Here is a 115,343-nt window from a genome sequence, read left to right as displayed (position 1 = left end):
TGCAACCACTTACGGATTTTGAACTTCAAGACATAAAAACAGAACCAATAACCACTTCTCAACTTGAAGAAATGCATAAGCTTTCTGAAAGCTACGAAGCTTTATTTAGCAAAAGAGCTGTACTATACCGAGAACGTAATCTTAAAGAGCAAAACCTTTCTGAAGAAGATATTAAAGCGTTGATCTTAGAACAATACACTTTCTTAAAACGACCTGTAATTATAGTTGATGACCAAATTTTTATAGGAAATAGTAAAAAGGTAATAGAAGCCGCTAAAATGGCAATACACCCTTGAGCAAAAGATCATTAGCCATACTTGCAGCTATTGGAGCTACTACCATATACGCCTTAAACCATACTATTGCAAAAGGTATTATGCCCCATTATGTACAACCTTTTGGATTCATAATGCTTAGGGTTTTGGGTGCTGCCGTTCTATTTTGGCTAATTTCTCCTTTAGGACCAAAAGAACGCATTGATCGTAAAGATTATCTTAGAATGTTAATTTGTGCACTGCTGGGCATGGCTTTTAACATGTTGGTGTTTTTTAAAGGCCTATCACTATCTACACCCATTAACAGTGCCGTACTGATTACCACTACACCGATCATTGTACTTATATTATCTGCCGTAATCTTAAAAGAGAAAATTTCTAATAGAAAAATATTAGGTATTGTTATAGGTTTATTAGGGGCATTAGGTTTAATATTATTTAGTGCAGAGGTAAGACAGGACGCACCTAACATTCCCTTGGGTAATTTTTTAATTTTTCTGAATTCTATGTTCTACGGGTCATATTTAGTACTTGTAAAAGTGTTGATCGGTAAATATCATCCGTTTACATTCATGAAATGGCTTTTCTCTTTAGGTGTCCTTATCTGTTTACCTTTTGGTTATCAAGAATTCATGCAGATTTCTTGGAGTACATTACCTTTTGAAGCTTATTTTGGAATTGGCTTTGTAATTATTGGAACTACCTTTTGCACTTATTTATTCAATATTTTTGCCCTTACTCAACTTAAAGCCTCTACATTAAGCGCTTTTGTTTATGTACAACCATTATTAGGTATTGCATACGCAGTGATCACAGGGCAAGATGCAATTACTACAATAAAAATAATAGCTGCCTGCTTTGTGTTAATTGGAGTTTATCTTTCTAGTAAAAAACCCAAGAAACAATTTCAGGAACCTTAAAAATGAGATTTTTTAGCTTTTTCCAAGTTTACGGTAAGTATCTCAACAGCCTTTTTACAGTCTCTGTGATGCATGGCGGAAACAAGATTTAGATGCTCTTCTAAAATTTTATATAAAGGCCTATTTAAACCTACCAAGTCCATAAATGATGCTATTTTGGCCGTCTTGTACATGTCGTACAATGTTCTATTACCGCAATTTTTAATAATGAATTCATGAAAAAATCTATCAATTTTATAGAAAACGTATCCGTTTTTAGGTCCGCTTTCAAATGGAACCAAAAGACTTCTTAAATCATCAATTTTAGATTGTGGGGCATTTTGCGTAAACAACCTTACCGCCATTGTTTCCAATGCTATTCTACAATCAAACATCTCCCTAATTTCTTGCTCGCACAATTCCCTTACAGAAAGGCCATTATCCAAACTACCTACTAGAAGACTCTCTTGTCTTAATTGTAATAAAACTACCGGAACGGTATCATCTTTTATACTTAAAGTATGTGATAGCCTATGTTCCGTAATAAGTTGCCCTGGAACCAATTTCTTGGTAACGATCAATTTTTTTACTTTACCGTAAGTATCTTGAAAAATTTCTTCTGGTAGACTGACCATTATTAGAATATGTTAGTATAGGTGGTTATTGATTTCTCAACAGTCTAGGAGGGAAACTAACTGTATGTCGTTTAAAAATAAATAATTTAACATTACAATTCTTATAAATTTTTGGGAATTTTTAAAAATTCTCTTGTGTGTTCCTTAGTCAACACCCTAAAATCTTCAGCTTTTTCAAAACCACTAAATTTGCTTATTAATTCTTCTGCCAATCCTGTTAGCTTTCTAGATTGTAGATTGATCCATGCCCCCATCATTTCACAACGCGCTATATTTTCTCCTTTATCATTATAAAAATCATGATTAAACTCAAAAAATTTTCCATCCTCACTAAGTCCCTTAATTTCTAAAGAGACCTTTATTTGGTTTCCTAAAAAAGCTTCCTTGAAATAATACATATGCTCATAAAAAGCCACAGGACCTATTTTATAGTCAGTCATAGTACGCTGATCAAAACCTAGCTCCATTAAAAAGGCGAGCCTTGTATGACTCATAAAATTGACAAATGCCGAGTTTGCCAAATGACGATTTGCATCAATATCGCTCCACCGTACTTCAAAATCCTTTGTATACATTCTAATATTTTTTGTTATGCATGCATAATACTTTATAAAAATACCATAGTTTTGAAATGTAAGAACCAAAGAACATCATTTTTTATAGTTATTTTTAAATCACGTTCAAAATTTCATTCCTATGTCAAACAAACCCGCATTCATAAAAGAATTATCCTTGCCTGCAGTTGCAGCTCCAATGTTTTTAATTTCAGGACCACAATTGGTCATTGAATGTTGCAAGAATGGCATTGTCGGTACTTTTCCGGCATTGAACCAACGTACTAGTGAAGGTTTTGAGGAATGGCTCATTGAAATAAAATCTGCCTTACAGGCATTTGAAGAGGAGACCGGAAAAAAAGCGGCTCCGTTCGGTGTAAATCTCATTGTACACCAAACAAACCCTAGATTAGAGGCAGATTTAAAACTTTGTGCAAAGCATAAAGTACCTTTGATCATAACTTCTTTGGGAGCAGTTTCGCAGGTAGTAGATACTATTCATAGTTATGGCGGCTTGGTTTTTCACGATATTATTAAAAAACGTCATGCGGAAAAAGCAGCTGAAGCCGGTGTTGACGGTTTAATACTGGTTGCCGCAGGTGCCGGGGGCCATGCAGGTACAATCAACCCTATGACATTGGTTGCAGAAATAAAGAAATTTTTTCATAAAACCATTCTTCTATCTGGCTGTATAAGTACCGGTAGGGATATTGCTTCCGCCTTACAAATGGGTGCAGACTTAGCCTATATGGGCACAAGATTTATAAATACTAATGAAAGTAAAGCTACACCAGAATATCGCCAAATGATCATTGATGCCGGTGCTAGTGATGTAGTTTATACCGCATCTATTTCTGGTGTTCATGCCAACTTTCTTGCAGCTAGTTTAAAAGCGGCAGGTATTACCGAAGAAGACCTAAAGAAAGATGTCAAAATAGATTTTGGCAAAGAAATGAATACCGAAGCCAAAGCCTGGAAAACTATCTGGTCTGCCGGACAAGGTTCTGCCCTTATTGACGATTCTATAGCTGTTACCGAATTAGTAACACACTTAAAAGTAGAGTTTAAAGAAGCGATAGAGGAGCAAATGAAAGTCTTAGAAACCTACCCGAAATAAATATTATTCTAGCTTTACACATAGATGCCGTTAATTGATTCTACATATGATCCGCCATTATTTTTTAAAAACGGACACTTTTCTACCATATATGCCGGATTAATTAGAAAAGTAGATAATTTAGAGCAAATACGCATTCGTATTACCTTACCTGATTCTGATTTTTTAGATACAGACTGGAGTTACGCAACATCTTCATCCAAAAAATTGGTCATTATAGTACATGGACTTGAAGGAAGTTCAAAGCGAGCTTATATTAAGGGTAGTGCCAAAGCCCTGACCCTATCTGGCTATGATGTCTGTGCCATTAACCTAAGAGGATGCAGTGGTTCTGCCAACAGACTTTTCAGGTCATATCATTCTGGAGCCACAGAAGATCTACAAGCAGTTATAGAACATGTTTTACATTTAGACGAATATAAAAGTATATACCTGCACGGATTTAGTCTTGGCGGTAATCTTCTTTTAAAATATTTAGGTGAAAAGAGGGAGAGGGCCAATGAAATTAAAGGAGCTGTAGCAATTTCTGTACCTTGCCAATTAGCTGACTCGCTTCAAGAACTGCTTCAAAACAAGAATGCCATTTATGCTAAACGGTTTAAAGGTAACCTCATCAAAAAATTGAAGCAAAAACAAGAGTTATTTCCAGACCTAATTTCTAATTCAGATATTAAAAGCATTAAGACCCTAAAGGATTTTGATGATTTTTATACCAGTAAAGCGCACGGTTTTAATAATGCCATGGACTATTATAAGAAAAGCAGCAGTCTTCAATTTTTGGATAGTATAAAAGTTCCTACGTTAATAATAAATGCACTAAACGATTCTTTTTTAGGGTCTGAATGCTACCCAATAGAAATTGCAAAACATCACAGAGCCCTTTTTTTAGAAATGCCCAAATACGGAGGTCATGTTGGTTTTTACGGAAATAATAACTGCACTTATTCAGAAAGCCGAACACTAGAGTTCTTAAATAACATTGGCCAGCGTAACTGAACAAATACAAAAACATTTATATAATTTGTTACTTACTTATACTTTTTAGTTAAAAACTAAAATGACTACTTATTTATATATACTTCTACCCGTAAAAATTCATATATTAGTCGCTCATTTTACTGACAATACTTAAAAGAAAGTTACGTATGCGCAAATTATTCACCTTATTGGCTCTTGGCACAATGATAATTAGTTGTGGTGAGAAGAAGGAAGAGAAAAAAGATGGTTTTGAAATGAACAGGACCAAAAAAGAAGCTAAAACAGAAACGGCAAGTGAAGGCGTGCCAGTTGATTTAGATAATAAAGGAGTTGGCCCTATTACCAGTGTTACTTTTGATGATGCCGTAAATGAAGAAATGGCAGCTGCGGGCAAAGAAAAATTTCAAGCTATATGTACGGCTTGTCATATGGCCGAACAACGTATGATCGGGCCTGCACTTAAAGGTGTTTACGAACGAAGAAGCCCAGAATGGGTTATGAACATGATTATCAATCCTGATAAAATGTTGAAAGAAGACCCTATTGCAAAGGCATTATTGAAAGAATATAACAATGCGATAATGCTCAATCAAAACTTAAAAGAAGATGAGGCACGTAATATAGCAGAATATTTACGTACCCTTTAAAATTAAACGCCAACCTAATACCGAAAACCCTTTCATGTACATGAGAGGGTTTTCTTTTTTTAATTCATTTTAACAGTCCCCGTTGAATGTATGTTTTTACAACTTTTTACGACCAATTGAATATTAAAAATGATATATGCAAAACGATAAAATAAAAATAGATATAGTTTCCGATGTTGCTTGCCCTTGGTGTTATGTTGGCAAGAAACGATTGGAAAAAGCTATAAAAGAATGGGATGGCACCGAGATTGAAATTGAATGGCACCCATTTCAATTAGACCCGAATATACCAAAGGAAGGACTAGATAGAGACACGTATCTTAACAATAAATTTGGGAGTGTAGAAGGGCCTCTTGAAATGACAAAACGTTTACAAGAAAGCGGCAAAGAAGAAGGAATTAATTTCAACTTTGGAAAAGAATGGTTGGCCGTAAATACATTGCCCCTACATCAACTTTTACATGTGGCTGGCGAAGAAGGATTTAAAGACACCCTTAAAGAACGATTTATGAAGGCGTATTTTGATGAAAACCTTCATTTAAACGATGTTGTGGTTCTAAAGTCTATTATGGCAGAATTTAAATGGTCTTCAGAAAAAACGGAAAAAGTTTTAAATGATGATGCTATTGCTTATTCTGTAAAGCAAGAAATAGCACATTACCAACAACGTGGTGTCAATAGTGTTCCTTTCTTTATCATCAACGACAAATATGGCATTAGCGGTGCACAACCACCAGCAGCATTTTTAGAAGCCTTTCAACAAGTGGCTCCACTAAAAATAATTGCCACTGGTGATAGTTGCGACCCTTCTACAGGAATTTGCTAACTTAATATTAGCCAAAAGAAATTATTAACATTTAAAACAAGAAGTATGAAATCATCATTTTCTGATATCATAAAAGGAGATACTCCGGTTTTAGTTGACTTTTTTGCTGACTGGTGTGGACCTTGTAAAACCCTGGCTCCCATTTTAAAGGATGTAAAAGGAGATTTAGGCGACGCTATTAAAATTGTTAAAATAGACGTAGATAAAAATCAAACTTTAGCTTCTCAGTACCAAGTTAGGGGTGTACCTACTATGATTCTTTTTAAAGACGGCAAACAGGTTTGGAGACAATCTGGTGTAGTACCTAAAAATGATCTATTACATATTATTAAATCTAATTAATAGAATTTTAAACATACTGGACTAGGCAAATCAACCTGGCTAACAAAACGTAGCGTGCCATTTTCCGCATCTCTATTAAAAACAACTATATTGTTACTACGTTGATTTGCTACCAGTACATATTTACCCGTAGGGTCAATAGTAAAGTTTCTTGGCCAATCGCCCTTTACAGACTCCCTACCTACTAATTCTAAGTTACCGGTAGTTGCATCGACCTTAAATATGACCATAGTATTCTCCCCTCTATTTGTACCATAAAGGTATTTACCATCAGGCGATAAGTGAAGATCTGCACAATAGCTTTCCCCTTCAAAATTTGATTCTACTGTAGCATAAGTATCTTTGCCGTGATACTTACCAGCCTCTTTCCTGAACATGGTTATGGTAGAATTCAATTCATTGATTACATAAAGAAATTCTTCACCGGCAGAGGTTACAAAATGTCTAGGACCTGCACCTTCCGCAAGTATCAATTCTTTCTGCTTGCTTTCCACAAAACCACCATTTGCTTGCGTATATTTTTTAATACGATCTAATCCAAGATCGGAAACAACTAACTCGTCATTAATAAAAGAGGCCATGTGTGCATGTGCTTTTTTAGTAGAATCAAGCAACTTGTGATCAATAATTTGGGCATCTGAATTCAATCCATTAACCGATGCCCCATATACTGCTACGTTTCCTCCCGTGTAATTTGCCACAGCTACCAATTGACCACTATCACTTACCCCTACATAACATGGGTTTGCGCCATAAGTGGATTGCTCATTTATTTTAACCAAAGCTGTATCCTTTACGTTAAAAGCTGTGATAGAACCATTGTTCTCCTTATAATCATCTACCTCGCTAACTGCATATAAAGAATTTCTATCAGGCGAAAATGCTATATAAGAGGGATTTTTAATTTTAGCAGCCAACGTCTTATTTGTCAATTCGCCCGTATTCAGGTTGAAATTAAACTTATATATTCCCTCGCTACCATTATCGGTATATGTTCCTACAAAGAGAACTTGCTCATTTTTTAACTCTTCCACCTTACAACTGTTTAAAATAACCAACCCTATAATTATAGTAAATAAGCCTATTTTTTTCTTCATTTTTTGGATATAAAATTCAAAAATCAATTCTGAAAATTGAATAAGAGAGAACTTATATTTATTGATAAAAATATAAAAGAATCGTTCAAAAAATACGATTAATTCAATTTTATGTAACAAAATAGCCGTTTTTACTACATATAAGAAAGAAAGAACGATGGGATACGGAGGACAACCAATGAAAGTAATAAAAGCGAACAGAGCACTACTTAAAAAAAGTAGAAGCTTTAGAGAATTACGCAAAGATTATTTAGATTATACACAGGAAACCAAATTACACTTCAAAGAACTCACCGATTTTGAGCGTAAATTAGTGCGTGACAAAATAAGAGCGCAAGCAAAAAAAGACAGCTTACAAGAAATAGGAATCTACATAATTTCTATAGCTATAGTTCTAGGTAATTTTTATGCTATTTATAAATTTGTGTCATAGCAATTACCAGATACATGCTTTTATAAGCCCCACAGCTTAAATGGATTTTTTGTTTCTGGATCATCATCCTTTGACTTGGAAAGAGGTTTATCTACCATAACTTTGTACGTAGGGTCTTCCATTACGTTGACATCGATAATGTCATCTGCAGCGGCCAACAACCGTATACAATCATTACTTAAGTGTCGTAAATGAACCTTTTTACCTACTTGGGCATAGCGATCGGTAATTTTGTTCAAAGCCTCTATACCGCTCATGTCGGAAACACGGCTTTCTTTAAAATCGATAATTACTTCGCTGGGGTCCCCTTGTACATCAAATTTTTCATTAAAAAGCGTAGTGGAACCAAAGAATAAAGGACCGTAGATTTCATAGTGCTTTACGCCATGCTCATCTACATACTTTCTAGCCCTAATTCTCTTGGCACTTTCCCAAGCGAATACCAATGCCGAAATGATTACACCGATCAATACCGCCAATGCCAAATTATGTAGGAATACCGTGATCAACGTAACCAATATCATTACAAAAATATCTGATCTTGGCATTCTTCTTAGGGCTTTAAAACTTGCCCACTCAAACGTACCAACGGAAACCATGACCATAACACCTACCAAGGCCGCTATAGGTACCAACTCTATTACCGGGGCACCGAACAATATGATCAATAATATGGTCAACGCTGCAATAATACCAGATAACCGTGCTCTTGAACCGGCAGAAAGGTTAACCAATGTTTGTGCAATCATTGGACAACCGCCCATACCACCAAAGAAACCATTTAATATGTTTGCTCCACCTTGTGCCAAACATTCTCTATTACTGTTACCTTTGGTATTCGTAATTTCATCTACCAAATTCAAGGTCAACAGCCCTTCTGTAAGACCAACAGCAGCCATAATTAATCCATAAGGCAAGATAATCTTAAAAGCTTCTAATGTAAAAGGAATAGATGGAATGTGAAAAGAAGGTAACGACCCACTAAGTGACTTTAATTTTTCTCCAGGCAACGTATCTTGATTAATGATATCAACTACTTGTTTGGTCTCAATATCTAAAAAATAGACGATTAAAAACACTACAATAATACCTATCAATGAAGCTGGTACCGCTTTAGTAAGTTTAGGAACAAAAACAATTATTGCAATGGTAAACAGCACCAAGCCTACCATGGTATACAATGTGGTACCTGTTAACCAAACTGCGGCATCGCCCACACCTACTTTAAATTGATCCATTTGAGCCATAAAAATGATAATGGCCAAACCGTTAACAAACCCGAACATAACCGGCTGTGGAACCAAACGTATAAATTTACCCAACTTTAAAAAGCCCACGATTAATTGAAAAACACCGGCCATAGCAACCGCGGCAAAAACATATTCTAAACCATGAGAGTTCATTAATGCCATGAGTACAACAACCGTAGCTCCTGCACCACCAGAAATTAACCCAGGCCTACCCCCAAATATCGCGGTAACCAAACCCATTATAAATGCCCCGTACAAACCTACTAATGGAGAAAACCCTGCAAGAATAGCGAACATCAACGATTCAGGAATCATTGTCATTGCAACTGTTAATCCTGCTAAAATTTCATTCTTATAATCTACTTTCTGGTTGAAATCGAAAATATTGAGGTACTTCTGCATGCTCGATGAATTTAAGGGCGCAAAAATAAGTCATATTTACCGGCCTCACCACTAACTAACAGAATATTACCATATTATCTGTCTACCAGGCTTTTAATCCCAATAATTTCTCTCCTAAAGGTGATAATTTAGCAGTATCATATTTGGTTTTCTCCCATTTACGTGGATCACCCGGAAAAGCATACCCTTCTGGTGCAATTCTGTTCTTCCAGGAATTGACTCTCCAAAGGCGCATTTTTTCATTTTCTGGCTCGGCAGGCATCATTGAAATGTACTGTGCTATTCTAACTTTATCCTTAGACTTATTGGGTCTAATGCCATGGGGTTCCGTACTGTTAAAAATTAACAGATCGCCCGCCTTCATTTTCACTTTTACAATTTTATCCTCTAAACCAACCAATGAAGGCTGAAAACGATCTCGGTCCTCTGGCTGTGTCAGTTTCCATGAATCATAATTGCGATATAACCACGGTATACATTGAAAGCCTCCCATATTTTCGTCATCTTGGTCTGCCAGAGCCAATACTCCTTGAACATTTTGTGGTTTTGTTTCCGGGTCATAATCCCAATGTATAAATCCTTTCTTGTCTACACCTGCCGGCAATGGAAAATTCAAATTTGCACGATCAATAGTCACCCAAAGTTTTTCTGTTCCCCAAACATCTACAAAGGCATCATATACTCTTTTCGTTTGTCTATTGTTCCATAAGTGTTGATGGTTATACACCTCAACCATTCCCGTTCCCGTTAATTCTTTCATTTGCATTTCTGCCCTTGGCGGAGCGTACCATGTTGAAGAATCTGTAGGGCTCTTTTCATCAAACTCCCAAAGAAAATCTGCAGTTGCTTTTGCTTGCTTTAGGGACACAGCATTCTTTATTACTATATACCCATTTTCTATCCAGAATTTCCAATCTTCTTCGCTGAGTACACGAAGTGGTTTCCCATTAGATCTATCGTTCAATTTTTGTTTACTGCTTGTTGCTGTTGATGGATTACCTGGCATATCTCTATGCGCTTTATTACCCTGCTCAACTTTATTATTTGTCTGTTGCATCGTTTAAGAATTTTATGGTTGATATGTTTATAAAACTACTGAGCGTTAGCAATTTGAACTACCGTTGTATTGACCATAATTTGAACGATATTGATTTTTTAGGTACACCTCATTAAATTTAACTGCAATTTTGTTACATTTAAACTTATGAAGGTAGAACTAGAAACTATTGACCCCGCTTCTAAAAGCCCGTTTAGGCTGTTACATGACCCTAAACTTAGCCATCTTTTTTATTGGCATTTTCATCCGGAATATGAATTGGTATATATTGAAGGCGCCAACGGCACAAGACATGTAGGAGACCACATTTCTGAGTATAAAGAAACAGATTTGGTTCTTATTGGCTCTAACATACCACATCTAAATTTTGACTACGGTGTTAAGACTACCTATCGTGAAGAGGTTTTACATATTAAACCTACTTTTAAAGACACTTTTGTAGACCCTATTCCAGAGTTAAAAAACTTAAACAGGTTATTGGATCTATCCAGATACGGAATTGCTTTTCATGGAGAAACTAAAAAAGTGGTAGGCGAATTATTAAAAGAACTCCACACCTTAAAACCTTTTGAATATTTTATGGCTATCATGAATATTCTTAAAAGACTTTCTCAAAGCAACGAATTTGAATTATTACATAAAAAACCTTACAAAAACAGATACAGCAAAAAAGAGCAAAGTAGAATTCGTGATATTTATGCATTGATCGATGAACGCTACCAGGGTAAAATTTCTGTGGATGAAGTTGCCAAATTCTGCAATTTGACCAAACCTGCTTTCTGTCGCTATTTTAAAAAAGCAACGGGTAGTACTTTTATTGAATTCTTAAATCAATATCGCATCAGCCAATCGCAACGTTTATTACTGAACGGAAAAAATGTAAGCGAAACCTGTTTTGAATGTGGATTTGAAAGTCTGTCGTACTTCAACAGAACTTTTAAAAAGGTAACAGGAGAAAATCCATCAGCATTTAAAAAAAGACTTCAAAATAATTAATTGCAATAGTATTATAACCTATAGAGGAAACAATTAAAACCATACCGTGTTAATTTTAGCAAAGCATAATGCATACACTTTTTCAACTCTTAAGTAAAGTGTACAACCTCTAAAATTCAACCATGGAAATTTTTGACCCACTTAGTTTAAAAACTGTTTTTCAAATTTGTATTGCGGCAGTCTTTGTCTATTTATATATGATGTTCATTACTAGGGTAACCGGTAAAAGAACGTTTGCCAAAATGACAAGTTTTGACTTTGCAGTAACTATTGCCATGGGATCAATTTTAGCCGATGCGGTAAACAAGCCCGTTTCCAGTTTAATGCCCGCCTTGGTTTCAATTGCCTTGTTAGCAGGACTACAAGCTTTGTTCGCTAAATTGTTGTCATCATCTAATGCGGCACAAAAGGTTATGACCAATTCACCAATACTGTTAATGGAAAATGGAACTATTCTTTCAGGGAACCTAAAAAAAGCATTGGTAAGCCAAGCCGATTTAATGGGGAAATTACGTGAAGCAAACGTTCTACAGCTCTCTGAAGTAAAAGCCGTTATATTTGAAACTACAGGTGATATCTCTGTTCTACATACGGACAAAGAATTAGATGTTGATTCTATAATAATGGAAGACGTTAAGAAAAGTGCATAAAAAAGTGCCCTATATATACCTTATAGGACACTTTTGAGACAATCAACCTAAAAACTATTTTGCCTTCTTACGTTCTACCTTCATCGTAGGGTTAGAAGATTTAACTCTTTTTTTACTTTCAGAACCTTTTGCAGATTTTAAATACTCTTGGTATCCTCTACCTCTAAATTCATACGTTGTACCGCTATCTGGGTGGTATAGTTCTATAGTACTATCATTGATAACATATAGCTCAAAGTAATCGTTACCAAAGAAATCATAATCTAAAGTCAAGGTTTTTAATGTGTTATCCCCTTGTATATTATAGACTTGATATTCACCTTCAAAATCCCACTGTAAATTAGAAACATTAGTATTTGGCGCATTTACGGAAGACCTGAAAAAGCTTGGCAAAAACTGTAAGTAATTTTCGTTGTCAAAATCATTCAACGCACCTGCTTCACTGGTGTAAATTTTCTCCCAAGCATCATATTCCTGTATGAAATAATTGATATTGTCGTAGAACACCATATCATAGTCAAAGTTATTGATCTGATATCCTTTAAGATAGTATGAGGTATCCGTACCGGCATCGTACAACTCTATTGTATTATTGTTTACCGCATAAACCTCTAAAAACCAAGAACCGTCAATATCATGAGCTATGTCTACGGTACCCCTAAGTGTACCATAAGTACCTACATCAATACCATAGCCACCACCTGTTTTACCAATTCCCACAATATTATTGTTGGCATAAAGCACTCCGCGATCAAAAGAAACCGTAAATGCCCTTTGCAAAAAAGGCACTTCGCCATTACCTCTAGTTGCATTAATATCTACATACCATAAATCATAACTTTGTAAAACTTGATCGGTATTGAATGCCGATTCCTCTATAAAATCATCTTCAATAATTACTTCTGTATAACAAGAGACCATTAAAGTTGCCAATAGGAAATATCCTATAAGTAGTTTTATTGTTTTCATAAGATTTCATTTAATAGGTTACCTACCTAGAAACAATCTCCATGCCAAAATTTTTACAAGACTGATTCTAATCATATTATGATCATCTAAATAATTGGTAAATTTACACCATGAACGAGAATGCGAAATTTGCGGTTTTAGGAGGAGGAAGTTGGGCTACGGCCATTGTAAAAATGTTGACCAACAATCAAGAAAAAATAGGCTGGTATATGCGTAATGCAGATGCTATTGAGCATATTAAAACCCAAAAACACAACCCAAATTACCTTACTTCCGTAGAGTTTCAACCAGAGCAACTGTTCTTGACAGATGATATTAATGAAGCAGCTAACTTTGCAGATGTTTTAATTTTTGCAATTCCTTCTGCATTTTTAGTCGGAGAATTAGAAAAATTAGAAGCTTCTTTGAAAGATAAAATTATCTTTTCGGCAATTAAAGGTATCGTGCCAGAATCAGGATTGATAGTTGGCGAGCATTTTCATACTACTTATGATATTCCTTTTGAAAATATTGGTGTTATTACAGGCCCTTGCCATGCAGAAGAAGTGGCAATGGAGCGCCTATCATATTTGACCATTGCCTGTGCAGATACTGAAAAGGCAGAATTGATAGCCCATAATTTATCCAGTAATTATATTAAAACTAGTATAAGCAAAGATATTATCGGTACCGAATATGCTGCTATGTTAAAGAACATCTATGCCATAGCAGCTGGTATAGCCCACGGATTGGGATATGGCGATAACTTTCAAAGTGTGTTAATGAGTAATGCCATTCGTGAAATGAAACGGTATACAAAACGCATTCATAAGCTAGACCGTAACATTAATAAATCTGCCTATTTAGGAGATTTACTGGTTACCGGATATTCTATATTTAGCCGAAACAGAATGTTCGGCAATATGATCGGAAAGGGCTACACTGTAAAAAGTGCACAAATGGAAATGAATATGATCGCCGAAGGATACTATGCTGCAAAAAGTGCTTATAATATAAAAGAGAACTTTACAAAAAAGGTCAAAACTCCTATAATTGACGCAGTTTATAAAGTTCTCTATGAAAATAAAAACCCTAAAAAGGTATTTCTTGATTTAACCGATAAGTTAGATTAACGTCTTTCTAAAGAAAAATCTGAATGCTCTTTCAATTCCGCGTTTAAGGTAGTCCTCCAATCCTCAACGACCTCATCGCTTACCTTAAACTTATTTTGAAACTCTGCCAGTAAAGGCTCCATTAGCTTTCTAACACTGTCTATATCAAAATAAAGTCTCCCTGTTCTTCTAATAAAGAAATCCATAGGGGTTTGTACCATTTCAAAATTAATACCGAACGCCAATTCTGCTTTGGCCAATCTCACATAATTATCGGCTTCTACTATCCCCTTATAATTCTCTAGAATAGTCTCTGTTTGCTTACCGTAATTAGTTACCAAAAACCAAGCATCATGCTTTGTAAAACCGTCATCTTTAATTTTTACATATACCTCTTCAATGTACTTTTTAACATGCTTGAATTTCTTAAAATCTACATTACCGCATAAAAATATTTTCTCTGTGTAACATTCCTTTAATTTAATGTCATGGTCCTCTTCCATTTTTTTGGCAATGCGATCAACCACTCTTTCAGCCATCTTACGATAACCAGTTAATTTACCACCAGCTATACTTATCAAACCTGTATCGGACACAAAAATCTCATCTTTTCGGGAAAGTTCTGAAGCTGATTTTCCTTCCTCATGAATAAGCGGACGAAGCCCTGCCCAAGAGGAAACTATATCTTCCAATTCAAGATTAATATCAGGGAACATATTATTAACCGCTGAAATCAAATAAATAGCATCGGCAAGATCTGTTCTTACTTTGTTCTTATTATCATTATAGTTGGTATCCGTAGTACCCACATAAGTTATTTTACCTCTAGGAATGGCAAACATCATTCTACCATCTGGTATATCAAAATAACAAGATTGTTTTACAGGTAATTTTTCATATGGAAAAACTAAATGCACCCCTTTTGTTAAATGAAGCTGTTTTCCTTTTTTAGAATTATTAAGGCTTCTTAATTCATCTACCCATGGACCAGCTGCGCTGATCACATATTTAGATTTAACCGTAAATTCCTTACCCGTAAGCTCATCTATAACTTTGACCCCGGCAACTTTTTCGTTATCATATATAAACTCATTTACCTTGGCATAATTCAATGCTTGTGCACCGAACAAAAGGCTAGTTTTTATATTTTCGATTGTTAAACGAGCATCATCGGTCCTATATTCGGCATAATATCCCGCTCCGTTCAAGATTTTTTTGGGTAACAATGGTTCCAATTTTAAGGCTTCCTTCTTTTCAAGCATCTTTCGCTTATCATCACCCGTTACCTGAGCAAGAATATCATATACTTTAAGACCAATGGATGTTAACCATTTACCATAAGATCCATTTTCTATTAATGGCAGTAACATTTTTTCGGGCAATACCAAATGAGGCGCCAATTTATGCACAATTGCACGTTCTGAGCCCACTTCTTTAACCAACCAAAAATCAAATTGCTTTAAATATCGAAGTCCGCCATGTATTAGCTTGGTAGACTTACTACTGGTACCAGAAGCAAAATCCCCTTTTTCGAATACCGCTACTTTTAAACCACGCGATGCAGCATCTAATGCAATACCGCCGCCGGTAATTCCCCCTCCTATTACTACTAAATCAAAATCTTCAGATTCTAGATGATCTATTGTTTTTTGACGTTCTAAATTGGTAAATTTTATATTCTTCATCAGTAGATGTCTGTTTTGATTAAAACGTTCATTTTGATCTATATTGGACCAAAACCTAACATTTATAGGCAAAGATAGAACTAGTGTTATGCTATTCTATGCTCTATAAAATTAATAAATTGTAAAATTGATATTTATGCTACTCTTCTTCTTCCCAACCTTTTGATCGTTCTACAGCCTTTTGCCATTTTTTGTACAAACGTTTTCTTTTTACCCGATCAAAAGTTGGCTTAAAAATTCGGTCCATTGGTCGGCTTTGATCAATGTCCGTTTGCTTCCAAAAGCCAACTTGAATTCCTGCAAGAAAAGCTGCACCCATTGCTGTAGATTCAATAATTTCTGGTCTGTGAACCTCAGAATCTAAAATATCTGCCTGGAACTGCATTAAATGATTATTTGCACAGGCACCGCCGTCAACCCTTAGATTCTTTAATTGAATACCAGAATCATCTTCCATTGCCTTTAATATATCTTTGGTTTGATATGCCAATGCCTCTAATGTTGCCTTTGCCAAATGTGCTTTACCGGTATCCCTAGTTAGACCAAAAACCGCGCCTCTAGCATACATATCCCAATAAGGTGCTCCAAGACCTGCAAATGCCGGCACCACGTAAACCGGATTCTCCCCCTCAATAGAATTTGCCAATTCTTCGGTTTCTTTGGCATCCTTAATAAGTTCCAGACCATCTCGTAACCATTGGATCGCTGCTCCTGCAATAAAAATACTTCCTTCTAGAGCATAATTAACTTTACCATCTAGACCATAGGCTATAGTGGTCAACAATCCGTTTTTTGAGAACTGGGGTTTTTCGCCGGTATTCATTAACATAAAACAGCCGGTACCGTAAGTATTCTTTGCCGATCCCTTTTTAAAACAAGCTTGCCCAAATAATGCTGCCTGCTGATCGCCCGCTATACCTGCAATTGGTATCTTAACTCCCTCTAACTCATAATCGCCAAAATGGGCAGAAGATGGCTTTACTTCCGGCAACATTGTTTTAGGTATATCCAACGCTTTTAGCATTTTTTCGTCCCACTTAAGATTTACAATATCATAAATCATGGTTCGTGATGCATTGGTATAGTCTGTTAAGTGGTTGTGGTCCTTGGTCATGTTCCATACCAACCAAGTATCAATAGTACCCATTAACAAATCTCCAGCCTTGGCTTTCTCTTTGGCACCATCAACATTATCCAATATCCACTTTACTTTGGTACCTGAAAAATAAGAATCGATTACCAACCCCGTAGTTTTCTTTACATGTTCTGTCAACCCTATTTTCTTTAGGTGTTCACAAATATCCGCCGTTCGTTTGTCTTGCCAAACAATGGCATTATATACCGGTTCTCCCGTATTTTTGTCCCAAACTACCGTTGTTTCCCTTTGGTTGGTGATCCCTATACCTACTATCTCTTTAGGCTGTACATTTTCCTTTTCAAGAAGCTCTTTTAAAACAGCCATCTGAGAGGATAGGATTTCTTTTGGGTCATGTTCTACCCAACCCGATTTTGGAAAAATCTGTTTGAATTCTTTTTGGACCATACCTTTAATGGTACCGTCATGGTCTACCAACAAAGCCCTAGAGCTTGTAGTTCCCTGATCTAATGATACTATAAATTGCCTTGACATGTGCTTTAAGTTATTTCTCTAAATATAGCGGAAATAAAACTCATTACAAAGCAGCGAACAGTGCAACAATTGGCAGACTTGTACCTACTATTACTAAAACTACATCCTCATGCCATAAGGCTTATTTCTTCCTATCAACTAAAGCACTCGGCCATATTGCCATAGCTATTATTCCCTATTATTCCAGTAGAGGTAAAAATGTACGTATAACAGGCTTTTTAAATCGTTTACTTGATAAACTCTTTTTCTATAAAATAATTTACGATAGCTTCTTTCATAAGTACGGTTTGTTCCCCTGCCTTTAAAGAAGGTAATTCTTCTAGCACATTATAATGAGGCCAACCGTCTTCATCGAAAAAACTAAATTCATAGAAACCATAAGGTTCTAAAAGACGACATATAGCTATATGCATTAAATCTAACTTATCGTCCTTTTTATATTTTCTGTGGTACTGTCCTAATTCTTGAACTCCAACCAAGTAAATAATAGCATCTAATTCTAGAGGGTCACCATCAGAAAACTTTGCTGAAAGCTTTTCTACCAATAATTCCCACCGTTCTTTTAATTGTATATCCCTAGCCATAATATTAACATCAACTGTAGTATGCTACAGACCTTGCAAAGGTACAAATCAAAGTTCTATATTTGTTAAAACACTTTATAAATGGGGCTTTTGGATATTTTACTTGCATTACCTTTAATATGGGGTCTATGGAAAGGATATAAGAACGGACTTTTTATGGAAATAGCCTCTATTGTTGCACTTGTTGCAGGTATTTTTGGAGCTATCCATTTTTCATATATCACAGGTGAATATTTATCCGAGCACTTGAATTGGAATGAACGCAATATGAGTATCATTGCCTTTGTAATTACGCTAGTGCTTATCATTATCATTGTAAATTTAATTGGAAAACTATTGACCAAAGTTGCCAATTTTGCTATGCTTGGTACATTGAATAAAATTGCGGGCGGTATTTTCGGTACTTTAAAGGTTGCCATTTTATTAGGCGCCGCTTTCATTTTTATTGATCGTATGGACAGCACCTTTAATATAATTACAGAAGAAACTAAAGCAGAATCTATCTTGTATCAACCTATCAAAGATATTGGAGCCCTAATTTTTGACACCGTTCTGGTACGTGAAGCTCCTCCAAGTCAGGCTTCAGAGAAGCCAATAATCATATAATGGCATTATCCGCTAATCTTACTTTTTATACACTTTATCGAATAAGCATTTTTGTTGATACCCAGCATTTAATTTTTCTATAATATTACTCTATCGATAACCCAAATCGATTACGAGAGCTTAGAACACTCTTAACTTTTTACCTACTTCGCTACGCCGAGAGGCTATTTATTTAAAAGACACCTATATGAAAATGAGATTGCTTTACGCGGTCCCTGTCTTTTTATTGCTTTTTCTTGGTTCTTGTACTAGCGAATCTCTTGATGAAGCGCCAGTGCTTGAAGCTGAAAACGTTTTAACTATAGAACAGGACCTACTGGACATTGTTAATGAACACAGATTAAGCATAAACACTAATGCATTGGCTTTTAGTGACGTAGCTTACAAATATGCCAATCTCCATACAGATTATATGATTTCTAAAGGTAGCATTAGTCATGACAACTTTAGTTCAAGAGCATCTAAAATTGATTCTGAAATAAGTGTTGAAATGGTTGCAGAAAATGTAGCCAAAGATTATCAAACTGCCTTAGAAGCTTTTGAAGGATGGTATATAAGTAGTAGTCATAAAAAAACAATGGAGGGCGATTTTACCCATACCGGAATAAGTGTCAAGAAAGATGACTTTGGCAATTATTACTTTACCCAACTATTCTACAAGCAGTAAATCCATATAACCTCTCTACCTACTTAAAGGCTCTACTATAGTTAAATAGCTGAGAGATTTAATTGTAGATGAAGGCAATAAATTATATGAAATGCACTTTTCTACGGTGTAATATTAAATACAATTTAGCGAGAGACCTGAAGATCACAATTATGGGCAACTTAACGAGTTTTTAAGACCCTGTATAGATGATTTAATACTAGCGCTAATCAACAAGACTATTTTTGGCACTTACTAAAAAATAGTTTCCCTATATGAAATCCGCCTTCATCTATTCAGTTCTAATTTTAGCCCTTTTATCATCTTGTTCAAAAAACCAAAACTTTACAGATTACGAAGAAAATTCTGAATATATATTAACAAAATATACCCTAGCTTCTTCTAAAAATCATAGCACAATTGAAGCAGAACTTTTTCAATTAATAAATAACTATAGAATAGAACTTGGTTTAAATGAATTGGTTTTTGAAAACGCCACTTACTACTATGCAAGCCTTCATACCAATTATATGATTTCTAAAAAAAACACAAGTCATGATAATTTTAGTAAACGCGCAGAATATATTTCTGAACAATTGGACGCCGATTTTGTGTCTGAAAATGTTGCTCGTAACTATGAAACCATAGAGGATGCTTTTGCTGCATGGTTAAAAAACCCCGGACACAAAAAAAATATTGAAGGCAATTTTATCTATTCGGCAATCAGTATTAATCAAAACAACAACGGGGAGTATTATTTCACGCAAATATTTGTACAATAACAAAATTGATTACTCATTTTCCATAAATGCCTTTGCGCTGCAAAGGCATTTTTTATGCTTACCTTTTAGGTGAAAAAGAACCGTTTCTTTAACTTTCACTTAAATTCACAGAAATGAGTATACGAGCACCCTTTAATCTTAATAATTGGATTGAAGAAAACAGAGCTTCACTTAAGCCACCTGTTGGAAACAAAAATTTATATAAAGATGCCGGCGATTACATTGTTATGATCGTTGCCGGACCAAATGCAAGAAAAGACTATCACTATAACGAAACCGAAGAGCTTTTCTATCAACTTGAAGGAAACATAGAAGTTCATATTCAAGAAGACGGTAAAAAGCGTACCATGCAATTAGGACCTGGAGATATGTATTTGCACCCTGCAAAAGTTCCACATTCCCCGGTTCGCAAAGAAGGCTCTATCGGCTTGGTCATAGAACGTAAACGTAACCATATGAATGTTGACGACGGTCTTTTATGGTTTTGCGATAATTGTAACCACAAGTTATATGAAGCTTATTTTACCCTTCATGATATTGAAAAAGATTTTTTATCACATTTTAAGCATTTTTATAGCTCAGAAGAATTAAGAACCTGCGATAATTGCGGTACCGTAATGCCAGTTGATGAACGTTTTATAGCTAAAGAATAATGGTAATAGCCACAAAATTAGTTACAGCTCTTGTAGCGTTCATCCATATTTATATTCTTTGGTTTGAAATGTTCGCATGGACCACGACCGGTAGAAAGGTTTTTAGAAATTTTCCGAAAGATTTATTTGAGCCTACAAAATCTATGGCGGCAAACCAAGGGCTGTACAATGGCTTTTTGGCAGCAGGTTTAATTTGGTCTTTTTTCATCACCAATATAGAATGGTCAGCAAATGTTGCACTCTTCTTTTTAAGTTGTGTTGCCATAGCCGGTATATATGGCGCTACCACCGTAAGTAAAAAAATATTCATTGTCCAAAGTGTGCCTGCGCTTATAGGAATTATTCTATGGTGTATTATAAAATTCGCTTAGCTTCAAATTGTTCTTTACAAGGATAAAATTCTTTGTATTTTTGTAACATATCTAACAATAAATACGCAAAAAGTTATAAAATGTCAAAAATAGCAGCAGATTTCGGAATACATGATGCCCTAAAAGCATTAGGAATTAAAGATATAAACGAAGGTACCTCAACGGGGACACATCAATTTTCATCTGGCGAAATAATATCATCATACTCACCGGTAGACGGTTCATTAATAGCTAAAGTAAAATCAACTACAGAAGCCGACTATGAAAAAGTGATGTCTACAGCAACCGTAGCTTTTAAGGATTGGAGAACAAAGCCTGCTCCGCAACGTGGAGAAATTGTTAGACAATTTGGAGAAAAACTTAGAGAACTAAAAGAACCCCTTGGCAAACTTGTTTCTTATGAAATGGGGAAAAGCTACCAAGAGGGCCTGGGAGAAGTTCAAGAAATGATAGATATCTGTGATTTTGCAGTTGGTCTCTCCCGTCAGTTACATGGTCTTACTATGCATTCAGAAAGACCTGGCCATAGAATGTACGAGCAATATCATCCGTTAGGTGTTGTAGGAATTATATCTGCATTTAATTTTCCTGTTGCCGTTTGGGCATGGAACACGGCACTTGCATGGATCTGTGGTGATGTTTGTGTTTGGAAACCATCGGAAAAAACACCTTTATGCGGAGTAGCTTGTCAAAATATTGCTGCTGAAGTATTTAAGGCAAACAATTTACCGGAAGGTATTTCTTGTTTAATTAATGGGGATTACAAGATCGGTGAGTTAATGACACAAGATAAAAGAATACCGTTGGTATCTGCAACGGGATCTATAAGAATGGGTAAAATAGTAGCTCAGGCAGTTGCTGCCCGTCTTGGAAAATCTTTACTGGAGCTTGGCGGCAACAATGCCATTATAGTTACACCGGATGCCGATTTGAAAATGACGGTTATAGGTGCTGTATTCGGTGCCGTGGGCACAGCCGGTCAACGTTGTACTTCTACTAGAAGATTGATCATCCATGAGTCTATGTACGATAAGGTTAAAGATGCCGTTGTTGCCGCTTACCAGCAACTAAGAATAGGTAACCCATTGGATGAAAACAATCATGTTGGTCCATTGATCGATACAGATGCTGTCGCACAATATAACAAAGCATTGGAAAAAGTAGTAGACGAAGGTGGTAAACTTATCGTTGAAGGCGGTGTGTTGGAAGGTGAAGGTTATGAAAGCGGTTGCTATGTAAAACCTGCCATTGCCGAAGCCGAAAACAATTTTGAAATTGTACAGCACGAAACGTTTGCACCGGTACTTTACTTATTAAAATATTCAGGTGATGTAGAAAATGCCATTGCTATTCAAAATGGTGTTGTTCAAGGTCTTTCATCTGCAATTATGACCAATAATTTAAGAGAGGCAGAACGTTTTCTTTCCGCCTGGGGCAGTGATTGCGGTATAGCAAATGTAAACATTGGTACATCAGGAGCTGAAATAGGTGGAGCCTTTGGCGGTGAAAAAGAAACTGGCGGTGGCCGTGAGAGTGGATCTGACGCTTGGAAAGTGTATATGAGAAGACAGACAAATACTATTAATTATACTACCGAACTTCCTTTAGCACAAGGAATAAAGTTTGATCTATAATAAGCTCATAATTTTCTTTGCATGTTATGTTCAATACCAGGTCGTTTATGAATTGGTAGTTTCATTTGACCAACTGCCATGAAGCAAAGCCTGTATTCCCAGAATAATGAACATGCAAAGAAAATTAATAATACCTTTTATTTTTTTCTTCATTTTATAGTGTAATTTCCTCTGTATTAAACTAGTAAAAAGTTGTACTTAATTCAACAATTTCTGTACAGGTTTACACAAATATTGTATAGTTGGATTATAAATTCCTACACTTTAAAGCAAAAAAAATCCTGTCGACCAACGTAAACAGGATTTTTTAACCAACTAACTCAAAACTTGAAATATATCATCAATGCCCAATCTTTGTGGGGAGATGCATATCGTTTCTATACATACGCAAAAATGCAATTAATAGTTGTCGATGTATACACTTTTTTTACCAACTAACTCAAAGATTGTATAGTTCGTTCAGTATTTTACATATCCGGATTTTACATAATGATTGATTGTAAGGTAATTAGCAGCCAATCTTTTAACATTTTTAAGTTTTTTTTAATAAATTGTGCGCTAAACACTAAACATTTCGTACAATGACAAGAACAATCAAGTATTTATTTTTGATGTTGATCACCATTGTAGTCGGCACCTACTTCTTTATCACCTGTTGCAGCGAATGCGGCGCGGGAGTTACAAGCACAGCGCCTACTACAGAAAAGGAAATCATTAAAGAGCCCTCGGCTACATCTTACCCCTTCGCTATCGACGGTAACGAATTTGCCTATAACACGAATGACAATTATAATTTTAATGTATCATCACATAACTTTTTAACTCCACTAAGTGCAGATCTTACCAAAGGGATTACAGGTTTACAAAGTCATTTGTCCTCTAACGAAAACAATGTTATCAACGTTACGGGATATTATACCAGCCAAGAAGAGAACAATACCGCTTTCCCTAATTTGGGTCTTGCAAGAGCTAATTCCATTAAAAACGATTTAGCATCTAAAGGTATTCCTACCGCTCAAATTAATACGCAAGGAAAACTTATGGACGAAATGATACCAAAAGAAGGAACCTATTGGGGTGCAGCATCTTTTGGCCTAGTGGAAAAATCCGCTACCGCAGAAGATGACTTAAAGGCATTATATGATAAAATAAATGCTGATCCGTTAATTCTTTACTTCAATACTGCAGAAGCATCAATTCACTTAGATGCCGTTCAGAGACAAAAAGTTGCCGATATTTCTAGATATTTAGATAAAGTTTCTGATGCTACCGCAAGCGTTGTTGGTCATACAGATGCAACTGGGCAAGCAAGCACAAACATGAGGCTAGGTCAAGATAGAGCAGAATTTGCCAAAAATTACTTAATGCAAAACGGAATAGCTGCAGACAAAATAATTGCTACGTCTAAAGGACAAACGCAACCAATTGCCACTAACGCCACTGAAGAAGGCAGAGTAAAAAATAGACGAACAGTTATTACATTAAAATAAAACATACACTAATCCTATAAATAAGTAAAATCATGAATTTTGAAAATATGAACATTTGGTGCTGGATAATTCCATTGTTAGTAGGTCTTATCTGCGGTATTTTAGGTTATCTACTTGGTAGCCGTTCTTCTAAGGTAATAGACAACTCTGCTGAAATCAACAGTCTTACCGCCAGTAATACAAAACTGAAAAACGAACTTTCAGAATTAAACAATCTAAAAGCGAGCAATAGTAAATTGAAAGCTGATCTAGAAGCTTGTAACCAAAAAGTAATAGCTGCAAGCAAGGTTGTACCACCGGCTCCTTCCGCGCCAAGCACTAATTTAGGTGCTTCTGCCGCCTCTTTTGCTGCCGGCGCCGCTACAAGTAGCGCTCTAACTTTTGATGGTTCTGCTGCCAAGGCTGCATTTGGAAAAACAATTAAGCAAGACGATCTTAAACTTGTTGAAGGTATTGGCCCAAAAATTGAAGGAATGTTCAAAGACCACGGTATTAAAACTTGGAAAGAACTTTCTGAGGCCAGCTTGGAAACTTGTCAAAAAATATTGGACACGGGTGGAACACGTTACAAGATTCACGACCCTGCGTCATGGCCTATGCAGGCGAAAATGTGCTACGAAGGCAAGTGGGCAGAACTTGTTAAATGGCAACAAGAACATAAACACGGTAAACTATAATTTACGGTTCAAAGCAAAAAAAATCCCGATCATTACTGATCGGGATTTTTTTATTTATAATGCTCCGTTCGCCTCTACCCATTTAAAATGATATTGGTCTTGTGGAAATTTCATTCTTTCTGCAATCCGCTCCAATCTAGATGGTAATTTGATCAAGTAGTCACGAGCCTTTTCAGCTTCCTCGTTCAACGAACGAACAGAATCTATCTCCCAATATGCATTCAGCTTACTTAGTATATCAACATAATCTTGTGCCGTATATACACCTAAACGCTGTGCACAGTTAGAGAAGTTCTCAAAAGCAGAACCAATTGTACCACCAGACTCACGTAAAAAATGTGCCGGCATTACAATCTTCTTCTTCATCATATCTGCAAATGCTATCATCATACCTGATGGATCTTCACCTAAAATAGTCTTCACGAATTCTCTGTACGCCAAATGGTGTCTCATTTCATCACCGGCAATTATAGTACACATTTTACCTAATAAGGCATTTCCTTTTTTCTTCGCCATTTGCCCCACACGCTTGTGCGATATATTGGTAGCTAATTCTTGAAAAGAAGTATACACAAAGTTTTTATATGGATCACGATCTGTACCTATGTCAAAACCATCAGAGATTAAATGTTGGGTCGTAATTTCAATTTCCCTCATATTTACCCTTCCAGATAAGTAAAGGTATTTGTTCAAAACATCTCCATGTCTATTCTCCTCAGCTGTCCAAGCACGCACCCACTTAGCCCAACCATTTGTTTTATGATCACCATGCTGGTCTATACCAACAACGTCCATTAACCAAGATTCATAAGTTGGTAACGCTTCTTCGGTAATGGTATCTGCTACCATGGTCACCCAGAAATCATAACCTAATTCCTTAGACTCTTCACGTATATCTTTTACCTCTTCTAAAAAAGTGTCTTTCTCAGAATCTGGTAGAAAATCTGTAGGTTGCCATATATCCTCTGGTTTTATAAGGAAAGACTCCATAAAACTTTCTACTTTAGGCTCTAAGGCCTGCATCACTTCTAATCTTATATTTTTAGTAGACATATTTTTAATTTCTATTAAAGATTGTCAATAAAGCAATCTGTTTTTCAGTAAAGTTAACGGTTTTCTTAGTTTCTGCCCGTTTCATTAGGATAAAAGGTATAAACTGGATCACTTTGCCAATATTCTTTGGAACTGGCATTAAATACAGTTAACGGTCCTTTAAAGGCCGCACCTGTATCTATGTTCCACACATTGGCGGCTTTTTGCGGTGTTGTTTTCCCTATACGCGTAACAGGAGTATGGCCAATATAAATTTCAGAATAATTTTTTAATCGCTTTGGATAATGAATATGCCCTTCATCTAAATCTGTATTCAATGAAAGCGCCAATTCCCACAACGTACGATCCCAATAGAACGTCTTTTTAAAATATTCATGCTCAATACCCTTTAAGTTGGTAAACCCTGCATGCAAGAACAATCTGTTCTCCGAATCTAAATAATAATTCTCTAAGCTTTCATAAAACTTAAGATGCATTTCTTTAGTCTCTTTAGAAGCTTTACCGTATGAATTTGAAGTTGCTTCACCTCCATGCATAAACCATGTTGGGTTGTCTGCCTTACCCGTCAACCATTCATAACATAGTTCATCATGGTTGCCTCTTAAATATATACAGTTGTAGCTTTCTTTTAATTTTATGAGGTAGTTTACTGTTTCCACAGCTTCGCTCCATCCATCTATATAATCACCCAAAAAAATTATAGTATCATCTTTGGTTATAGCGGCTTTTTCAAGTACTTGTTTTAAAGCTTGTAACCCTGAATGAATATCACCTACTACCAGTGTTCTATTTGTACTCATTTAGCAAAAATCGCAATTATGGTTATCATAGCAAGAATAAATATCACTAAAAAAAAGATTTTCCAGAATGAATAAGGCCTGTTACCGCTTAATACGCCTGTTTGCCCATTTATATAAAAACTAAACTCTTTACCATCATACCTATATGAACTTATATAGATAGGAAGTAAAATATGCTTGAATTTTTCATTTGACAGTTTTATATCTGCATTAGCTACCCTTTGGGTATCACCACCAATATCACGCCTGATCCAATTGTAAGCTATATTCTTGGCTTCTTGAAACGACTTGTGATGCCCTTCCTTTAATGAAACCGTATATTTTTCCGTAACAAAACCAGATAGATATTTTGAATTAAAAGCCACTAAATCTTTCAAATTCCAAAAGGCGACTTTCGCCGGAATCTCTTTTCGTTTCTTTTCTGATGCGCTTATTAAAATATCATCTACAAAACCATCTACCCTGCCCGATGCATAAGTCCACCTTGTCTTTCTAACACGTCTGGTTTTTCTTGCCTTGTTGCTGTTATAGCTTTGTGTCTCGTAATAATAATCGCCTCGTTGACCTTGGTAAGAGGCAAAGAGGTTGGCATCGAACGTCCAATAAGGTATATACAACCCATGCAACCCTTCTGGATCTAAAGCCGCTTTTTTAAGATTATCAGGTGCAAACCAAATTTTATCTACCCAAGCTTTAAATATTGATTGTGCCTTATTAGTATCAAATTGAAACGGAACTAGCGCCCCAGGCAATATCCAACCTTCTTTTTCAATATCTTCTCGTATTAAAGGCTCGCTACAATATACACAGTTAAGCGATTTATAGTTCTCCTCTACATGCTGATTGGCTCCGCAATTTTTACAATGCAACAGGTCTATTGTTTCAGTATACGCATTTTCACCAACAATTTTCAAGTAATGCTCTAGTTCTAGTTCTTCAAAACTAGTCTTAGATTGCTCAATAAACTCTTCATAACCACAGTACTCACATGTCAATTGATTGGATCCGGGCTTAAATTTTAGCTCGGCACCACAATTGGCACATGCCTTTTTATATTCTGATTTTTGAATATCGTCCATAGAAAGTATCCCTTATCTTAGAAAGGTTTTGCTTAAAATTATGCTGTTGGCAATGGCGGTGGTGTATTACCTCCCAAGAAAGATTTTAGCTCTTCTACCTCTTTTAAGGCAGCCCAGCTTGCCATACCTTGTTTCCAGATCAACGAATCTCTGTTAACGGTTCTACTGGCGAACAATTCTTTAAGCTTATCAAAAGTAACAGGGCCCAATTGCTGACCGTTTACGGCATAAAAATAAGTTATTTGTGCAGGTATCGGCGGTGGCGCTTGAGGCTGTTGTGTGGTTTGACCGCCAATGGGTTGTGCCGCAGGCTGCCCCATTAAACCGCCCATTTGTTGTGCCAATACAAAGCCCATGCCCATGCCCATACCGGCACCGGCGGTGCCACCTTCATTCTTGGCAGCTAACTCCATTGCTTTGGCCGCTTTAAACTGTGCAAGTTTGCCCATGTCCAATTTATCCAATCGGCTGTATTCAAATATTTCCTTTTTAAGCTCTTCTGGCATTGATACATTTTCAATGTAGAATTTCTCTAGTTCTATACCTACCCTATTAAACTCTGGCTGCATTACTTCTTGGCAGGTTTCAGATAGCTCGCTTGTATTTGCAGCATATAACTCAATGGGCAAATTGGCTTCACCTATTGTATCTGTAAAACGTGTTACTATTAAGCTTTTTAAATGTTCATTTACTTCATAGCTTGTAAAATTACCATCTGTACCCACTACATCTACAACGAACTTTCCCGGGTCATTGACTCTAAAACTATACGTTCCAAAAGCGCGAATTTCTACCAAACCAAATCGGTCATCACTTAACATGAACGGATTTTTAGTGCCCCATTTTTCATCTGTGAACAAACGGGTGTTCACAAAATATATCTCTGCCTTGAACGGACTATCAAATCCGTATTTCCAACCTTTTAACGTTGTTAAGATTGGCAAGTTTTGCGTATTTAAAGTATATGTACCTGGTTTAAAAACATCCGCCAACTGACCTTCATTGATAAAGACCGCCGTTTGCCCTTCTCTAACGATCAATTGTGCATTGTTCTTAATTTCATTTTGATAACGCTCAAATCTATGTACAATAGTATCGTTTGTGGTATCTAGCCATTCAACAATGTCAATAAACTCGTGGCTCAGTTTTTTCTTAATTTCATCAAAAATGCTCATGGTCAATATGTGTTTTAAAATGTGTTATTCAAGATATGCAATTCAATAACAGACCCAAAATACCCAGGTCATTAATTCATAAAAATAATATGACTTCAACCGTAATTTAATATTTACTTAAGATTTTTTAGGAAATAGGTGTTTTTTCTAATTAACTTAGACTTCCTAATTTTTTTTAAACGTATGAAAAAAGTATTCTGTATAGGGGAATTGCTGATTGATTTTGTGGCCGAAAACCAGGGCAAAGATTTATCCAAGGCAAAAGAATTTTCTAAAAAAGCAGGTGGTGCACCGGCCAATGTAGCCTGCGCAATTAGCAAACTTGGCGGCGACAGCTTTTTTATCGGAGCTGTTGGCGACGATCCTTTTGGTACTTTTCTACTAAGTATACTTGAAAATGAAAGAGTAGACATTTCTTTAGCTCAAAAATGCGATACGTTTACAACTTTAGCATTTGTCTCTATTGATGACGATGGGGAACGTGATTTTGTTTTTAGCCGTGGTGCGGATAAGGAACTAACCTATGACTCATCCTTAAAATCTAATTTTGAAAATAACATTTTGCACTTTGGCGCTGCAACGGCTCTTTTAGGCGGTTCTTTAGAGGAGACCTACAACAGGTATTTGTTTGATGGGCTGACCAAAAATGCATTCATTAGTTTTGATCCAAATTATAGAGTAGATCTCTGGAAGAACAAAGAAGATGTTTTTATTCGTAAATGTCATTCTTTCATTGAGAAATCTCATTTATGTAAATTTAGCCTAGAAGAAGCACAACTGCTTTCAGGAAAAAGTGAACTTGAAGATGCCTGTAAATTTTTTCATGAAATGGGCACACAAATTATAGTGGTTACCTTAGGTAGCGAGGGTACACTGCTAAGTACAAAAGATATCTACAAAACTATACCTAGCATAAAAGTTACGCCTAAAGATACCACCGGTGCCGGCGATGCGTTTATAGGTTGTTTTTTACAACAACTTGCAGAACATTCTAAAATAGAAGATGTTCTGGTCAACGAAAATCTTATCTCTAACATGGTTTCAAGAGCTAATAAAGCCGGTGCCATTACAACAGAAAATTTTGGAGCTATACAATCATTACCTACAGCGCAACAATTAGACTCTTAAATGAACCAGGCTGAATTACACCGGTTGTTGACAGTAAAAAGTCAAGAAAGAAAAGGCAACATACTTTTATCATCTTATGAACAAAGATTGGCCGTCAATCTTTCACTCATTAAAATACAGTTTTTTTCATTATATCAAGAGAAAGAGCACAAAGCCTTTTTCTACACCCTATTAGATAAATTGGAAACGCTATATAATGACCGTCCAAAAGACCTACAAAAACAAGATATTGCACGCTTAAATTCCGGTAATTGGTACCAAAGCGAACAAATGACCGGTATGCAACTGTATGTAGATAGGTTCAATAAAAACATAAAGGGACTACAAGAGAAGATACCTTATTTAGAGGATCTAGGTATTAACTTTTTACATTTAATGCCTATAACCACAAGACCAAAAGGCGAAAATGATGGCGGCTATGCAGTGAACAGTTATCATGATATTGACCCTGAATACGGTACAAAAGAGGATTTTTTGGCCTTTAGCAAAAAGGCACGTGAAAAAAATATGTTCTTAATGTTAGATTTTGTTGTCAACCATACCTCAGATGAGTTTATATGGGCCAAGAAAGCAAAAGAAGGCAGACAGCACTATCAAAATTACTATTACACCTATTCTGATCGGCATATACCAGATGAGTTTGAAAAAACGCTTCCTGAAATATTTCCGCAATCGGCACCAGGTAACTTTACCTATAATAATGATATGGAAAAATGGGTGATGACCTGTTTTAACACCTATCAGTGGGATTTAAATTATAGGAACCCGGAAGTTTTCATTGAAATGCTTGGCAATTTAATGTCGTTGGCCAATTTGGGCGTAGATGTTATCCGTTTTGATGCTCTAGCCTTTTTATGGAAAAAAATAGGTACATCTTCTCAAAATCTACCCGAAGCGCACACATTGATTTCACTTTTTAGAATGTGCCTACAGGTTATAGCACCCGGGGTTATTCTTTTGGCCGAAGCTATTGTGGCACCAAGAAATATCATCAAATATTTTGGAGAAGGCGCGGCAGAAGGTAATGAATGTGAGGTTGCATATAATGCTTCCTTAATGGCCCTATTATGGAATTCCATTGCTACTAAGAAAGCATCGTTGATGGTTAAAAGTGTTACCGAAATTCCCACAAAACCTAGTGATGCCACTTGGATCAATTATATTCGTTGCCATGATGATATCGGTCTTGGTTATGAAGATGATATTGTACGGGCTACGGGCTACGACCCTTACGCACACAAGCAGTTTATCTTAAACTATTATTGTGGCAAACTTGAGTGGTCTCCCGCCAAGGGCCTAATGTTCATGTACAACCCTAAAAACGGCGATGGCAGAATTACGGGTAGTGCCGCTTCTTTACTCGGGTTAGAAACAGCCTTAGAACAAAATAACAAGAATATCATTGATTACGCTATTTCTAAAATTTTAATGCTGCATGGCATTATTCTTACTTACGGAGGAATTCCGATGATATATGCCGGCGACGAAATTGCAACCTTAAACGACTATTCTTACCAGCAAAATGAAGATCAAGTAAACGATAACCGTTGGGTAAACAGACCAATGCAAAATTGGAAGACCGTAACTTCACTGAACAAACAAAAAGACAAGCCATCTAGCATTATATATAACGGACTAAAAAAAATGATCCGCTTACGAAAGGATCACAGTGTATTTGCCGATACAAATAATATAAAGGTTTTTAGCTGCCCCAACGAGCATATATTTGTTTATCAAAGAATAGATGCCAATAAAAGTGTTTGGGTATTGTCCAATTTTAACGAAGTCACAGAAACTTTAAATATAGGTTGGTTACTTTCTATAGGTATTCATACAGATAAAAATTCTGTTGATCTCCTTACAGGAGAACCAATTCACCTAATACAAAACGAGCTTCCGCTAAAGCCTTACGAGCAACTTTGGATCAAGAATATTTAACCTTCCTAATTACGCGAAGCGCTTCTTTCAAAGAAGCATTTATATCCGGATAATTAGGCTTCAATACTTGCCTCGCTTTTTCCATTCGTTCTTTTGCTTCTTCAAAACCATTTAGAAAACATATTAAATAAGAATCTGCCAAATATTTTAATTGCTTTACCTCTAGTATGCTCAATTCAGTTGTCTTTTTTGCCTTTGCCACTAAAGCATTATTGCCTTCATATATTCTTTCTAGCTCTTCTTTATCATGCACGGGAGGTTTAAAAAGTAGATCGCTGGTAATCTGATAGGTGCCGTTTTCACTAAAATATATTACCACTTTTTCTAAAGGATAATATCGCTGCTTTGCTGCCAGACCAAGCTGTACATATTCAATGGTAGTAAATGAATCATTGTCATAGGTTATAGTTACCTCATCTAGATTGGAATAGAACAATTTTACCTGCTCATTGATCAATTCAATATCTACCCTATAAAAATAGGTTTCTCCATTGACCACTTTTTTATTACCTGCCCAACATACTACAAACTGTTCTTTAAATACTTTATAATCGCTCTCTAAATCTTTATGCCTGTGGTTTATAAAGTCGATAACACCGTCCAAAGTCAGCTGAATATTGTTTTTAGCATGTTGTTCAATAGTAGCAACAGCTTCTGAATTGGTATCTTTTAATTCAATATCGAACACTTTTGGCAAACTAATACTGCCTTCCCTAAAGAACACGGAACCGCCATAATATTTCCAAATGTTCTTTCTCAAAGAGCAAATTTTTCCAATAGATTTTATGGTGACCAAACCTACTACCTTACCTTCCGGTAAATGCGGAAAGGGTATGTTCTCGTAAGATATTAGCGGTGGGTTTTCTAGATAGGCATTTACCAAATTCTGAATCTTACTGTCATCAAAAAAGTCTACGCCTACTATTTTATTGTCCTCATCTTCAACGCCAATTACTATGAAAGAATTATTAGCGGGATTGCTATTTGCCAATGCACAAACATGCTTCAAAAATTTACCTTTACCTTCTTTTTCGCCTATAGAAATAAATCGCTTTTTGTCGTAAAAACTATTCTCGTCATTATGCGCAAGCAAGTTTTTTACCAAAAGGCGTTTATTGATCATTATTTTAAATTTTAGCTTTCAAAGACGGTATTCTAAATTCTTTTCATAGCATTAATTTTTATCTACAATAGTTGAAGATGCCTGCGCCGTTGGCATTACTACCAAATCGGCAATATTAACATGATACGGTCTTGTGACTACAAAATGAATAATATCAGCAATATCTTCTGGTTTTAAAGGTTGAAAACCCGTATAAACCTTATCTGCCCTATCTTCATCTCCCTTAAAACGTACATTACTGAACTCAGTTTCCACCAATCCCGGATTTACGGCACCAACCCGTACACCCGTACCATTAAGGTCTATTCTCATTCCTTGGTTAATGGCATCCACAGCATGTTTGCTTGCACAATACACATTTCCTTTTGGATATACCTCTTTGCCAGCCGTAGATCCTATGTTGATAATATGGCCCGATCCACGTGCCACCATTTGCGGAATTATCGCTTTTGAAACATATAACAAGCCTTTAACGTTAATGTCCAACATGGCGTCCCAATCATCAATGTTTCCCTCCTGTATGACATCCATTCCATGGGCATTTCCGGCGTTATTTATTAGAATATCTATCTGTGAAAACTCTTTTGGCAGGGAATTCACCGCTTCTTGAACAGACTCCCTATTACGAATATCAAAATTCAAGGTATGTATCAGAACCTCTTTACCAAGTTCTTTTTTTAGGGCATCTAGCCGATTTTGGCGTCTTCCGCACAAAATCAAATTTATTCCGTTAAGGGCAAAATGAATAGCCGTTGACTTTCCTATACCGCTAGTAGCTCCTGTAATAAACGCTGTTTTTGTCATTTTATATTTTAATTATGCCACTTCATGACCTTCGTTAGCCTCTAATAAAATAAACCAATCTTGTATATCCATATCAATGGAAACGGCATCCATTGCCATTTTTAATCGTTTTGGAGTTGCCGTACCCACTACAGGATGAATTTTAGATGGGTGTTTTAAAATCCAAGCCAACAACAGTTGATCTTCTGTGGCATTGTATTTTTCGGTTAAATCTGCCAAAACCTTTTTGATCCGTGTATTTGCCTGAGATTCTTCCCTAAAATAACTGCCTAGCGGACTCCAGCTCATGGCCAATCGGTCAAATGCAACGCAGTCATCCAAAGTACCGTTGCCCATTACTTCATTTGCAGAAAGTGAAAACTCTACTTGGTTTGCCTCTACCTGTATCTCCTTTTCTATTAACTGAATTTGTGCTGGCGTAAAGTTTGACACTCCAAATTGTCTGATCTTACCATCCTGCTTCAATTTATCTACAGCTTCTGCAATTTCCGATGGATTCATCAAAGGACTTGGTCTGTGCAGCAGCAACAAGTCTAAATGATCCGTTTGTAGCTTTTTTAACGAGCGTTCAACAGATGATATAATATATGCTGTACTATAGTCATAATGCTTTATCCTGTTCAATCGTTCTTTTACATGAAACTGAATACCGCATTTGCTGATCAATTGAATATCCTCCCTTTTAATTGAACTCTCTTTCAAGGCCTTGCCAAAATCCTCTTCAGTAGTATAGTCGCCATAAATATCGGCATGGTCGAAAGTAGTAATTCTATGATCTATGCAATGATTCATAAGTGATATCATATCTTTGGTAGAATGCTTTTTGCCCCATTTGCCCCAGGTCATAGTACCTGCAATTATTCTAGAATATTTCAATATATTGTATTTTGATTAATGAAATTAAAAAGAAATCCCTTAAAACGTTCATAAAAATAAGGGGTTTTCCAATTTTTTAACCTATCATTAACAGCGACTGAGTGAATAAATTTTCAATTTGCGTAACTGTTAAAATTAGAAACCTTAACAATCAATAATATATAGTTTTAAATGGAAGAAAATACTTCAATTGATATTAGTGCCGTTAATGAAAAAATAGCAAAAGAAAGCGCTTTTATCGATTTACTGATGCTTGAAATGAATAAAGTGATCGTTGGCCAAAAATATATGGTAGAACGGTTATTGATCGGACTTTTAGGCCAAGGGCATATATTGCTTGAGGGTGTACCCGGCTTGGCAAAGACCTTAGCGATAAACACTCTTTCAAAAGCTGTTAAAGGTAGTTTTAGTAGAATTCAGTTTACTCCAGATTTACTTCCGGCAGATGTGGTAGGTACATTGATCTACAATATGAAACTGAACGATTTCTCCATTAAGAAAGGTCCTATTTTTGCAAACTTTGTTCTTGCAGATGAAATTAACCGTGCTCCTGCCAAAGTTCAATCTGCATTATTGGAGGCCATGCAAGAAAAGCAAGTCACCATTGGTGATGAAACTTTTATTCTTGACAAACCCTTTTTGGTGATGGCTACCCAAAACCCGGTAGAACAAGAAGGAACTTACCCGTTACCCGAAGCACAGGTGGATCGTTTTATGCTGAAGACCGTTATTGATTATCCTAAAATTAACGAAGAACAGTTGATCATGCGCCAAAATTTAAAAGGCAGCTATGAAACTGTAAACGCCGTGGTATCCATAGACCAAATACTTAGCGCACAAAAAGCGGTTCGTGAAGTGTACATGGACGAAAAAATTGAAAAATATATTCTTGATATTGTATTTGCCACAAGATATCCAGAGAAATATAACTTAGAAAGCTTAAAGCCGTTAATCAGTTTTGGTGCATCTCCAAGAGGTAGCATCAACCTAGGTACCGCAGCAAAATGTTATGCTTTTATAAAAAGAAGGGGTTACGTTGTACCTGAAGATGTACGTGCCGTGGTATTAGATGTTCTTAGACACAGAATAGGCATTACTTACGAGGCAGAAGCAGAAAACATTACTTCTGTTGATATCATCAATAAAATTGTAAACGAGATAGAAGTACCTTAATACAGTTGCCATATTCGGAAATCCAATTATTGTATGGAAGAATATAAGATTACTGCTAACGGAGACTGTAAACTGTTTACTAAAAAATGGACACCAAAGAGCTACTCAAAAAAGTACGGAAAATTGAAATAAAGACAAGGCGTCTTTCTGACCACATATTTGGCGGGGAATATCACTCTACCTTTAAAGGTCGTGGTATGACTTTTAGTGAAGTGCGCCAGTATCAATTTGGTGATGATGTAAGAAATATTGATTGGAATGTTACCGCACGTTACAACGAGCCTTACATAAAAGTATTTGAAGAGGAACGAGAACTTACCATGATGTTGATGGTGGACATTAGTGGATCTGAACTATTTGGCACTACCAACCAATTTAAGAACGAGATCGTTACAGAAATATCCGCAACGTTGGCTTTTAGCGCATTGCAAAACAATGACAAAGTCGGTGTTATTCTGTTCTCTGACCAAATTGAACTTTTTATTCCGCCTAAAAAAGGAAAGACCCACGTTCTCCGTATCATTAGGGAGTTATTGGAGTTTAAACCAAAAAGCAATAGAACGGATATTGCCCAGGCCATGAAATTCTTAAGCAGTGTCATGAAGAAAAAAGCCATTGTTTTTGTTCTTTCTGATTTTATAGACGACAATTACGAAAAAACGTTAAAAATTACTGGCAGCAAACATGATGTAACAGGTATTAGAGTTTATGACGAACGTGAAGAGTCTATACCTAACTTGGGCATGGTGCAAGTAGAAGATGTTGAAACCGGAAAATTACAATTGGTAAATACAAATTCTAAAAAAGTTCGTAACTCCTATGCGGAATATCACAGAGAGCGTGTTACCTATTTCAAGGAGTCTTTTACAAAATCTGGATGCGGTGTGCTAGACTGCAGGGTAGATGAAAGCTATGTAAAAAAATTATTGGGCTATTTTAAAAGAAGAGGTTGATACGAATGAGTTATACTAATAGAGAAAATAAAATAGGTGTATCGTACATTTTATGTATTATACCGGTATTCATACTTCTATTATGGGGCTCTAACATGAGCGCTCAAGAAAGTCCGCGAATATCCACCGAGATAGATACAACTTTTATAAAAATAGGTGAACAGGTTCAATGGAAGGTTACCGTAGATATAGACTCTACGGATTTTGTTATTTTTCCTGAAGGGCAAACCTTTTCTCCTCTAGAAACGGTGGAGGCCTTTGCAACGGATACCACTAGAAATAAAGATCGGCTTACACTTCAAAAAATATATGCTTTAACCCAATTTGATTCTGGCGCCTATAAACTGCCTTCTCAGCGTATTGACATTAACGGCACTGGTTTTATGACCGATTCTTCTTTGATCAATGTAGCTACGGTTCCTGTAGATACCTTGAATCAGAAAATGTATGACATTAAACCGTTGATCAATGTTGAAAAAAGTAATTATACTTTTTGGAAATACATGCTTATAGGTCTGTTGATCTTATTAATTCTTGGCTTTTTACTTTATTGGTTCGTCTTCCGTAAAAAACCACTTAGCGAAGAAGAAAAGGTTGCACTCTTACCACCATATGACAGGGCTTTACTAGAATTGAAGCGATTAGAAAATTCTAGATACCTAATACAGGACGAATACAAAGAATACTATTCTGAACTAACTACTATAGTACGTTCTTACCTTGAAGAAGATGCCAATGTAACCGCTCTGGAAAGTACCACCGGTCAATTGATCGAAAAATTAGAACTACTAAAAGATGCCGGCGAACTGAATTTGGATAACGATACCATAAAACAATTTCAACAAATATTACAAACGGCAGATTTAGTGAAATTTGCCAAGAACAAACCTTCTACCGCTGTTGCCGAACAAGATAGAAAGCTGGTTGAACAGATTGTTGAAAAAACTCATGAAGCCCTCCCGGAACCAACGGAGGAAGAGCTATTAGAGCAAGCCGAATACCAAGAAGAACTTGAACGTAAGGCAAAAAAGAAAAAAATTAAAATAGCGGTTATTTCTACCGTTGCGTTAGTACTTATTGGAATAACGATTGCAGGTATTAAATTCGGATTCGGTTATTTAAAGGATACCGTTTTGGGCCATCCAACAAAAGAGCTTTTAGAAGAAGAATGGGTACGGAGTAGTTATGGTTTTCCGCCAATACAATTAGAGACCCCACAAGTACTGGTACGCCAAAAGATAAAATTACCGGCAGAAGCAAAAGCTGCCATAGCTGATATTCAAGCTTTTGAATATAGAAGTCCAATTGCACTTTTTAACATTGGTACTACCAGCATCACTTTGGCACAACAAGATGTTGAACCAGAATTTGATAAGACCATTGAACGAATACTATCAAATTTTGAAAGTCAGGGAGCAAAGAACATCATTACCAAACAAGAGGAATTCAATACAATTAGCGGGGTAGAAGGTGTTAAAATTTTTGGTAGTGGTAAATTTCCTATGCCTGGATCGGAAGAACTAATTGATGGCGAATATGCAGTGTTACTTTTTGGCGGAAAAGGCTTTCAACAATATGTAATATTAACCTGGCTAGAAGAAGATACATACGCACAAGAAATAGTAGACCGCATCTTATCATCGGTAGAAGTAAAAACAGAAGCATAAATGTTAGAGAATATATCATTTGCAAACCCTGATTTCTTTTGGCTGTTCTTATTACTGCCATTGGCAATTGTGTGGTATATCTTTAAGCAAAAAGAGCAAAACGCATCATTACGTATATCTAGCACAAAAGGTTTTAGCTACAATAGTATTTTAACCAAGTTCAAACCTGCGTTGTTCATATTACGTTTATTGGCCCTGAGTGCTATTATAGTAGCTCTTGCAAGACCACAGACAGAAGATATCTCTACACGTTCAAAGACTACAAAAGGTATAGATATTGTCATGGCAATAGATGTGTCTTCCAGTATGTTGGCAAGAGACCTAAAACCAAATAGGTTGGCCGCACTTAAAGATGTTGCCGCAGATTTTATAAAAAATAGGCCTAACGACCGTATAGGTATTGTTGCATATGCCGGTGAAGGATATACCAAAACACCTATTACCACAGATAAAGCCATTGTACTGAACGCACTCTCAGAAATTTCATACGGTCAATTAGATGACGGTACGGCAATTGGTATGGGGCTGGCAACTTCCGTGAACCGTTTAAAGGATAGCAAGGCAAAAAGTAAAATTATCATACTGCTGACCGACGGGGTCAACAATTCCGGTTTTATAGAACCACAAACAGCATCTGACCTAGCCCTTGAATTTGGTATTAAAACATACACCATTGGTTTAGGTACAAATGGAAATGCACTTTCACCAGTTTCATATAATGCCGATGGCTCTTTCAGATTTGGAATGCGTCAGGTAGAAATAGATGAAGAACTACTTAAAGATATAGCCAGTACCACCGGAGGAAGATATTTTAGAGCAACCGATAACGAGTCTCTAGAAGAAATCTATGACGAAATCAATAAACTGGAAAAAACCGAGGTAGAAGAATTCAAATACTACCGCTACGAGGAAAAATTTAGAATTTGGGTATTATTAGCAGGAGGTTTGCTTTTGTTAGAATGGATTTTAAGAAATACGCTTTTTAGAAGCTTTGTTTAATATGATACAGTACGACGAAAAAATATACTTTTATTTACTCTTTATCATTCCGGTGATAATAGTGCTGTTCTTTTTACTATTGGTCTGGAAAAAGAGAACGCAAAAGAAATTTGCGGATCCTGAACTTTTAAAAAGATTGACACCAAACCGCTCTTACAATAAGGGCGGACTAAAATTAATAGTCTTTATACTTGCCTTGGCATTGCTGGTCATTGGTTTGGTAAACCCAAAAATTGGCACAAAATTAGAAACCGTAAAAAGAGAAGGTGTAGATATTGTTTTTGCGGTAGATGTCAGTAAAAGTATGTTGGCGGAAGACATTGCACCTAACAGAATAGAAAAAGCCAAGAGATTGGTTTCTGAAATAATCAATCAACTGGCAAGTGATAGAATTGGTATTATAGCCTATGCCGGACAAGCATACCCACAATTACCCATAACCACAGATTACGGTGCGGCAAAAATGTTCTTACAGGGTATGAATACGGACATGCTTACATCTCAAGGTACTGCTATTGACCAAGCCATTGAACTGGCATCTACCTATTATGACGATGTGGAACAGACCAACCGTGTACTGTTCATTATCTCTGATGGTGAAGATCATTCAGAGGGCTCAACACTAGATGCCGTGGAAGAAGCCGTTGAAGAAGGCATTATCATATACACTATTGGCGTAGGTAAAGAAAAAGGGGCGCCTATACCAATAAAAAGAAATGGTATTTTAGAAAGCCTTAAGAAAGATAGCCAAGGTGAAACCGTAATCACCAGATTAAACGAAACTGTATTAGCGGAAATTGCAAGTGAAGGTAATGGACAATATATTGATGGCTCCAATACAGATGCCGCAGTAGAGTATATTAAAGAAGAATTATTAAAAATGGATAAAAAGGAATTTGAAGCCAAACAATTCGCAGAATATAAAGATCAATTTCAGTGGTTTGTAGGCGCGGCATTGTTGCTTCTCTTTTTAGATATTTTTATCTTGGACCGCAAGACAAGCTGGTTAAAAAAACTTAATCTGTTCAATGAGAAAAGAAATGAATAACATAAACACAGTATTACTATTGCTTTTTGTTTGTTTTTCCTCTTTTGCTCAAGAGAATGACGAAAAGGAAAAAGAAAAAGCTTTAAGATTATCTACCAATTTAACCTGGGATGCCAACAAGGCATTGTCAGAAGATGATTTTATTGCCGCAGAGGTGAATTATAGAAAAGCAATATCAAAAAGTACAGATAATAGCGCAGCTCCTTATAACTTAGGTAATGCCTACTATGAAAATGAAACGTATAATGAGGCGTTTGGCAGGTTTAAAGAAGCTGGTGAAGCTTCTACAACTAAAACTGACAAACATAAAGCTTACCATAATATGGGTAATGTTTTCATGAAACGTAAAGATTATGCAAAGGCGGTAGAAGCTTATAAAGAAGCTTTACGCAATGATCCTACTGACGAAGAAACCCGTTATAACCTGGCGCTGGCCAAAGAACTTCTGAAAAAAGATCAAGACGAGAACAAACAAGACCAAGACGAAAAGGATAAAGACAAAGACAACAAGGACGAAAACAAAGACCAAGATCAAAAAGACGAAGGCGAGAACGAGGATAAAAAAGATCAAGGTGAAGATGGCGACAAGGGAGATGAAGGCGATAAAGACAAAGAGAACAAAGATGATAATAATGAAGGGGAAGGCGACAATGAATCTGATCAAAAGAAAAAGCCGGAACAGGGTGATGGTGAAAACCAGCAGAATCAACAACAACCTAAACCTAATCAACTCTCTAAACAACAAGTCGAAAATTTATTGAGAGCCATGCAAAATGCAGAGAAAAAGGTTCAAGATAAAATCGATGCCAAAAAAGTAAAAGGAGCAAAAATTAAAACCGAAAAAGATTGGTAGATTTTAAATCCATAGCAAAACTTGGGTTAGTATTGACCGTATTTCTGTCTTCAATATGCATGATGGGCCAAAATAACGGTGAGGTAACTTTTGAAATGAAACTGAGTAAACCAAAGCTTGGTCTAAATGAAAGATTACGAGTAGATTTTACCATGAACCGCGATGGCGATAATTTTAGTCCGCCAGATTTTGCAGGTTTTAAAGTAATCATGGGACCTTCTCAATCTATAAGTTCTTCTTGGATCAATGGAGTAAGAAGCTATTCTAAATCATATTCATATACACTAGCACCTACTGCCAGAGGTAAATTTACTATTAAACAAGCTTCTATAGTAATTGATGGCGAAACCTATAAGTCATTGGCACAAAATGTTGAAGTTACAGCGGCAGTAGACAAACCCAGCGATCAAATGACCGCCGATGATATAGCAGATGAAAATTTACATTTGGTAGCCGAGATTTCAAAAACAAATCCGTATTTAAACGAAGCTATAACAGTAATTTACAAATTATATGTTAGTCCTAATATTAGCGTATCAAATTATCAACCTTTAGATAATCCAACCTATAATAATTTCTGGAGCCAAGATATAAAGGTAAACGGGCTTAGCGCGCAAAATGGAACTTATAAAGGCAAGCCTTATCGGTATGCTATTTTAAAACGTGTAGTTCTTTATCCGCAGAAATCCGGAAAACTGGACATAGAACCACTTTCACTAGATGTAACCGTAGATGTACCAACGGGTAGAAGGGACTTTTTTGGACAAAAAATGTATGCCCAAACCAACAAAACGGTATCTGCCGGCAAAAGAACAATTAATGTAAAACCTTTGCCTATTGAAAACCAACCTGCAGATTTTAATGGAGCCGTTGGGGATTTTGATTTTTCAGTGACTACTAGCAAGACCAGTTTAAATGCATCGGAATCTTTACAGGCAACCGTGGAGGTCAGTGGTAAAGGAAACCTAAAATTATTTAAACTTCCTGTATTAGAACTGCCAAGTGCTTTAGAAGTCTATGAACCGGAATTTACGGAGGGTGTTAGAACAACCTTGGCAGGAATGCAAGGCAAGGTCAGCAACCAATATACCATTGTACCTTCTTTTAGAGGAAAATATCCAATTGCCCCGTTAAGCTTTAGCTATTTTAACCCATCTACAGGAAAATATTCTACGTTAACATCCAATGAAATTGTTATTAATGTTTTGGAAGGTCCTTTAAGTGCATCGTCCAATGCCGTAGGAAATGCAAATAGCAATAAACAATCTGTAGTAAGTAACGGCAATGAGTTTAATTTTATTAAATTAAACCCCAATTTAACCGGCAAATCCGTTTCATATTTCTTTGGATCAACCTCATTTTATTTATGGCTCTTGTGCCCTTTACTACTCATTCCCCTAGCTATAGTTTTGAGAAAGAAAAGAGATGCCATTGCAGGAGATGTGGTAGGCAACAAAATTCGAAAAGCAAACAAACTGGCTCGAAAATATTTATCTGCTGCAAGAAAACAATTAGGTAACAAAGAGTCTTTTTATGTTGCTCTTGAACGTGCATTGCACAATTATTTAAAAGCAAAATTAAAGATTGAAACCTCTGAGTTCAGTAAAGATAAAATTACAGAGTTACTAAGGGCAAAACAGGTAGACGACACCAGTACGGACAGTTTCATTGCATTATTAAAGAACTGTGAAGCGGCAAGATATAGTCCTTTTTCAAATGTACAGATGCAAGCCGACTATGACAAAGCTAGTGAGGTAATTTCTATAATGGATAAACAATTATAAACATGTTCAAAAAGCTCATTACTTTTATCGGCCTTTTTGCAGTGCTAGTTTGTACCGCCCAGAACGAACAATTGTTTGAAAAGGCTACAGTGTCCTATAATGCCGGTGACTACGAAGATGCCACTAATTATTATTTGGATATTCTTGAAAACGGCAAACATTCATCTGCCGTGTACTTCAATCTTGGAAATTCTTACTACAAACAAAATAAAATTGCGGAAAGCATTTATTATTTTGAAAAAGCCCTGTTACTATCGCCTAATGATGAGGAGATAAAAACAAATCTTAGCTATGCTCAAAATATGACCATTGATGCCATAGATATAATGCCAGAGACCGGTCTATCTAAATTGTACAAAAACGTTACCGGCAAATTAACTTTTGACGAGTGGGCATACACGGCCGTAGGGTTCATGATCGTATTTGTAGTGCTATACATTTTATTTTATTATGCTGTTTATTCTTCAAGAAAGAGATTAACTTTTATAGGAAGTATGTTCGCTTTGTTGTTATGTCTTTTATCGGTAGTGTTCGCATATGTGCAGCGCAATGATTTTGACAAACATAGACCAGCTATTATTTTTGCTGAGGAAAGTGCTGTAAAATCTGAACCGAACAATAAAAGTGAAGAAGTTTTTCTTATTCATGCAGGGACCAAGGTAAATGTACTGGATGAATTGAATAATTGGAAAAAAATTAAACTAACTGACGGTAAAACCGGATGGGTCAAAAACAATGATCTAAAATTGTTAAAGGATTTTTAGCCAATAGTGCATAATTGTTAACTATTTGCACACTATCTTTATAAATCATACATTTATATATGAAGCTGGTAGCACGCATAACTTTACTCCTATTATGGCTTTTTGCAGTTACTGCGCCAAGCATAATTACCTTATGCGATATTGAGAACCCTATAGTCCTCACAAATCTGAACGAAGAAGAACAAGAATCCGGTAAGAAATCTATAGGTGAAGAAAAGTTTGTCAAAGAAAATTCCTTAGTATTTTCAATTGTATCTATCTCAGAAAATTCTATCATCAGTAACACTCATAAATTAGGTTATTTGGACCTATATTTAGAAATAGTATCTCCCCCGCCCGATGAAATCATATAATTATCCGCATTTACTAAATAACTAATCTAAATGTCCTAACCGGTTTAGGACCAAATTATATTATAAACATGTTTAAACATATTAAGAGCGATATTCCTTCGAGTATTGTTGTATTTTTCGTCGCATTACCATTGTGTCTAGGTATTGCCCTTGCAAGTGGAGCACCATTATTCTCAGGTCTAATAGCAGGTATCATAGGTGGTATTGTTGTAGGTGCCATGAGCGGATCTAAAATTGGAGTTAGTGGACCGGCTGCCGGTCTGGCGGCTATTGTATTGACCGCAATAGGTACACTTGGCGGTTATGAAAATTTTTTGGTAGCCGTTGTATTAGGTGGTATTATCCAAATAGTATTTGGTATTTTAAAGGCAGGTGTTATTGGCTATTACTTTCCTTCTTCCGTAATTAAAGGAATGCTTACCGGTATTGGTATTATCATTATTCTTAAACAAATACCGCACTTTTTTGGCTATGATTCCGATCCTGAGGGCGACTGGGCATTTTTTCAAGTAGATGGGGAAAACACCTTTTCAGAAATTTTAAATACCATAAACAATATTAGTCCCGGGGCAACCATAATAGCAATTATAGGTTTGGCTATTCTTTTGTTATGGGACAAAGTACTTTCTAAAAAAGGTAAAATCTTTCAGTTGGTACAGGGTCCATTGGTTGCAGTTGTTACCGGTATTTTGTTTTATGTATTTACCAAGGATAGCGAAGTATTTGGTATATCGGCCGACCATCTAGTGAAAGTACCAGTACCAGAAGATGTTTCTTCTTTTCTTGGTCAGTTCAGTTTTCCAAATTTTAGTGCAATAACTAATCCGCAGGTTTGGATTACCGGTTTTACCATAGCATTGGTAGCAAGTCTAGAAACTTTACTTTGTGTTGAAGCTACGGACAAGCTAGACCCTCATAAAAATGTTACTCCTACCAACAGAGAATTATTGGCGCAAGGTACCGGTAATATAATTTCCGGTATGATAGGCGGTCTACCGATCACTCAAGTTATCGTTCGTAGTTCTGCCAATATACAGTCTGGTGGAAGAACTAAATTATCGGCAATAATTCATGGTTTTTTATTATTGATATCCGTAATTCTGATACCAACATTGTTGAACATGATTCCTTTATCGGTCCTGGCGGCCATACTATTTATTGTAGGATATAAGTTGGCAAAGCCTGCTTTATTCATAAAAATGTACAAGCTTGGCTGGAAACAATCCATACCATTTTTTGTTACCGTTCTAGGAATTGTTTTTACAGATTTGTTAATAGGTATAAGCCTTGGTCTAGCCGTAGGTATCATTGTAATTCTTTTAAAGAACTACCAAAACTCTCATTTTTTGCATATTGAAGATAAAAGCGATGGTAAACACAGAATCAATATGACCTTGGCAGAAGAAGTTACCTTTATTAATAAAGGTGCCATTTTAAAGGAACTTGATAATTTGCCCAATGACACGCATCTTTCAATAGATATTATGAAGACTAAATATTTAGATTATGACATTATTGAAATTTTAGAGGACTTTAGTTTAAAGGCCAAAGAACGAAATATTGATATTAAGCTAATTTCTAATAGAGGCATCGTTGAAAACCCACCCAGTTATATTGAGTTTTTTCAACAACCTGAGAAGTCAAACCTAAGTTTAAAATAACTAAATGTATTATTATTGATCCTTTTTCAATGGAACAAGCATATCATTGATAAAGAATCATCTTAAAATCTATTACAATATTATGAAAGCACATACTAAAGAAACCCAAGCAACAATGACCCCTTCTAAATCATTGGATTTTTTGAAGGAAGGAAATCAAAGGTTTCAAAATAACCTGAAAGCAAATAGAAATCTTTTAGAGCAGGTAAACGATACTAGCGAAGGTCAGTTTCCCTTTGCTACCATACTAAGCTGTATTGACTCTAGAGTTTCTGCCGAATTGGTCTTTGACCAAGGCCTTGGTGATATTTTCAGTGTAAGAATAGCAGGAAATTTCGTAAACGAAGATATTCTTGGAAGCATGGAATTTGGATGCAAACTAGCGGGAACCAAATTAATCGTAGTATTGGGCCATACTAGCTGTGGAGCTATTAAAGGGGCCTGTGATCATGCAAGATTGGGTAATTTGACAGCTTTGATCAATAAAATTGAACCGGCAGTAGACGCTGTTAAAGAACCTACAGATGAGAGTCAAAGAAACTCTAAAAATTTAGACTTTGTAGATAAAGTTGCGGCTAAAAATGTGGAAATGACTATTGAAAACATTAGAAAAGATAGTCCCGTTTTAGCCGAAATGGAAGAAAACGGTGAAATAATGATTGTTGGGGCAATGTACGATATTGCGTCTGGAGCAGTTGAATTCTATAGTTAAGACCATAAACTTTTAAATAAAAAAACCGGTGCCTACGCATCGGTTTTTTTTTACGATATGCTCTATTTTAAAAATGTTCTCTAAGTTTTAAAAAAAATAGAAGCTTCTTTATTTTCGGATATAGCCTACATCAAGTTTATTAATTATGATCAACACTACCTATACTATTATAATTTATACGTGCATAGGTATCAAAACATATAAAAACATATCATACCTGTTCTAAAAGTTTTAAATTTGCGACTTTAATCAACATTCATGATTGATAAGATAAAAGAAGAAATCTCTACAGTAGCATCGTTTACTGCTGACAATATGGAGGCCGTAGAAACGTTTCGTATAAAATATTTGGGAAAAAAAGGTATCCTTAACGAATTCTTTGCAGCGTTTAAAAATATACCGAACGACCAGAAAAAAGAGTTTGGCCAAACTATTAACGAACTTAAAAATGCCGCTACAGAAAAGGTAGAATCTTTAAAACAAGTATTAGAGAGCAACCAGACCGATGAGCAGGTTTATGGTGATTTAACCAGACCTGGAAACCCTATTGAACTAGGTTCACGTCATCCTATATCCATAGTCAAAAACAAGATTATCGATATTTTTTCAAGAATTGGTTTCAATGTATCCGAAGGTCCTGAAATAGAGGATGATTGGCATAATTTTACCGCATTGAACTTACCTGAGTATCATCCGGCAAGAGATATGCAAGATACTTTCTTTGTGCAAACAGATCCAGATATCTTACTGCGTACACATACGTCTTCGGTACAAGTGCGTTATATGGAAAATAATCAACCTCCTATTCGTACCATATCACCAGGTAGAGTATATAGAAATGAAGCTATTTCTGCTAGATCTCACTGCTTCTTCCACCAAATAGAAGGTTTATATATAGACAAGGATGTTTCTTTTGCAGATTTAAAACAAACACTTCAATACTTTACGGCAGAGCTTTTTGGAAAATCTAAAATTAGGTTAAGGCCCTCTTATTTCCCATTTACGGAACCAAGTGCAGAAGTTGATGTATACTGGGGTTTAGAGACTGAATCTGATTACAAAATCACCAAAGGTACCGGTTGGCTAGAAATTGGTGGCTGCGGTATGGTAGACCCTAACGTACTTACAAATTGTGGGCTTGACCCTGAAATATATTCTGGCTTTGCTTTTGGTGTAGGTATTGATCGTATTGCCATGTTATTACATCAAATTACAGATATTCGCTTACTGAGTGAAAATGACCTACGCTTTTTAGAGCAATTTAAAAGCGCCCTTTAAGATTTCTTAGTGAAAAAAGATATTGAAATACCTATTGTTAAAGATGTTTACGTTGCCATGATCCGTGAATGGAACGAAGAATTCTTGGACAAAGACTGGAATGCATATATTATAAATGATAAGGATACGCCTATTGAAATGACCATTGCAGTATCAAAAGGTTATGATGGTGATCGCAAAACTTCCACCATGAGACACGGCATTGGCGATATACCACCAAAATCATTTAAAAAGATCGAGGTGGTTCAAGAAGATGTTTTGGCGTTGAACAATGAGTTTTTTGTCACTTTCTTTGCGGACAACAAATTGTTCGAAAAACGATTTTTATTTGAAAAGAACACAGTTAGGGAAACCAATTTGACACACATTCTTTTGATTGAGAAAGAGGGTATTCTTGCCAAATAGACTTTTTTTTTAAATGTTTAGAATCTAAAATTCTATCATACTTCACAAAAATAATTGCACCTTCAAATTTAAAACACCGTTAAAAATTGTTTCTATTGAATTAATTTTCAATTAGTTATGATTTAATTTTACACAGTAAATCATAGTTTAAAAAGATTTAACAAAATTTAAGTTCTTTTAGTTTGTTTACTACCGAACTAACTATACCTTTGTAGTCTCAAATTTTGAATTATGGAGAAAGAAGAACGTAAACAAAAGTTAATAGAGGAACTAGGTGTTCATTTTGAAGCTGAATATAATTTACCCCCTTTGGCAGCCAGAATTTTTGGAAATCTGGTAGTTACAGAGGAAGTAGGTTTAACTTTTGATGATTGTCAAAATAAAAGAGGTGCCAGTAAGAGCTCAATTTCAACCTCTCTAAATTTGCTTTTACAATTAGGTATGATTACCTATTTCACAAAATCTGGAGATAGAAGAAGATATTTTCAAATTTCTGACAAGAGCACTTTTTTTATTAAAAAATTAGAGCAGGCACTTAAAAAGGCTGCTAACGAATCTAAAATGATACAAAAGGTAGCTGCATACGATAAAGAATTTAATACTGAAAAATATAATTCTAATAAAGCTAAAATAGACGCTTATATGCATTGCTTAAGTGAAAATGAAACTACGTACAAAGAAACGATAGAAGCTTTAAAAAAATTAATATAAAAAAATTTGAACACATAGTTCGTTTTTTACCGAACTTACTGAATTAACAAAACCTTAACAGAAAACAACAACTATTTATATAAGTAAACATCCAATTAAAATGAGAAAGTTATCAATTATAGGAATAATAAGTGCAGCTCTTCTTTTGAGTTCATGCTTTGGTTCATCTGAAAAACCGGCACAAGCGGCAGCGGCACCTCCACCACCAAGCTTAAAAATTGCTCAATTGACCAAACAGGACCTAACTGTTTATAATGAATTTTCTACTACCCTTGAGGGGAAGCAAAATGTAGAAATTTGGCCTAAAGTTTCGGGATTTGTACAAGAAGTGTATGTTGAGGAAGGTCAAAAAATTAAAAAGGGCCAATTACTTTTTAAACTGGAAACACAAACGTTGAACCAAGATGCCAATGCGGCCAAAGCATCTGTAAACGTAGCGCAAGTAGAAGTAGATAAACTGAAGCCACTTGTAGAAAAGAATATAATTAGTAATGTACAATTAGAAACCGCAAAGGCACAATTAGAGCAGGCCAAGGCCAATTACCAGAGTGTAGCATCTAATATAGGCTACTCACGTATTACTAGTCCGGTAGACGGTTATATAGGAGAAATACCATATAAAATAGGTGCATTGGTAAGTTCTGCCATGAGTAAACCTTTAACTACGGTATCTGATGTTAGTGAAGTTCGTGCCTATTTTTCTATGAATGAAAAAGAATTATTGAAGCTTAAGGAATCAATGCCAAAAAATGACAAAAATGTTATAGACCTTGATAAAGCTCCAAAAGTTTCACTTATTATGATCAATGGCGAAGAATATGCCGAACCCGGAAAAATTGCCATGATCAATACAATAATCAATAGCAACACCGGTAGTGTTACCGCAAGGGCAGATTTTGACAATGAAGGCAATTTACTCAGCAGCGGCAGTACCGGTAAAATAAGAATACCAACTGTGTATGAAGGTGCTTATGAAATACCGCAAACAGCAACTATAGATCTTCAAGGTAAAAAATTGGTCTACGTGGTCAAAGATGATAATACGGTAACAACAATGCCATTAAACATTATCACTACTACACAAAAAGGATTTATTGTTGAAAATGGAATTGACGAGGGTACATCTATTGTATTAGAAGGGGCCTCTAAACTTAGGGACGGAATGACCATTGACCCGGTCAAGTAAGCATCCACCAATAAACATAACATACAAATAAAGAACAATGTTTCAAAAATTTATAGATCGACCCGTTCTTTCTACGGTCATATCGATCATTATCGTCATTTTAGGTGTTTTAGGGTTATCGACCTTACCTATTGAAGAATATCCGGAAATAGCACCGCCTACGGTGCAGGTAACCAGTACATATACAGGTGCCAATGCAGAGACCGTACTTAAAAGTGTTGTTATACCATTAGAGGAGCAGATCAACGGTGTTGAAGACATGTTGTATATGACTTCTAATGCCAGTAACGACGGTGCTGCGACCATAAATGTCTTTTTTAAACTAGGTACAGATCCAGATATTGCCGCCGTAAACGTTCAAAACAGAGTTGCCAGGGCTAATAGTGTTTTGCCACAGGCCGTTGTACAAACTGGTGTCATTACCCAAAAATCTCAAACTAGTGCGCTATTATTCTTTTCCCTGTTTTCAGATAATGAGGAATATGATGCAACATTTGTAGAGAATTATGCCAGAATTAATCTTGTACCTAAACTTCAACGTATAGAAGGTGTAGGTAACGTAACCGTTTTTGGCGCTAAAGATTACTCTATGCGTATTTGGTTAAATCCTGAAAAGATGGCTGCTTATAAACTTATGCCATCAGATATACAGGCTGCACTTAACGAACAAAACCTTGAAGCCGCTACCGGTAAAATTGGTGAGAATGCCGATGGTGTTTATGAATACGTATTAAAATATAAAGGTCGTCTTTCTAATGAGGCCGAATATGAAAATATCATTATAAGAGCTCAAGAAAATGGTCAATTCCTACGCCTAAAGGATGTTGCCGATGTTGAGCTGGGCGCCTTTAATTATGGTACCAAGAACGAAGGTATGGGCAAACCCGGTACAGCAGTCGGTATTTTTCAAACTTCCGGGTCTAATGCAAATGCCATAATTGATGAAATTCAGACAATACTAGATGAGAGTAGTCAGGATTTTCCTAAAGGATTGGACTACGTAATCCCGTACAATACTAAAGATTTCCTAAGCGCATCTATTGAGCATGTTGTACAAACATTGATAGAGGCATTCTTATTGGTATTCCTAGTAGTTTTTATATTCCTTCAAGATTTTAGATCTACTTTAATTCCTGCTATTGCCGTTCCGGTGGCAATTGTTGGTACGTTCTTCTTCTTATCCTTATTTGGATTTTCGATCAACATGTTGACTTTGTTCGCAATGATCCTGGCAATTGGTATTGTGGTAGATGATGCCATAGTTGTTGTGGAAGCGGTACATGCCAAGATGGAAGAAGGTGCTACCAATGCAAAAACGGCGACTAAATCTGCTATGTCAGAAATATCAGGTGCTATTATTTCCATCACCTTGGTGATGTCTGCGGTATTTATTCCAGTATCATTTATTAGTGGTTCGTCGGGTGTGTTCTACCAACAGTTTGGTATAACATTGGCAATCGCAATTCTTATTTCTGCCGTTAATGCGTTGACTTTAAGTCCGGCATTGGCCGCACTTTTATTAAAACCACATCATAATTCCGAAGAAAAGAAAAAAAGCGTGGTAAAACGTTTTTTCTCTGCTTTCAACACCGGTTTTGATGCTGTTACGGATAAGTATATTGGTTCCGTAAAATATATTACCCAAAGAAAATGGATAACATGGGGATCTCTTGCCGTTTTTGCTGTTATTGCCTTTTTGCTGTTCCAATCAACCCCTACAGGTTTTATTCCAAATGAGGACAAAGCTATTGTATTTGCCGATGTAACAATGCCTCCTGGCACTACTTTGGAACAGACGCAGAAAACGGTAAAGAAATTAGATTCTATCTACCAATCTATGGATATCATTGAAGCTCGTATGAACATTACAGGTTTCAGTATTTTGAACAGCGTGAACGGTGGTTCTTATGGGTTCTCCGTACTTCGTCTTAAAGATTGGGGAGAAAGAGAAGGGGAAGGAGAATCTGTCCAAGAAGTAGTAGGAAGCCTATTTGCAAAAACAGCGGGACTTAAAGATGCCAAAATATTCTTCTTTACTCCGCCAAGTGTTCGTGGTTTTGGTAATTCTACCGGTTTTGAAATGAACCTGCAAAGTAAAGATGCCGATGATTGGCAGACCGTAAATAAAGTTACCAATGAGTTTTTAGGTGCCATAAACGCAAGGCCAGAGGTACAATATGCCATTACAAACTTCAACGCAAATTTCCCTCAGTATGAATTAGATGTGGATGTTGAAAAAACAAAAATGGCAGGTTTGGCGGTTACCGATGTTTTCAGTGCTATGCAAGGATACTATGGAGGATTGTATACAACTGACTTCAATAAGTTTGGTAAACAATATCGTGTTATGATCCAAGCTAAACCAGAAGATAGAGCAGATGAAAATTCACTGAACCATATATTTGTTACGAACGCGAACGGTGAATCTGTTGCAGTATCACAGTTTGTATCGTTGAAGAAAATTTATGGCCCTGAAGTTGTAAGTAGATTTAATCTATTAAGCTCCGTAAAAATAAACGGTGCAATGAACCCTGGCTATTCTACAGGAGATGCCATTAAGGCAATAGAAGAAGTAGCTGCAGAAGTTTTACCGAATAACTATACGTTTGAATATTCCGGTCTTACCAAAGAAGAAAATAGCGCAGGTAGCCAAACTATTATCATATTCATTTTGAGTTTGGTATTTGTATACTTCTTGTTAAGTGCCCAGTATGAATCTTATATTTTACCGTTGGCAATTTTACTTTCATTACCGGTTGGTATTGCAGGTGCTATTGGTTTCGTAAGCATGGCCGGACTTGAAAATAACATCTATTTCCAGATTGCATTGATCATGCTTATTGGTCTACTTTCCAAAAATGCCATTCTTATAGTAGAGTTTGCATTACAACGTAGAAAGCACGGTATGTCTATTATAGATTCTGCCATAGATGGTGCAAAAGCTAGGCTTAGACCAATTTTAATGACCTCATTTGCCTTTATACTTGGTTTAATGCCGTTGGCACTATCATCTGGTATAGGCGCAGTAGGTAACCGTTCTATTGGTATGAGTGCCGTTGGGGGCATGTTAATAGGCACCATATTCGGTGTATTCGTTATACCGGCATTGTATGTTATTTTCCAAACAATACAAGAACGAATTACAGGTGCTCCACAAGAAGTTATTGAAGAATCTTAGAACTAAAGAAATCATGAATAAATTAGTATCCAATAAAATTATATTGGTCGTCTTTCTGCCACTTTTGTTGCAGTCTTGTTTTACCGCTAAAACATATGAACGACCGAATGTAGAAACCGAAAAACTTTACAGAACAGATAATCTGCCTCAGGACAGCATATCTTTTGCATCGGTTTCTTACCAAGACCTTTTTACAGATTCTTATTTGAAAACATATATTCAAAAAGGATTGGAAAATAACCTTGACATTCGCATTGCTCTACAGAGCATTGCGGCTGCAGAGGCTTATGTTAAACAGGGAAAAGCTGGTTATTTACCTACAATTAACGGTGCCGCAAGTGCCACTAGAACCGCTAGAACAAGTGAAAACGGACAGTTTGGTAGTTTTTTCACTCAGCCTTTTAATCAATATGAAACTTCTGGAACAGCTTCTTGGGAAGCGGATATTTGGGGAAAAATAAGAAGTACCAAACGTGCCAGCGATGCCAATTATCTACAAACCGTAGCGGCACATAAAGCTGTAAAAACTAGTTTGGTGGCGCAAATTGCCACTACGTACTATCAAATATTGGCTTTGGACAAGCAAATTTCAGTTACTGAAGAAACCATTGAAAACCGTGCAAAAAGTTTAGAAACCATTTCTGCACTAAAAGAAGCGGGGCAAGCAAATCAGGTTGGTGTTGACCAAACTGCAGCACAATTATATAGTGCACAAAGTCAATTGTTAGACCTTAAAAATTTACTTTATCAAGCGGAAAATACCCTAAGTATTTTATTAAGTGAAGAACCACAAACTTATGAACGCAGTTCATTAGATCAGCAGTATTTAGCAAACGAAATGCAATTAGGCGTACCTGCGCTTTTACTTCGCAACAGACCAGATATTATGCAAGCGGAATACGGATTGGTAAATAGTTTTGAATTAACGAACGTTGCCAGAAGTAACTTTTATCCATCCATAACGCTATCTGCACAAGGCGGATTTCAAAGTTTAGATCTTGATAATTGGATAGATTCCAGTTCAATATTCGCTAATCTAGTTGGTGGTTTAACACAGCCAATATTTAACGGTAGAAAAATTAGAACAGCTTACGAAGTGGCAAAAGTGCAACAAGAACAATCTTTATTAAGCTTCAAAAAAATGCTCTTAAATGCTGGCAAAGAAGTTTCTGAAGCCTTATATGATTACAATATTGCTATTGAAAAAGAGACATATATCTCTAAACAGGTTTCGGCTTTAAAAAGAGCCGAAAGTAATTCTGAAGAATTATTGAATAGCGGTTACCTAACCTATTTAGATTTGTTGACCGCAAGAGAGAATTCTTTGAATGCAGAATTGAATTTAGTAAACAACAAATTATCACAATTGTCCGCAACAGTTGAATTATACCGTTCTCTTGGTGGTGGATGGCAATAAATCATTTGATAAGAATATTATTACGAAGTATAAATTGTATAGATGAGCATGAATACAATGCTTTAAAATGGATGCCAAAGGGTCAAAATTGATGATGTCGCAAAGACCCTTGGCATCTTTTTTAATTTATAAGTAGACGTATATAATATAGAGGACTACCATAGATTAAAAGGTGTTTTACTTAATTGGGAGTTATAATATTTTACCTCACCGGTGACCTCTACACCCAACCAAGCTGGTTTTTCAAATAATTCATTTTCATCGTTCAATTCAATTTCAGCTACTGTCAACCCTTCATTTTCATCACGGAATTCATCTACCTCATACACATGGTTCCCTACCGGCACTTCATATCTATATTTATCTAGAATTCCTTTTTCACACAACTTCAACAGACTTTCGGCATCTACTACAGAAATTTCCTTTTCCCATTCAAACCTAGATGTTCCTGAAGTATTGGATTTCCCTTTTACGGTAATAAATCCGGTATCGCCCTTTATTCTTACTCTTACCGTTCTATCAGGATCTGTATTTAAAAAACCTTGAACAATTCGTGTTTTAGACCTTGCCTCAGATTTATAATCATCAGATTTTACTAAAAACTTACGCTCTATTTCTATCATATGAATGGTTAAAACTACTATCCATAAACTAAGATAAGTCTTAAATTTGCTTATGCCCAATGAAATGCCTCTTCGAAAAATTATTCATGTTGATATGGATGCCTTTTATGCGTCCGTAGAAGAGTTGGACAACCCAGAATTAAAGGGCAAGCCCTTGGCCGTTGGTGGTAGTGAGAAAAGAGGCGTGGTATCGGCAGCTAATTATGAAGCCCGTAAGTTTGGTGTGCGAAGTGCTATGAGCGGATTTCAAGCTAGGAAAAACTGTCCACACTTAACCTTTGTAAAACCTCGTTTTGAACGGTACAAAGAAATTTCAAAACAAATACGATCTATTTTCTTTGAATATACAGATTTGGTAGAACCATTGTCACTAGATGAAGCATACCTAGATGTAACCATAAATAAAAAAGGAAACCCTTCTGCCACCATGCTTGCCACAGAGATTAGGCAACGTATTCTAGAAAAAACAGGCTTAAATGCATCCGCAGGAATCTCGATCAATAAATTTATAGCCAAAGTAGCAAGTGATATCAATAAACCTAACGGACAAAAAACGGTTAATCCAGAAGAGGTAATTCCGTTTTTAGAAAATTTAGATATACGTAAATTTTACGGTGTAGGCAAAGTCACTGCTGAAAAAATGTATAAGCTGGGCATTTTTACGGGCAAGGACTTAAAATCAAAATCCATTGAATTTCTTGCCGAAAATTTTGGCAAAAGCGGTCCATACTATTATCATGTAGTTCGTGGCATTCATAATAGCGAAGTTAAACCGCACCGCATACCAAAATCTGTTGGAGCGGAACGTACATTCAACGAAAACCTCAGCAGTGAAATTTTTATGCTGGAAAGGTTAGAGCATATTGCTCAAGAACTAGAAAGAAGACTAACGAAATCTAAGGTAGCAGGAAAAACTATTACGCTAAAAATAAAATATAGCGATTTCACTTTAAACACCAGAAGTAAAACTATGCCCTATTTTATTGCGGACAAAGACCTTATTTTAGAAACTGCTAAAGACCTTCTCTATCAAGAGGAGTTACAAAACTCTGTTCGACTATTAGGCATCTCTTTATCCAATTTAAATACAGAAGATAAGAAGACTAAAAAAGTTGATGATAAATCAATTTTAGTGCAATTAAAGTTTGATTTTTAATTACTATCATACTTAACAAAAACAATTTCTTAAACTAAGCTTTTAGCATATTAATGATATCCGTTGTATAAAACAAAACTGGCATATCTATAGACTAAAAACAACTTTCAAATACACGTTTTTCTCATAAAATAGTGCAATTTTAGAGAAAAACATCTTTATTAATGTTCAACCTTTACATTTACTTTCTAAAGTATTAGTTACGAAGTCTTAAACATTAATGCTAATCCTGTCTTAAAATTTTAATCCTGAAAAGTAAATTTTTAGCTTTATCACAAATTGCTATGAAAAAAAAAATATTTATCTCTCTAAACTACACAGAATGATAGAATTAAAGGATTACGATAATGCCGTGATTAAGTTTAGAAAAAGTTTAAACTACAATTTATTGCCAGTTCTTTCCTGGGACTTTTACGCGCCTAATTACGAAGTAATAAAACAAACGGAAGAAGATTCGGTTACACTTTTAAATTTGGTTTCTAACAATTCTTGGGATTTTGATACAAATATTCTTGATACCAAGTTAAAGTCCGATAAGAATATTGTGGTGGTTACAGATGCTCAATTAAACATTGTTTTTGCAACCAAGAATATGTGGTATATGAGTCAATATTACCCAGAAGAAATTATTGGTAAAAGCCCTAAAATGTTCCAAGGTAACTTAACATCCAAATCTACCTTAAAAATTGTTTCTAATGCAGTTAAAGAACAAAAGCCTTTTGAAGTTACGGTAGTCAATTACAGAAAAGATGGTTCAACATACCATTGTTGGATCCAAGGGCATCCAATATTTGACAAAAAAGGTAAAATTGTCAACTTTATTGCCTTTGAAAAAGAAGTTGCCTAAGATGTAAGTGTTTATAAAAAAAGGGTCGCTAATAGCGACCCTTTTTTTTATACTTTATATTGAAACAGACTAAATATCGCCCGACTCTATTTCACTTACCCTTAAGGTATTTACCATACCTTTATCCTTAATAGGCATTGCCGCAAGACTAATTATCATATCCCCTACCTGTAAATAACCTTTATTGAAGGCAATGCGGTTAACATCATCAACTGTATCATCGGTAGATACAAATTTGTCATAATAAAAAGCTTTTACACCCCATAATAAATTAAGTTGTGTAAGTATTCTTCTGTTTGATGTAAACACCAAGATATGCGCACTTGGTCTCCATGCTGAAATTTGAAAAGCGGTATAACCACTATTCGTCAAAGTTGAAATTGCTTTCGCCTTAATATCGTTTGCCATTGTTGCGGCATGATAACAAATAGACTTGGTAATAAATCTTTTGGTACGAATATGTGGTGGATCATGTGGTACATGAATTAAATCTGAACCTTCTACACTCTCCAAGATGCTAGACATTTTTTCAATAACCTGTACAGGGTAATTACCCACAGAGGTTTCACCTGATAGCATTACCGCATCCGCACCATCCATTACGGAATTGGCAACGTCGTTTACCTCTGCCCTTGTTGGTGTAAGACTAGTTATCATAGTCTCCATCATTTGGGTTGCTATAATTACAGGTATTCTAGCTTTTTTGGCTCTTAATACCAATTGCTTTTGAATTAATGGAACCTCTTGTGCAGGAACTTCAACACCCAAATCACCACGTGCCACCATTAAACCATCACAATACGCAACAATTTTATCAATATTCTCTACAGCTTCCGGTTTTTCAATCTTAGCTATTATTGGAATTTTATGCTCAGAATGTTTATTTATTATATTCTGTAGATCAATTAAATCTTGACTAAAACGTACAAAAGAAAGTGCTATCCAATCTACCTCTAAAGAAATGGCAAATTCAGCATCTTTAATATCCTTTGGGGTAAGTGCCGGTAAAGAGATATTTGTATTAGGTAAGTTAACACCCTTTTTAGATTTTAATGGACCTCCTTGTATAACCTTTGCCAAAACTTCATCTTCACCATTAGTTTTAACAACCTCGAACATCAATTTACCATCATCTAAAAGAATACGTTCCCCAGCTTTTACATCTCTTGGAAACTCTTTGTAGTTCATGTAAACGCGTTCTGCATTACCTTCAAAAGGCTTACCGGTTACAAATGTTATTTCATCATCAGGACTCACTACAACGTCACCTGCCATTACGCCTACACGTAATTTAGGACCTTGTAAATCAGCTAAAATAGAAGTGTTGGTTTCCATTTCGGCATTTAATTCACGTATCATATTTACACGCTCCTTAACATCTTCATAATCTGCATGGGAAAAGTTTATCCTGAATACATCTACTCCTGCATCAATCATGCTTCTGAGCACTTCTTTTTTGCTAGTTGCAGGACCCAGGGTCGCTACAATTTTCGTCTTTTTTACAGTTGGCATATTTAAAAAATTAGATTGTTCTTTGATTTTAGTTTGTCAGTACTTATTTCATATGCTGCCATGACCCTAGGCAACATTAGTATATTTTTTATGAAGGAGTTTATATCAACTTCCTTATCCGTTTCAATTTTTATAAGGTAATCAACATCCTTATACTCAGGTATGAGCCTTGGCATTTTATATGTTGTTTCATTCTTAAATAAATCGTCATGAACTATGAGTTCCTTTTCAGTACTATGATTGGCAATCAATACCCAATACATATCATTATACTCATCTTCCCATTCAAAAATGGGAAACGATTTGTTTTCATCAAGAATATAATTTTTTTTTGCTCTTACAAATTTTGCCTTTAGAGTTTTGTTTAAGCCATAGGCCAATGAAAAATCTTCTAAGGTAGTGTGTAAAGCTATAAGGCTAAAAGATTCATCATAAAAATCCTCATTTATTTTATAAGTCGTAGCCATACCTCAACAAAACGGTAAATATAGAACTTCTATGCTATAAAGCCTAGTTAGATAAATTGATAAAAACACATTAAAAGTTATTAAAATGTTAGCTTTTTATCATTTTGTTAAATGATTAGCTACCCATTTTATCCTGTAAGGCAAAAAATGCTCTTTTTGACGCTCTCTCTTCAGCTTTCTTTTTTGAGGTTGCCCTTGCCTTGGCAACTACATCTCCACCTATGGAGAGTTTTACGGCAAAATGCTTAAGGGGATCATTGCCCGTATCTTCATAAACATCAAAATCGAAAGATTTCTTTTTCTTTTGACACCATTCGATTACCAAACTCTTGTAACTAATGACCCTACCTTCTAGTTGCTCTATATCAACATAAGGACCTACTACTCTCTTGTAAATAAATTTTTCACAATACTTATAGCCACGATCCAAGTAAATTGCGCCAACTAAAGCTTCAAAGACGTTGCCATGGATATTTTGACCAAAGTGGGATTTTGGTATTCTACTTTCCACAAAATTTATGAGTCCAAGGTCTTTTCCTAACTCGTTCAAGTGCTCCCTACTTACAATTTTAGAACGCATTTTAGTTAAATAACCTTCATCACCTGCAGGTACCTCGCTATATAAATGTTTAGATATTATGGTGCCTAGCATTGAATCTCCCAAAAACTCTAGACGCTCATAATTCATAGGATTACCTTTGTCGTCCTTTTTATTCATGGACCTATGAAGAAAGGCTTTTTTATATATGGACAAGGTCTTAGGTTTAAAACCTAAAATTTTGGTTATTCCCCAAAAAAAATCCCCATCCTCCTTTGGATGGGAATTAAATAAGTTTGAGGGAAATGACATAAAACTAATTAATCTATTTTTTTGAAAACCACACATGCATTGTGTCCGCCAAAGCCAAATGTGTTGCTCATGGCAACTTTTACATCTCGTTTTTGAGCTTTGTTCAATGTTAGGTTTAAACTAGGATCTATATTTTCATCTACCGTGGTGTGGTTTATAGTTGGTGGCACCATACCATGTTCCATAGCCAATATCGATGCTATTGCTTCAATAGCGCCCGCTGCTCCTAGCAGGTGACCGGTCATAGATTTTGTAGAATTGATATTTATTTTCTTTGCGTGCTCACCAAAAACTTTGGTTATTGCCTTAAGTTCCGCAACATCGCCCAAAGGTGTTGAAGTACCATGTGTATTGATAGCATCTACATCTTCAATGGACATACCTGCATCCCTTAGACAGTTTTCCATTACCCTAACAACCCCAATACCATCTGGGTGCGGTGCCGTCATATGGTAAGCATCACTTGACATACCGCCACCTGCAACTTCCGCATATATTTTAGCACCTCTGGCAACTGCATGCTCATACTCTTCAAGAACCAAGGCTCCTGCACCTTCACCTAGAACAAAACCATCCCTGGTTGCATCAAAAGGTCTTGAAGCTGTTTCAGGACTATCGTTTCTTGTTGATAATGCGTGCATTGCACCAAAACCTCCCATACCGGCAATAGTTACTGCAGCTTCACTACCACCTGTTACAATGACGTCACAATGACCCAATCGTATATAGTTCAGGGCATCTATCATTGCATTTGCCGATGATGCACAAGCGGAAACGGTGGTATAATTAGGTCCCATAAAACCATGCTTAATGGATATGTTCCCCGGGGCAATATCAGCGATCATTTTTGGAATAAAGAACGGATTGAATCTTGGTGTACCGTCTCCGTTGGCAAAATTCATTACCTCGTTCTGAAAAGTTTCCAAACCTCCAATACCCGCTCCCCAAATAACGCCTACGCGGAATTTATCTAGTTTCTCTAAATCTAATTTAGAATCACGAATAGCTTCATCTGATGATACAAGTGCGTACTGCGCAAATCTATCCAGCTTACGGCCTTCTTTTCTATCAAAGTGATCTTCTGTCTTGTAATTCTTAAGCTCACAAGCGAATTTTACTTTGAACTTTTCTGTATCGTAATACGTAATGGGCGCTGATCCACTTTTACCGTTTACCAAAGCATCCCAATACTCTTCAATATTATTACCTATTGGGGTAAGTGCCCCCAAACCTGTAACTACAACTCGCTTTAACTGCATTTAACTTTGTATTTGTTTAAATCTAAACCAAGCGTAAATTAAAAAAAATTATCCATGCGGAGCATTTACCACATGGATAATTTGAATTCTATTTAAGAAAACATGTTTTACTTAGCTTCTTCTATATAGCTGATGGCTTGACCAACAGTTGCGATATTCTCAGCTTGATCGTCTGGAATTTGAATATCAAATTCTTTTTCGAACTCCATTATCAACTCTACCGTGTCTAATGAATCTGCGCCTAAATCGTTAGTAAAGCTAGCCTCGGTTACCACTTCGTTCTCATCAACTCCTAATTTATCAACGATGATAGCTTTAACTCTTGATGCAATGTCTGACATAATAATATTTGTTTTAAAAATTTAAATTGAAGGCAAAAATAAAAAACTTTGGTTTAATTACACTAATTGTCGTTAAAATGTATGGTAATTTAATAAAATTAAAGACATGTGCTGTAATTTTACCATATTAATATTTTGTTTCGGTAACGTTGATAAAAGGTATTGAAAAGTAGTGAGGTATTAGAACTATACTAGTTAATCGTTTTTTTCTAAATTCTGACAAGCTTTAAATTTGCTTTATTTGCCAAACTTAATTTCATTGTTCGTTATCTTATTAAAGACCCTTTCTATTGAAAACCAAGAAAATTATTCTTTTTGCCTCAGGTTCTGGATCTAATGTTGAAAACATTGCCAATTATTTTAAGCTTCGCAAAGATGTTACTATATGCTGTGTACTTACCAACAAAAGCGATGCCAAAGTCATTGAACGCTGTAACAGACTTGAAATCAATGCCTTATTTTTTAACAGGCAAGCATTTACAAAGAGTAATTTTATTCTAGATATGCTACGCTCATTAAAACCCGACCTAATAGTGTTGGCCGGCTTTCTATGGAAAATACCCGAAGCCATTACCAATGCCTTCCCCAATAAGATTATAAACATACACCCTGCCCTACTACCAAAATACGGCGGCAAAGGCATGTACGGTATGCATGTTCATAATGCCGTGAAAGAGGCCAAAGAGACAGAAACCGGTGTTACCATCCATTACGTTAATGCACATTATGATGAGGGCGCTATTATACAACAGGCAAAAACCGTAGTAGATCCAAAAGATTCGCCTGAGGATATCGCATCAAAAGTACACCTGTTGGAATATGAATTTTTTCCAAAGGTCATAGACGAATTATTATCTAAACAGTAATGGGTAAAAAGAAAAAGTTTTATGTTGTTTGGAAGGGTAAAAAGCCGGGTATTTATGAAACATGGAAAGAATGTAAAAAATCCATTGACGGCCATGCCGGTGCCGAATACAAATCATTTGAATCCTTTGAGGTAGCCAAAAAGGCATATAACAGTACTTACGCAGATTTTAAGGGAAAGAAAAAAACAACATCTACTTTATCCAAAGAAGAACTTTCAAAAATAGGCCTGCCAAATTATCATTCCATTTCTGTTGATGCTGCTTCTAGCGGTAACCCCGGCGTTATGGAATATCAGGGTGTAGACACCAAAACACGTAAAAAATTATTTAAACAGGGTCCTTTTCCGCAAGGCACCAATAATATTGGGGAGTTTTTAGCCTTGGTGCACGGACTGGCATTTTTAAAAGAACGAAATAGCGATCGTATTATCTACACAGATTCCAGAACCGCAATGAGCTGGGTGCGAAAAAAGAAATGCAATACCAAGCTAACGGCATCTACTAAAAATAAAAATCTTTTTGAACTTATAACAAGGGCTGAAGATTGGCTTAAGAAGAACACCTATACTACCGTTATTGTAAAATGGGAGACGAAAGCCTGGGGAGAAATTCCTGCTGATTTTGGTAGGAAATAATTGGCATTTTATATCAACAATTCGCCTTTGATAACTATTACAATTTGTATTCCATAAACCGTTTTAATTAGCTTATCAAAATCGTATATTTGCAGCTTAAATTTTTTCACATTTATGGGCAAGCTTTTAATAGTAGGTACTGTCGCTTTTGATGCAATAGAAACTCCTTTTGGTAAAACGGATAAAATATTGGGCGGCGCAGCTACCTATATTGGCTTAGCGGCATCTCAATTTGATGTTGATTCAGCTATCATTTCTATTGTAGGTGATGACATGCCTAAAGAATATTTAGACCTTTTAACCGATCGCGGTATTGACATTTCTGCCTTGGAAATTGTTGAAGGCGGTAAAACCTTTTACTGGAAAGGAAAATACCACAACGACTTAAATACCAGAGACACCTTGGTAACGGAGTTAAATACTTTAGAGGACTTCAACCCTGTTGTACCGGAAAGTTATAACGATGCAGATGTGGTTATGCTTGGTAATCTTCACCCAATTGTTCAAATGGGTGTAATCAACCAGATGAAAAAGCGACCAAAACTAATAGTATTGGATACCATGAATTTTTGGATGGACAATGCTTTAGATGATTTAATAAACGTTATTAAACATATAGATGTAATAACCATTAATGATGAAGAGGCCAGACAATTAACCGGTGAATATTCCTTGGTTAAGGCTGCGCAAAAGATTTTTACCATGGGCCCTAAGTATGTAGTGATCAAAAAAGGAGAGCATGGCGCACTTTTGTTCAATGAAGACCAGATCTTTTTTGCACCGGCGTTACCTTTAGAAGAAGTATTTGATCCTACTGGTGCCGGAGATACCTTTGCCGGAGGTTTTTCAGGCTATTTGGCAGCAAGCGGAGATAGCTCTTTTGAGAATATGAAAAAGGCAATTATACACGGTTCTAATCTGGCATCCTTTAGTGTAGAGAAATTTGGAGCGGAAAGAATGTTGCAGTTAGACCGAAAAGAAATTAGAGAAAGACTGCATCAGTTCAAAAAATTGACCCAGTTTGACATAGAATTACAATAATCCCCTAGCCCCAAAATATTTTGGGGTTTTTTTAATACCAAAAACAATGAGTGACGCAATTAAGCATGAGTGTGGTATTTCTGTAATACGGTTATTAAAACCTTTAGAGTATTACAAGGAAAAGTATGGAACAGCATTTTATGGTGTAAATAAAATGTACTTAATGATGGAAAAACAACATAACCGTGGTCAAGACGGTGCAGGTTTTGCCAGCATTAAATTAGATGTAAAAGCAGGGGAACGCTACATGAGCCGTGTTCGTTCTTGTCAGCAACAGCCTATACAGGACATTTTTGCACAAATTAATGATCGTATCAATACCGAGATGAAAGAGCATCCGGAGTATGAGCATGATGTTGCCTTGCAAAAAAAGAACATACCTTATATAGGTGAACTTCTTTTAGGCCATGTGCGTTATGGTACTTTTGGCAAAAATAGCATTGAGAGCGTTCATCCTTTTTTAAGACAGAACAACTGGATGCACCGTAACTTAATTGTTGCCGGTAATTTTAATATGACCAATGTTCATGAGCTTTTTGACAACCTGGTTCAACTTGGCCAGCATCCTAAAGAAATGGCAGATACCGTTACGGTAATGGAGAAAATAGGTCATTTCCTTGATGATGCCGTTGCTAAACTATATAAGCAGATAAAAAAAGAAGGATATACCAAACAACAAGCTTCGCCCATTATTGCAGAACGTTTAAAGGTCTACAAGATATTAAAAAGGGCCGCCAAGAATTTTGATGGTGGTTATGCCATGGCAGGTTTGTTAGGCCATGGTGATGCTTTTGTCTTGCGGGATCCTAGTGGTATTAGACCCGCTTATTATTACAGGGATGATGAAGTTGTTGTAGTGGCCTCAGAAAGACCTGCTATACAAACGGTATTCAACGTACCTTATGAAGAGGTAAAAGAACTTGACCCTGGTGCCGCCATTATCATTAAAAAGAACGGTACCAGTGCCATTCACCAAATTCAGGAACCTAAAGAACGCAAAGCATGTTCTTTTGAACGTATTTACTTTTCTAGAGGTAGTGATAAGGAGATTTACCAAGAACGTAAAGCTTTAGGTAAATTGGTATTTCCACAGATATTGGAATCTATAAATGAGGATATCAAGAACACTGTATTCTCTTATATACCAAATACTGCAGAAACTTCTTTTTACGGTATGGTAAAAGAGGCCCAAAACTATTTGAACCAGAAAAAAGAAGAACAAATACTTGCATTAGGTCCTGCAATTACCGGCGAGCAACTTCATGAAATACTAGAGGTTCGTCCAAGAATTGAAAAAGTAGCCATTAAAGATGCCAAGCTAAGAACCTTTATTACGCAAGATAGTAGTAGGGATGATCTAGTTGCCCATGTATATGACATTTCTTATGGTTCTGTAAAAAAAGGTGATAACCTAGTTATTATAGATGATAGCATAGTTCGTGGTACAACACTTAAAAAGAGTATACTAAGAATATTGGATAGGCTATCACCTAAGAAGATAATCGTGGTATCATCGGCACCACAAATTAGATATCCGGATTGTTATGGTATAGACATGGCAAAATTAGAGGACTTTATAGCGTTTAAAGCAGCATTGGCTTTGCATGAAGACAATAACTCCATGCATATTGTGGAAGAAATCTATCAAAAATGTTTGACCCAAGTCAATAGCCATGATAATGACGTCATTAACTACGTGAAAGAATTCTATGCTCCTTTTAGCGCCAAGGAAATTTCTAAGAAAACAGGAGAACTATTAAGTCCTGAAGGGATAAACGCAGAAGTTTCTATTATTTACCAAACTATTGAAAACTTACATGAAGCCTGTCCTAAAAATTTGGGAGATTGGTATTTTACCGGTAATTACCCTACCCCGGGTGGAAATAGAGTGGTCAACAGAGCATTTATCAATTTCTATGAAGGCAACAATGAACGCGCATATTAAATAATATTTCGATGAAATACATTCAATTCATGTATTTCATCGATGATAATGGTATTTTATCGACTGGATGGTCGAATTGGCTTAACCCTCTTTACTTTTAAAGCTACCATAGCATAAGTAGGTTAAGTTCATGGTAAGATTTGGGGCAAAAAAGGTGGAGTTTTCTCCGCCTTTTTTATTTTAGGACATTTAGGAGACTACCGTATTGTAATCCAATTCTTCACATTAGCCTCTTTAACGTTATTAAAAGACGTTCAGCCAATACCTTTTAAATTTCTTAAAAAGCCTATTACATTTACGGAACCATAGCATAAGTAGGTTAAGTTCATGGTAAGATTTGGGGAAAAAGGCGGAGCTATGCTCCGTCTTTTTATTTTATACCAATTGCTATCTCCACCAAAATACTTAAACACCCACAATTATTAAATCTAGTAGTACAACCTAAGTTTGTGACATACAACGATCAGCTTTTTATAAAACAATGAGCGCATATATATTTACAGAACCATAGCATAAGTAGGTTAAGTTCATGGTAAGATTTGGGGAAAAGACGGAGCTATGCTTCGTCTTTTTATTTTACATCAAATTCTGCTACATCCTCAACACTAAAAAACATCCTTAATATCTTATTCCAGTATTACAACCTAAGTTTGTGAAGTACAACGATTAGCTTTTTGTAAAACAATGAACACATATATATTTACAGGACCATAGCATAAGTAGGTTAAGTTCATGGTAAGATTTGGGGAAAAGACGGAGCTATGCTTCGTCTTTTTATTTTATACCAATTGGCTTATAAAACAGCTAGTTACCCCTTATAGCCCACACCTGTAAAAACATCAGCACATAAATAAAAGTTGATTTTTTTCATAAAAATCCTTTTTTTATTTACTCAATACCAGTAATTTAGTCTCGCCATAGCATAAGTAGGTTAAGTTTATGGTAAGATTTGGGACGAAAAGGGTGGAGACTTCTCCGCCCTTTTCTATTTTAAAAACAAAAAAACCACCCATGAAAATTTCATAAGTGGTTTCCTACAAGATAGTTAGGAATTACTATACTATCTTATTTGTTATTAGCGTATCTTTTAGATACTTCGTCCCAGTTAATGATATTGAAAAAAGCTTCAATATATTCTGGTCTCTTATTTTGGTAATTTAAGTAATATGCATGCTCCCAAACATCTAATCCTAAGATAGGTTGGCCTCCACATTCAACACCTGGCATTAAAGGATTGTCTTGATTAGGCGTAGAACAAACTTCTACTTTACCCCCTTCATGAACACATAACCATGCCCATCCAGAACCAAATCTAGTACCTGCCGCTGCAGTAAATTTATTTTTGAATTCTTCAAAAGAACCAAAAGCACTATCAATTGCAGCTGCTAATTCCCCACTTGGCTTTCCGCCACCGTTTGATGATAAAATTGTCCAGAATAATGAGTGGTTATAAAATCCACCGCCATTATTTCTAACAGCACCGTTACTCATATCCAAACCAGTTAAAATATCTTCTATAGATTTACCATCTAAGTCTGTACCTTCAATAGCGGCATTTAACTTACTTGTATATCCGTTGTGATGTTTTGTATGATGTATTTCCATTGTCCTAGCATCAATATGAGGCTCAAGAGCATCATAAGCGTAAGGCAATTTTGGTAGTTCAAAAGCCATAATTTATGTGTTTTTAGATTAATATTAATAGTATTTCAAAGTTACGGATTTTAACATTTATATTCACGTAATAATTTGTTAAGAACTGTACAGGATTCCTTAATTTGCGGTAAAAATCTGTGTCAAGTAATTCTTTTACCATATACAATGCTTCTGCGGGATCCGGCAAAACCTATGCCCTTGCCAAGGTATACTTGAAAATTATACTGGCTTCTCCTCAAAATTTCAGAAAGATATTGGCCATTACATTTACCAATAAAGCGGTAAATGAAATGAAGCACAGAATATTGAACAGTTTGTTCGAATTTGCCAACACTACGTCTGTTGAAAATGCAAATCCATTATTCAACGACATATTAAATGAAACCGATTATACCTTTGAAGAACTTCCTGCCCTAAGTAAACTGCGATTAAAGCAAATTTTGCATAACTACGCTTTTTTTGACATTTCTACCATTGATAAGTTTACCCATAGGCTTATTAGAACCTTTGCGAAAGATTTAAAGATTCCTCAGAATTTTGAAGTGGTACTAGATGTGGACCTACTATTACAAGAAGCGGTTGAGCGCGTAATCAGTAAAGCAGGCGAAGATCCTGAATTTACCAAAGTACTGCTAGATTTTGCCCTTGAAAAAATTGAAGATGACCGTAGTTGGGATATTGGATTTGATCTTTTAAAAATAGGAAAGCTCATATTCGACGAAAACAACGCAGAACATTTTAAACAATTAAAAGATGTTGAATTAAGCGACTTCTTAAAATTACAAAGCCATCTAAAAAAACAAAACAAAAATCTGGAGAAGCGTATTGTTGAACTTGCCAGCGCTTCTATAGATACTATCACCGCATCTGGATTAGACTTTAAAGATTTCCCCAGGGAAACATTGCCTAACCACTTTAAAAAGATAATTGCCGGCAACTTTACGCCTACCCAACTTTACAATAATAAACTAGGGGATAATTTAACTGATGGAAAAATAGTAAAAGCAACGGTTAAAAATGTACCAGATGATCTAGCCCCGCAATTACTTCATAACTATCAAGGCATAAAAGAGCTTATTTACAAAAGGGGGTTATATTCAAACATCAATAGAAACATTGTTCCATTTGCACTTTTAAATGCTATTCAAAAAGAGCTGAAAATCATTCAAGAAGAAAAAGACCAATTGTCTATTTCAGAATTTAACACACTTATTGCCAAAGAGGTCAAAGATCAACCAGCTCCGTTCATTTACGAAAGACTCGGCGAAAAATACCGTCATTATTTTATTGATGAATTTCAAGATACTTCGCAAATGCAATGGGAAAATCTTATTCCGTTGATCGGCAATGCCATGGAGGGCGAAGATGAACTTGGTAGTACCGGATCTTTATTTTTGGTTGGCGACCCCAAACAAGCCATTTACAGATGGCGTGGTGGCAAAGCAGAACAATTTCTAGAATTGGCAACACACCAAAGCCATCCGTTTACAGTACAATCCGATCTTGTTACCTTACCCAAAAACTATAGAAGCTACTCAGAAGTCATTAACTTCAACAATAACTTCTTTCAAAGTATTAGTCCGTTTTTAGAAAACGACATTTACCAAGAATTCTTTAAAATTGGCAACACACAAGAAACCAACCAAAAAGAAGGTGGCTATGTACAAATCTCATTATTGGAAGAAGATACTGATGAAGAGTACGCAGCAAGTACGTTGGCAACAATTCAACAATGCCTGGAAAATGGGTATACCTATAGCGACATCTGTATTATCATAAGAAAGAAAAAGCATGGCCTGGTACTGGCAGATTTTTTAATGCAGCATGAAATACCCGTTGTTTCTTCAGATTCATTACTGCTCAGTGAAAGTGCCAAAGCTATTTTCTTGGTGCAGCTTATTCGGTATATGGTCCAGCCTACGGAGCTAGAGATCCAATATGAGATTTTGAATTTTCTATCTGAAGGAAAAAAAGACAAACATGCCTATATCTATGAAAACCTAGAAAAGCTAGATGAACACTTATTAGAAGCATACGGGTTCAATGCTTCTAAGCTAAGGCAAGCCTCGGTTTTTGACGGATTGGCTTATGCCATTAAAACTTTTGACCTTATTCCTACTTCAGACGCACACCTTTCCGCTTTTATGGACCTTGTTTTTGACGTTGAACAAAAATATGGTTCAGATATGCAATCATTTTTAGATTATTGGGACAAGAAAGGAAACTCGGCAAGTATCAGTACGCCAGAAAATATGGAATCGGTACAGATCATGACCATTCACAAATCTAAAGGACTAGAATTTCCGGTTGTTATTTTTCCGTATGCCGATTCAAATGTGTTCGAAGAAATTGACCCTAAATTATGGCTTCCGGTAAACAAAGAAGAGTTTCTTGGTTTTTCAGAAGTACTTATCAATAAAAAGCAAGAAGTTCAAGAATATGGCGAAATGGAATCTTTGCTGTATGAAATAGACCATCAGAAATTACAATTAGATGCTTTCAACCTATTATATGTAGTTCTTACCAGAGCGGTCAATGCCCTATATATTATAAGTGCCAATAAACTTGATAAAAAAGGAGAACACAATACCAATTACTATTCTGGGTTATTCATTCATTTCCTTAAAAGTATTGGTGAATATCAACAAGATCAACTAACATATGACTTTGGCGTATTTATGCCAAAAACTTCTAAACAGCAAACTAGTACAGACCAGTTAACTATACCTTATATATATACCAATAAAGATAGACCAGATTTTAAGATTCTTGCCCTGGCAGGTACTTTATGGGACGAAGGCCTGGATGTAGCCCTTAACCAAGGTAACGTAATACATTATATATTAAGTGTTATCTACACTACTGCCGATTTAGATAGAGCTGTACAAATGGCGCTACAAAAAGGATTGATCAAAGAACAAGAAGTTAACGGTATTAAGGAAATTGTAAAAAAGGTCATCTTTCATAAAAATTTGACGCAATTTTACCAAAATGATGTAGAGGTATTAAATGAACGAGACCTATTACTGGCAGATGGTAATGTTCAAAGACCGGACAGGGTCGTTTTAAAAAACAATCATGCTACCATTATTGACTATAAAACCGGGGAACAAAGCCCTAAATATCATCAACAGATAAATGCATATGCCCAGAGTTTTTCAAATATGGGCTACACGATCGATCATAAAATTATTGTATACATTAATACAGAAATAGAATTAGATTATATATAAAGGAATATGTACGGAAAAATCAAGCAACATTTACAGCAAGAAATTGAGAACATTAAAAACGACGGTCTCTTTAAAGAAGAACGGGTTATTGTCTCTCCACAAGATGCCGTTATTAAAATAGACACCGGACAAGAGGTAATAAACTTCTGTGCCAACAACTATTTGGGCCTTTCATCTCACCCAGAAGTTATACAAGCGGCCAAAGATGCTATGGATACGCATGGCTTTGGTATGTCTTCTGTTCGTTTTATCTGTGGCACCCAGGATATTCACAAAACTTTGGAACAAAAGATTGCTCATTTCTACGGTACCGAAGATACCATTTTGTATGCTGCGGCCTTCGATGCCAATGGCGGCGTATTTGAACCTTTACTTACTGCAGAAGATGCAATCATTTCAGATTCATTGAACCATGCCTCAATCATAGATGGTGTACGTTTATGTAAAGCGAAACGCTATAGATATAGCAATAGTGATATGGCAGACCTAGAAGCGCAGTTGATAAAAGCAAACGAAGACGGCGCACGATTTAAAATCATTGTTACTGACGGTGTATTCTCTATGGACGGTATTGTAGCTCCGCTAGATCAAATTTGCGATCTGGCCGATAAGTATGATGCCTTGGTTATGATCGATGAATGCCATGCCACCGGTTTCATAGGCGAAAAGGGAAAAGGAACCTTAGAGGAAAAAGGAGTAATGGGCAGAATAGACATTATTACTGGAACCTTGGGCAAGGCACTAGGTGGCGCCATGGGCGGATACACTACGGGTAAAAAAGAAATTATAACCTTGCTTAGACAGAGGTCTAGACCGTACCTGTTTTCAAATTCTTTGGCTCCGGCAATTGTAGGGGCATCTATAAAGGTATTTGATATGTTAGAGAACGACACTTCTTTGAGAGATACGTTGCAAGAAAATACTGCATACTTTAAAGAAGGCATTAAAAACGCAGGGTTTGACATTGTTGACGGAGATTCCGCTATTGTACCCGTAATGTTGTACGATGCCAAGTTATCACAAGATATGGCGAACAAATTATTGGAAAAGGGAATTTATGTTATCGGGTTTTTCTATCCGGTAGTACCAAAAGGCAAGGCACGTATAAGAGTACAACTATCTGCGGCTCATACCAAAGAACATTTAGATGCCGCCATCAAGGCATTTACGGAGGTTGGAAAAGAGCTAAAAATCGTTTAAATGCAATATTTAATCTATTAAATGCATTAAAAAAAATAGGAAATTGATTTTGTTAATAATATTTAACAAGTTACATTTGCAGCTAATAAACACTTAAACTTAAAATTTAATACATGAAACATCTTAGCAAATTATTGGCGGTTGCCCTACTTGTTGTAGGTATCAACAGCATACAAGCGCAAGACGAGAATAACCCTTGGCAAGTGCAATTTGGGGTTAATGCCATTGACGTATATCCAACTTCGGATGTAAGTTCTTTCGGTAACGAATTCTTCAATGTGAACGATCACTGGAACATTTTACCTTCTATATCTTACATAGGAGTATCTAAGTCAATAGGAGATGGTTTCTCTGTTGGTGCTAGAGGTTCTCTTAACAAAATCAGCAAATTAGGTGATACTAGCGTTGACGATTTATCTCACTACGCTATAGATGGTACAATAAAATATGATTTGATCAAAAGACAAACTGTAATCGATCCTTTCGTAGAGATCGGTGGTGGTTACACTTGGGTTGATGAAATTGGAGCTGGAACTGTAAACGGTGGTCTTGGTTTGAACATCTGGTTCACTGAGAACTTAGGTCTTACTTTACAATCTTCTTACAAGCATGCTTTCGAAGATTACGGTGTAAAACATTTCCAACACTTAGCTGGTATCTCAGTTAAATTTGGTGGTACTGATACTGACGGTGACGGTATCTACGATAAAGATGATGCTTGTCCAGAAGTTGCTGGTCTTGAAGCATTCAACGGTTGTCCAGATTCTGACGGTGACGGTATAGAAGACAGCAAAGATGCTTGTCCTAACGAAGCTGGTTCTAAAGAAATGAACGGATGTCCTGATGCTGACGGTGACGGTGTTGCCGATAAAGATGATGCTTGTCCTAACGAAGCTGGTCTTACTGCTTTAGCTGGTTGTCCTGATGCTGATGGTGACGGTGTTGCCGATAAAGATGACGCTTGTCCTTCTGAAGCTGGTCCTGCTGAAAACAAAGGTTGTCCTTGGGCTGATAAAGACGGTGACGGTGTACTTGACAAAGATGATCAATGTCCAGATGTTGCTGGTACAGTAGCTAACGCTGGTTGTCCTGAAGTAACTGAAGAAGTTCAAAAGCAATTGAACGATTACGCTAGAACTATCTTATTTGATACTGGTAAATCTTCTATCAAAGCTGAGTCTACTTCTGTAATGGTTGACATTATCACAATCCTTAAAGAATACCCTAACGCTAAGTTTACTGTTGAAGGTCATACTGACAGCGTAGGTAGCGAAAAATTAAACCAAAGCCTTTCTGAGTCAAGAGCTCTTTCTGTAAAAGAATTCTTAGTAGACAAAGGAATTGAAGAGTTTAGATTATCTGCTGTAGGTTACGGTGAGTCTAAGCCAATGGCTACAAACAATACAAGAGCTGGTAGAGCTCAAAACAGAAGGGTAGAAATTAACTTAGTAAAATAAGTTTAATAAAAACCTAAGTGTTTTAATAAATAAAAGCTCCGCAATATTGCGGAGCTTTTTTATTTTTACCACATGCAGAGCTTTATAAAAGATGTAGTACAAGAAGTAATCAAGAATAACCCCAATACGGGTAACGTAGTTTTTATACTACCCAGTAAACGTGCCGGTGTTTTCCTTAAAAAAATATTATCACAATCACTTACCAAGACCGTACTTGCGCCTGAAATCTACAGCATAGAAGATTTTATAGAAAAGGTTTCCAATCTGGTTACCGCAAATACTACAACACAATTATTTGAACTCTACAACGCCTATTTAAAAGTTGGCGATTATGAAAAAGAATCTTTCGATTCTTTCTTAAAATGGGGACAAATACTATTACAAGATTTTAATGAAGTGGACCGCTACTTGGTCAACGCATCTACCTTATACCAAAATGTTGCCGCTATACAAGAAGTCAACCATTGGTCATTAAATACCGATAATTCTGAAATGATTGAAAACTACCTTCATTTCTGGAGGTATTTAGAAGGTATATATCATCAATTTAACAACCGTTTGCTAGAACAAGGACTGGGTCACCAAGGACTCATTTACAAAACCTCTGTTTCTGAATTACCAAATTACCTGGATAGCACTACTAAAAAACATGTATTTATGGGCTTTAACGCCCTTAACACCGCAGAGAGTATTCTTATACAGACTATTTTAGAAAAGACAGATGCTTCAATATATTGGGACATAGACCCTTATTTTCTGCAAGACAACATACATGATGCTGGTTATTTTATACGTAACTATCAAAAAACTTGGAATGTTCTAAAGGACAAACCCTTGGCAGGACTCACCAATTACTACAATACAAAAAAGAATATTGAGATTATTGGTGTACCTAAAAATGTTTCACAAGTAAACTACGTTGGTAATTTGCTGAGTAAAATTCAAGACGAATCTCCAGATGCATTACGTAACGCTGCAATTGTACTTGGTAATGAAGAGCTGTTGAATCCGTTACTGAATTCAATACCTGATACTATTCCTGCCACGAACATTACCATGGGTCAAAAATTGGAATCTACCACATTGGCAAGCTTTTTTACCAACCTTATAGAGTTTCATGAACAAAAAACCGAAAAAGGATGGTTTTACAAGCATTTATTGAATCTGTTGACACATTCGTATGCAGTTCTTTTATTTGATGCCAACGAGGTCTCTACAGAGCGCTTGGTTTCAAATATCAAAACAAATAATTGGTCTTACATTTCCTATACACAAATACGCGAACTACTATCTGAAAATACGGCTATTCACTTACTTTTTGAAGATGTAAAGAATAACCCCCACACGCTATTGGATAATTTTCTTGCACTAGTTCAAGCCATTAGAACTATAGAACTAGTACAACAGAATTCCCTGTTATTAGAACAACTTTATAAATTCTTTACCTTATTTAACCAACTAAAAGATCTTTGTACCAACTTTACTTATATCAACAACCTTAAAAGCCTTAAACATCTGTTCAGCCAATTATTGAGTTCAGAAACTCTGGACTTTCAAGGAAACCCCATAGAAGGCATTCAGATTATGGGGATGTTGGAAAGTAGGTTGTTAGATTTTGAAACCATTATTATTACTTCAGTTAACGAGGGAGTATTACCATCGGGGAAATCTAATAATTCGTTTATTCCTTTCGACCTGAAAATCAAAAACGGATTACCTACCTACAAAGAGAAAGACGCTGTATATACCTATCACTTTTATCGATTATTGCAACGCGCCAAAAACGTATATATTCTTTACAATACAGAACCAGATGCCTTGGAAGGTGGTGAACGTAGCAGATTAATTACCCAATTATTGACCGACGACAATAGAACGGATATAAAATCTTTCATTGGCACGCCCACTATACAGCCTATTACCAAAAATATACAACAAGTTGAAAAAACAAAGAGCTTACTAGAACTTATTCAGGAAAAAGCTAGAAAAGGGTTTTCACCTAGTTCATTGAGTAATTACATTAGAAACCCAATTGATTTCTATAGGCAGAATCTATTGAACATCAATGAGGCCATGCAGGTTGAAGAAACCCTTGCCCCCAATACTTTTGGTACTATTGTCCATGATAGCTTAGAAGAGTTGTACACCCCTTTAGTTGGCACAACCCTTACGATAGAGTCTTTAAACGATATCCGTAAAAATGTAACCACCTCGGTAGCACGTAACTTTGAAAAAACGTACAAGGAAGGGCACATCAGTTCTGGTAAAAACTATATTTCTTTTCATGTCATCCTCAAGTATATTCAAACATTTATAGATGCGGAAATAACCGCTATTAAAGACCATAGCATTAAAATAATTGCACTGGAACAGTCACTATCAGTACCCTTGGAAATTACCGGTTTAGACTTCCCCATTACATTAAAAGGAAAATTAGACCGTGTTGATGAATTTGATGGCGTTACCCGTATCATAGATTACAAAACAGGTAAGGTAGAACGACGAAATGTTGAATTAATGGATTGGGACGTACTTACCGAAGATTATCAATTTAGCAAGGCATTTCAATTGCTTTGCTACGGATTAATGTTTTTTAAAATGCATCCTGCAGATAACTTAACCATTCAAGCAGGTATTATCTCTTTAAAGAATTTTGCGGATGGTACGTTGCTGTTCGCACAAAAAGAAACTGCCCGAGGACCCAAAAATCACCTTATTACCAATGAGGTCATTTCTGATTTCGAGCAGATACTTGGTCAGTTAATTACAGAAATCTGTAATGCCGACATTCCTTTTACAGAGAAAGAAGTGTAATACTATTTCTTGTCCGGTCTTGTTGGCCTAACCTCTATTTTACTAGGTAAGGTTCTTTCGTTCATTTGTAAAAGATCTAACACCAATTCACCAATGTCCTCTGGTTGAATTTTCCATGCATCTTTATCACCTGGCTCATTATGGTTAAAATGTGTTGCCACAGAACCCGGCATTATGGTAGATACTTTTATACCGTACTGTCTAAGATCTAACATTGCAGCTTGTGTAAAGCCTACCACACCAAATTTTGATGCATTATACCCAGCACCTTGAGCAAAAAAATTGGTACCTGCCAAACTTGCTAGGGTAATATAATAACCTTCTGTTTTCTTCAGGGACGCTACAGATGCCTTTAGAGTATGAAAAACACCACTAAGGTTTACATCTATCATTTGATGCCATTGTTCTTCGGTCATTTCATCTATGGGTGCAAAATTACCAACACCGGCATTTGCCAGAACAACATCTACTTGTCCCCATTTATCCGTTATTTTAGCTACGGCATTTTCTTCGTCTGAAAGTTTAGCGACATTAGATACAATTCCTAAAACATCATCGTTATTAAAATCTTTTAACGCCTGATCTACGCTTTCTTGAGACCTACCGCTAATGGCCACTTTCATGCCTTGACCCAATAATGTTTGCGCTACTGCAAAACCTATTCCCTTAGTGCCTCCTGTTATATACGCTACTTTATTTTTTAAATCTTTCATTGTTTCATTTTTAGATGACCACAAGTTACCAAATCCTATATTTTTTTCTTGTTCTTAAAGATTAAGAATTAACGGTTTTCATTTATTATATTTAAGTACAACTTAACACTCAACAATGAACAGAATTATCGTATGGTCCATTACCGTGGCCCTCGCAGGATTTTTATTTGGTTTTGATACCGTTGTCATCAGCGGCGCAAATGAACCTATTAAACAAATTTGGAACACATCACCTTTATTTCATGGCACCTTTATCATGAGTATGGCACTTTGGGGTACCGTAGTAGGCTCTCTTTTTGGTGGCATTCCCACCAAAAACCTAGGGCGTAAGAAAACGCTGTTATGGGTAGGTATTCTATTTCTGGTCTCCGCACTTGGCTCTGCCTTGGCGCAAGATCCATATTCATTTTCCCTATTCCGTTTCATTGGTGGTGTAGGTGTCGGTATTTCTTCGGTTGCCGCTCCTATTTACATTTCTGAAATTACATCTAAGGAGAATCGTGGAAAGCTTGGCGGACTTTACCAATTTTGGTTGGTATTCGGTATTTTGATCGCCTTTGTATCTAACTGGTTATTAAAAGGTTTTGATGGTGCAAATGATTGGCGTTGGATGCTTGGTGTAGAAGCCATACCCGCTTTCATTTACACCGCAATGGTATTTACCGTACCTGAAAGCCCGCGTTGGTTGGCCTTACACAAAAAGGATGATGCAGGTGCCTTAAAAATATTGGAGATTATACACTCTAAAGAAAAGGCCGCCCTACAATTGGCAGAAATAAAAACAGATTTACAGCACAGCACCAAAAGTGAAAGCCTTTTTCAAAAGAAATACTCAAAAGTACTTTGGCTAGCTTATTTTATAGCGTTCTTTAATCAATTATCAGGTATCAACTTTGTACTGTATTATGCCCCAGAAATTTTAGAGCAAGCCGGGTTGGGCGGTAAAGAGTCTCTTTTCAACTCGATCGCCATTGGTATCGTAAATCTTGTATTCACCTTTATTGGAATTCGCTTATTGGATATATTAGGTAGGCGACAATTGATCATCATTGGTTCTATAGGTTACATTATTAGTTTAATTATGGTGGGGCTCTGTTTTCAAATGGATTTAGGATCAACAATGACCATTACCTTCATCTGTACATTTGTTGCCTCTCATGCTATTGGGCAAGGTGCGGTAATATGGGTCTTTATATCAGAAATATTCCCTAACAGTGTTCGTGCTTACGGGCAGTCTTGGGGTGTTAGTGTACATTGGGTATTTGCCGCCATCATTACATTGATCACTCCCTTTTTCCTAGATGCTACTGAAGGAGTATTAAAAGACCAGGTATGGTATATCTACTACTTCTTCTGTGCAATGATGGTATTGCAACTTATTTGGGCAATGACCAAAATGCCGGAAACCAAAGGAGTTTCTTTAGAGGAATTGAGCAAGGAATTGGTGAAAGAATAAAACATCATCTTATTAAACCTAAATCAATTACAAAGCCCTCATTACAAATGTAACGAGGGCTTTGTAGTCTTTTCCCTTTATTGGTAAAGTACCTATCTAATTCACACTAAATTTCTCACGATATGCCGTTGGGCTAATACCTTCTTTCTTTTTGAATAACCTTGAGAAATAATGCGGATATTCAAAACCCAACTCATATGCAACCTCAGCAATACTTTTACTGGGATGCAACAACATATTCTTTGCTTCATCCATTAACAACAACTGCAAATGTTCCGTGGTGGTCTTACCGGTCTCCTTTTTTAAGGTGTCGCTTAGATAACGTTGCGAAATTGCCATTTTATCGGCAATCTGTTCTATGCTAGGTATACCATTTTCCTGTAGCTGACCAGATTCTACGTACTTTAACAACTGCGTATTAAACTGTTCTAACAAACTCGTAGAAAGTTCTTTTCTGTTTAAAAATTGACGCTCATAAAATCGATTGGCGTATTTCAGCAAAGTGCTCAATTGAGATATTATAATGTCCTTACTGAACTCGTCTTGATTGTTTTGATATTCAATTTCAATATTCTCGACAATGGATTCTATCTGCTTTTCTTCTTTTGGTGAAAGGTGCAATGCCTCATTGACCGAATACGAAAAGAAACCATATTTTTTGATTTGATGCGCCAATTCCGTCCCTTTTAAAAAGTCCTCGTGAAAGCTGATCGAAAACCCTTTTTGTTCAAACACCGCTGCCTCGTTCCATTGCAATACTTGCCTTGGTGCAATAAAAAAAAGCGCTCCGTTATTGAAATCGTATGTTGTACGACCATAGTTTAGATCGCCCTGTACAAACTTCTTAAAACTAATGGTATAACAATCGTTGGTAATGGGTGGCGAACTTTCTTTAGGGCAAGGTAAAAAACCATCTCCCGATGCCGAAAATACACTCAACATAGGGTGTTCCGGACCAGGTAGTTCCAAATACGCTATATAGGACGATAATGTTTTAAAATGCTGCATACTACTTGTTCATTTCTTTAGCTGCCAATTGTAATTGTTTATTATACCCATCTATTCTGGCATGGGCGGTACCATCTACCAACAGGATAGCGACCAACATGGCTATGGTAGTAATCATACTTGCTCTCCAAACCGGTGTGCTTACAAACAACAGTACTATGGCACAAGCTATGATTATAATGGGTATAGCCTTAAAGACAATAGTATCGTATTCTTTTAAGGTAGCTTCGGCGCGTTCCAATTCTGATGCTACAAACGCCGGTGTATCTGTTTGGTAGGCTTTTTCAAATTGGGGAATTCTTGATTTATTGGTAAAAAACAACCCAACACCAATGATCAAAAGTAAACTGCCCGCTACCAATGTAGGAATTATATACGCTCTGGCGATATCTGTTTTACCCAATTGCCAAAACCCCAAGCTGGCCACTAAAAATGCCAGACCGAACAGCATGAAGAACGGAGTAGAAAATAGTTCTGCCTTTGCCCAATCTGTTGCCGCTTTTAATATATCCATTTCTCTTATTTTGATCGTTAACTAATTTACAAATTCCAAGTTACACCAGTTTCCTTTTCTGAAAGCTCCCACAGTTTTTCCATGACGGGTTTGTCCTTAGCGTGAGGTTCTAATTTGCATTCCCCAACCGGACCTGTCCAATAGTTTTTGCCCGTTGGTCCGTAAAAACCAGATTGATCTAAATCTGGCTCGGTGGCACACATGATTTCTGGGTATGCTCCTTTCTCTGCAGATTGTACCATGGGCGTCAATTTCATGATCTGCCAAATAAATCTTGTGAACAAGCTACCGCTGGTCTTGATCAATGATGTTGAAGAGGCACCCGGGTGGCATGCGTATGACTTCACAACTGTTTTGCCCGCCGCCTTAAGTCTATCTTGCAATTCATAAACGGTCATGATCTGCGCCAATTTACTTTGACTGTACACGCCGTTTGGGCTGTAGTTCTTGTCCCAGTTCATATCATTGAACTGTATAGTCTTTATACCCAAATTGTAGCCCATACTGCCCACGGTAACTATACGCCCTTTTGATTCTTCTATACGTGGGTACAGCAAAGCCTGCAATAAGAAATTACCGTAATGGTTTACCCCTAACTGACTTTCAAAACCATCTTCCGTAAATGTTTGTTTGGGTACTTGCGCAATGGCGGCATTGCACATTAGGGCATCTATTTGTGGTACGGTTTTCAGAATTTCATCTGCAGCTTTCCTAACCGATGCCAATGATGCCAAGTCCATTTCTATATTGCTTACCGGTATGGCATTGCCAAGTTCTTGTTTTAAGGTTGACAACGTATCGGCAGCCTTTTTGGGGTTACGGTTCAGCATGACCACCTTAGCTCCTTTTTTCAATAGTATTCTTGCCGCCTCAAAACCAGTACCACTGGTTGTACCGGTAATTAGGAATGTTTTGCCTTTAAGGCTTTTGATTCTATCTGGGGTCCACCCTTTTTTACCAAATTGTGTTGTACTCATATCGCCTATTTTTAAATGTCTAAAAGAATAGGACAAAGGTATGTGCGAAGATACCGTTAGGACTTACACACATTTTCGAATGTTGTGTACTTTTTGGTGGGGATTAGTTGGTTCGTGGGATAATGGGATGATAACTAAAAAGGATTTTTTAGCTATAGTAATAAATACATATGATTGAAGGGAATCTGTCTACTAGGAAATCTCTTTAGGGCGTATCACCTCTTTTCTAAAAATAAAGGCAATGGCAACGAAAAAGAAGAACAATATTATTTTACCGGCCAAGTAACCAAAACCATATTCGGTAAGTCTGCTAAAGTCAGAAATTAAAATACTCGCAATATTGATCAACATAAAAAATGAGACAACCGCGGCAATGTAAAAGATGATTTTCTTCATGATAACGTAAATCATAAAAACAGAGGTTGCCGTATAGCAACCCCCATTTTTGTAAAATAATTATTTAGTAACTGTCGTAGTAGTTGGTGTATAAATACCAAAAGTAAGAGCAGAAACCAAACCGTTAACAAATGTTTGTTTTGTAGTAACTGTGTAGTTTTCTGCACCACCGGCCATAGCCTTAGAATCAGAAACACCTACAGGAGCCAAACCGTAAACCACGTAATGGTTCCATTCAGTTGTTTGGCTGTTACCTTGAGCACCACTACCTACAACGCTTGTGTAAGAATAGCAAGAAGTTAATAAAATTGATGAAGCAAAAGCTATTGCCATCATTTTCATTGAATTTTTCATTCTTTAAAATTTAAAATTAAACATTTATATAATTACTCATTTTGAGCCTTGACAATGAAGTATTTACATAGTATTTCATAAATTTTATTGGGGGAACAAAACTATTTGTACCTACTTATATAAAAGCGAAAGTTAAGTATTTCACGTGGATAGATTCTTACAATAGAACGTAAGTTTTTATGCAAAAAAAGACAGGGGAAATTAAGTGATTGATGCTTAATGTGTTGAATGAAAAATTAGTTCATTAACTTATGTCTATTTATGGTTGGTTAATGTAAATGTGTAGTTTATACTTAAAAATCTTATTTGTACCGCTCTTTAGAATTCATCACCATACCGTATTTGAAGATTTGGATTTTCTGTTCTCCATTTTTCTAGTTCCAACTCATTAACTCTATTACCGAAAAGTTCTACACATTTCAATTTCTTAAGTTTCTTCAACTTTGCCATTTCTTCGGATATGGTCAACTTATTCATTGACAGGTCTAGATATTCTAAATTTTTGAGTCGGTACAAATCTTTGGGCAATGTTTTAATAGCTAAGCCGTATAAGGTTAATTGCTCAAGACCTTCAAGTTCCAGTAATTCAGGTGGTATTGTTCTAAAAGGTGGTTCGTCAATAAATTGATCAATAGCACTTAGCGGAGGATAAATTGTCCAACCCTCTACGCTATCCAAGTAGATTTCTAATTTTTTTGCACTCTTTAATTTTCCCACCTCATTTGGTATTTCATCTAACCCATATGCAGATAGCTCAATGAATACCTGTTCTTTATTCTCTAAATCTTTAAAGAGACGTTTAGGTTCGCAGGAGAAAATTAAAATTAGGATTACTATTAGAATTGGAGTTTTCATTGCTAGGTTTAAAATTAATAGCGGTTTTTTATAGTACAATTTTAAAATCGCTATCCAACATTTGCAGAAGAAATACGGTGTCTTTTTGTTTTTTAATTTGAGTAAAACTATATACTATTATTATAACTTCTAATTATTTACTCAATGCTTTTAAAATTCGTTCTTCATTAATTACAATATCTCTAAATAATACATGAGGAAATTCAGTGTAATTTGAGCCTTTGAAGGATTCTAAAATTTTAGATAATGTTGTTGCCGTTAAAAGTGATAAATTCATTTCGGTATCCATTTCACAATCTGTCACAAAATCATCGCTGAATTCCGGTGCTACCAATAGTATCTTAACAATACGCAAATTGTTTTTTAAAGCTAAATTTTGATACGATTTTAATTGTCTAGAAACTGTACTAAATTTATTATAACCTCTCTCTTTACTTGTTTTGCATTCAACGATAATTATCTCATCATTTCCCAAATTCAAAAGAATGTCAATCATATCCTTTTGAGTGTTAATTTTACTTTTTAAAGATTCATCTACATTAAAACCTAAACCTTTAAAAATTACTTTTGTCAACTCTTCAAACTTTAAACCTAATTCACTTTCTTTTACCGTAATACCATTCTCTTTTAATAAGTTTAAATCTCTAAAAGCTACATTAGAGTAATTCTCTAAATAAAGATTTTCAACATCTTTATAATGTTCAAGAATATTTAAAATATCATCTCCTCTTTGCTTAATTCCATTGTCCTTGATGAACTTAGTCAAGTCAGGTTTTATTATTAAATCAAGTATATCTCTAGGTTTAATATTATAGTCCAATAGATAATCCCCTTTCAACACAAATTCATCTTGTAGTTCAAATTGCACCCTTATTTCTTTGTTTAATTTAGGTAGAGATTGGTTTAGTTCAACTAGTAGCTTATCAAAACCATCTAAGGATATTCCAACTTTTTCGTCTCTCTCCACATTCTCAAAATGTTGAATTAGACTAACTATTTTATCTTCTAAAACACTTCCTTTAAGGTTACTTATATTCAAGCCTTTTTCACATAATTCATTCAAAGTTTTTTTCTTCTCCGTTAATGTACTTCCTGATTTATATATATCCTCTATAAGCAAATTTGTAAAGGAAACACCCTCCTTAATGATTTCTTCAATTTTCTGTGCTGACGATAATTTCCTATCTATATTATGATCTCTTGCTATTTGATTTATTATAGGGTCCCTTAGTAATTTTAATGTTCTTCGATAAAATTTAGTAGCTACTTCCTTTTTTCTAATTTTCCTTAAAAGGCGAACCATTTCATCAGCTACATAAATTGTATTTTCTTTATTCGAATAAAATATTACTCCAATATTTTTTAAACTTTTAATTACTTCTTGTATGTCCAGTTTCTTAATTGGGACGATGGAATAGTTTATTAGCTTAACTTCTTCTTGAGAAAGCCCTAATTGTTTTCCAAGAGTTAAAATTATTGACAATTCATCTGAAGTTATTTTTGCATCTCTATTGTTCTCTAAATCATTTTGATAGGCTGTATGTAAACAAGCTTTATAAATTCTATAATCTCTTTTTCTTGATAAACTAATCTCAGACTTTTCGTCTTCAATACTTGCGTTAAGAATTTTAATCTTAGATTTTAGATTCTTAATTTCTGAATCATACAATCGAGAAAACCAATCCTGTTTCATAATACAATTACCATCACGTATAATTATATCTATTAAAACATCTAATTGCGAGGTAATTTCTTGAAATTCACATTCAATATAACTTTGGAATTCTCTTGAGGTTAAGTTGAAAATTCTAGAAATATTTTGATTGTCAACTGATTTCAAACCTTTATCAGATGAACTTAAAATTTTATCTATCTCTTTACCATTCGTTGGGTTTTTAGATATAATATTATCAATGATTTTAATGAATGAGTTTTTTTCTATAGACCCCAATTTATCTAATATTCGCTCTAATTTCATAAGACTTGATACTTACTTGTTATAATTAATTCTGGACTAAATGATGCGACAGTAAAAAATTTAAACTCCAAAACAGCAGGGGGAAGTAATGTTTTAGAACCGGACCAACAAGGTAGTATTATTCTTCCATGGAAAATTACGGTAACCCGTAAAAGAAGAAAGAAAAAATACAGGGCATGGAAGTAAAAAATGGCAAAAAACACTACCCATTTTATGCCTTACAAAACCGTAAACTTCTAAGTAATAACACCCTATTTACCATTATACCGTTCTGAACAAACTTCTAGAACCTGTACAGGTATCGTTGATTTTTTTAGAATACTTGAGCATTAATTTCTGCAATACGGACATCAGATTAAAAAACCAACCTAGATTTTACCATAGAAATAAAAAGCGCCAATAGTTGACCAAAACCTATATTTTACATCCTATATAACACCTGAACAAAATCTGAACATACTACCTATACCCACCATCATTTAATGATTTTTTAATGCCGCCAAACCAATGGAAAACTACTGAAATAGCTTTGCTCACCGCAATTTCAACTTGGATAAACCATCAACAAACACTGAAATTCCAACATTTTAAGAATTCTCAAAAATTTCCCCTACAACTATTCTAAATTCTTGAATGAAACTTGACCGTTTACCAAAAATTGTAAAACGGTGTCTAGTTTTTATTGAGGGCGTTTTTTATTACCCCTTTTCATAATATGATAATTTCATAGCTGAATTTTTTTCGATAATTAAATTATTAATCTATTTAAATGACATATTAATAGTGTCGTTCAAATTACAACTAGCTAACTCATCATTATGAAAGGACAAAAACCAAAATTTATGAAAATGAGTGCCTTTGTGCTCTACCTATTTTTAGGAATAGGTTGGGCTTACGCACAACAGACCGTTACAGGTGTGGTAACGGACCAACAAAACATGCCGTTGCCGGGTGTCTCCATAGTTGTTGAAGGATCAGGCAAGGGTGCCGTAACCGATTTTGATGGTAACTATACCATTAATGCCAACACAGGTGAAACCCTAGTGTTCTCTTACCTAGGCTTTAAAAGTGTAAAACAAGTAGTTTCTGCCAACACAAGTACCTTGAACCTGGCCTTGGAAGAAGATTCCCAACAATTAGAAGAGGTCGTTGTTGTAGGTTATGGTACACAGAAGAAGAAAGAAGTTACCGGTGCGGTTGCAAAAGTAGATTCTGACGAGCTTGTTAAAATACCTGTATCCGATATTGGAGCTGCCATTCAAGGTAAAGTTGCCGGGGTAAACATACAAGCGGCAAGTGGCCGTCCAGGGGAAGCCGCAAACGTACAAATTCGTGGATTAGTTTCCTTGAACGGTGGAGAACCGCTATATGTGGTAGATAACATACCCCAAGAAGGAAATCCGAATCTTGCTCCTGAACAAATTGAGTCTATAGACATCTTAAAGGATGGTGCCTCGGCATCGGTATACGGTGTGCGTGGTGCCGGTGGTGTAATCTTGATTACAACTAAACGTGGTAAAAAAGGTAAAATGAAGGTAGACGTTAATATGTTTACAGGTATCCAAAACATTACCTCTGGTACACCATTATCTAATACAACCGATTTTCTTTATGTTACGGAAACCAGTGCAGAAGCTGCGGGTGATGAGCCACTAACTTTTTTAATAGATGGCAACGTATTGGATTGGGACACCAACTTTGTTGATGAAGTACAAAACGATAACGCCGTAGTGCGAAATTTCAATGTAAACTTATCTGGTGGTGCCGAAAATTTAACGTACAACTACAATACTACTTTTTACGAACAAGAAGGGGTTTTGATCAATTCCGGTTTTGATCGTTTAACGAATAGACTTACCGGACAGTTTACCAAAGGGAAATTCAAAGCTTTTGCTTCCGCAAGTTTAACTACTGAGAATCGTGAGCAAGAACCTTGGAATATATTCGGTTTTGCTATTGGTAATGTACCCCACAGTGCACCTTTTAGCGTATTTCAACCTAATGGGGAAAACACCGTTCAGTTAAGTGTACAAAACGAAATATTTTATGGCTTTCTAGCGCGCCAGTTAGATAATATTGACGAAAGGGAAAACAAGAGCAATAGTATTGCCTTGAACTTGGAATACGAAATTTTAGATGGGTTAACCTACAAAGTCAATATTGGTCGTAACGAGAGTCAATATTTTAGAAAGTTCTTTCAGCCTCAGTATTTAGCTTTGGATCGTAATGGGGAGTTAAGTTTATCCGCTTCAACACCCAATGCTATTCTACAATACAACCAATGGTTTTCTACAAGAGAAACCATTGAGCACATTTTAAACTATAAAAAATCTTTTGGAAAGCACAATTTAGATTTCTTGGCAGTTGCTTCTTATGAAAAATACAAATTTAGAACCTTGAACACCGGTACCGTTTTTGCCGACGATGCTTCAAATGACGTGCAAGTACTTAACGCAGGGGCCAACCCAACTACACCAAGTGAATTTAGAAATGTAAACACCTTAGCTGGTAAACTAGGTAGGATCCAGTACAATTATGACAGTAAGTACCTTTTAAGTGCAAGTATTAGACGAGATGGTTCTTCTAAATTTGCTCCGGATAACAGAAATAATAACTTCTACGGTTTTTCGGCAGGTTGGAACGTAAGCGATGAAAATTGGTTTAACTCAAGTACTATAAACAATTTTAAAATTCGCGGTAGCTGGGCCCAAGTAGGTTTTAACGGTATTCCAGATTACTCTTACATACCTGTAATAGAACCTGGTGTAAATTACCCATTTGGCGCTGATGAAGATTTACAAAACGGTCTAGTACAACGTAGATTCCCTAATGTTAATGTACAATGGGAAACCCAAATTTCATCTAACATTGGTTTTGAGTTAGGCATGTTCAACAACAAGTTAAACCTTACGGCAGATGTCTATAGAAATGATAAGAAGGATATGTTAATTAATGAGTTATCCCCACCTTCAGCCGGTTTATGGCAACCACGTGCGCAAAGCGTTTATGGTGCCGTGGCGGTCAATGCCGGTAACATGCAGAATAAGGGTGTTGAGGTAGCCGCAAATTATAAGGGCAGTATAGGTGAAGATTTAACCTTTGGATTTTCAGGTACCTGGACACTTAACGATAACAAGATTACCAATTTAAATGGTAAAACACTTGGTGCTTCTGGCGGTACGCTTACCAATGCAGATGGTAGTACAGGTAATGACCCCACTACTTTTTTAAGCGTTGGTGACCCAGCGGGATCATTCTACTTGATCCAAAATGATGGTGTAATAAAAACTCAAGAAGAGTTGGAAGAGTACCAACAATTAGATCTAAGCGCAGTTAGTAGCCCACGACTAGGGGATATAAAATATATTGATGCCAACGGTGATGGTGCTATTAATGATAGTGACCGTGTATTCTCAGGTTCTGGTATTCCACAATGGGAGGCCGGTTTAAATTTTGACTTAGGTTATAAAGGCTGGGATTTTGGTGTGCAAAGTTACTTGTCATATGGTGCAGAAATCTATAATGGTGGAAGGCAAATAGCTTTTGCCGGTGGACGCCATCAAGATCAAGTATTTCAATGGACACCTCAGAACCCTGATTCTGATATTCCTACTTTTAGACAAAGTGGTACCCACTCTAATGTTAGGGCATTTTCAGATTATTTCCTAGAAGATGGTACCTACCTACGTATCCGTAACATATCTATAGGATACACTATTCCAAACACACAGGATTTCGGCGTAGATAAAATAAGACTGTATTTAAATTCCGTAAACCCGTTTACGTTTACAAATTATACAGGATATGATCCAGAAGTGGGTGGAGATAACCTATTTCAAAGAGGTGTAGATAATGGTAATTACCCTATTACGCGCCAGTTTATAATGGGAGTTCAATTAAGTTTCTAAAAAAAAAACTATGAAATCAATAAAAAAAATAATTGTAAAAAGTTTTGTTCTTCTTACGCTAGTGGGTGTTAGTTGTAACGAAAACACATTTTTAGACGAACCAAATCCAAATGCGCTTACAGAAGCTAGCTTTTGGAAATCAGAGAGCCATTTTAATTCTGCACTTACATCAGTATATGGTGCGTTACAATACCGTTCTGTTAGTGGCTCTGAATTGGTACAGGAGTTTGTAATGTCAGATTTAGCTGGTACAGAACCTTGGTATAGACCGTTTCCGTTTAGAAATTTAACCTATACCAACGGTCAAAATCACTTATCGGAAAAATGGCAAGAGCTATATGTTGGTATTTTTAGGGCAAATACAATACTTACCCAACTAAAAACAGTTGAAGAGGACATTTTAGACGAGTCGACCAAAACTGAAATAGAAGCTCAAGCCCGCTTTTTAAGAGCATTCTTTTACTTTCAGCTTGTACATACCTATGGTGGTGCAATGATTCATGATGAGGTGGCACAATCTCTAGAAGAGTTAAGTAAAGAACTATCTTCTACGGCTGAAGTGAACGCACAAATTATTATTCCAGATTTGGAATTTGCAATGAGCAATTTACCTGAAACCTGGGAAAGTACCGCGGCAGGTAGAGCTACTTGGGGCGCTGCCACTTCACTTTTAGGCAAAGTATATCTTTATGATGAACAATGGCCGCAAGCTGCTAGTCTATTCAAAGAGGTCATAGATTCAGGTATCTATAGTTTAACCAGAAACATTGAAGATAACTTTACACATTTTAATGAGTTTAACGATGAATCTATTTTTGAGGTCAACTACTCTTTTGATTTAAATCCTGGAAATAGTGGTTTTGCAGAAGATGACACCACTACCGGTGGAGCAGGTGCAGAATCTACCACACTAAGTACAGAAGTTGGTCATATACAGTACGGTGCTTTTAATACCGTATTGGCTTCTTATAACCTTCATGAAATGTTGGTAAACGACGAAGTTGACCCTAATAATTCAATTAATGACGGTAACCTAGAGTCTCGTAGAATGAACTATACCATTGCTCCTAGAAACGGTGAAGGAGATTGGTACCTAGCACCTTTTTCAGAAGCAAAAGCTACCTGGGGCGGTGGACAAAGTGCGTATGTGAAAAAACACTCTAACTGGTATCATATGGACGGTGAGCCGGTACGTGGCCGTAGCGGTATCAATTTTAGACATATTCGTTATGCCGATGTTTTATTAATGTATGCAGAAGCCGTAATCAATGCCAACGGTGATTTTGCAACGGCTATTAGATATGTTGATATGGTAAGAAGTAGAGCCGGTGTTGTTACTTTACAGCAATATATGGATATGAACGGTGGTATGTTTCCACAGCTTCATGTTAGTAAACAAGTTCATGGCGATCAACCAATGGTTACCGCTAACGCGCAAACTGTTTTAACACATATTCAACGTGTGGAAAGAGCCATTGAGTTATGTTTTGAAGGACATCGTTATAAAGATTTGGTGCGTTGGGGTATCGTAAAAGAAGTTTTTGATGATTTACGTGCCGATGAAATTTGGAGAGAAGAAAACCTAGACATTTCGGGACAAGGTGTAGCTCCTTTATTTATTTCAGGAAGGGTAAGGCCAGATTTTAGTCAATCATCTCAAAACTACAAACCTGAAGAGCACAACTATTTCCCAATTCCTTCAGCTGAGGTATTAAACAATCCAAACTTTAACAACTAAAATTACTAGATATGAAAAAATGTAAGTTTTTAAGTATACTTTTTGTTTTCACCTTACTTCTAGTAAGTTGTGAAAAGCAAGAAGAGCTAAATTTAAATGACCCTAACCACAGAATTATCGTCACCTCTGAAATGGACTTTGAAAACAAAGTAATTGTTGGTGGAGACATTGATTTTGGAGACATTTCACGTGGTGTAGAATCTAGAACATGGACCTTACCTAGCAATGCCCGTATTGTTGGGGAAAGTGGAACAACGTCTTCTGAAAAAGTCGTTAAGGCGATATTCAATAAAGCAGGCGTTTATGATGTGGTGTTGAACCAAACATTCAAGGGTAATGTATACCCCAATGATGATAGTACAGCACCTATTGACTCTAGACAGTTGGATACCACTATTGTAGTAACCGTCATTGATTCTATACAATCGGTACTTAAAGCATTTAGAATAAACCCTGATGGCTCTACCGGTGCTGAAATCAACTTGGCAGATGGTGCTGAAAACGAATTGGAAGCCAGTAACTCTATCCGTTTATCTTATACGGCTATAGGAGAGCCTCAAAATGTATCATGGGCTTCCGATGGCGGTAAGCCAAATTCCATAACCATTAACGACGACTCTGCCGTTGATATGAGATTCAATAGATTAGGATCTTGGGATATTGAATATATTGCTTCTAGGTTTAGACCAACGGATGCAGATACCCTTTCTTTTGAGAAGGTAATAAAAGTGATTCCTTCTACTGCGCCCGTTACTTTGGATAGAGTGGCAGAAAGAAATGACAAGGTTACCCTAGAGTTTAGTAGAGAAATAGACGGTACTTCTATTAATGCCGGTGATTTTACAGTTAGAATAGAAAACAATAGAGATGAAATGAATCCTATTGTGCTTAATCCTACGGTTGTTTCTGCAACCTTAGATAAAGATGAAGCTACTATTGTTATTCTAGAACTAGATGGTGAACAGCTTTATAATGATGACCAAGTTTTTGTAAGTTATACTCCAGGAGCTTTAAGAACGGTTGATGAAGTAGAGTCTGAAGCTATTACAGATGCGCTATTAACAGAATTTGACGCTCTAGACAACCTTTATACTACTTCTTCATATGATTACGGTTTTGAAACTACAAATGTTAGTAATTATATTTATCAAGGATGGGGAGCACCTTGGGATGGATTCGATATAAGCATGGACCTATTGAATACCCATACAGGATCGCAAAGCCTTAAAGTTAATTTAAGACCTAATGGTGGTATGATCATTAGACCTGAGTCTGGAGGAAACCCAATTACTTTTACCATAGAAACTGGTAAAACATATGAATTTGGCTATTGGTTATATGTTGAAAGTGATATATCCAACCTACCGACCGGAACACAATCTGCAGATATTCAACTTTATGCAGATGACTGGGGCGGACCAGGTTTAATACCAACTACATTTACTTCTGATATGCCTACAGGCAAATGGATCTACCAAAAGCAAATATTCACAGCAGGTGCCGGTAGAGATATCTCATGGTTTATAAGAGGGTACAACGAATTTCATGACAATAATCTTGTCTTCTATTTAGATGACTTTTTCTTGGCTGAAGTTCCCGTTAGGCCATAATTATAGCCTACGCCATAACTGGTGTATTTAATATTACAAAAGGGCAGCCTAAAATAGGCTGCCCTTTTTATTTGCCAATGTTTAGTCTCGTCATTATAGGTACGGTTTTAGAAAAACCAACAGCAATACGGTTGCACGTAAAAACTTCTTTCTGCCCTATTATTGTTTACGGTGAGCGGGCAAAACAACTAAATCTTAGTGAATACTACTTTTAACTTACCATATGAAACTACCGTCTGGCATTATACGTACCAAATTTCGTAATCATACTAAATGACAATCATTTATACTTGCATATCCAAGACTGAAGTTTGGTTTATTGATACACATTTGTTCATGTTATAAGCCTTGAACTTGACACAGTAATTGCTTAAAAGGAAATTCAACAATAATTAAATGGTAGCCATAAAATCTATAAGGTTTTCACCTTTTTGCAGATTTAGCTTTTTACGAAGTCTATATCTTGATGTATGTACACTTTCAATGGTAATACCCAACAAAGACGACATTTCTTTACTGGAAAACCCTAGCTTTACCAAGGCGCACAATTTTAAATCGGTTTGGCCCAAATTTGGATATTTAGCCCTGATCTTCTCATAAAAACTTTCGTTAATAGAGGTGAACCTGGCTTCAAATTCTTTCCAGTTACCACCTGGGGTGTTTTGAAAGCCCTTCAGCATATTATGAATGGCCTTTGTATCTACAGCATCACTCTTAGAGATATTCTGTTTTAATTTAGAAATGAATTCTTCTTTTTCGATTAACTGAAGGGCAGATGCCGTTAGCTCTCTATTTTTAAGCATCATTACCTCATTGGTCTTTTGTTTTTCAAGTTTATGTTTCCTCCTAAGATTTCTAAAAAACAGAACACCGTACAAAAACATAAAAATCACTACCACGCCCATTAAGATATTTTGTAAAAAACCAATTCTTTTCTGATCTTCTAGCTTCTCTATTTTTATCTCTTTTAGTAGTGCCTTTTCTTTCTCTTTTTGAAGTCTATATCTATCTTTTATTTCAAATAAATGCTTGTGGTTTATACTTTTTCTCCCAAATATGCTTTCATTTAATGCTTGTGCTTTGTCCTTATAAAAATAGGCTTCCTTAAAATTGTTCTGATCATAATATAACTTAGATAGCTCTTCATAATTGAACAGTTTGTAGCCCAAATGCTTGTTATACATTTCTGAAAACCTCAGCGATTCTTTGTAATTTTTTATAGCCTGATCGTATTCTCCCCTAAACCTATATACCTCTCCCATTAAGAAATGAACCACCGTTAAATATGAAGGGTTTTTCTCTTCAAAAAATAGCTTGGTCTCGTTCAGTTTACTCAATGCTTTTTCATAATTACCTGCTACAGCATCAAAATACCCTTTTTCCGTTTCTACGTAATATGATTTTTTATTTGGACTGATCTTTTTTAATGACAGTTCACAACTATCCAAATATGTTTTTGCCATTACATAATTATGATTTACCCTGTAGCAGTTTACTATGGCAAAGTAGTTACTTACCAAATAGTCCCTACTTATCTTTTTCTCCTCAACTAGTTTCTTCTTAAGTTCCAACGACATATTAAAGTACCGTAAAGATTCTTCTTCCTTTCTATAGGCGGTATATAACCAACCCAGTTCTTGATAGATGCGTGCTTTGGAAATATCATCATTAGATTCATCGGCTAATATCAATGCCTCCCAATACCCATCATAAGACTTGCCGTAATCCAATACATTGTCATACAAACCGGACAATTGGCACATGCTATTGATTAAATTGATCGTATCCTTTTCTATTGAATAATGAACAATACCCTTTTTTAGATAATAGATGGCGCTATCCAAATTTTTAGCCGTAAGCTGGTTTGCCTTTTCTATATATTCGTTGGTACCATAAGGTTGCTGGGAGGTTACGGAAAAACAACATAGAAGTACCACTATACTGGCAATTTTTTGAAACGCTATACGTGTCTTCATATCATGATTAATATTAACTGAACAATTTTAAAAAACTAAACACTGTTGAAATTTGTACTGAACATATAACAAAGTGCAGCTCTGAAAATCAATATAGTATTTGCTCAGCTTAAATTCATGTAAAGTAGGGCTGTTTTTAAGAATGTTCAGTTTTTATTCATTAATAAATCGGAGTTTTTAGCCACATATAGTTAATATTTGTCAATATAATGATGGCATAATTAGTAATCCATTATGTAATCATTACTTTTTGCAAATCACAATAGACGCATTAAAATGCTAAAGTTGAGACTAAGTAAAGTGACGACCATTTTCGTTGGAACCCAAAAAATGACATAGACAGACTAGAAATATTAAAAACTGCATTAAAAAATTTTAACAAAAAATTTGTTCGGTTCAATCCAACATATTAAAAGTTGCTAAGCGCAATTATCCTTTTAGAATGTGTAACCAATATTTAACTAATAGTAGTAAGCCTAGATGAAAGCTTTAATAAAATTCGTATAAATTAAACAACAAATACAATGATCAGTAAAACCAAAACAACCTTATATTCCTTTCTATTTTTTGCACTGTTTATCTTTCAATGCCAAGCTCAGGATACAACCTATGATCAAAAAATATTAGACTCTTTAGGCATAACCCAAGAACAGATAGACCATTTGGGCATTACAGATATAAACCACTTAAGCGCCGCTTCTAAAAGAGCTTTAAAATGGCCCGTAGACCTGGGCAATGAATGGTTTATTCAATTTTCAGATTTAAAACCTCTAAAAGGTGACTTGGCATATGAAGAAGGTGTTGTGCGTAGAGATCCTAGTGCCGTTATAAAGGAAAATGGAAAATACTATGTATGGTACTCAAAAAGTACCGGGCCAACACAAGGGTTTGGTGGCGACGTTGAAAACGACAAGGTATTTCCATGGGACCGTTGTGACATTTGGTATGCAACTTCAGAAGACGGTGAAACTTGGAAAGAAGAAGGTTTGGCCGTTCCTAGAGGAAAAGCGGGAGCATATGATGACCGATCTGTTTTTACCGTAGAGATCATGAAACATGGAGACAAATATTATTTGAGCTACCAAACGGTTAAATCTCCTTACACGGTTCGTGTAAAAAACCAAATTGGCCTAGCTTGGTCCAACTCTCCGGACGGTCCTTGGACAAAGAGCAAAGAGCCTATCCTGAGCCCTGCCGATAATGGTATATGGAAAGGTGAAGAACAAGATAGATTTGCGGTAGAGCGAAAAGGTGACTTTGATAGCCATAAGGTTCATGATCCTTGTATTATTCCTCTTAATGGTAAGTTTTATCTGTACTACAAAGGTGAACAAATGGGTGAGGAAATTACATTTGGCGGTAGACAGATACGCCATGGGCTTGCCATAGCGGATAAACCTGAAGGACCATATATAAAGTCTCCTTACAACCCAATTAGTAATAGTGGCCACGAAATATGTGTTTGGCCTTACAATGGCGGTGTAGCAGCTTTAATTACTACGGATGGACCAGAGAAAAACACTATTCAATGGGCACCAGACGGTATTAATTTTGAAATAATGTCCGTTATTCCAGGAGTTAGTGCGCATGCCATTGGTCTAAACAGATCTGCTGACAATGAAAAAGAACCTACCGAAATACTACGTTGGGGACTTTCTCATATATACAACAGCTGGGACTACCAAAGCATTATGAGCTTTACTTCTGAAAGAAAGACCCAACATAGGGCCAAAGGCGAGTAAAACAATAGTTGAGTTTGTTTTGATAAGGACGGTATGCCATAAAAAGCTACTGTCCTTTTTAATTTATTTACTATTCATGTGGGGTACATTACCAGGGAAAAAGACAAGATTGCCAAAAGCAAAATTTAAAGAAACGTGCAAAATATCTTAACGGCACCTCCTTAGACTAAAATTTTAAGTTTAGCTCCCATTAGATGTTTATGCTTGGCTGTCATAAAACACATAGGCAATACATTATAATACTTTCTTCATTTTCTAATTGCACAACTTTTTTTTAGGCTTACATTAGAAATGCAATTAAATACCTGAGGTTATATTATAGTATTAATTAAAGAACCTATATTACTTAAAAGTATTTAAATAGAAAGAGGCATGGTAAATACCATGCCCCCTTTCCGTTTTAAACTAACAAACTGCTTCTTTATTTCATCTTTTAATGCTACGTGAATAATTGATGTATTACTACTTTGATTCAAGTTTCCAAGTACGTACCCAATCTACACGCATGGTATTTTTAGAATTGTCATTTAACTCTTCCTTTTGAGGTAAACCTCCTAAATAACACTCTTCAGATGTCCAAAGATCAAATATCAACTCTAATTCTCTTGTGAAATCTTGGTTAGTAGTAACAACACCTGCTGGCTCTCCATTTAAATAAAACTGAACCGTTCTGGCATCTTTCCACCAAGCACCAACAATATGGTAGGTTTCGTCCCAAGTTTTTCCTTTATTAGGATTGGCATCCGATAACATTCTAGTATCAAAATTATCTTCATGCCTTTCTGTAACACCACTTTTAGCAATAAAATACTGTGAGTTCATTTGGGTAGGAAAATCCCATGGCGTCCATGGATAGTTACTTGGTTTGGTAGATTGATCACTACACTCAGGAGTAGGGTTTGCGTTGCTTTCCACAATATCTATCTCGTCCCTATCATTGATATCCCCATTGTTTAACCAAAATGTATTGAACGCCGAAATACTGGAAGTTTTCATACTACACTCTGTATACATAGGATAACTTATTTTGGTTTTGGAATGTACCCTTGCCGTTTGAAACCATTGAGAACTGTTCTCATCTAAAGTGGCCTGTATGTTTAATTTGCCATCTACCACGCTAGAGTTTTCACTACGCATAGAAACCGGGGTGTTACCGTAATTCCAAAATGAATTGAACCACTTGTCCTCGTTCCACGTATCAAACTCATCTGACATGGCCTCTACTTTAACCCACTCCATTCCTTCTGGTGTTTCATCTACAACAGACACGAAAGAAGGTAGCTCAGGGTCTAGATCAGAAAGTTCAAAAGGTTCAATTTCATCAACATTGTCTTCTTCATTTTCCACTACTTGTTCTGGGTTTTCCGGATCTTTTACCATTTCCTCTTCATCACTAGAACTTGATGAACATGCAATAAATGCACTAATAATACTTAAAATTAGAAATACGTTGAATTTCATATGATGCTATATTAATTGTTTGATTTGTTTTAAAAAAGTGCCTTTTGCTGCTGTGTTAGCGAATCTATCTGCCTTATTTTGATGTCCTTAAAAAATACCTCTGCAGCTTCACTCTGTAATTGAATTTTTCCTTGGATCAATGGTATTTCTTTACCGTTTTCACCTATGTATCTTGAATCTTTTAAAATCATGACCACCTCTCCGTTTACAATATGCAGGCTTTTGCCTTCGTAACATATTAGATCTAGCGTATTCCATTCATCATGGGGTTTTTCATAATTACCACTTCGTAAACAATAATTGTTGTATTGACTACCCATACCAATAGGTAAATACTCTTGTGATTCATGTGCCAATGGATCTAAAACAGATTCTGGTTTGTATGCCCTAATGTCCATAGCAGAATTAGCTTGACTCCAAAAATCTCCTGTATGCCCTTCCATAATCTGAAATTCTTGAGAAAGCATCCATGAACGCCAGTACTCAACAGCCATAGGTCCTACGGAGTGATATAATATTCCGGAATCCTTCAACAGATCCTTTCGGTAAGCCCATTTTTTATCTCCCCACTTGTACTTCAATTGAAAGTGATAATTCTTATACTCCTTTTTAGTTATCAGGCAACCATAATATTCTCCCGTATTCTTGATAATGGTTTCTTCACCCTCTTGTAAGGTTGAAAAAACCGTATAATCTTTATTGTTCAACCCAATTGGGGCAATTTCTTCACCATTTTCATCTAAGGGTACAGAACCATCATAACCTGGTTGATGTTGGTAACTTAAATAAGTATCCCACTGAGTTAAATCCTTATCTATTAATTCTTCCCATTCATATGTTTCTTCTAGATTTTTTTGTTCTTCATTTTTTACCTCTGAACAAGATATTACAAGGAAAAAAAGTGGTAAATAACGTATACAATGTTTCATATTACTTGTTGTTGATTAAGTTATATGCCTTGTAGATTGCCGGTCAATATAGAGTCCCAATTCCTTTAAATAATAGGGTTTTATTGAACCTGCCAAAGCATGTGAGTATGGTAATTTTACAAAGAAATATTCACCAAAAGATAAGATTGCACGCGTAAAGCTTCATTGTTCAGTTTTTATTGAAGCTCTCTTGATTATGTTTAAGATTACCTATAACAAACATTGTAAATGTTCAGTTTTTGTTAAGCCATTTTGAGCTTAAGGTTCATTCATAATATCATAGTTTTAACAAAACGATATTTATTATGAAAGTTGATTATAACTACAGTACAAAAAACCATGAACTACAACGTCTTGTATTGAAGACTTGCTTTTTTATAGCATTTGTTTTTACAAGTACACATTACGGCTTTGCACAGACAGCTGATCCTTCACCTAGCAAAATTGAAATTGTAGGTTCTGAAAAAGCAAGGGTTACCGGTTTAAAGTACATTAGTGTACATGTATTGGAACTAGAGAAAACCCTTAAATTATATCGAGAAATATTAGGTTTTAAAATGGCTGATGCCGAAGTACTTCACGGACCGGGACTTGAAGGTATGTTGGTAATGAAACTTAAGGCAGATGATCTAACTATTGGACTATCCTTAACGGCTCCAGAATTTATAGACTCCATTGGACCTATAGGAAACACCAATCACAACCACTTTATGCTAAAGGTAAATGATATTGCACCAATTGGTGATATGCTGAAAGAAGAAGGTTACGAACTGGAAAACGAAAACTATGCTCGTGATAAATACACCTTTTTTGTAGGACCCAACGGAGAAATTATTGGACTTTCCGGTTGGGATTAATTTATATTGTAATCAATTCACTAAATAGTATTTTCCTTTAATGTAAAACGGGAAAGCTTAAGAGAAAAAGGTAGGAGGTACGAAGATTGAAGTATTTAGTATAAAGTGATTAAGAGTTAGGAGAAAAATAGTATTAAGTAATGAGTACAAAGTATTAGGTAAGTTATTATTAAAAGTAACATCTAAGTACTTCGTACTTAATACTTGATACTTGATACTCATTACTTACTACTATAAACTAAATCACTATCTATATTCCGGGTTTTCAAATTCCCAGCGCTTGCCATCATCCCATTCGGTGCGGGAATTTCCGTAATTAGGGTAGCCTTTATTATCTTTCATCATTCTGGCTAAATGTAACAGATTATAGGTCATAAAGGTGGTGTTTCTATTGGTAAAATCGCTATCAAAACCTACGGGTTCTTTAAGGTCTTTGCCTTTCCATTCGGTATCGCCATAGCTTGGTCCGGGTCCTACTTTACCGATCCATCCACTATCTGCTTGCGGCGGAATAGAGTAACCCACATGTTGCATGGAATACAAAATACCCATGGCGCAATGTTTAATACCATCTTCATTTCCGGTAATAATACAGCCCCCTACTTTACCATAAAAAATATACTGACCCTTTTCATTGGTCTCACCACTCATGGCATACAAACGTTCAATAAGCTTTTGGGCTTCAGAAGATTTTTCGCCCAGCCAAATTGGTGTGCCAACAATGGTGATATCGGCATCTAAAATACGCTCGGCTATTTCTGGCCATTCATCAACATCCCAACCATGTTCTGTCATATCTGGATATACACCACTTGCCACTTGATGATCTATAAGCCTAACCTCATCTATTTTTACCTGTTCCTTGGTCATGATCGCTTTTGATACTTCCATCAACTTTTGGGTATGACTTTCCTGTGGCGATTTCTTTAACGTACAATTAATATATATCACTTTTAAATCGCTGAAATCTGTCTTTTTCATACCCTATGTTTTATGGAATTTTATGGCGCTATGACCATGGGTCAATTTCGGAATATTAGGATTAAGTTATGTGTCCGTTTACATATAAAATTATCCTATTCCAATATAATTTACTGAACATCAATATGTTTTGAGCAATTTTTCACCATATTAGGTAGATGGCTTAATTATATACAACGTAGGGAGTCAGGTAGAGAAATTTGACGTTTAAATACCTTGCGCTTAACCTCAATTAAAACGGCTCTTCTTAACTATATAGGGAGTTTTATCTTATTTTACCGGTATTTTTTAAGAGAGAAATATGGTGGTACAAGTAATTAAATTATGTCTTTTTAATACTTTGGTCTAGCCAAACACATCACATATAAATAAACGTATCATGCAAAAGCTATTCTTTACCCTTTTCTTGTTTTTATCCCTTTGCTCAGCAATAGCCCAAAACACTTTTAAAGATGTGTTCTCCAACGCTAAAAGACCATTAAAGGAAAACATACGCATAGCATTTCAAGACGCTAGAAACAACAAAACCTTCTTGCCCATATCTATACTTAAGGGAAAAAATGAAGGACCGGTTTTTACCATTGTTGCCGGAGTTCATGGATTTGAATATCCACCCATTGTTGGCGTACAAGAGCTCTTGAGAGAAATTGATGTTGACAAATTGAACGGTACTTTAATTATTATACCCATTGCCAATACCAGCTCTTTTTTCTCCAGAACGTCTATCGTAAATCCGCATGATCAAGTGAATTTAAACGGTGCGTTTCCTGGAAAATCTAGTGGTAGCGTTACGCAAAAAATAGCTGATTTTATAACAACGGACATCATAGCCGCAAGTGATATTTTTATAGATATACATGGCGGCGGTGTCAATGAAGACCTGCTACCGTTTGCGCTTTTCTACGAAAACCCCAATTATCCAGAACAGACTAAAAAGGCAAGGGAACTTACAGAAATCAGCGGATTCAAGTATATAGTTTCATACCCTTTTAATTTAAGGGACGATGAACCTGCTAAATATGTTTTTAAACAAGCTTCCCAAGATGGCAAAGTAGCCTTAAGCTTTGAAAGTGGCAAATTGGGTAATGTTCAGAAAGATGCCGTACGTTTCATAAAAAATGGAATCTATAATATGCTTGACCATTTGCACATGTACGATAACGGTTTTGACCCAAGTGCCAATCTTGTGCAACTCAACAATCAAACCTATTTAAGCGCTACCGAAACCGGAATTTTTTACAGTGATCTGAAAGCGGGAGATACGGTTAAAGAAGGTGATATTGTAGGCTACACCACAAATGAATTTGGGGAAAAACTTAAAGAGTACAAAGCACCTACATCGGGTATTATTTTATATAAAATTTCAACCCCACCCGTTAATATTGATGATACCTTAATGTATATAAGTAGGCATTTGTAATTGTAATTATATCGTTGATTTCAAGTAAGGTATGTTGAAAAATAACCCGATACTGGGTTAGGTAGGAATAAAGTGTACAGACGGTAGATTGAAAAAAAAGCCTTCACAAATGTGAAGGCTTTTCTAATTCTTAACAATGTACTGAGCAACTTTATAGTTAATTTCTAATATAAACTGCTTCATTACCAGAGTAGTTTGTAAAATATAATAATCCATCTTGTTCTATCTGCATTACTAAATCTTGTGTGCTAGATTGGCTTACCGGGTAGTTATCTGGACTAGGTTCTATTGCAACTAATTCCATATGACCATTTCCTAGTAATTTAAAGTGCAATTGATAAGCTACTCCTTCATACGTTTCATATGAAGTGGCCGTATATTCTTTGTTGATGGACAAAAACACTTTATGCGTTCTTTCTTCATTGTCATTATTGATATTTTTATAAGATAGAAATGACCAATTACCGACAAACCGTCTATTATCCGTCATGTACACCGTAGAATAAGATTCATTTGTAGAAGTTGGAGAAAACTTTATAACATTTGAAGCATCTACATCTATATCCATTACTTCCCAATTACTTAATACCTTATCTTCTGTATAAATATCTACATAATAACTCTTATCCTCTAAATCTTCTGAAATTGAAATTTTACCAGAAGCATCTACGTTTCCAGAAAACATCGTATTTGCCTCATTGAAATAATCCTCTTTAGAGTCGTATACCGCTACCTTAAAATCAGTGTAGTCATAGGTATTTGAATATTCATCAACTTGACTTAGGTCTAATTGAATGTTTATAACGTTTAACTGTTCTTCTGCATCATTACTGGAACAACTGAATAAACACACAATGGACAGGCAAGTGAAAATAATTTTCTTCATTTTAATGATTTTCTTTTGGGGGTTTTATATATCATCAATAATCGTGTTATAATAACATTTTATTACTCATGATATTGTATATCTAAAAGAAATGGTAAAATGGATTAAGGCGAATTTCTTGTGCAGACTAGTGTTTTGTAAAGGCATTTAAAACCTTGTTAAACACCATGTGGAGAATACCGGATTCGAACCGGTGACCTTCCCGAAGGCTTTCGGGACGCTCTGTTCTTTTACTATCTGATCAATTTAAAACGATAATTAATCGCCTAAGGACTATAATTAAAAAAAGCTTCCAAAATGGAAGCTTTAAGTGGAGAATACCGGATTCGAACCGGTGACCTCTTGCCTGCCAGGCAAGCGCTCTAGCCAACTGAGCTAATCCCCCTTCAATATCGATTACTTAAAATTGCCAGTTATTCACATGATGAAAACCTTAATTTTCAAGAGGATCAAAGGAAATACATTTTAACAACGTATCAAAGTACTAATTAATCTTTCTTTACACTTAATACCAAAACCGGTACCGGGGCATAAAATTCTGTTTTGGAAATGGTACTTTTTTCCCATAATTTTTTGAAAAAACCACGTTTTCTTCTAAAAACACATAATAAATCTGGGTGTTTTGCCTGAAAATGCTCTAGAACACCATGGTATGTAGTTGAATTTTCTGTAAAGGTCAATTGAGAACTTATGTCCATCAATGCGGTATTGATCTTTAAATCGTCATCTGAATATCCCGGTGTTTTCACCATTAATAAATTTACGTTCGCCTTGTGCTTGTTCTTAATTTCAATTAACGGATCAAGAATTCTCTTTCTTTTCAGAATACCTGACTTAAAGGCTACCAAAATATTCTCAAAAGACTTATACGTTGTTCCTTTGGGAACGATCAAGGTTGGTATGTTCGTTCTTTTAATAATAGCTCCAGAAGTTTGTCCTAAATAATTCTCTTCTTGAATATCGTTACTTCTTGGTGCCAAAATTATAAGGTCAATTCCAATGCTTTTATCAATTTCTTTAAGTCCGTCTTTTAATTCACCGTTAAAACTGGCTATTTTAATTGTAACGTCTTTGGTATTTACTGTCCCTATTACTTCTTTTAATCGTTCTTTAGAATTATCGGCTACCTTTTGAGTAACATTGGTTAGCGTTCCTGTTTTTCCGCTGACGTTGAAAACCTCCATTACATATATTTCAGCACCAAATTCCTGTGCAAAATCTACTGCATACTGTAAGGTTTCATTTGCATTTGTGGAGGTCCCGATCGGAACAAGAATATTCATCATGATAAAAAGTATTGATTATAACTCTAAATTTACAATTTAATTAAATTCATTGTATGATAGCATTGGCAAAGATATCGCAAATACCAGAAATTCTTCTTTTGACAGATGCTTGTAGAATAGCTATGGAAGCCAATGGAATTTACCAATGGACTACCCAGTACCCCTCTAGAACGGCATTTGAAAAAGATATGGAACGCAATGAACTTTTTGTACTTCAACTTGATAACGAAATAGTTGGCTGTATTGTTGTTTCACTTTTTATGGACAAGGAATATAAAACTGTTGATTGGCTTACGGAAAGTACTAAGAACTATTACATTCATCGCCTAGCGGTACATCCTAAACATCAAGGTAAAGGTTTAGCCCAGCGCTTAATGGATTTTGGAGAAAACTTTGCAAGAGAAAACAACGCGCTATCGGTTAGGTTGGATACCTTTAGCCAGAACAAAAGAAATCAGAAATTTTACGAGCAGCGCGGGTATAACAGATTAGGGGATATTTTTTTCCCAGAACAAAGTGAACATCCCTTTCATTGCTATGAACTTGTACTATAGAAAAACGATTATTTGAAGACCTCGGTTAATTTAAAATCTATAAATGCCCTCGCAATACCCGCAACTATTGCCGGTATAGCAGAACCCTTATTGTCTATAACGGACACCGCAATTGTTGGTAATATTCCGGTAGATGGGTTGGAGTCTCTTGCCGCAGCCGGTATTGTAGGTTCGTTTCTTTCTATGCTCATTTGGATTTTAGGGCAAACACGCAGTGCCATTTCCGCCATAATTTCACAGTACTTGGGCGCCGGAAGAATAGAAGAGGTCAAAACCTTGCCCGCCCAGGCCATTTACCTCAATATTACCCTGAGTATTCTTGTTTTACTATCAACCGTTTTTGTAATTCAAGAAATCTTTGAGCTGTTGAATGCCAAGGGCAAAATATTGCAGTATTGCATCAGCTACTATTCCATTAGAGTTTGGGGCTTTCCATTGACCTTGTTCGTTTTTGCGGTCATGGGAATTTTCCGCGGTTTACAGAATACCTATTGGCCCATGGTCATTGCCATTACCGGTGCGGTATTGAACGTACTTTTTGATTTTGTATTTGTTTACGGCATTGAAGGTTTTATACCTGCCATGTATCTTGAAGGAGCCGCTTATGCAAGTTTATTGGCACAAGGGATTATGGCTATAATGGCGTTCTATCTTCTAGTAACCAAAACCGATATTAGCCTAAAACTAAAGTTACCCGTTCACCAAGAACTTGGTCGTCTGGTGGTCATGAGCCTTAATTTGTTCGTACGTGCTATTGCACTGAATACCGCTTTAATTCTTGCCGTACGTGAAGCTACGGCACTAGGCGATAAATATATTGGTGCACATACCATTGCCATTAACCTCTGGTTGTTTTCCGCTTTTTTTATTGATGGCTATGGTGCTGCAGGTAATATTATGGGAGGTAGGCTTTTAGGGGAGCGTAATTATGACGGACTCTGGTTATTGGCAAAAAAAATTACAAAATATGGACTTATGGTCAGTATCGTAATCATGGCTTTGGCTACCATTTTTTATAAACCGTTGGGCGGCTTATTCTCTAACGAACCCTTGGTGCTTTCTGCTTTTTATGGCATCTTCTATATCATTATTCTGGGGCTGCCTTTTAATAGCACGGCTTTTGTTTTAGACGGAGTTTTTAAAGGTCTAGGTGAAATGAAATACTTGCGCAACACCTTACTTGTAGCTACTTTTTTAGGTTTTGTACCCATGCTAGTTTTAGGCAGGTACCTTAATTGGGGGTTAACGGGAATATGGCTTGCTTTTACCGTGTGGATGTTCATTAGAGGTGCCGCCCTAGTATGGAAATTCAGAAACAAATTCAAACCTTTATTGCAAAATCCGTAATTTTGGTTCAAACAAAATGCTATGGTCACCACAAGAAAAAATGGAAGTTTATATACCCGAATAGATGGTAAAGTTGCTCATGTAGAGTTTGGCCATCCTGCAAGCAACTCTTTTGTTTCAGAACTTCTAGAACGATTGACAGACACCATCAACGAGCTATCGGAAAATGATGGCATTTCTGTTATCCTGTTAAAATCCGAAGGTGAAAAAGCATTTTGTGCCGGTGCTTCTTTTGATGAGCTTCTTGAAGTTTCTAACCTTGAAGAAGGTAAAGCGTTCTTTAGCGGATTTGCCCATGTCATCAATGCTATGCGTAAATGCAAAAAGGTGATTGTAGGCCGTGTACATGGTAAAACTGTTGGTGGTGGCGTTGGCCTTGCGGCTGCTTGTGATTATGTGTACTCTAACGTAAACTCATCCATTAAACTATCTGAGCTTAGTATTGGTATTGCTCCGCTGGTGATCGCACCTGCGGTAGCCCGTAAAATAGGCAACGCCGCCATGGGCGAAATGTCTTTGGCACCTACGGAATGGAAAAGTGCCTATTGGGCGCAAGAAAAAGGACTTTTCAATAAAGTATATGACTCTGCACAAGAAATGGACAAGGAACTTGACTTCTTCATTCACAAATTGGCAAGCTATAATGCCGAAGCTTTAACTGAATGGAAGAAAGTTTTATGGGAAGGTACCGACCATTGGGATACCTTATTGACAGACCGCGCAGCTATAACTGGTAAATTGGCCCTATCCGATTTTACGAGAAACGCACTGTCAAAATTTAAAAAATAAACAATAACTGAAACAGCGCTTCGTTCTGTTTCTAAATAATTAGTATGGAATTTTTTCAATTTTTAAACGGTAACCTAGTATTTCCCGTTCTTGCCCTTTCTGTTTTGATCATTTATTTCGTGAACAAAATGCGCGCAAAGAAGAAATACAAAAGGTAAGCAAATACCTTACGCAACTAATCGGTAACTCATCATCTTATTATAAAATCCGTTTTATGTTCGCAAAAATCATATTTGTATTTCTTTCTATTTTTCTAGTTGCCTGTAACGACAAAGACGATGTTATAGAACAACAAGATTGTTCTACGGCTATATGCACCCTAAATTTCGTTACCATTACGGTCAGTGTAAAAGATGCTTCGGGCGAAGCTATTGCACTTAGTAGTTATGAGGTCATAGATACTGAAACAGTTGAAAACATAGCTTCAGATTTTAACGGCGATGAATATCAATATTATAAAGAACAAGGTCTGTATCCTATTCTTAGTGATGCCAATAGGAGTCAATACCAAAATCTGACCGCTACACTGACTTTTAAAGGTTTTATTGACAATGAAGCCATTATCAACGAAACTTATGAAGTTAGTGCTGACTGCTGCCATGTGAGCTTAATCACCGGAAATACCGATATTGTTTTAGAATGATTTCTTATAATAAGTACGTTTAAACTTTTGCTACCTTTGCCATATAATTATAGGTTATGAGCAATATTCGTATTACGAAACAATTCAATTTTGAAACCGGACATGCACTTTACGGTTATGACGGTAAATGTAGAAATGTACATGGCCATAGCTATAAATTATCCGTAACCGTTATAGGTAAACCTATTACTGATACCAATCATGTAAAATTGGGGATGGTCATAGATTTTGGCGATCTTAAAAAAATTGTCAAAGAGGATATTGTTGATGTCTTTGATCACGCTACCGTATTCAATAAAAATACACCACACGTAGAACTTGCCAAAGAATTGACGGACAGAGGGCATAACGTCATATTAGCAGATTATCAACCTACAAGTGAGAACATGGTCATAGATTTTGCAGCAAAAATTAAATCTAGGTTACCGGAAAATATTTCATTGTTCTCGCTTAAACTACAAGAAACCGATACTTCTTTTGCAGAGTGGTTTGCAAGCGACAATTAAGTTCAACAAAACTTAACCTTTTACTTTCTTTACAAGCTTTTAATTTGTTTTATTTTTAGGGCAACTCCTTAATATAAAACAACATGACCAAGCATCATATCTATTGGTGGAATCTTGAAAACCTTTTTGATATAGAAAACTCACCTAGACGAAGTGAATTTTTGAATAAACATTTGGGCAAGGAACTTAGCGGCTGGAACGCTGCCGTTCTTAATCAGAAGATTTCTAACCTAACCACGATCATATCAAAATTCAATAATGGTGCAGGACCGGATATCTTGGGAGTTTGTGAGGTAGAAAATGAATATGTTATTGAGCTACTTATAGATGCCATGAGCACTGCCCTTGATAAAAACTACGGTTATGTCATTTCTGAAGGTGATGATAAAAGAGGAATAGACACTGCCCTTATTTATGACAAAACCAAATATGGACCTGAGCAACAAACCTTTAGTCTACGGATTATAAAGAGGAATACAACCAGAGATTTGTTTCAAGTACATATTAATACAGCCAATGGCAATAAATTGGTATGCGTACTTAATCATTGGCCCTCTAGATCTGGTGGCGAACTTGCAAGCGAGCCGTTTAGAATTATGGTCGCGGAAAACCTATCGTACTGGATCGAAAGAATATATGAAGAGCAAGGCGATGATGCTAATATCCTATTAATGGGCGATTTCAATGACAACCCTTACAATAAAAGTATTACCGAGTATTTAATGGCAATTAACAACAAAGCTTTGGTGAAAAGTAATAGAGTGCGACTAAAGTATTTCTATAATATAATGCATCGTTTTCTAGACGCCCAAATAGGTACTTTTGTATTTGGCAATGAATATAATCTTCTGGATCAATTTATGATTTCAAAGAGTATTTTATCAGAGAAATCAGATTTACCATTTAAATTAAGTACTGCAGAAATCATTGCTTACCCTGAGCTAACTTCAGGCTCCTATCAGAAACCGGTAAAGTTTGGCAGGCCTAATTCATCAAGCTTTAATGACAAAGGCTATAGTGATCACCTACCTATTAAGATAGTATTGAACGAGAAAGATACTGCCGTTTAATTTAGAATAGCATTCTCTTATTTTGATGCGTGTATTCCTTAGGTACGCAAAACAGTTATTATATTTACATCCTGATGACGAACATTGAACTTCCTGCAGGAAAAAAAATATATTTTGCTAGCGATAACCACCTAGGCGCACCTACTATGGAAGAAAGTAGAGTGAGAGAACTGAAGTTTATTCGTTGGTTAGATATGATTAAGTCAGATGCAGAAGTGATTTTCTTGATGGGCGATTTATTCGATTTTTGGTTTGAATATAAAACCGTTATCCCGAAAGGATTTACCAGAACATTAGGAAAGCTTGCAGAACTGTCTGATGCCGGAATTAAAATACACTACTTTGTTGGCAACCATGATCTTTGGATGAACGGTTATTTTGAAGAAGAACTAAACATACCAGTGTACCATAAACCTCAACAGTATTCCATTAACGGAGTTTCTTTCTTTATTGGCCATGGTGACGGACTGGGACCGGACGACAAAGGCTTTAAACGAATGAAAAAGGTGTTTACCAACCCATTGGCGCAATGGTTCTTTAAATGGTTACACCCAGATATTGGAGTTAGGTTGGCAAAGCACCTTTCTGTTAGCAACAAGTTGATCAGCGGTGATGATGATGCCATTTTTTTAGGCGAAGACAAGGAATGGCTTGTGCAGTATGCCCATAGAAAGCTAGAAACTAAACATTATGACCATTTCATTTTTGGCCATAGACATCTTCCATTAGAAATAAAACTAAAAGAAAATTCTAAATACACCAATCTTGGAGATTGGATCAATTATTACACGTATGCCGAGTTTGATGGACGAAAACTTTCACTTAAAGAATTCAGTTAATTTTCATTGAAAATATCGATGAAATGCCAAATATAACATGTAGTACTTTTCTTACAACAAGAATTGAATAGTTCACAACATAAGTTTTATAAAACTAGCTCTTTGTTATATCTTTACAGTGTTATTAAGTTTAAGTGTTGAGCCCAAATCTACACATTGCCTACAAGTTAATTTAGCTTAAAACCAAAATTTTAAGTGTGCTTACTTTAAAGAACAGCCCCTGTTTTAGGGGCTTTTTCGTTGATTACAGTTTTTTACCAATTACAATAATTCTGGTGTACCATAAAATCAGTAAACTTTTCATGACTGTAATTTAATAAGATGACCCGTTTATTATTTGCAAATAACCTATCTCATATTCATAGTCAAATTGAACACAATCTGAGTCAAATTCAGTTAAATAATAGAACAAACAACATGTAATCTTTTTCTTACATGTTAATTTTTGAACTTCACAACAAAAGTTAGTTCAAACTAGCGCTTGCTTTTACCTTTAGCCTGTTGTTTAGATTAAGTGTTGATTCCCAAATCTACAGTTTACCTACAAGTTCCCCTGCTTATTGATGAATTTCTTAAGCATTACCTACAATAAAAAAAGCCCCTGTAAAAAGGGGCTTTTTTTACATCATTATTATGGATGTATTAACTTTCGTGTTCTTCAACATCCTTTTGTAAATCTAACTTTCTAAACTTGGGCGAAACAATTGCGGTAAGGCCTACTGTAAGTAGCGTCATGCTACCTCCAAAAACAACCGCTGTTACCGTACCCATCAACTTTGCGGTTAAACCGCTTTCAAAAGCGCCCAATTCATTTGAAGACCCTACAAACATGGAATTTACAGAAGCTACACGCCCGCGCATGTTATCAGGCGTTTTTAATTGTAAAATTGTCTGTCTAATAATCATGGACACTCCATCTACAGCACCACTTAAAAATAAAGCAATAACAGACAACCAAAAGTAGGTGGATAAACCGAATACGATCATACATACACCAAAACCGAATACGGCTATCAACAATTTCTTTCCTGCATTTTTATGTAACGGAAATCTAGTTGAACCTAACATGGTCAATGCGGCACCAACGGCAGGTGCAGCCCTTAGTACTCCAAAGCCTTCTGAACCTACATGTAATATATCTTGTGCAAATATGGGCAATAACGCTACCGCACCTCCAAAAAGAACGGCAATCATATCCAAGGTCAGAGCACCCAATACGGCTCTAGTTTTAAATACAAAATTCAATCCTTCTTTTAAACTTTGAAAAACGGGCTCACCAATTTTTGGATTAAGAATAGGTTTTTTTGATATGTTGAAGAGTGCAGTCAACGCCAATAAAGAAAATCCGAATATGACACACATAGACCAGTGAACTCCAATAAGACTTATGGAAAAACCCGCTAATGCAGGACCAAGTACAGATGCCATTTGCCATGTAGTACTGCTCCATGTTGCAGCATTAGGATATATTTTTTTTGGAACGATCAACGCTATTAAAGAAAAAATAGTTGGACCTAGAAAAGCACGTACCAATCCGCCACAAAAGACCAATGCGTAAATTCCATAGAGAATGACTTTGGTCTCATAGCTTTCCAAAACAGAAGGCAGACTCAGCATAAATAGACCGAAGCTAATGACCGAGAAACCACAAATACATTTTATTAGCAAATTCCGCTTCTCTTTTTGGTCTACGATATGGCCCGCAAAAAGCGCCATACTCACTGCAGGTATTACTTCCATTAAACCAATAATACCAAGTGATAATGGATCTTTGGTCATAGAATACACTTGCCATTCAATAACGATAAACTGCATTGACCAGGCAAAGACCATTGCAAAACGAACTAGTAGAAATATATTGAATTCCTTAAATTTTAAGGCTGCATAAGGATCATTAACGCTCATAGTGCTATCGCTAAAAAGAGTCCAAAGATATTTAATAAATAACAGGACAAATAAGGTTATGCCAACTAATTAATTCATGGCGGCACTAAAATTTTTTATAGGTTATCATCCAATTCCCAATTCACCGAAAAAAGAATCCAATTCTAGCTTAAATAAAGTACCGCTAATTAAATCTCTAACCTCAATAGCTTCTTGATAACTAACTGCAAAAGTAATTTGATGCGCAGGGGTATTCAACAATAAAGATCTGCATGATTCTTTTGTTTTGCAATCTCCACAAAGATTGCCTTTTCCGTTTTTTATGGTATCTGCGATACATTTAGAGAAATGTCTTAGTTCACTTAACGTAAGTAAAAGTCCAATATCCCTAAAAATAACTTGAACTCTATTGTTTTGACCAGGTTTATCCTTTTTCCATTTAAAGGCTATTCCGAAATCATTTTGATAAATGGGGTTGATATCATTCATAAGAATCTACATATTTAGTATAAATATATACATCTTATTTAGAACAATTATAAATAGTATTGTTAAATGGTGATTTCTATTTGATTTCCTTCTGGGTCAAGAATAACACTTTCGTAATAACCATCGCCAGTAGTACGAGGCTCACCGGCAATTAAGAATCCGTCTTCTCTCAACTTTTCGGTCAATATATCTACTTGTTCTTTTGATCCCACTGATATGGCAAAATGTATGAAACCAGTATGTACAGCATTATTCTTGGCTACTTTTATACTTGGCTTATGCATGATTTCTAAACGAGCTCCATCTGTAAAGCTTAAAAAGTAAAATGTAAATTTTTTGGTAGGATTATGGTATTTATCTCCTGCTACCGCATTAAAATATATTTCATAGAACGTTCGCATTGCTTCTAAATCAGTCACCCAAATAGCAATATGCTCTATTCTCATTTAATGTCTTTTAGTTTTAGTTGAAGGCTGACATTGCCCTGCCATTCGTTTTCATCAATAGAAAAAACGGCGTTAAAGGGTTTTCTACCTGTTACCAATGATAATTTGTCTCCCATATTAAAACCAATGCCATCGATCCTGTGACTACCCTGTTGTACTACAGAAATTTTTAAATGCGCTTGTTCTTTACCAACACCCTTTGCATACCCCGTATCCTGTAAATCTTCTGCCATAAATATAGGAGACATATTTCCTGGACCAAATGGCGCAAATTGTTTAAGTATACGCATTAACTTAGGGGTAATATCCTTTAATTCAATTACCGTATCTATCGTAATCTCTGGTATTAACATTTGCGGGTCTATGGTTTCTTTAACCACTTTCTCGAACTGATGCTTGAAATTGTTATACTGCTCTTCCAATAAGGTCAATCCTGCAGCGTATTTATGACCACCAAATTGCTCTATATAATCTGCACAACCTTCTAATGCATTATACACATCAAAGCCTCTGACCGATCGTGCCGATGCCGCCAACTTATCGCCACTTTTGGTAAAAACTAGGGTAGGTCTATAATAGGTTTCGGTGAGTCTTGATGCTACAATACCAATAACACCTTTATGCCAAGATTCTTTATAAACAACGGAAGTATAACCTTCTTCTTCTTGATTATCTTGGATTTGCCCTAGCGCCTCAACCGTAATTTCCTGATCCAGCCCTCTTCTATCGGTATTGAATTTTTCAATTTCAGAAGCGAATTGTATGGCTTGATCCATGTTGGTTTCCGTCAAAAGATTTACCGCATGTTGCCCATGTTTCATTCTACCAGCGGCATTAATTCTAGGCGCAATAATAAAGACTACATCGGTAATGGTCAGCTCTTTTTTATTGATTTGGTCTATGATTGCCTTAAAACCGATTCTAGGCTGCTGATTGATAACTTGCAGGCCATAAAAAGCCAGTATTCGATTCTCTCCGGTTATCGGTACAATATCCGCACCAATTGCAGTTGCCACTAAATCAAGGTAATAGATAACGTCATCTATAGTTTCTCCTCTACGGGAGCCTAATGCCTGTATTAATTTAAAACCGACTCCGCAACCACATAATTCATCATAAGGATATGAACAATCTTCTCTTTTTGGGTCCAATATTGCTACGGCACTTGGTAATATTGTACCAGGTCTATGGTGGTCACAGATGATAAAATCAATCCCTTTTTCTTTGGCATAAGCAACTTTGTCAATTGCCTTCACTCCACAATCCAGAGCAACGATTAAAGTGAATCCGTTATCCTCGGCAAAATCGATTCCTTTATATGATACTCCGTATCCCTCATCGTACCGATCGGGAATATAGGTTGCTACGTTAGGATAGTAACTTAATAGGTAAGACGACATTAGGGCAACAGCAGTAGTACCATCTACATCATAATCGCCATACACCAAAATATTCTCTCCGTTGGCAATAGCTTCTTCAATTCTGTTTACTGCAATATCCATGTCCTTCATTAGAAAAGGATCATGTAAATCTTCTAACTGAGGCCGGAAAAAGTTCTTCGCCTCATCATATGTAGAAATACCTCTTTGTAATAACAACTGCGCTACCAAATCATCGACCTTTAAAGCACTTGCTAAAGCATCAATATCTTCTTGTTTCGGTTTTGGTTTAATTGTCCAGCGCATTTTTTCAAATTAAAGTTCAAGTTCAAAAATCAAGTTCAAGTTCAAAACCCTAAATAGAATCTTTACACCTCCTTAAAAAAATTGAATTTCAGTTACTTTTTATTTTTAATGATTGTTGCTATAATTCGAATTAATTGTTCTAATTCGTCTAATATTTAAACTCTTTTAGATGCATTGCCATAATCTACTTTAGTCAATATCTTAAGATTGACCCTAGACTCCTTCAATTCTTTTAAAGATATAGAAGCTTTATTGATATAATCCTTAACGGTATTTGTTCCTTGCGCTTCACCAAAATTAAGCGCAGAACTCCCTGCTGATCTTAGTAACTGATTACCATAATACTGACCGGTCATATCAGACGGCAAGTCTTTACAAAAAAGTACAATGTTGGCTGCAAAATCAACCAATCTATCTTTAAGGTCAAACTTTTTATCCGGCATAGTTTTTATTTGAACTTGATTTTTGAACTTGAACTTGCACTTATTTTTTACTTTTTATGAAAAACAGTCTTAATCTCCAATTCAGCAAATTGTCTAAACATTTCCATTACTCCGCAATACTTTTCAATGGATAAATCTACAGCTCTTTGTAGCTTTTTCTCGTTCAGATCTTCACCATGAAAATGATATTCTATGACCACTTTATCATAAAACTTTGGATGCTCATCTGTTAAATTAGCAATAGTTTCAATATGAAACTCATCTACCTCTAACTTCATTTTCTTGAACATTGCCGCTACATCTAAACCAGAACAACCTGCCAATGAAGACAACATCAATGCTTTTGGTCTATAACCGCTACTATCACCACCATCTTCTTTGGCAATATCCATTCTTAATGAATGCCCAGAAGGGTTATTACTTTCAAAGGACATGTTGCCCAACCATTTTGTGCTAATATGATTTGTAGTACTCATAATTTTCTGTTTTTAGTAGGGTACAAAAATACAACAATATGGGGTGAGGTTTTGTTAGCAATTAGCAATTAGCAATTAGCAATTAGCAATTAGCAATTAGCAATTAGCAATTAGCAATTAGCAATTAGCAA

General features: G+C 36.0%; 105 protein-coding genes and 1 tRNA gene (1 of these 106 running past the window's edge). 62 read left to right on the top strand and 44 right to left on the bottom strand.

The annotated features are described in order from the left end of the window. Together PXC01_RS02530 and PXC01_RS02525 are read left to right on the top strand one after the other, a co-directional pair. A protein-coding gene (locus tag PXC01_RS02530; protein ID WP_276470804.1) for an arsenate reductase family protein crosses the window boundary here: on the top strand, positions 1–296 show its 3' portion. Its footprint begins 58 nt before the window's first position; only the last 296 of its 354 coding nucleotides appear in the window; the start codon falls outside the window, past its left edge; the stop codon is at positions 294–296. After that, the gene (locus PXC01_RS02525; RefSeq protein ID WP_276470803.1) at positions 293–1,195 is read left to right on the top strand and encodes a DMT family transporter; all 903 of its coding nucleotides are present in this window, start codon (positions 293–295) and stop codon (positions 1,193–1,195) included. Before PXC01_RS02530 ends, PXC01_RS02525 begins: the two co-directional genes overlap by 4 nt. Here the strand turns inward: PXC01_RS02525 and PXC01_RS02520 are convergent. Together PXC01_RS02520 and PXC01_RS02515 are read right to left on the bottom strand one after the other, a co-directional pair. Then, positions 1,192–1,809 (bottom strand): GntR family transcriptional regulator, encoded by a 618-nt coding sequence (locus tag PXC01_RS02520; protein WP_276470802.1) that lies wholly within the window; start codon positions 1,807–1,809, stop codon positions 1,192–1,194. The two genes, PXC01_RS02525 and PXC01_RS02520, sit on opposite strands and share 4 nt — an antisense overlap. Positions 1,810–1,910: 101 nt before the next feature. Next, a complete protein-coding gene (locus tag PXC01_RS02515; protein ID WP_276470801.1) occupies positions 1,911–2,384 on the bottom strand; it encodes an acyl-CoA thioesterase in 474 nt (157 codons plus the stop codon). 121 nt (positions 2,385–2,505) lie between these two features. On the opposite strand from PXC01_RS02515, the gene PXC01_RS02510 reads away from it, so the two are divergent. From PXC01_RS02510 to trxA, 5 genes are all read left to right on the top strand, one after another. Beyond that, positions 2,506–3,480 (top strand): NAD(P)H-dependent flavin oxidoreductase, encoded by a 975-nt coding sequence (locus PXC01_RS02510; protein WP_276470800.1) that lies wholly within the window; start codon positions 2,506–2,508, stop codon positions 3,478–3,480. 24 nt (positions 3,481–3,504) lie between these two features. Continuing rightward, positions 3,505–4,476 carry a YheT family hydrolase gene (locus PXC01_RS02505; RefSeq protein WP_276470799.1) on the top strand — a complete coding sequence of 324 codons (972 nt, stop codon included), beginning with the start codon at positions 3,505–3,507 and terminating at the stop codon, positions 4,474–4,476. 149 nt (positions 4,477–4,625) lie between these two features. After that, positions 4,626–5,105, top strand: coding sequence for a c-type cytochrome (locus PXC01_RS02500; protein WP_276470798.1), 480 nt, complete (start codon positions 4,626–4,628; stop codon positions 5,103–5,105). A gap of 136 nt (positions 5,106–5,241) precedes the next feature. After that, positions 5,242–5,931 (top strand): DsbA family oxidoreductase, encoded by a 690-nt coding sequence (locus PXC01_RS02495; RefSeq protein WP_276470797.1) that lies wholly within the window; start codon positions 5,242–5,244, stop codon positions 5,929–5,931. Between the two features lie 45 nt (positions 5,932–5,976). Further along, the gene (gene trxA, locus PXC01_RS02490; protein ID WP_276470796.1) at positions 5,977–6,273 is read left to right on the top strand and encodes a thioredoxin; all 297 of its coding nucleotides are present in this window, start codon (positions 5,977–5,979) and stop codon (positions 6,271–6,273) included. Here the strand turns inward: trxA and PXC01_RS02485 are convergent. Next, entirely contained in the window at positions 6,270–7,370 is a 1,101-nt protein-coding gene (locus tag PXC01_RS02485) for a lactonase family protein (RefSeq protein ID WP_276470795.1), read from the bottom strand. The genes trxA and PXC01_RS02485 overlap by 4 nt on opposite strands. A 157-nt stretch (positions 7,371–7,527) precedes the next feature. Between PXC01_RS02485 and PXC01_RS02480 the strand changes: the two genes are divergently transcribed. After that, on the top strand, positions 7,528–7,803 hold the full coding sequence (locus tag PXC01_RS02480) for a hypothetical protein (RefSeq protein WP_276470794.1): 276 nt from the start codon (positions 7,528–7,530) through the stop codon (positions 7,801–7,803). A gap of 20 nt (positions 7,804–7,823) precedes the next feature. On the opposite strand, the gene PXC01_RS02475 is transcribed toward PXC01_RS02480, so the two are convergent. Both PXC01_RS02475 and PXC01_RS02470 read right to left on the bottom strand, forming a co-directional pair. Then, positions 7,824–9,455, bottom strand: coding sequence for a SulP family inorganic anion transporter (locus tag PXC01_RS02475; protein WP_276470793.1), 1,632 nt, complete (start codon positions 9,453–9,455; stop codon positions 7,824–7,826). Positions 9,456–9,537: 82 nt separating this feature from the next. Then, positions 9,538–10,512: a phytanoyl-CoA dioxygenase family protein gene (locus PXC01_RS02470; protein WP_276470792.1), complete on the bottom strand. Its 975-nt coding sequence runs from the start codon at positions 10,510–10,512 to the stop codon at positions 9,538–9,540. A gap of 147 nt (positions 10,513–10,659) precedes the next feature. Between PXC01_RS02470 and PXC01_RS02465 the strand changes: the two genes are divergently transcribed. Together PXC01_RS02465 and PXC01_RS02460 are read left to right on the top strand one after the other, a co-directional pair. Continuing rightward, positions 10,660–11,508, top strand: coding sequence for a helix-turn-helix domain-containing protein (locus PXC01_RS02465; protein WP_276470791.1), 849 nt, complete (start codon positions 10,660–10,662; stop codon positions 11,506–11,508). 122 nt (positions 11,509–11,630) lie between these two features. Continuing rightward, positions 11,631–12,158: a DUF421 domain-containing protein gene (locus PXC01_RS02460; RefSeq protein ID WP_276470790.1), complete on the top strand. Its 528-nt coding sequence runs from the start codon at positions 11,631–11,633 to the stop codon at positions 12,156–12,158. Positions 12,159–12,212: 54 nt separating this feature from the next. Here the strand turns inward: PXC01_RS02460 and PXC01_RS02455 are convergent, their stop codons facing one another. Next, positions 12,213–13,127 carry a nicotinic acid mononucleotide adenyltransferase gene (locus tag PXC01_RS02455; protein ID WP_276470789.1) on the bottom strand — a complete coding sequence of 305 codons (915 nt, stop codon included), beginning with the start codon at positions 13,125–13,127 and terminating at the stop codon, positions 12,213–12,215. A gap of 110 nt (positions 13,128–13,237) precedes the next feature. Between PXC01_RS02455 and PXC01_RS02450 the strand changes: the two genes are divergently transcribed. Beyond that, positions 13,238–14,239 (top strand): NAD(P)H-dependent glycerol-3-phosphate dehydrogenase, encoded by a 1,002-nt coding sequence (locus PXC01_RS02450; protein ID WP_276470788.1) that lies wholly within the window; start codon positions 13,238–13,240, stop codon positions 14,237–14,239. Here PXC01_RS02450 and PXC01_RS02445 read toward each other — a convergent pair. From PXC01_RS02445 to PXC01_RS02435, 3 genes are all read right to left on the bottom strand, one after another. Continuing rightward, on the bottom strand, positions 14,236–15,903 hold the full coding sequence (locus PXC01_RS02445) for a glycerol-3-phosphate dehydrogenase/oxidase (RefSeq protein WP_276470787.1): 1,668 nt from the start codon (positions 15,901–15,903) through the stop codon (positions 14,236–14,238). The two genes, PXC01_RS02450 and PXC01_RS02445, sit on opposite strands and share 4 nt — an antisense overlap. Positions 15,904–16,042: 139 nt before the next feature. Continuing rightward, entirely contained in the window at positions 16,043–17,533 is a 1,491-nt protein-coding gene (gene glpK / locus PXC01_RS02440) for a glycerol kinase GlpK (protein ID WP_276470786.1), read from the bottom strand. A 227-nt stretch (positions 17,534–17,760) separates the two neighbouring features. Then, positions 17,761–18,117, bottom strand: coding sequence for a hypothetical protein (locus PXC01_RS02435; RefSeq protein WP_276470785.1), 357 nt, complete (start codon positions 18,115–18,117; stop codon positions 17,761–17,763). An 81-nt stretch (positions 18,118–18,198) separates the two neighbouring features. Here PXC01_RS02435 and PXC01_RS02430 point away from each other — a divergent pair, with 81 nt between their 5' ends. The 8 genes from PXC01_RS02430 (at position 18,199) to PXC01_RS02395 (ending at position 24,976) form a co-directional block, all read left to right on the top strand. Further along, complete coding sequence (locus PXC01_RS02430) at positions 18,199–18,723, top strand: CvpA family protein (RefSeq protein WP_276470784.1); 525 nt, start codon at positions 18,199–18,201, stop codon at positions 18,721–18,723. A gap of 187 nt (positions 18,724–18,910) precedes the next feature. Next, positions 18,911–19,390: a CAP domain-containing protein gene (locus PXC01_RS02425; protein WP_276470783.1), complete on the top strand. Its 480-nt coding sequence runs from the start codon at positions 18,911–18,913 to the stop codon at positions 19,388–19,390. Between the two features lie 254 nt (positions 19,391–19,644). Further along, entirely contained in the window at positions 19,645–20,151 is a 507-nt protein-coding gene (locus tag PXC01_RS02420; RefSeq protein ID WP_276470782.1) for a CAP domain-containing protein, read from the top strand. A 113-nt stretch (positions 20,152–20,264) separates the two neighbouring features. Continuing rightward, on the top strand, positions 20,265–20,804 hold the full coding sequence (locus PXC01_RS02415) for a 3-hydroxyanthranilate 3,4-dioxygenase (protein WP_276470781.1): 540 nt from the start codon (positions 20,265–20,267) through the stop codon (positions 20,802–20,804). Then, positions 20,804–21,175 (top strand): DUF1304 domain-containing protein, encoded by a 372-nt coding sequence (locus PXC01_RS02410; protein WP_276470780.1) that lies wholly within the window; start codon positions 20,804–20,806, stop codon positions 21,173–21,175. Before PXC01_RS02415 ends, PXC01_RS02410 begins: the two co-directional genes overlap by 1 nt. A gap of 80 nt (positions 21,176–21,255) precedes the next feature. Continuing rightward, positions 21,256–22,809: an L-piperidine-6-carboxylate dehydrogenase gene (amaB, locus tag PXC01_RS02405; protein ID WP_276470779.1), complete on the top strand. Its 1,554-nt coding sequence runs from the start codon at positions 21,256–21,258 to the stop codon at positions 22,807–22,809. Positions 22,810–23,390: 581 nt separating this feature from the next. Further along, the gene (locus PXC01_RS02400) at positions 23,391–24,299 is read left to right on the top strand and encodes an OmpA family protein (RefSeq protein WP_276470778.1); all 909 of its coding nucleotides are present in this window, start codon (positions 23,391–23,393) and stop codon (positions 24,297–24,299) included. Between the two features lie 32 nt (positions 24,300–24,331). Continuing rightward, positions 24,332–24,976 (top strand): hypothetical protein, encoded by a 645-nt coding sequence (locus tag PXC01_RS02395; RefSeq protein ID WP_276470777.1) that lies wholly within the window; start codon positions 24,332–24,334, stop codon positions 24,974–24,976. Positions 24,977–25,030: 54 nt separating this feature from the next. Here the strand turns inward: PXC01_RS02395 and PXC01_RS02390 are convergent, their stop codons facing one another. From PXC01_RS02390 to PXC01_RS02375, 4 genes are all read right to left on the bottom strand, one after another. Further along, the gene (locus PXC01_RS02390; RefSeq protein WP_276470776.1) at positions 25,031–26,029 is read right to left on the bottom strand and encodes an acyl-ACP desaturase; all 999 of its coding nucleotides are present in this window, start codon (positions 26,027–26,029) and stop codon (positions 25,031–25,033) included. A gap of 65 nt (positions 26,030–26,094) precedes the next feature. Beyond that, the gene (locus tag PXC01_RS02385; protein WP_276470775.1) at positions 26,095–26,829 is read right to left on the bottom strand and encodes a metallophosphoesterase family protein; all 735 of its coding nucleotides are present in this window, start codon (positions 26,827–26,829) and stop codon (positions 26,095–26,097) included. Continuing rightward, entirely contained in the window at positions 26,826–27,908 is a 1,083-nt protein-coding gene (locus PXC01_RS02380; RefSeq protein ID WP_276470774.1) for a TFIIB-type zinc ribbon-containing protein, read from the bottom strand. The genes PXC01_RS02385 and PXC01_RS02380 overlap by 4 nt, the downstream gene beginning before the upstream one ends. Before the next feature lie 38 nt (positions 27,909–27,946). Beyond that, the gene (locus PXC01_RS02375) at positions 27,947–29,083 is read right to left on the bottom strand and encodes an SPFH domain-containing protein (protein WP_276470773.1); all 1,137 of its coding nucleotides are present in this window, start codon (positions 29,081–29,083) and stop codon (positions 27,947–27,949) included. Positions 29,084–29,266: 183 nt separating this feature from the next. Between PXC01_RS02375 and PXC01_RS02370 the strand changes: the two genes are divergently transcribed. Both PXC01_RS02370 and PXC01_RS02365 read left to right on the top strand, forming a co-directional pair. Then, positions 29,267–30,211 carry a carbohydrate kinase family protein gene (locus PXC01_RS02370; protein ID WP_276470772.1) on the top strand — a complete coding sequence of 315 codons (945 nt, stop codon included), beginning with the start codon at positions 29,267–29,269 and terminating at the stop codon, positions 30,209–30,211. Next, complete coding sequence (locus PXC01_RS02365) at positions 30,212–32,149, top strand: alpha-amylase family protein (RefSeq protein WP_276470771.1); 1,938 nt, start codon at positions 30,212–30,214, stop codon at positions 32,147–32,149. It begins immediately after the preceding gene. On the opposite strand, the gene PXC01_RS02360 is transcribed toward PXC01_RS02365, so the two are convergent. Genes PXC01_RS02360 through PXC01_RS02350 form a run of 3 tightly spaced genes read right to left on the bottom strand, consistent with a single transcriptional unit; the run spans position 32,136 to position 34,952 of the window. After that, on the bottom strand, positions 32,136–33,272 hold the full coding sequence (locus tag PXC01_RS02360; RefSeq protein WP_276470770.1) for an ATP-binding protein: 1,137 nt from the start codon (positions 33,270–33,272) through the stop codon (positions 32,136–32,138). The genes PXC01_RS02365 and PXC01_RS02360 overlap by 14 nt on opposite strands. Before the next feature lie 51 nt (positions 33,273–33,323). Further along, positions 33,324–34,076: an SDR family NAD(P)-dependent oxidoreductase gene (locus tag PXC01_RS02355; RefSeq protein ID WP_276470769.1), complete on the bottom strand. Its 753-nt coding sequence runs from the start codon at positions 34,074–34,076 to the stop codon at positions 33,324–33,326. A 12-nt stretch (positions 34,077–34,088) separates the two neighbouring features. Further along, positions 34,089–34,952: an aldo/keto reductase gene (locus PXC01_RS02350; RefSeq protein ID WP_276470768.1), complete on the bottom strand. Its 864-nt coding sequence runs from the start codon at positions 34,950–34,952 to the stop codon at positions 34,089–34,091. 171 nt (positions 34,953–35,123) lie between these two features. On the opposite strand from PXC01_RS02350, the gene PXC01_RS02345 reads away from it, so the two are divergent. From PXC01_RS02345 to PXC01_RS02265, 17 genes are all read left to right on the top strand, one after another. After that, the gene (locus PXC01_RS02345; RefSeq protein ID WP_276470767.1) at positions 35,124–36,125 is read left to right on the top strand and encodes an AAA family ATPase; all 1,002 of its coding nucleotides are present in this window, start codon (positions 35,124–35,126) and stop codon (positions 36,123–36,125) included. Between the two features lie 86 nt (positions 36,126–36,211). Beyond that, the gene (locus tag PXC01_RS02340) at positions 36,212–37,078 is read left to right on the top strand and encodes a DUF58 domain-containing protein (protein WP_276470766.1); all 867 of its coding nucleotides are present in this window, start codon (positions 36,212–36,214) and stop codon (positions 37,076–37,078) included. Positions 37,079–37,083: 5 nt separating this feature from the next. Continuing rightward, positions 37,084–38,745: a hypothetical protein gene (locus PXC01_RS02335; RefSeq protein WP_276470765.1), complete on the top strand. Its 1,662-nt coding sequence runs from the start codon at positions 37,084–37,086 to the stop codon at positions 38,743–38,745. Further along, on the top strand, positions 38,746–39,744 hold the full coding sequence (locus PXC01_RS02330) for a vWA domain-containing protein (protein ID WP_276470764.1): 999 nt from the start codon (positions 38,746–38,748) through the stop codon (positions 39,742–39,744). It abuts the gene before it with no gap. Between the two features lies 1 nt (position 39,745). Further along, a complete protein-coding gene (locus PXC01_RS02325) occupies positions 39,746–40,792 on the top strand; it encodes a vWA domain-containing protein (RefSeq protein ID WP_276470763.1) in 1,047 nt (348 codons plus the stop codon). Continuing rightward, the gene (locus PXC01_RS02320; protein ID WP_276470762.1) at positions 40,785–41,645 is read left to right on the top strand and encodes a tetratricopeptide repeat protein; all 861 of its coding nucleotides are present in this window, start codon (positions 40,785–40,787) and stop codon (positions 41,643–41,645) included. The genes PXC01_RS02325 and PXC01_RS02320 overlap by 8 nt, the downstream gene beginning before the upstream one ends. A gap of 59 nt (positions 41,646–41,704) precedes the next feature. Next, complete coding sequence (locus PXC01_RS02315) at positions 41,705–43,429, top strand: BatD family protein (RefSeq protein WP_276471248.1); 1,725 nt, start codon at positions 41,705–41,707, stop codon at positions 43,427–43,429. A 2-nt stretch (positions 43,430–43,431) separates the two neighbouring features. Further along, the gene (locus PXC01_RS02310; protein WP_276470761.1) at positions 43,432–44,193 is read left to right on the top strand and encodes a tetratricopeptide repeat protein; all 762 of its coding nucleotides are present in this window, start codon (positions 43,432–43,434) and stop codon (positions 44,191–44,193) included. A 59-nt stretch (positions 44,194–44,252) separates the two neighbouring features. Continuing rightward, positions 44,253–44,546: a hypothetical protein gene (locus tag PXC01_RS02305; RefSeq protein WP_276470760.1), complete on the top strand. Its 294-nt coding sequence runs from the start codon at positions 44,253–44,255 to the stop codon at positions 44,544–44,546. 68 nt (positions 44,547–44,614) lie between these two features. Then, positions 44,615–46,207: a SulP family inorganic anion transporter gene (locus tag PXC01_RS02300; protein ID WP_276470759.1), complete on the top strand. Its 1,593-nt coding sequence runs from the start codon at positions 44,615–44,617 to the stop codon at positions 46,205–46,207. A gap of 82 nt (positions 46,208–46,289) precedes the next feature. Continuing rightward, positions 46,290–46,919, top strand: coding sequence for a carbonic anhydrase family protein (locus PXC01_RS02295; RefSeq protein WP_276470758.1), 630 nt, complete (start codon positions 46,290–46,292; stop codon positions 46,917–46,919). 258 nt (positions 46,920–47,177) lie between these two features. Beyond that, a complete protein-coding gene (gene pheS / locus PXC01_RS02290; RefSeq protein ID WP_276470757.1) occupies positions 47,178–48,197 on the top strand; it encodes a phenylalanine--tRNA ligase subunit alpha in 1,020 nt (339 codons plus the stop codon). A gap of 9 nt (positions 48,198–48,206) precedes the next feature. Then, the gene (locus PXC01_RS02285) at positions 48,207–48,602 is read left to right on the top strand and encodes a hypothetical protein (RefSeq protein WP_276470756.1); all 396 of its coding nucleotides are present in this window, start codon (positions 48,207–48,209) and stop codon (positions 48,600–48,602) included. Positions 48,603–48,833: 231 nt separating this feature from the next. Next, complete coding sequence (locus PXC01_RS02280) at positions 48,834–49,313, top strand: GbsR/MarR family transcriptional regulator (protein ID WP_276470755.1); 480 nt, start codon at positions 48,834–48,836, stop codon at positions 49,311–49,313. A gap of 100 nt (positions 49,314–49,413) precedes the next feature. Continuing rightward, positions 49,414–50,499 (top strand): efflux RND transporter periplasmic adaptor subunit, encoded by a 1,086-nt coding sequence (locus tag PXC01_RS02275; protein WP_276470754.1) that lies wholly within the window; start codon positions 49,414–49,416, stop codon positions 50,497–50,499. 37 nt (positions 50,500–50,536) lie between these two features. Then, a complete protein-coding gene (locus PXC01_RS02270) occupies positions 50,537–53,677 on the top strand; it encodes an efflux RND transporter permease subunit (RefSeq protein WP_276470753.1) in 3,141 nt (1,046 codons plus the stop codon). A gap of 13 nt (positions 53,678–53,690) precedes the next feature. Continuing rightward, positions 53,691–55,094: a TolC family protein gene (locus PXC01_RS02265; protein ID WP_276470752.1), complete on the top strand. Its 1,404-nt coding sequence runs from the start codon at positions 53,691–53,693 to the stop codon at positions 55,092–55,094. Positions 55,095–55,249: 155 nt separating this feature from the next. Here the strand turns inward: PXC01_RS02265 and PXC01_RS02260 are convergent, their stop codons facing one another. Further along, positions 55,250–55,717 carry a CYTH domain-containing protein gene (locus PXC01_RS02260; RefSeq protein ID WP_276470751.1) on the bottom strand — a complete coding sequence of 156 codons (468 nt, stop codon included), beginning with the start codon at positions 55,715–55,717 and terminating at the stop codon, positions 55,250–55,252. Between the two features lie 52 nt (positions 55,718–55,769). Between PXC01_RS02260 and dinB the strand changes: the two genes are divergently transcribed. After that, positions 55,770–56,873, top strand: coding sequence for a DNA polymerase IV (gene dinB, locus PXC01_RS02255; protein ID WP_276470750.1), 1,104 nt, complete (start codon positions 55,770–55,772; stop codon positions 56,871–56,873). 322 nt (positions 56,874–57,195) lie between these two features. Beyond that, positions 57,196–57,720 (top strand): PAS domain-containing protein, encoded by a 525-nt coding sequence (locus PXC01_RS02250; RefSeq protein WP_276470749.1) that lies wholly within the window; start codon positions 57,196–57,198, stop codon positions 57,718–57,720. Between the two features lie 69 nt (positions 57,721–57,789). On the opposite strand, the gene pyk is transcribed toward PXC01_RS02250, so the two are convergent. The 5 genes from pyk to PXC01_RS02225 form a co-directional block, all read right to left on the bottom strand. Beyond that, positions 57,790–59,232 (bottom strand): pyruvate kinase, encoded by a 1,443-nt coding sequence (pyk, locus tag PXC01_RS02245; RefSeq protein ID WP_276470748.1) that lies wholly within the window; start codon positions 59,230–59,232, stop codon positions 57,790–57,792. A 2-nt stretch (positions 59,233–59,234) separates the two neighbouring features. Then, positions 59,235–59,699 (bottom strand): IPExxxVDY family protein, encoded by a 465-nt coding sequence (locus PXC01_RS02240; protein WP_276470747.1) that lies wholly within the window; start codon positions 59,697–59,699, stop codon positions 59,235–59,237. Between the two features lie 115 nt (positions 59,700–59,814). Continuing rightward, positions 59,815–60,549, bottom strand: coding sequence for a ribonuclease III (rnc, locus tag PXC01_RS02235; protein WP_276470746.1), 735 nt, complete (start codon positions 60,547–60,549; stop codon positions 59,815–59,817). 8 nt (positions 60,550–60,557) lie between these two features. Continuing rightward, on the bottom strand, positions 60,558–61,808 hold the full coding sequence (gene fabF / locus PXC01_RS02230; RefSeq protein ID WP_276470745.1) for a beta-ketoacyl-ACP synthase II: 1,251 nt from the start codon (positions 61,806–61,808) through the stop codon (positions 60,558–60,560). Positions 61,809–61,915: 107 nt separating this feature from the next. After that, positions 61,916–62,149, bottom strand: coding sequence for an acyl carrier protein (locus tag PXC01_RS02225; RefSeq protein ID WP_008269813.1), 234 nt, complete (start codon positions 62,147–62,149; stop codon positions 61,916–61,918). Positions 62,150–62,439: 290 nt separating this feature from the next. Here PXC01_RS02225 and purN point away from each other — a divergent pair, with 290 nt between their 5' ends. The 4 genes from purN (at position 62,440) to PXC01_RS02205 (ending at position 66,636) form a co-directional block, all read left to right on the top strand. Beyond that, positions 62,440–63,015 carry a phosphoribosylglycinamide formyltransferase gene (purN, locus tag PXC01_RS02220; RefSeq protein ID WP_276470744.1) on the top strand — a complete coding sequence of 192 codons (576 nt, stop codon included), beginning with the start codon at positions 62,440–62,442 and terminating at the stop codon, positions 63,013–63,015. Beyond that, on the top strand, positions 63,015–63,650 hold the full coding sequence (locus tag PXC01_RS02215; protein WP_276470743.1) for a ribonuclease H family protein: 636 nt from the start codon (positions 63,015–63,017) through the stop codon (positions 63,648–63,650). The genes purN and PXC01_RS02215 overlap by 1 nt, the downstream gene beginning before the upstream one ends. Before the next feature lie 114 nt (positions 63,651–63,764). Continuing rightward, complete coding sequence (locus PXC01_RS02210; RefSeq protein ID WP_276470742.1) at positions 63,765–64,691, top strand: PfkB family carbohydrate kinase; 927 nt, start codon at positions 63,765–63,767, stop codon at positions 64,689–64,691. A gap of 46 nt (positions 64,692–64,737) precedes the next feature. After that, positions 64,738–66,636, top strand: coding sequence for an amidophosphoribosyltransferase (locus PXC01_RS02205; protein ID WP_276470741.1), 1,899 nt, complete (start codon positions 64,738–64,740; stop codon positions 66,634–66,636). Positions 66,637–67,701: 1,065 nt separating this feature from the next. Here the strand turns inward: PXC01_RS02205 and PXC01_RS02200 are convergent. Further along, the gene (locus PXC01_RS02200; RefSeq protein ID WP_276470740.1) at positions 67,702–68,310 is read right to left on the bottom strand and encodes a superoxide dismutase; all 609 of its coding nucleotides are present in this window, start codon (positions 68,308–68,310) and stop codon (positions 67,702–67,704) included. Positions 68,311–68,429: 119 nt separating this feature from the next. On the opposite strand from PXC01_RS02200, the gene PXC01_RS02195 reads away from it, so the two are divergent. From PXC01_RS02195 to PXC01_RS02180, 4 genes are all read left to right on the top strand, one after another. Next, on the top strand, positions 68,430–71,525 hold the full coding sequence (locus tag PXC01_RS02195; RefSeq protein ID WP_276470739.1) for a UvrD-helicase domain-containing protein: 3,096 nt from the start codon (positions 68,430–68,432) through the stop codon (positions 71,523–71,525). A 6-nt stretch (positions 71,526–71,531) separates the two neighbouring features. Then, complete coding sequence (kbl, locus tag PXC01_RS02190; RefSeq protein ID WP_276470738.1) at positions 71,532–72,725, top strand: glycine C-acetyltransferase; 1,194 nt, start codon at positions 71,532–71,534, stop codon at positions 72,723–72,725. Positions 72,726–72,838: 113 nt separating this feature from the next. Next, positions 72,839–74,182: an OmpA family protein gene (locus PXC01_RS02185; RefSeq protein WP_276470737.1), complete on the top strand. Its 1,344-nt coding sequence runs from the start codon at positions 72,839–72,841 to the stop codon at positions 74,180–74,182. Positions 74,183–74,254: 72 nt separating this feature from the next. Next, on the top strand, positions 74,255–76,996 hold the full coding sequence (locus PXC01_RS02180) for a PD-(D/E)XK nuclease family protein (protein WP_276470736.1): 2,742 nt from the start codon (positions 74,255–74,257) through the stop codon (positions 76,994–76,996). A gap of 2 nt (positions 76,997–76,998) precedes the next feature. Here PXC01_RS02180 and PXC01_RS02175 read toward each other — a convergent pair whose 3' ends face one another. After that, positions 76,999–77,709: an SDR family oxidoreductase gene (locus tag PXC01_RS02175; RefSeq protein WP_074670583.1), complete on the bottom strand. Its 711-nt coding sequence runs from the start codon at positions 77,707–77,709 to the stop codon at positions 76,999–77,001. Between the two features lie 115 nt (positions 77,710–77,824). Between PXC01_RS02175 and PXC01_RS02170 the strand changes: the two genes are divergently transcribed. Beyond that, positions 77,825–79,165: a sugar porter family MFS transporter gene (locus PXC01_RS02170; protein ID WP_276470735.1), complete on the top strand. Its 1,341-nt coding sequence runs from the start codon at positions 77,825–77,827 to the stop codon at positions 79,163–79,165. Positions 79,166–79,261: 96 nt separating this feature from the next. Here PXC01_RS02170 and PXC01_RS02165 read toward each other — a convergent pair whose 3' ends face one another. From PXC01_RS02165 to PXC01_RS02135, 7 genes are all read right to left on the bottom strand, one after another. Further along, a complete protein-coding gene (locus PXC01_RS02165) occupies positions 79,262–80,173 on the bottom strand; it encodes a helix-turn-helix domain-containing protein (protein ID WP_276470734.1) in 912 nt (303 codons plus the stop codon). Position 80,174: 1 nt separating this feature from the next. Then, complete coding sequence (locus PXC01_RS02160; protein WP_276470733.1) at positions 80,175–80,687, bottom strand: hypothetical protein; 513 nt, start codon at positions 80,685–80,687, stop codon at positions 80,175–80,177. Between the two features lie 26 nt (positions 80,688–80,713). Continuing rightward, positions 80,714–81,664 carry an SDR family oxidoreductase gene (locus PXC01_RS02155; RefSeq protein ID WP_276470732.1) on the bottom strand — a complete coding sequence of 317 codons (951 nt, stop codon included), beginning with the start codon at positions 81,662–81,664 and terminating at the stop codon, positions 80,714–80,716. 192 nt (positions 81,665–81,856) lie between these two features. After that, positions 81,857–82,060, bottom strand: coding sequence for a hypothetical protein (locus tag PXC01_RS02150; RefSeq protein ID WP_276470731.1), 204 nt, complete (start codon positions 82,058–82,060; stop codon positions 81,857–81,859). 60 nt (positions 82,061–82,120) lie between these two features. After that, the gene (locus PXC01_RS02145; protein ID WP_276470730.1) at positions 82,121–82,414 is read right to left on the bottom strand and encodes a Bor family protein; all 294 of its coding nucleotides are present in this window, start codon (positions 82,412–82,414) and stop codon (positions 82,121–82,123) included. A gap of 318 nt (positions 82,415–82,732) precedes the next feature. After that, complete coding sequence (locus PXC01_RS02140; RefSeq protein WP_276470729.1) at positions 82,733–83,269, bottom strand: hypothetical protein; 537 nt, start codon at positions 83,267–83,269, stop codon at positions 82,733–82,735. Positions 83,270–83,402: 133 nt separating this feature from the next. Continuing rightward, positions 83,403–85,247 carry a hypothetical protein gene (locus tag PXC01_RS02135; protein WP_276470728.1) on the bottom strand — a complete coding sequence of 615 codons (1,845 nt, stop codon included), beginning with the start codon at positions 85,245–85,247 and terminating at the stop codon, positions 83,403–83,405. An 818-nt stretch (positions 85,248–86,065) separates the two neighbouring features. Between PXC01_RS02135 and PXC01_RS02130 the strand changes: the two genes are divergently transcribed. Genes PXC01_RS02130 through PXC01_RS02120 form a run of 3 tightly spaced genes read left to right on the top strand, consistent with a single transcriptional unit; the run spans position 86,066 to position 92,503 of the window. Further along, entirely contained in the window at positions 86,066–89,155 is a 3,090-nt protein-coding gene (locus PXC01_RS02130) for a SusC/RagA family TonB-linked outer membrane protein (RefSeq protein WP_276470727.1), read from the top strand. 10 nt (positions 89,156–89,165) lie between these two features. Continuing rightward, positions 89,166–90,893 (top strand): RagB/SusD family nutrient uptake outer membrane protein, encoded by a 1,728-nt coding sequence (locus tag PXC01_RS02125; protein ID WP_276470726.1) that lies wholly within the window; start codon positions 89,166–89,168, stop codon positions 90,891–90,893. Positions 90,894–90,904: 11 nt separating this feature from the next. Beyond that, the gene (locus tag PXC01_RS02120; RefSeq protein WP_276470725.1) at positions 90,905–92,503 is read left to right on the top strand and encodes a carbohydrate binding domain-containing protein; all 1,599 of its coding nucleotides are present in this window, start codon (positions 90,905–90,907) and stop codon (positions 92,501–92,503) included. Between the two features lie 392 nt (positions 92,504–92,895). Here the strand turns inward: PXC01_RS02120 and PXC01_RS02115 are convergent, their stop codons facing one another. Next, the gene (locus PXC01_RS02115) at positions 92,896–94,479 is read right to left on the bottom strand and encodes a tetratricopeptide repeat protein (protein WP_276470724.1); all 1,584 of its coding nucleotides are present in this window, start codon (positions 94,477–94,479) and stop codon (positions 92,896–92,898) included. 524 nt (positions 94,480–95,003) lie between these two features. Between PXC01_RS02115 and PXC01_RS02110 the strand changes: the two genes are divergently transcribed. Further along, the gene (locus tag PXC01_RS02110) at positions 95,004–96,221 is read left to right on the top strand and encodes a glycoside hydrolase family 117 protein (RefSeq protein WP_276470723.1); all 1,218 of its coding nucleotides are present in this window, start codon (positions 95,004–95,006) and stop codon (positions 96,219–96,221) included. A 462-nt stretch (positions 96,222–96,683) separates the two neighbouring features. On the opposite strand, the gene PXC01_RS02105 is transcribed toward PXC01_RS02110, so the two are convergent. Further along, complete coding sequence (locus tag PXC01_RS02105) at positions 96,684–97,682, bottom strand: LamG domain-containing protein (protein ID WP_276470722.1); 999 nt, start codon at positions 97,680–97,682, stop codon at positions 96,684–96,686. Positions 97,683–97,711: 29 nt separating this feature from the next. Next, entirely contained in the window at positions 97,712–98,611 is a 900-nt protein-coding gene (locus tag PXC01_RS02100; RefSeq protein WP_276470721.1) for a 3-keto-disaccharide hydrolase, read from the bottom strand. A gap of 305 nt (positions 98,612–98,916) precedes the next feature. Between PXC01_RS02100 and PXC01_RS02095 the strand changes: the two genes are divergently transcribed. After that, the gene (locus PXC01_RS02095; protein ID WP_276470720.1) at positions 98,917–99,468 is read left to right on the top strand and encodes a VOC family protein; all 552 of its coding nucleotides are present in this window, start codon (positions 98,917–98,919) and stop codon (positions 99,466–99,468) included. 246 nt (positions 99,469–99,714) lie between these two features. On the opposite strand, the gene PXC01_RS02090 is transcribed toward PXC01_RS02095, so the two are convergent. Beyond that, on the bottom strand, positions 99,715–100,449 hold the full coding sequence (locus PXC01_RS02090; RefSeq protein ID WP_276470719.1) for a flavodoxin family protein: 735 nt from the start codon (positions 100,447–100,449) through the stop codon (positions 99,715–99,717). Positions 100,450–100,828: 379 nt separating this feature from the next. On the opposite strand from PXC01_RS02090, the gene PXC01_RS02085 reads away from it, so the two are divergent. After that, on the top strand, positions 100,829–101,869 hold the full coding sequence (locus PXC01_RS02085) for a succinylglutamate desuccinylase/aspartoacylase family protein (protein ID WP_276470718.1): 1,041 nt from the start codon (positions 100,829–100,831) through the stop codon (positions 101,867–101,869). Between the two features lie 157 nt (positions 101,870–102,026). Here the strand turns inward: PXC01_RS02085 and PXC01_RS02080 are convergent, their stop codons facing one another. The 3 genes from PXC01_RS02080 to PXC01_RS02070 all read right to left on the bottom strand — a co-directional run bounded on the left by PXC01_RS02080 (position 102,027) and on the right by PXC01_RS02070 (position 104,041). Next, positions 102,027–102,755 carry a hypothetical protein gene (locus PXC01_RS02080; protein WP_276470717.1) on the bottom strand — a complete coding sequence of 243 codons (729 nt, stop codon included), beginning with the start codon at positions 102,753–102,755 and terminating at the stop codon, positions 102,027–102,029. A gap of 311 nt (positions 102,756–103,066) precedes the next feature. Further along, positions 103,067–103,140 (bottom strand) — tRNA-Ala (locus PXC01_RS02075). A gap of 103 nt (positions 103,141–103,243) precedes the next feature. Beyond that, positions 103,244–104,041: a universal stress protein gene (locus tag PXC01_RS02070; protein ID WP_276470716.1), complete on the bottom strand. Its 798-nt coding sequence runs from the start codon at positions 104,039–104,041 to the stop codon at positions 103,244–103,246. Positions 104,042–104,094: 53 nt separating this feature from the next. Between PXC01_RS02070 and PXC01_RS02065 the strand changes: the two genes are divergently transcribed. From PXC01_RS02065 to PXC01_RS02035, 7 genes are all read left to right on the top strand, one after another. Beyond that, positions 104,095–104,595 carry a GNAT family N-acetyltransferase gene (locus PXC01_RS02065; protein ID WP_276470715.1) on the top strand — a complete coding sequence of 167 codons (501 nt, stop codon included), beginning with the start codon at positions 104,095–104,097 and terminating at the stop codon, positions 104,593–104,595. A gap of 12 nt (positions 104,596–104,607) precedes the next feature. After that, positions 104,608–105,942, top strand: coding sequence for an MATE family efflux transporter (locus PXC01_RS02060; protein WP_276470714.1), 1,335 nt, complete (start codon positions 104,608–104,610; stop codon positions 105,940–105,942). A 21-nt stretch (positions 105,943–105,963) separates the two neighbouring features. Continuing rightward, positions 105,964–106,731: an enoyl-CoA hydratase/isomerase family protein gene (locus tag PXC01_RS02055; RefSeq protein WP_276470713.1), complete on the top strand. Its 768-nt coding sequence runs from the start codon at positions 105,964–105,966 to the stop codon at positions 106,729–106,731. 214 nt (positions 106,732–106,945) lie between these two features. After that, positions 106,946–107,374 (top strand): hypothetical protein, encoded by a 429-nt coding sequence (locus tag PXC01_RS02050; protein ID WP_276470712.1) that lies wholly within the window; start codon positions 106,946–106,948, stop codon positions 107,372–107,374. A 56-nt stretch (positions 107,375–107,430) separates the two neighbouring features. Beyond that, on the top strand, positions 107,431–107,880 hold the full coding sequence (locus tag PXC01_RS02045) for a 6-pyruvoyl trahydropterin synthase family protein (RefSeq protein ID WP_276470711.1): 450 nt from the start codon (positions 107,431–107,433) through the stop codon (positions 107,878–107,880). 83 nt (positions 107,881–107,963) lie between these two features. Next, complete coding sequence (locus PXC01_RS02040) at positions 107,964–108,950, top strand: endonuclease/exonuclease/phosphatase family protein (RefSeq protein ID WP_276470710.1); 987 nt, start codon at positions 107,964–107,966, stop codon at positions 108,948–108,950. Between the two features lie 74 nt (positions 108,951–109,024). Further along, positions 109,025–109,789 carry a UDP-2,3-diacylglucosamine diphosphatase gene (locus tag PXC01_RS02035; RefSeq protein ID WP_276470709.1) on the top strand — a complete coding sequence of 255 codons (765 nt, stop codon included), beginning with the start codon at positions 109,025–109,027 and terminating at the stop codon, positions 109,787–109,789. Between the two features lie 642 nt (positions 109,790–110,431). Here PXC01_RS02035 and PXC01_RS02030 read toward each other — a convergent pair. From PXC01_RS02030 to PXC01_RS02005, 6 genes are all read right to left on the bottom strand, one after another. Beyond that, positions 110,432–111,694: an MFS transporter gene (locus PXC01_RS02030; RefSeq protein WP_276470708.1), complete on the bottom strand. Its 1,263-nt coding sequence runs from the start codon at positions 111,692–111,694 to the stop codon at positions 110,432–110,434. Positions 111,695–111,799: 105 nt separating this feature from the next. Further along, positions 111,800–112,162 carry a hypothetical protein gene (locus PXC01_RS02025; RefSeq protein ID WP_276470707.1) on the bottom strand — a complete coding sequence of 121 codons (363 nt, stop codon included), beginning with the start codon at positions 112,160–112,162 and terminating at the stop codon, positions 111,800–111,802. 62 nt (positions 112,163–112,224) lie between these two features. After that, positions 112,225–112,608 (bottom strand): VOC family protein, encoded by a 384-nt coding sequence (locus tag PXC01_RS02020; protein WP_276470706.1) that lies wholly within the window; start codon positions 112,606–112,608, stop codon positions 112,225–112,227. Next, positions 112,605–114,293: a single-stranded-DNA-specific exonuclease RecJ gene (gene recJ, locus PXC01_RS02015; protein WP_276470705.1), complete on the bottom strand. Its 1,689-nt coding sequence runs from the start codon at positions 114,291–114,293 to the stop codon at positions 112,605–112,607. Before recJ ends, PXC01_RS02020 begins: the two co-directional genes overlap by 4 nt. 155 nt (positions 114,294–114,448) lie before the next feature. Further along, positions 114,449–114,736 carry a four helix bundle protein gene (locus PXC01_RS02010; RefSeq protein ID WP_276470704.1) on the bottom strand — a complete coding sequence of 96 codons (288 nt, stop codon included), beginning with the start codon at positions 114,734–114,736 and terminating at the stop codon, positions 114,449–114,451. Between the two features lie 47 nt (positions 114,737–114,783). After that, positions 114,784–115,212 (bottom strand): OsmC family protein, encoded by a 429-nt coding sequence (locus PXC01_RS02005; RefSeq protein WP_276470703.1) that lies wholly within the window; start codon positions 115,210–115,212, stop codon positions 114,784–114,786. Between the last annotated feature and the right edge of the window lie 131 nt (positions 115,213–115,343).

This window comes from Maribacter huludaoensis (assembly GCF_029350945.1).
GTDB lineage: Bacteria > Bacteroidota > Bacteroidia > Flavobacteriales > Flavobacteriaceae > Maribacter > Maribacter huludaoensis.
This window is presented reverse-complemented; position numbering and strand designations above follow the sequence as displayed.

Excerpts from the sequence above, each read along its gene's own strand:
- PXC01_RS02520 (WP_276470802.1), bottom strand. The coding sequence starts at position 1,809 with ATGGTCAGTCTACCAGAAGAAATTTTTCAAGATACTTACGGTAAAGTA.
- PXC01_RS02515 (WP_276470801.1), bottom strand. The coding sequence starts at position 2,384 with ATGTATACAAAGGATTTTGAAGTACGGTGGAGCGATATTGATGCAAAT.
- PXC01_RS02510 (WP_276470800.1), top strand. The coding sequence starts at position 2,506 with ATGTCAAACAAACCCGCATTCATAAAAGAATTATCCTTGCCTGCAGTT.
- PXC01_RS02505 (WP_276470799.1), top strand. The coding sequence starts at position 3,505 with ATGCCGTTAATTGATTCTACATATGATCCGCCATTATTTTTTAAAAAC.
- PXC01_RS02500 (WP_276470798.1), top strand. The coding sequence starts at position 4,626 with ATGCGCAAATTATTCACCTTATTGGCTCTTGGCACAATGATAATTAGT.
- PXC01_RS02495 (WP_276470797.1), top strand. The coding sequence starts at position 5,242 with ATGCAAAACGATAAAATAAAAATAGATATAGTTTCCGATGTTGCTTGC.
- trxA (WP_276470796.1), top strand. The coding sequence starts at position 5,977 with ATGAAATCATCATTTTCTGATATCATAAAAGGAGATACTCCGGTTTTA.
- PXC01_RS02485 (WP_276470795.1), bottom strand. The coding sequence starts at position 7,370 with ATGAAGAAAAAAATAGGCTTATTTACTATAATTATAGGGTTGGTTATT.
- PXC01_RS02480 (WP_276470794.1), top strand. The coding sequence starts at position 7,528 with ATGGGATACGGAGGACAACCAATGAAAGTAATAAAAGCGAACAGAGCA.
- PXC01_RS02475 (WP_276470793.1), bottom strand. The coding sequence starts at position 9,455 with ATGCAGAAGTACCTCAATATTTTCGATTTCAACCAGAAAGTAGATTAT.
- PXC01_RS02470 (WP_276470792.1), bottom strand. The coding sequence starts at position 10,512 with ATGCAACAGACAAATAATAAAGTTGAGCAGGGTAATAAAGCGCATAGA.
- PXC01_RS02465 (WP_276470791.1), top strand. The coding sequence starts at position 10,660 with ATGAAGGTAGAACTAGAAACTATTGACCCCGCTTCTAAAAGCCCGTTT.
- PXC01_RS02460 (WP_276470790.1), top strand. The coding sequence starts at position 11,631 with ATGGAAATTTTTGACCCACTTAGTTTAAAAACTGTTTTTCAAATTTGT.
- PXC01_RS02455 (WP_276470789.1), bottom strand. The coding sequence starts at position 13,127 with ATGAAAACAATAAAACTACTTATAGGATATTTCCTATTGGCAACTTTA.
- PXC01_RS02450 (WP_276470788.1), top strand. The coding sequence starts at position 13,238 with ATGAACGAGAATGCGAAATTTGCGGTTTTAGGAGGAGGAAGTTGGGCT.
- PXC01_RS02445 (WP_276470787.1), bottom strand. The coding sequence starts at position 15,903 with ATGAAGAATATAAAATTTACCAATTTAGAACGTCAAAAAACAATAGAT.
- glpK (WP_276470786.1), bottom strand. The coding sequence starts at position 17,533 with ATGTCAAGGCAATTTATAGTATCATTAGATCAGGGAACTACAAGCTCT.
- PXC01_RS02435 (WP_276470785.1), bottom strand. The coding sequence starts at position 18,117 with ATGGCTAGGGATATACAATTAAAAGAACGGTGGGAATTATTGGTAGAA.
- PXC01_RS02430 (WP_276470784.1), top strand. The coding sequence starts at position 18,199 with ATGGGGCTTTTGGATATTTTACTTGCATTACCTTTAATATGGGGTCTA.
- PXC01_RS02425 (WP_276470783.1), top strand. The coding sequence starts at position 18,911 with ATGAAAATGAGATTGCTTTACGCGGTCCCTGTCTTTTTATTGCTTTTT.
- PXC01_RS02420 (WP_276470782.1), top strand. The coding sequence starts at position 19,645 with ATGAAATCCGCCTTCATCTATTCAGTTCTAATTTTAGCCCTTTTATCA.
- PXC01_RS02415 (WP_276470781.1), top strand. The coding sequence starts at position 20,265 with ATGAGTATACGAGCACCCTTTAATCTTAATAATTGGATTGAAGAAAAC.
- PXC01_RS02410 (WP_276470780.1), top strand. The coding sequence starts at position 20,804 with ATGGTAATAGCCACAAAATTAGTTACAGCTCTTGTAGCGTTCATCCAT.
- amaB (WP_276470779.1), top strand. The coding sequence starts at position 21,256 with ATGTCAAAAATAGCAGCAGATTTCGGAATACATGATGCCCTAAAAGCA.
- PXC01_RS02400 (WP_276470778.1), top strand. The coding sequence starts at position 23,391 with ATGACAAGAACAATCAAGTATTTATTTTTGATGTTGATCACCATTGTA.
- PXC01_RS02395 (WP_276470777.1), top strand. The coding sequence starts at position 24,332 with ATGAATTTTGAAAATATGAACATTTGGTGCTGGATAATTCCATTGTTA.
- PXC01_RS02390 (WP_276470776.1), bottom strand. The coding sequence starts at position 26,029 with ATGTCTACTAAAAATATAAGATTAGAAGTGATGCAGGCCTTAGAGCCT.
- PXC01_RS02385 (WP_276470775.1), bottom strand. The coding sequence starts at position 26,829 with ATGAGTACAAATAGAACACTGGTAGTAGGTGATATTCATTCAGGGTTA.
- PXC01_RS02380 (WP_276470774.1), bottom strand. The coding sequence starts at position 27,908 with ATGGACGATATTCAAAAATCAGAATATAAAAAGGCATGTGCCAATTGT.
- PXC01_RS02375 (WP_276470773.1), bottom strand. The coding sequence starts at position 29,083 with ATGAGCATTTTTGATGAAATTAAGAAAAAACTGAGCCACGAGTTTATT.
- PXC01_RS02370 (WP_276470772.1), top strand. The coding sequence starts at position 29,267 with ATGAAAAAAGTATTCTGTATAGGGGAATTGCTGATTGATTTTGTGGCC.
- PXC01_RS02365 (WP_276470771.1), top strand. The coding sequence starts at position 30,212 with ATGAACCAGGCTGAATTACACCGGTTGTTGACAGTAAAAAGTCAAGAA.
- PXC01_RS02360 (WP_276470770.1), bottom strand. The coding sequence starts at position 33,272 with ATGATCAATAAACGCCTTTTGGTAAAAAACTTGCTTGCGCATAATGAC.
- PXC01_RS02355 (WP_276470769.1), bottom strand. The coding sequence starts at position 34,076 with ATGACAAAAACAGCGTTTATTACAGGAGCTACTAGCGGTATAGGAAAG.
- PXC01_RS02345 (WP_276470767.1), top strand. The coding sequence starts at position 35,124 with ATGGAAGAAAATACTTCAATTGATATTAGTGCCGTTAATGAAAAAATA.
- PXC01_RS02340 (WP_276470766.1), top strand. The coding sequence starts at position 36,212 with ATGGACACCAAAGAGCTACTCAAAAAAGTACGGAAAATTGAAATAAAG.
- PXC01_RS02335 (WP_276470765.1), top strand. The coding sequence starts at position 37,084 with ATGAGTTATACTAATAGAGAAAATAAAATAGGTGTATCGTACATTTTA.
- PXC01_RS02330 (WP_276470764.1), top strand. The coding sequence starts at position 38,746 with ATGTTAGAGAATATATCATTTGCAAACCCTGATTTCTTTTGGCTGTTC.
- PXC01_RS02325 (WP_276470763.1), top strand. The coding sequence starts at position 39,746 with ATGATACAGTACGACGAAAAAATATACTTTTATTTACTCTTTATCATT.
- PXC01_RS02320 (WP_276470762.1), top strand. The coding sequence starts at position 40,785 with ATGAATAACATAAACACAGTATTACTATTGCTTTTTGTTTGTTTTTCC.
- PXC01_RS02315 (WP_276471248.1), top strand. The coding sequence starts at position 41,705 with ATGATGGGCCAAAATAACGGTGAGGTAACTTTTGAAATGAAACTGAGT.
- PXC01_RS02310 (WP_276470761.1), top strand. The coding sequence starts at position 43,432 with ATGTTCAAAAAGCTCATTACTTTTATCGGCCTTTTTGCAGTGCTAGTT.
- PXC01_RS02305 (WP_276470760.1), top strand. The coding sequence starts at position 44,253 with ATGAAGCTGGTAGCACGCATAACTTTACTCCTATTATGGCTTTTTGCA.
- PXC01_RS02300 (WP_276470759.1), top strand. The coding sequence starts at position 44,615 with ATGTTTAAACATATTAAGAGCGATATTCCTTCGAGTATTGTTGTATTT.
- PXC01_RS02295 (WP_276470758.1), top strand. The coding sequence starts at position 46,290 with ATGAAAGCACATACTAAAGAAACCCAAGCAACAATGACCCCTTCTAAA.
- pheS (WP_276470757.1), top strand. The coding sequence starts at position 47,178 with ATGATTGATAAGATAAAAGAAGAAATCTCTACAGTAGCATCGTTTACT.
- PXC01_RS02280 (WP_276470755.1), top strand. The coding sequence starts at position 48,834 with ATGGAGAAAGAAGAACGTAAACAAAAGTTAATAGAGGAACTAGGTGTT.
- PXC01_RS02275 (WP_276470754.1), top strand. The coding sequence starts at position 49,414 with ATGAGAAAGTTATCAATTATAGGAATAATAAGTGCAGCTCTTCTTTTG.
- PXC01_RS02270 (WP_276470753.1), top strand. The coding sequence starts at position 50,537 with ATGTTTCAAAAATTTATAGATCGACCCGTTCTTTCTACGGTCATATCG.
- PXC01_RS02265 (WP_276470752.1), top strand. The coding sequence starts at position 53,691 with ATGAATAAATTAGTATCCAATAAAATTATATTGGTCGTCTTTCTGCCA.
- PXC01_RS02260 (WP_276470751.1), bottom strand. The coding sequence starts at position 55,717 with ATGATAGAAATAGAGCGTAAGTTTTTAGTAAAATCTGATGATTATAAA.
- dinB (WP_276470750.1), top strand. The coding sequence starts at position 55,770 with ATGCCCAATGAAATGCCTCTTCGAAAAATTATTCATGTTGATATGGAT.
- PXC01_RS02250 (WP_276470749.1), top strand. The coding sequence starts at position 57,196 with ATGATAGAATTAAAGGATTACGATAATGCCGTGATTAAGTTTAGAAAA.
- pyk (WP_276470748.1), bottom strand. The coding sequence starts at position 59,232 with ATGCCAACTGTAAAAAAGACGAAAATTGTAGCGACCCTGGGTCCTGCA.
- PXC01_RS02240 (WP_276470747.1), bottom strand. The coding sequence starts at position 59,699 with ATGGCTACGACTTATAAAATAAATGAGGATTTTTATGATGAATCTTTT.
- rnc (WP_276470746.1), bottom strand. The coding sequence starts at position 60,549 with ATGTCATTTCCCTCAAACTTATTTAATTCCCATCCAAAGGAGGATGGG.
- fabF (WP_276470745.1), bottom strand. The coding sequence starts at position 61,808 with ATGCAGTTAAAGCGAGTTGTAGTTACAGGTTTGGGGGCACTTACCCCA.
- PXC01_RS02225 (WP_008269813.1), bottom strand. The coding sequence starts at position 62,149 with ATGTCAGACATTGCATCAAGAGTTAAAGCTATCATCGTTGATAAATTA.
- PXC01_RS02215 (WP_276470743.1), top strand. The coding sequence starts at position 63,015 with ATGGGTAAAAAGAAAAAGTTTTATGTTGTTTGGAAGGGTAAAAAGCCG.
- PXC01_RS02210 (WP_276470742.1), top strand. The coding sequence starts at position 63,765 with ATGGGCAAGCTTTTAATAGTAGGTACTGTCGCTTTTGATGCAATAGAA.
- PXC01_RS02205 (WP_276470741.1), top strand. The coding sequence starts at position 64,738 with ATGAGTGACGCAATTAAGCATGAGTGTGGTATTTCTGTAATACGGTTA.
- PXC01_RS02200 (WP_276470740.1), bottom strand. The coding sequence starts at position 68,310 with ATGGCTTTTGAACTACCAAAATTGCCTTACGCTTATGATGCTCTTGAG.
- kbl (WP_276470738.1), top strand. The coding sequence starts at position 71,532 with ATGTACGGAAAAATCAAGCAACATTTACAGCAAGAAATTGAGAACATT.
- PXC01_RS02185 (WP_276470737.1), top strand. The coding sequence starts at position 72,839 with ATGAAACATCTTAGCAAATTATTGGCGGTTGCCCTACTTGTTGTAGGT.
- PXC01_RS02180 (WP_276470736.1), top strand. The coding sequence starts at position 74,255 with ATGCAGAGCTTTATAAAAGATGTAGTACAAGAAGTAATCAAGAATAAC.
- PXC01_RS02175 (WP_074670583.1), bottom strand. The coding sequence starts at position 77,709 with ATGAAAGATTTAAAAAATAAAGTAGCGTATATAACAGGAGGCACTAAG.
- PXC01_RS02170 (WP_276470735.1), top strand. The coding sequence starts at position 77,825 with ATGAACAGAATTATCGTATGGTCCATTACCGTGGCCCTCGCAGGATTT.
- PXC01_RS02165 (WP_276470734.1), bottom strand. The coding sequence starts at position 80,173 with ATGCAGCATTTTAAAACATTATCGTCCTATATAGCGTATTTGGAACTA.
- PXC01_RS02160 (WP_276470733.1), bottom strand. The coding sequence starts at position 80,687 with ATGGATATATTAAAAGCGGCAACAGATTGGGCAAAGGCAGAACTATTT.
- PXC01_RS02155 (WP_276470732.1), bottom strand. The coding sequence starts at position 81,664 with ATGAGTACAACACAATTTGGTAAAAAAGGGTGGACCCCAGATAGAATC.
- PXC01_RS02150 (WP_276470731.1), bottom strand. The coding sequence starts at position 82,060 with ATGAAGAAAATCATCTTTTACATTGCCGCGGTTGTCTCATTTTTTATG.
- PXC01_RS02145 (WP_276470730.1), bottom strand. The coding sequence starts at position 82,414 with ATGAAAAATTCAATGAAAATGATGGCAATAGCTTTTGCTTCATCAATT.
- PXC01_RS02140 (WP_276470729.1), bottom strand. The coding sequence starts at position 83,269 with ATGAAAACTCCAATTCTAATAGTAATCCTAATTTTAATTTTCTCCTGC.
- PXC01_RS02135 (WP_276470728.1), bottom strand. The coding sequence starts at position 85,247 with ATGAAATTAGAGCGAATATTAGATAAATTGGGGTCTATAGAAAAAAAC.
- PXC01_RS02130 (WP_276470727.1), top strand. The coding sequence starts at position 86,066 with ATGAAAGGACAAAAACCAAAATTTATGAAAATGAGTGCCTTTGTGCTC.
- PXC01_RS02125 (WP_276470726.1), top strand. The coding sequence starts at position 89,166 with ATGAAATCAATAAAAAAAATAATTGTAAAAAGTTTTGTTCTTCTTACG.
- PXC01_RS02120 (WP_276470725.1), top strand. The coding sequence starts at position 90,905 with ATGAAAAAATGTAAGTTTTTAAGTATACTTTTTGTTTTCACCTTACTT.
- PXC01_RS02115 (WP_276470724.1), bottom strand. The coding sequence starts at position 94,479 with ATGAAGACACGTATAGCGTTTCAAAAAATTGCCAGTATAGTGGTACTT.
- PXC01_RS02110 (WP_276470723.1), top strand. The coding sequence starts at position 95,004 with ATGATCAGTAAAACCAAAACAACCTTATATTCCTTTCTATTTTTTGCA.
- PXC01_RS02105 (WP_276470722.1), bottom strand. The coding sequence starts at position 97,682 with ATGAAATTCAACGTATTTCTAATTTTAAGTATTATTAGTGCATTTATT.
- PXC01_RS02100 (WP_276470721.1), bottom strand. The coding sequence starts at position 98,611 with ATGAAACATTGTATACGTTATTTACCACTTTTTTTCCTTGTAATATCT.
- PXC01_RS02095 (WP_276470720.1), top strand. The coding sequence starts at position 98,917 with ATGAAAGTTGATTATAACTACAGTACAAAAAACCATGAACTACAACGT.
- PXC01_RS02090 (WP_276470719.1), bottom strand. The coding sequence starts at position 100,449 with ATGAAAAAGACAGATTTCAGCGATTTAAAAGTGATATATATTAATTGT.
- PXC01_RS02085 (WP_276470718.1), top strand. The coding sequence starts at position 100,829 with ATGCAAAAGCTATTCTTTACCCTTTTCTTGTTTTTATCCCTTTGCTCA.
- PXC01_RS02080 (WP_276470717.1), bottom strand. The coding sequence starts at position 102,755 with ATGAAGAAAATTATTTTCACTTGCCTGTCCATTGTGTGTTTATTCAGT.
- PXC01_RS02070 (WP_276470716.1), bottom strand. The coding sequence starts at position 104,041 with ATGATGAATATTCTTGTTCCGATCGGGACCTCCACAAATGCAAATGAA.
- PXC01_RS02065 (WP_276470715.1), top strand. The coding sequence starts at position 104,095 with ATGATAGCATTGGCAAAGATATCGCAAATACCAGAAATTCTTCTTTTG.
- PXC01_RS02055 (WP_276470713.1), top strand. The coding sequence starts at position 105,964 with ATGGTCACCACAAGAAAAAATGGAAGTTTATATACCCGAATAGATGGT.
- PXC01_RS02050 (WP_276470712.1), top strand. The coding sequence starts at position 106,946 with ATGTTCGCAAAAATCATATTTGTATTTCTTTCTATTTTTCTAGTTGCC.
- PXC01_RS02045 (WP_276470711.1), top strand. The coding sequence starts at position 107,431 with ATGAGCAATATTCGTATTACGAAACAATTCAATTTTGAAACCGGACAT.
- PXC01_RS02040 (WP_276470710.1), top strand. The coding sequence starts at position 107,964 with ATGACCAAGCATCATATCTATTGGTGGAATCTTGAAAACCTTTTTGAT.
- PXC01_RS02035 (WP_276470709.1), top strand. The coding sequence starts at position 109,025 with ATGACGAACATTGAACTTCCTGCAGGAAAAAAAATATATTTTGCTAGC.
- PXC01_RS02030 (WP_276470708.1), bottom strand. The coding sequence starts at position 111,694 with ATGAGCGTTAATGATCCTTATGCAGCCTTAAAATTTAAGGAATTCAAT.
- PXC01_RS02025 (WP_276470707.1), bottom strand. The coding sequence starts at position 112,162 with ATGAATGATATCAACCCCATTTATCAAAATGATTTCGGAATAGCCTTT.
- PXC01_RS02020 (WP_276470706.1), bottom strand. The coding sequence starts at position 112,608 with ATGAGAATAGAGCATATTGCTATTTGGGTGACTGATTTAGAAGCAATG.
- recJ (WP_276470705.1), bottom strand. The coding sequence starts at position 114,293 with ATGCGCTGGACAATTAAACCAAAACCGAAACAAGAAGATATTGATGCT.
- PXC01_RS02010 (WP_276470704.1), bottom strand. The coding sequence starts at position 114,736 with ATGCCGGATAAAAAGTTTGACCTTAAAGATAGATTGGTTGATTTTGCA.
- PXC01_RS02005 (WP_276470703.1), bottom strand. The coding sequence starts at position 115,212 with ATGAGTACTACAAATCATATTAGCACAAAATGGTTGGGCAACATGTCC.